Annotated in this window: 110 protein-coding genes, 2 tRNA genes and 1 pseudogene (1 of these 113 running past the window's edge); 70 read left to right on the forward strand and 43 right to left on the reverse strand. The window is 65.9% G+C overall.

Annotated elements, in window-relative coordinates; all coding sequences use genetic code 11:
• The 6 genes and pseudogenes from POM99_RS14555 to POM99_RS14580 form a co-directional block, all read left to right on the forward strand.
• Positions 1-181, forward strand: a pseudogene (locus tag POM99_RS14555) (hypothetical protein); the annotation flags it as partial.
• Positions 182-220: 39 nt separating this feature from the next.
• Positions 221-406, forward strand: a complete 186-nt coding sequence (gene pufA, locus POM99_RS14560; RefSeq protein ID WP_277279088.1) for a light-harvesting antenna LH1, alpha subunit — start codon at positions 221-223, stop codon at positions 404-406.
• A gap of 104 nt (positions 407-510) precedes the next feature.
• Complete coding sequence (gene pufL / locus POM99_RS14565) at positions 511-1,335, forward strand: photosynthetic reaction center subunit L (RefSeq protein ID WP_277279090.1); 825 nt, start codon at positions 511-513, stop codon at positions 1,333-1,335.
• A 14-nt stretch (positions 1,336-1,349) separates the two neighbouring features.
• Positions 1,350-2,324: a photosynthetic reaction center subunit M gene (gene pufM, locus POM99_RS14570; protein WP_277279092.1), complete on the forward strand. Its 975-nt coding sequence runs from the start codon at positions 1,350-1,352 to the stop codon at positions 2,322-2,324.
• A complete protein-coding gene (pufC, locus tag POM99_RS14575; RefSeq protein WP_277279094.1) occupies positions 2,321-3,436 on the forward strand; it encodes a photosynthetic reaction center cytochrome PufC in 1,116 nt (371 codons plus the stop codon). Before pufM ends, pufC begins: the two co-directional genes overlap by 4 nt.
• A gap of 259 nt (positions 3,437-3,695) precedes the next feature.
• On the forward strand, positions 3,696-4,220 hold the full coding sequence (locus POM99_RS14580) for a c-type cytochrome (protein WP_277279096.1): 525 nt from the start codon (positions 3,696-3,698) through the stop codon (positions 4,218-4,220).
• A 96-nt stretch (positions 4,221-4,316) separates the two neighbouring features.
• Here the strand turns inward: POM99_RS14580 and hemA are convergent, their stop codons facing one another.
• Genes hemA through bchF form a run of 14 tightly spaced genes read right to left on the reverse strand, consistent with a single transcriptional unit; the run spans position 4,317 to position 19,569 of the window.
• Positions 4,317-5,537 (reverse strand): 5-aminolevulinate synthase, encoded by a 1,221-nt coding sequence (gene hemA, locus POM99_RS14585; RefSeq protein WP_277279098.1) that lies wholly within the window; start codon positions 5,535-5,537, stop codon positions 4,317-4,319.
• Between the two features lie 32 nt (positions 5,538-5,569).
• Entirely contained in the window at positions 5,570-6,349 is a 780-nt protein-coding gene (gene puhE, locus POM99_RS14590; RefSeq protein ID WP_277279100.1) for a putative photosynthetic complex assembly protein PuhE, read from the reverse strand.
• Entirely contained in the window at positions 6,343-7,434 is a 1,092-nt protein-coding gene (gene acsF / locus POM99_RS14595) for a magnesium-protoporphyrin IX monomethyl ester (oxidative) cyclase (RefSeq protein ID WP_277279102.1), read from the reverse strand. Before acsF ends, puhE begins: the two co-directional genes overlap by 7 nt.
• Entirely contained in the window at positions 7,431-7,721 is a 291-nt protein-coding gene (locus POM99_RS14600; RefSeq protein WP_277279104.1) for an O2-dependent cyclase accessory protein, read from the reverse strand. The genes acsF and POM99_RS14600 overlap by 4 nt, the downstream gene beginning before the upstream one ends.
• The gene (puhC, locus tag POM99_RS14605) at positions 7,718-8,215 is read right to left on the reverse strand and encodes a photosynthetic complex assembly protein PuhC (RefSeq protein WP_277279106.1); all 498 of its coding nucleotides are present in this window, start codon (positions 8,213-8,215) and stop codon (positions 7,718-7,720) included. The genes POM99_RS14600 and puhC overlap by 4 nt, the downstream gene beginning before the upstream one ends.
• The gene (gene puhB / locus POM99_RS14610) at positions 8,212-8,835 is read right to left on the reverse strand and encodes a photosynthetic complex putative assembly protein PuhB (RefSeq protein WP_277279108.1); all 624 of its coding nucleotides are present in this window, start codon (positions 8,833-8,835) and stop codon (positions 8,212-8,214) included. The genes puhC and puhB overlap by 4 nt, the downstream gene beginning before the upstream one ends.
• Positions 8,832-9,605 (reverse strand): photosynthetic reaction center subunit H, encoded by a 774-nt coding sequence (gene puhA, locus POM99_RS14615; RefSeq protein WP_277279110.1) that lies wholly within the window; start codon positions 9,603-9,605, stop codon positions 8,832-8,834. The genes puhB and puhA overlap by 4 nt, the downstream gene beginning before the upstream one ends.
• Before the next feature lie 22 nt (positions 9,606-9,627).
• The gene (locus POM99_RS14620) at positions 9,628-11,019 is read right to left on the reverse strand and encodes a BCD family MFS transporter (RefSeq protein WP_277279112.1); all 1,392 of its coding nucleotides are present in this window, start codon (positions 11,017-11,019) and stop codon (positions 9,628-9,630) included.
• 44 nt (positions 11,020-11,063) lie between these two features.
• Positions 11,064-11,765, reverse strand: a complete 702-nt coding sequence (gene bchM / locus POM99_RS14625) for a magnesium protoporphyrin IX methyltransferase (RefSeq protein ID WP_277279114.1) — start codon at positions 11,763-11,765, stop codon at positions 11,064-11,066.
• The gene (bchL, locus tag POM99_RS14630) at positions 11,765-12,661 is read right to left on the reverse strand and encodes a ferredoxin:protochlorophyllide reductase (ATP-dependent) iron-sulfur ATP-binding protein (RefSeq protein ID WP_277279115.1); all 897 of its coding nucleotides are present in this window, start codon (positions 12,659-12,661) and stop codon (positions 11,765-11,767) included. The genes bchM and bchL overlap by 1 nt, the downstream gene beginning before the upstream one ends.
• A 10-nt stretch (positions 12,662-12,671) precedes the next feature.
• On the reverse strand, positions 12,672-16,211 hold the full coding sequence (gene bchH, locus POM99_RS14635; protein ID WP_277279117.1) for a magnesium chelatase subunit H: 3,540 nt from the start codon (positions 16,209-16,211) through the stop codon (positions 12,672-12,674).
• Positions 16,201-17,733 (reverse strand): ferredoxin:protochlorophyllide reductase (ATP-dependent) subunit B, encoded by a 1,533-nt coding sequence (gene bchB, locus POM99_RS14640; RefSeq protein WP_277279119.1) that lies wholly within the window; start codon positions 17,731-17,733, stop codon positions 16,201-16,203. Before bchB ends, bchH begins: the two co-directional genes overlap by 11 nt.
• A 4-nt stretch (positions 17,734-17,737) precedes the next feature.
• The gene (locus POM99_RS14645; protein WP_277279339.1) at positions 17,738-19,027 is read right to left on the reverse strand and encodes a ferredoxin:protochlorophyllide reductase (ATP-dependent) subunit N; all 1,290 of its coding nucleotides are present in this window, start codon (positions 19,025-19,027) and stop codon (positions 17,738-17,740) included.
• 2 nt (positions 19,028-19,029) lie between these two features.
• The gene (gene bchF, locus POM99_RS14650; RefSeq protein WP_279644740.1) at positions 19,030-19,569 is read right to left on the reverse strand and encodes a 2-vinyl bacteriochlorophyllide hydratase; all 540 of its coding nucleotides are present in this window, start codon (positions 19,567-19,569) and stop codon (positions 19,030-19,032) included.
• 394 nt (positions 19,570-19,963) lie between these two features.
• Between bchF and POM99_RS14655 the strand changes: the two genes are divergently transcribed.
• The 7 genes from POM99_RS14655 to POM99_RS14685 are packed head-to-tail and all read left to right on the forward strand — an operon-like array spanning position 19,964 to position 26,333.
• A complete protein-coding gene (locus POM99_RS14655; protein ID WP_277279121.1) occupies positions 19,964-20,692 on the forward strand; it encodes a cobalamin B12-binding domain-containing protein in 729 nt (242 codons plus the stop codon).
• Positions 20,693-20,704: 12 nt separating this feature from the next.
• Entirely contained in the window at positions 20,705-22,123 is a 1,419-nt protein-coding gene (ppsR, locus tag POM99_RS14660; protein WP_277279123.1) for a transcriptional regulator PpsR, read from the forward strand.
• Positions 22,124-22,180: 57 nt separating this feature from the next.
• Complete coding sequence (gene chlG, locus POM99_RS14665) at positions 22,181-23,083, forward strand: chlorophyll synthase ChlG (RefSeq protein ID WP_277279125.1); 903 nt, start codon at positions 22,181-22,183, stop codon at positions 23,081-23,083.
• Positions 23,083-24,396 carry a BCD family MFS transporter gene (locus POM99_RS14670; RefSeq protein WP_277279127.1) on the forward strand — a complete coding sequence of 438 codons (1,314 nt, stop codon included), beginning with the start codon at positions 23,083-23,085 and terminating at the stop codon, positions 24,394-24,396. Before chlG ends, POM99_RS14670 begins: the two co-directional genes overlap by 1 nt.
• On the forward strand, positions 24,393-25,607 hold the full coding sequence (locus tag POM99_RS14675) for a geranylgeranyl diphosphate reductase (RefSeq protein WP_277279129.1): 1,215 nt from the start codon (positions 24,393-24,395) through the stop codon (positions 25,605-25,607). Before POM99_RS14670 ends, POM99_RS14675 begins: the two co-directional genes overlap by 4 nt.
• Positions 25,604-26,083: a TspO/MBR family protein gene (locus POM99_RS14680; RefSeq protein ID WP_277279131.1), complete on the forward strand. Its 480-nt coding sequence runs from the start codon at positions 25,604-25,606 to the stop codon at positions 26,081-26,083. Before POM99_RS14675 ends, POM99_RS14680 begins: the two co-directional genes overlap by 4 nt.
• Before the next feature lies 1 nt (position 26,084).
• Complete coding sequence (locus tag POM99_RS14685) at positions 26,085-26,333, forward strand: hypothetical protein (RefSeq protein WP_277279133.1); 249 nt, start codon at positions 26,085-26,087, stop codon at positions 26,331-26,333.
• Positions 26,334-26,339: 6 nt separating this feature from the next.
• On the opposite strand, the gene POM99_RS14690 is transcribed toward POM99_RS14685, so the two are convergent.
• Positions 26,340-26,945: a hypothetical protein gene (locus POM99_RS14690; RefSeq protein WP_277279134.1), complete on the reverse strand. Its 606-nt coding sequence runs from the start codon at positions 26,943-26,945 to the stop codon at positions 26,340-26,342.
• A gap of 62 nt (positions 26,946-27,007) precedes the next feature.
• Positions 27,008-28,006 carry a sterol desaturase family protein gene (locus tag POM99_RS14695; protein ID WP_277279137.1) on the reverse strand — a complete coding sequence of 333 codons (999 nt, stop codon included), beginning with the start codon at positions 28,004-28,006 and terminating at the stop codon, positions 27,008-27,010.
• A gap of 445 nt (positions 28,007-28,451) precedes the next feature.
• Between POM99_RS14695 and POM99_RS14700 the strand changes: the two genes are divergently transcribed.
• From POM99_RS14700 to POM99_RS14710, 3 genes are read left to right on the forward strand one after another with little or no spacing between them, the layout of a single operon-like run.
• Positions 28,452-30,659: a TonB-dependent receptor gene (locus POM99_RS14700; RefSeq protein ID WP_277279139.1), complete on the forward strand. Its 2,208-nt coding sequence runs from the start codon at positions 28,452-28,454 to the stop codon at positions 30,657-30,659.
• A 2-nt stretch (positions 30,660-30,661) separates the two neighbouring features.
• Entirely contained in the window at positions 30,662-31,879 is a 1,218-nt protein-coding gene (locus POM99_RS14705; protein ID WP_277279141.1) for a cytochrome P450, read from the forward strand.
• Positions 31,880-31,892: 13 nt separating this feature from the next.
• Positions 31,893-32,810, forward strand: coding sequence for a helix-turn-helix domain-containing protein (locus tag POM99_RS14710; protein WP_277279143.1), 918 nt, complete (start codon positions 31,893-31,895; stop codon positions 32,808-32,810).
• 846 nt (positions 32,811-33,656) lie between these two features.
• Here POM99_RS14710 and POM99_RS14715 read toward each other — a convergent pair.
• Positions 33,657-33,749: transfer RNA gene (locus POM99_RS14715), tRNA-Ser, on the reverse strand.
• Between the two features lie 240 nt (positions 33,750-33,989).
• On the opposite strand from POM99_RS14715, the gene POM99_RS14720 reads away from it, so the two are divergent.
• Both POM99_RS14720 and POM99_RS14725 read left to right on the forward strand, forming a co-directional pair.
• Positions 33,990-34,829, forward strand: coding sequence for a DUF1134 domain-containing protein (locus tag POM99_RS14720; RefSeq protein WP_277279145.1), 840 nt, complete (start codon positions 33,990-33,992; stop codon positions 34,827-34,829).
• Between the two features lie 102 nt (positions 34,830-34,931).
• Positions 34,932-36,104 carry an amino acid aminotransferase gene (locus tag POM99_RS14725; RefSeq protein WP_277279147.1) on the forward strand — a complete coding sequence of 391 codons (1,173 nt, stop codon included), beginning with the start codon at positions 34,932-34,934 and terminating at the stop codon, positions 36,102-36,104.
• A 40-nt stretch (positions 36,105-36,144) separates the two neighbouring features.
• Here POM99_RS14725 and POM99_RS14730 read toward each other — a convergent pair whose 3' ends face one another.
• Together POM99_RS14730 and folE are read right to left on the reverse strand one after the other, a co-directional pair.
• Positions 36,145-37,110 (reverse strand): NAD(P)/FAD-dependent oxidoreductase, encoded by a 966-nt coding sequence (locus tag POM99_RS14730; RefSeq protein WP_277279149.1) that lies wholly within the window; start codon positions 37,108-37,110, stop codon positions 36,145-36,147.
• A gap of 53 nt (positions 37,111-37,163) precedes the next feature.
• Positions 37,164-37,787, reverse strand: a complete 624-nt coding sequence (folE, locus tag POM99_RS14735; RefSeq protein ID WP_277279151.1) for a GTP cyclohydrolase I FolE — start codon at positions 37,785-37,787, stop codon at positions 37,164-37,166.
• A gap of 152 nt (positions 37,788-37,939) precedes the next feature.
• On the opposite strand from folE, the gene POM99_RS14740 reads away from it, so the two are divergent.
• Together POM99_RS14740 and POM99_RS14745 are read left to right on the forward strand one after the other, a co-directional pair.
• Positions 37,940-38,521 carry a LuxR C-terminal-related transcriptional regulator gene (locus POM99_RS14740; protein WP_277279152.1) on the forward strand — a complete coding sequence of 194 codons (582 nt, stop codon included), beginning with the start codon at positions 37,940-37,942 and terminating at the stop codon, positions 38,519-38,521.
• Positions 38,522-38,712: 191 nt separating this feature from the next.
• On the forward strand, positions 38,713-39,021 hold the full coding sequence (locus POM99_RS14745) for an ArsR/SmtB family transcription factor (protein ID WP_277279154.1): 309 nt from the start codon (positions 38,713-38,715) through the stop codon (positions 39,019-39,021).
• 41 nt (positions 39,022-39,062) lie between these two features.
• On the opposite strand, the gene POM99_RS14750 is transcribed toward POM99_RS14745, so the two are convergent.
• Both POM99_RS14750 and POM99_RS14755 read right to left on the reverse strand, forming a co-directional pair.
• A complete protein-coding gene (locus tag POM99_RS14750; protein WP_277279156.1) occupies positions 39,063-40,685 on the reverse strand; it encodes an FAD-binding oxidoreductase in 1,623 nt (540 codons plus the stop codon).
• The gene (locus POM99_RS14755; protein ID WP_277279158.1) at positions 40,682-41,011 is read right to left on the reverse strand and encodes a c-type cytochrome; all 330 of its coding nucleotides are present in this window, start codon (positions 41,009-41,011) and stop codon (positions 40,682-40,684) included. The genes POM99_RS14750 and POM99_RS14755 overlap by 4 nt, the downstream gene beginning before the upstream one ends.
• A 192-nt stretch (positions 41,012-41,203) precedes the next feature.
• Here POM99_RS14755 and POM99_RS14760 point away from each other — a divergent pair, with 192 nt between their 5' ends.
• From POM99_RS14760 to POM99_RS14770, 3 genes are all read left to right on the forward strand, one after another.
• The gene (locus POM99_RS14760; RefSeq protein ID WP_277279160.1) at positions 41,204-41,599 is read left to right on the forward strand and encodes a hypothetical protein; all 396 of its coding nucleotides are present in this window, start codon (positions 41,204-41,206) and stop codon (positions 41,597-41,599) included.
• Positions 41,600-41,665: 66 nt separating this feature from the next.
• Positions 41,666-43,684, forward strand: coding sequence for a TonB-dependent receptor (locus POM99_RS14765; RefSeq protein ID WP_277279162.1), 2,019 nt, complete (start codon positions 41,666-41,668; stop codon positions 43,682-43,684).
• A 1-nt stretch (position 43,685) separates the two neighbouring features.
• Positions 43,686-44,807: a PepSY-associated TM helix domain-containing protein gene (locus tag POM99_RS14770; RefSeq protein ID WP_277279164.1), complete on the forward strand. Its 1,122-nt coding sequence runs from the start codon at positions 43,686-43,688 to the stop codon at positions 44,805-44,807.
• A 62-nt stretch (positions 44,808-44,869) separates the two neighbouring features.
• Here POM99_RS14770 and POM99_RS14775 read toward each other — a convergent pair whose 3' ends face one another.
• Positions 44,870-45,508 (reverse strand): group I truncated hemoglobin, encoded by a 639-nt coding sequence (locus POM99_RS14775; RefSeq protein WP_313792138.1) that lies wholly within the window; start codon positions 45,506-45,508, stop codon positions 44,870-44,872.
• Between the two features lie 14 nt (positions 45,509-45,522).
• The gene (locus POM99_RS14780) at positions 45,523-46,431 is read right to left on the reverse strand and encodes a DUF3034 family protein (RefSeq protein WP_277279166.1); all 909 of its coding nucleotides are present in this window, start codon (positions 46,429-46,431) and stop codon (positions 45,523-45,525) included.
• A gap of 127 nt (positions 46,432-46,558) precedes the next feature.
• On the opposite strand from POM99_RS14780, the gene POM99_RS14785 reads away from it, so the two are divergent.
• The 3 genes from POM99_RS14785 (at position 46,559) to POM99_RS14795 (ending at position 51,166) form a co-directional block, all read left to right on the forward strand.
• The gene (locus tag POM99_RS14785; RefSeq protein ID WP_277279168.1) at positions 46,559-47,170 is read left to right on the forward strand and encodes a cupredoxin domain-containing protein; all 612 of its coding nucleotides are present in this window, start codon (positions 46,559-46,561) and stop codon (positions 47,168-47,170) included.
• A gap of 4 nt (positions 47,171-47,174) precedes the next feature.
• Positions 47,175-49,514 carry a putative bifunctional diguanylate cyclase/phosphodiesterase gene (locus tag POM99_RS14790; RefSeq protein WP_277279170.1) on the forward strand — a complete coding sequence of 780 codons (2,340 nt, stop codon included), beginning with the start codon at positions 47,175-47,177 and terminating at the stop codon, positions 49,512-49,514.
• Between the two features lie 155 nt (positions 49,515-49,669).
• Complete coding sequence (locus POM99_RS14795) at positions 49,670-51,166, forward strand: methyl-accepting chemotaxis protein (RefSeq protein ID WP_277279172.1); 1,497 nt, start codon at positions 49,670-49,672, stop codon at positions 51,164-51,166.
• A gap of 33 nt (positions 51,167-51,199) precedes the next feature.
• On the opposite strand, the gene POM99_RS14800 is transcribed toward POM99_RS14795, so the two are convergent.
• Both POM99_RS14800 and POM99_RS14805 read right to left on the reverse strand, forming a co-directional pair.
• Positions 51,200-51,721: a hypothetical protein gene (locus POM99_RS14800; RefSeq protein WP_277279174.1), complete on the reverse strand. Its 522-nt coding sequence runs from the start codon at positions 51,719-51,721 to the stop codon at positions 51,200-51,202.
• A gap of 98 nt (positions 51,722-51,819) precedes the next feature.
• Positions 51,820-53,238, reverse strand: coding sequence for a sulfatase family protein (locus tag POM99_RS14805; RefSeq protein WP_277279176.1), 1,419 nt, complete (start codon positions 53,236-53,238; stop codon positions 51,820-51,822).
• A gap of 240 nt (positions 53,239-53,478) precedes the next feature.
• Between POM99_RS14805 and POM99_RS14810 the strand changes: the two genes are divergently transcribed.
• The 13 genes from POM99_RS14810 to POM99_RS14870 all read left to right on the forward strand — a co-directional run bounded on the left by POM99_RS14810 (position 53,479) and on the right by POM99_RS14870 (position 67,863).
• Positions 53,479-53,772 carry a hypothetical protein gene (locus POM99_RS14810; protein ID WP_277279178.1) on the forward strand — a complete coding sequence of 98 codons (294 nt, stop codon included), beginning with the start codon at positions 53,479-53,481 and terminating at the stop codon, positions 53,770-53,772.
• Between the two features lie 491 nt (positions 53,773-54,263).
• The gene (locus POM99_RS14815; RefSeq protein WP_277279180.1) at positions 54,264-54,452 is read left to right on the forward strand and encodes a hypothetical protein; all 189 of its coding nucleotides are present in this window, start codon (positions 54,264-54,266) and stop codon (positions 54,450-54,452) included.
• Positions 54,449-56,869, forward strand: coding sequence for a TonB-dependent receptor (locus POM99_RS14820; RefSeq protein WP_277279182.1), 2,421 nt, complete (start codon positions 54,449-54,451; stop codon positions 56,867-56,869). The genes POM99_RS14815 and POM99_RS14820 overlap by 4 nt, the downstream gene beginning before the upstream one ends.
• Positions 56,870-56,907: 38 nt before the next feature.
• Positions 56,908-58,314, forward strand: a complete 1,407-nt coding sequence (locus tag POM99_RS14825; RefSeq protein WP_277279184.1) for an MFS transporter — start codon at positions 56,908-56,910, stop codon at positions 58,312-58,314.
• A 32-nt stretch (positions 58,315-58,346) separates the two neighbouring features.
• Positions 58,347-59,297, forward strand: coding sequence for a TauD/TfdA dioxygenase family protein (locus tag POM99_RS14830; RefSeq protein ID WP_277279185.1), 951 nt, complete (start codon positions 58,347-58,349; stop codon positions 59,295-59,297).
• Between the two features lie 223 nt (positions 59,298-59,520).
• Positions 59,521-59,817, forward strand: a complete 297-nt coding sequence (locus POM99_RS14835; RefSeq protein ID WP_277279188.1) for a hypothetical protein — start codon at positions 59,521-59,523, stop codon at positions 59,815-59,817.
• Positions 59,818-59,908: 91 nt separating this feature from the next.
• Entirely contained in the window at positions 59,909-59,998 is a 90-nt protein-coding gene (locus POM99_RS14840; RefSeq protein WP_277279190.1) for a potassium-transporting ATPase subunit F, read from the forward strand.
• A 13-nt stretch (positions 59,999-60,011) separates the two neighbouring features.
• Positions 60,012-61,715 carry a potassium-transporting ATPase subunit KdpA gene (gene kdpA / locus POM99_RS14845; protein WP_277279191.1) on the forward strand — a complete coding sequence of 568 codons (1,704 nt, stop codon included), beginning with the start codon at positions 60,012-60,014 and terminating at the stop codon, positions 61,713-61,715.
• 30 nt (positions 61,716-61,745) lie between these two features.
• The gene (kdpB, locus tag POM99_RS14850; RefSeq protein WP_277279342.1) at positions 61,746-63,743 is read left to right on the forward strand and encodes a potassium-transporting ATPase subunit KdpB; all 1,998 of its coding nucleotides are present in this window, start codon (positions 61,746-61,748) and stop codon (positions 63,741-63,743) included.
• 11 nt (positions 63,744-63,754) lie between these two features.
• Positions 63,755-64,351: a potassium-transporting ATPase subunit KdpC gene (kdpC, locus tag POM99_RS14855; protein ID WP_277279193.1), complete on the forward strand. Its 597-nt coding sequence runs from the start codon at positions 63,755-63,757 to the stop codon at positions 64,349-64,351.
• Complete coding sequence (locus POM99_RS14860; protein WP_438823019.1) at positions 64,345-67,005, forward strand: DUF4118 domain-containing protein; 2,661 nt, start codon at positions 64,345-64,347, stop codon at positions 67,003-67,005. Before kdpC ends, POM99_RS14860 begins: the two co-directional genes overlap by 7 nt.
• Positions 67,002-67,685, forward strand: coding sequence for a response regulator (locus POM99_RS14865; RefSeq protein WP_277279197.1), 684 nt, complete (start codon positions 67,002-67,004; stop codon positions 67,683-67,685). The genes POM99_RS14860 and POM99_RS14865 overlap by 4 nt, the downstream gene beginning before the upstream one ends.
• Positions 67,686-67,787: 102 nt before the next feature.
• A tRNA-Val gene (locus POM99_RS14870) sits at positions 67,788-67,863 on the forward strand.
• A gap of 144 nt (positions 67,864-68,007) precedes the next feature.
• Here POM99_RS14870 and POM99_RS14875 read toward each other — a convergent pair.
• Positions 68,008-69,228, reverse strand: coding sequence for an MFS transporter (locus tag POM99_RS14875; RefSeq protein WP_277279199.1), 1,221 nt, complete (start codon positions 69,226-69,228; stop codon positions 68,008-68,010).
• Positions 69,229-69,395: 167 nt separating this feature from the next.
• Here POM99_RS14875 and POM99_RS14880 point away from each other — a divergent pair, with 167 nt between their 5' ends.
• Entirely contained in the window at positions 69,396-70,175 is a 780-nt protein-coding gene (locus tag POM99_RS14880) for a cyclase family protein (RefSeq protein ID WP_277279202.1), read from the forward strand.
• An 11-nt stretch (positions 70,176-70,186) separates the two neighbouring features.
• On the opposite strand, the gene POM99_RS14885 is transcribed toward POM99_RS14880, so the two are convergent.
• Positions 70,187-70,756, reverse strand: coding sequence for a TlpA family protein disulfide reductase (locus tag POM99_RS14885; protein ID WP_277279204.1), 570 nt, complete (start codon positions 70,754-70,756; stop codon positions 70,187-70,189).
• 55 nt (positions 70,757-70,811) lie between these two features.
• Here POM99_RS14885 and argH point away from each other — a divergent pair, with 55 nt between their 5' ends.
• The 15 genes from argH to POM99_RS14960 all read left to right on the forward strand — a co-directional run bounded on the left by argH (position 70,812) and on the right by POM99_RS14960 (position 86,171).
• Entirely contained in the window at positions 70,812-72,188 is a 1,377-nt protein-coding gene (gene argH, locus POM99_RS14890; protein WP_277279343.1) for an argininosuccinate lyase, read from the forward strand.
• A 7-nt stretch (positions 72,189-72,195) separates the two neighbouring features.
• Positions 72,196-72,450, forward strand: coding sequence for a hypothetical protein (locus POM99_RS14895; RefSeq protein WP_277279206.1), 255 nt, complete (start codon positions 72,196-72,198; stop codon positions 72,448-72,450).
• 20 nt (positions 72,451-72,470) lie between these two features.
• Positions 72,471-73,730 carry a diaminopimelate decarboxylase gene (lysA, locus tag POM99_RS14900; protein WP_277279208.1) on the forward strand — a complete coding sequence of 420 codons (1,260 nt, stop codon included), beginning with the start codon at positions 72,471-72,473 and terminating at the stop codon, positions 73,728-73,730.
• Between the two features lies 1 nt (position 73,731).
• Positions 73,732-74,511 (forward strand): precorrin-2 dehydrogenase/sirohydrochlorin ferrochelatase family protein, encoded by a 780-nt coding sequence (locus POM99_RS14905; protein WP_277279210.1) that lies wholly within the window; start codon positions 73,732-73,734, stop codon positions 74,509-74,511.
• A gap of 110 nt (positions 74,512-74,621) precedes the next feature.
• A complete protein-coding gene (locus POM99_RS14910) occupies positions 74,622-76,211 on the forward strand; it encodes an FAD-binding oxidoreductase (RefSeq protein WP_277279212.1) in 1,590 nt (529 codons plus the stop codon).
• The gene (locus tag POM99_RS14915) at positions 76,208-76,627 is read left to right on the forward strand and encodes a c-type cytochrome (RefSeq protein ID WP_277279214.1); all 420 of its coding nucleotides are present in this window, start codon (positions 76,208-76,210) and stop codon (positions 76,625-76,627) included. Before POM99_RS14910 ends, POM99_RS14915 begins: the two co-directional genes overlap by 4 nt.
• The gene (locus POM99_RS14920) at positions 76,627-76,977 is read left to right on the forward strand and encodes a hypothetical protein (protein ID WP_277279216.1); all 351 of its coding nucleotides are present in this window, start codon (positions 76,627-76,629) and stop codon (positions 76,975-76,977) included. The genes POM99_RS14915 and POM99_RS14920 overlap by 1 nt, the downstream gene beginning before the upstream one ends.
• A gap of 158 nt (positions 76,978-77,135) precedes the next feature.
• Positions 77,136-78,701, forward strand: a complete 1,566-nt coding sequence (locus POM99_RS14925; protein ID WP_277279218.1) for an AMP-binding protein — start codon at positions 77,136-77,138, stop codon at positions 78,699-78,701.
• A 43-nt stretch (positions 78,702-78,744) separates the two neighbouring features.
• A complete protein-coding gene (locus POM99_RS14930; protein ID WP_313792140.1) occupies positions 78,745-80,862 on the forward strand; it encodes a PQQ-dependent dehydrogenase, methanol/ethanol family in 2,118 nt (705 codons plus the stop codon).
• A 45-nt stretch (positions 80,863-80,907) separates the two neighbouring features.
• Positions 80,908-82,332: an aldehyde dehydrogenase family protein gene (locus tag POM99_RS14935; protein WP_277279222.1), complete on the forward strand. Its 1,425-nt coding sequence runs from the start codon at positions 80,908-80,910 to the stop codon at positions 82,330-82,332.
• Positions 82,333-82,411: 79 nt separating this feature from the next.
• Positions 82,412-83,284 carry an amidohydrolase family protein gene (locus tag POM99_RS14940; RefSeq protein WP_277279224.1) on the forward strand — a complete coding sequence of 291 codons (873 nt, stop codon included), beginning with the start codon at positions 82,412-82,414 and terminating at the stop codon, positions 83,282-83,284.
• 4 nt (positions 83,285-83,288) lie between these two features.
• Positions 83,289-83,753: a protein tyrosine phosphatase family protein gene (locus POM99_RS14945; RefSeq protein ID WP_277279226.1), complete on the forward strand. Its 465-nt coding sequence runs from the start codon at positions 83,289-83,291 to the stop codon at positions 83,751-83,753.
• A complete protein-coding gene (locus POM99_RS14950) occupies positions 83,750-84,499 on the forward strand; it encodes an SDR family NAD(P)-dependent oxidoreductase (protein WP_277279228.1) in 750 nt (249 codons plus the stop codon). Before POM99_RS14945 ends, POM99_RS14950 begins: the two co-directional genes overlap by 4 nt.
• A 4-nt stretch (positions 84,500-84,503) precedes the next feature.
• Positions 84,504-85,244 (forward strand): alpha/beta fold hydrolase, encoded by a 741-nt coding sequence (locus tag POM99_RS14955; protein ID WP_277279230.1) that lies wholly within the window; start codon positions 84,504-84,506, stop codon positions 85,242-85,244.
• A gap of 24 nt (positions 85,245-85,268) precedes the next feature.
• A complete protein-coding gene (locus POM99_RS14960) occupies positions 85,269-86,171 on the forward strand; it encodes a TauD/TfdA dioxygenase family protein (RefSeq protein WP_277279232.1) in 903 nt (300 codons plus the stop codon).
• 469 nt (positions 86,172-86,640) lie between these two features.
• Here POM99_RS14960 and POM99_RS14965 read toward each other — a convergent pair whose 3' ends face one another.
• Positions 86,641-87,054 carry a VOC family protein gene (locus tag POM99_RS14965; RefSeq protein ID WP_277279234.1) on the reverse strand — a complete coding sequence of 138 codons (414 nt, stop codon included), beginning with the start codon at positions 87,052-87,054 and terminating at the stop codon, positions 86,641-86,643.
• A 44-nt stretch (positions 87,055-87,098) separates the two neighbouring features.
• Positions 87,099-87,953, reverse strand: coding sequence for a formyltetrahydrofolate deformylase (purU, locus tag POM99_RS14970; protein ID WP_277279236.1), 855 nt, complete (start codon positions 87,951-87,953; stop codon positions 87,099-87,101).
• 157 nt (positions 87,954-88,110) lie between these two features.
• On the opposite strand from purU, the gene ligM reads away from it, so the two are divergent.
• The 4 genes from ligM (at position 88,111) to POM99_RS14990 (ending at position 92,489) form a co-directional block, all read left to right on the forward strand.
• Positions 88,111-89,511 (forward strand): vanillate/3-O-methylgallate O-demethylase, encoded by a 1,401-nt coding sequence (gene ligM, locus POM99_RS14975; protein ID WP_277279237.1) that lies wholly within the window; start codon positions 88,111-88,113, stop codon positions 89,509-89,511.
• 144 nt (positions 89,512-89,655) lie between these two features.
• Positions 89,656-90,540 carry a methylenetetrahydrofolate reductase gene (locus POM99_RS14980; protein ID WP_277279239.1) on the forward strand — a complete coding sequence of 295 codons (885 nt, stop codon included), beginning with the start codon at positions 89,656-89,658 and terminating at the stop codon, positions 90,538-90,540.
• The gene (locus POM99_RS14985) at positions 90,537-91,205 is read left to right on the forward strand and encodes an alpha/beta fold hydrolase (protein WP_277279241.1); all 669 of its coding nucleotides are present in this window, start codon (positions 90,537-90,539) and stop codon (positions 91,203-91,205) included. Before POM99_RS14980 ends, POM99_RS14985 begins: the two co-directional genes overlap by 4 nt.
• Positions 91,206-91,661: 456 nt before the next feature.
• A complete protein-coding gene (locus POM99_RS14990; protein WP_277279243.1) occupies positions 91,662-92,489 on the forward strand; it encodes a 23S rRNA (adenine(2030)-N(6))-methyltransferase RlmJ in 828 nt (275 codons plus the stop codon).
• Between the two features lie 130 nt (positions 92,490-92,619).
• On the opposite strand, the gene POM99_RS14995 is transcribed toward POM99_RS14990, so the two are convergent.
• From POM99_RS14995 to POM99_RS15020, 6 genes are all read right to left on the reverse strand, one after another.
• A complete protein-coding gene (locus POM99_RS14995) occupies positions 92,620-93,243 on the reverse strand; it encodes a riboflavin synthase (RefSeq protein ID WP_277279245.1) in 624 nt (207 codons plus the stop codon).
• Between the two features lie 12 nt (positions 93,244-93,255).
• On the reverse strand, positions 93,256-94,203 hold the full coding sequence (gene ribD / locus POM99_RS15000) for a bifunctional diaminohydroxyphosphoribosylaminopyrimidine deaminase/5-amino-6-(5-phosphoribosylamino)uracil reductase RibD (RefSeq protein WP_438823018.1): 948 nt from the start codon (positions 94,201-94,203) through the stop codon (positions 93,256-93,258).
• 28 nt (positions 94,204-94,231) lie between these two features.
• A complete protein-coding gene (locus tag POM99_RS15005) occupies positions 94,232-94,690 on the reverse strand; it encodes a hypothetical protein (RefSeq protein ID WP_277279249.1) in 459 nt (152 codons plus the stop codon).
• Positions 94,691-95,056: 366 nt separating this feature from the next.
• Complete coding sequence (locus tag POM99_RS15010; protein ID WP_277279251.1) at positions 95,057-95,812, reverse strand: M48 family metallopeptidase; 756 nt, start codon at positions 95,810-95,812, stop codon at positions 95,057-95,059.
• Positions 95,809-96,270 carry a YcgN family cysteine cluster protein gene (locus tag POM99_RS15015; RefSeq protein WP_277279253.1) on the reverse strand — a complete coding sequence of 154 codons (462 nt, stop codon included), beginning with the start codon at positions 96,268-96,270 and terminating at the stop codon, positions 95,809-95,811. The genes POM99_RS15010 and POM99_RS15015 overlap by 4 nt, the downstream gene beginning before the upstream one ends.
• Positions 96,258-96,884: an SCO family protein gene (locus tag POM99_RS15020; protein ID WP_277279255.1), complete on the reverse strand. Its 627-nt coding sequence runs from the start codon at positions 96,882-96,884 to the stop codon at positions 96,258-96,260. Before POM99_RS15020 ends, POM99_RS15015 begins: the two co-directional genes overlap by 13 nt.
• Before the next feature lie 98 nt (positions 96,885-96,982).
• On the opposite strand from POM99_RS15020, the gene POM99_RS15025 reads away from it, so the two are divergent.
• The 5 genes from POM99_RS15025 (at position 96,983) to ssb (ending at position 101,373) form a co-directional block, all read left to right on the forward strand.
• Entirely contained in the window at positions 96,983-97,582 is a 600-nt protein-coding gene (locus POM99_RS15025) for an ankyrin repeat domain-containing protein (protein ID WP_277279344.1), read from the forward strand.
• The gene (locus POM99_RS15030) at positions 97,579-98,232 is read left to right on the forward strand and encodes a COQ9 family protein (RefSeq protein ID WP_277279257.1); all 654 of its coding nucleotides are present in this window, start codon (positions 97,579-97,581) and stop codon (positions 98,230-98,232) included. Before POM99_RS15025 ends, POM99_RS15030 begins: the two co-directional genes overlap by 4 nt.
• A gap of 184 nt (positions 98,233-98,416) precedes the next feature.
• The gene (locus POM99_RS15035) at positions 98,417-98,668 is read left to right on the forward strand and encodes a FeoA family protein (RefSeq protein WP_277279345.1); all 252 of its coding nucleotides are present in this window, start codon (positions 98,417-98,419) and stop codon (positions 98,666-98,668) included.
• Positions 98,665-100,518 (forward strand): ferrous iron transporter B, encoded by a 1,854-nt coding sequence (gene feoB / locus POM99_RS15040; protein WP_277279259.1) that lies wholly within the window; start codon positions 98,665-98,667, stop codon positions 100,516-100,518. Before POM99_RS15035 ends, feoB begins: the two co-directional genes overlap by 4 nt.
• A 285-nt stretch (positions 100,519-100,803) precedes the next feature.
• Positions 100,804-101,373: a single-stranded DNA-binding protein gene (ssb, locus tag POM99_RS15045; RefSeq protein WP_277279261.1), complete on the forward strand. Its 570-nt coding sequence runs from the start codon at positions 100,804-100,806 to the stop codon at positions 101,371-101,373.
• A gap of 192 nt (positions 101,374-101,565) precedes the next feature.
• Here the strand turns inward: ssb and POM99_RS15050 are convergent, their stop codons facing one another.
• Together POM99_RS15050 and POM99_RS15055 are read right to left on the reverse strand one after the other, a co-directional pair.
• The gene (locus POM99_RS15050; protein ID WP_277279263.1) at positions 101,566-102,309 is read right to left on the reverse strand and encodes a 7-carboxy-7-deazaguanine synthase QueE; all 744 of its coding nucleotides are present in this window, start codon (positions 102,307-102,309) and stop codon (positions 101,566-101,568) included.
• 133 nt (positions 102,310-102,442) lie between these two features.
• Positions 102,443-105,172: a valine--tRNA ligase gene (locus POM99_RS15055; protein ID WP_277279265.1), complete on the reverse strand. Its 2,730-nt coding sequence runs from the start codon at positions 105,170-105,172 to the stop codon at positions 102,443-102,445.
• 158 nt (positions 105,173-105,330) lie between these two features.
• On the opposite strand from POM99_RS15055, the gene POM99_RS15060 reads away from it, so the two are divergent.
• From POM99_RS15060 to POM99_RS15085, 6 genes are all read left to right on the forward strand, one after another.
• Positions 105,331-106,431 carry an ABC transporter permease gene (locus tag POM99_RS15060; RefSeq protein ID WP_277279346.1) on the forward strand — a complete coding sequence of 367 codons (1,101 nt, stop codon included), beginning with the start codon at positions 105,331-105,333 and terminating at the stop codon, positions 106,429-106,431.
• Entirely contained in the window at positions 106,431-107,330 is a 900-nt protein-coding gene (locus POM99_RS15065; protein ID WP_277279267.1) for an ABC transporter ATP-binding protein, read from the forward strand. Before POM99_RS15060 ends, POM99_RS15065 begins: the two co-directional genes overlap by 1 nt.
• A 9-nt stretch (positions 107,331-107,339) precedes the next feature.
• On the forward strand, positions 107,340-108,278 hold the full coding sequence (locus POM99_RS15070) for an MlaD family protein (protein WP_277279269.1): 939 nt from the start codon (positions 107,340-107,342) through the stop codon (positions 108,276-108,278).
• A gap of 12 nt (positions 108,279-108,290) precedes the next feature.
• Positions 108,291-108,878, forward strand: coding sequence for an ABC-type transport auxiliary lipoprotein family protein (locus tag POM99_RS15075; protein ID WP_277279271.1), 588 nt, complete (start codon positions 108,291-108,293; stop codon positions 108,876-108,878).
• Positions 108,879-108,943: 65 nt separating this feature from the next.
• Positions 108,944-109,114 (forward strand): hypothetical protein, encoded by a 171-nt coding sequence (locus POM99_RS15080; RefSeq protein WP_277279273.1) that lies wholly within the window; start codon positions 108,944-108,946, stop codon positions 109,112-109,114.
• Positions 109,107-109,733, forward strand: a complete 627-nt coding sequence (locus POM99_RS15085) for a hypothetical protein (RefSeq protein ID WP_277279275.1) — start codon at positions 109,107-109,109, stop codon at positions 109,731-109,733. Before POM99_RS15080 ends, POM99_RS15085 begins: the two co-directional genes overlap by 8 nt.
• Positions 109,734-109,737: 4 nt before the next feature.
• Here POM99_RS15085 and POM99_RS15090 read toward each other — a convergent pair whose 3' ends face one another.
• The 6 genes in view from POM99_RS15090 to POM99_RS15115 are tightly spaced (at most 49 nt apart) and all read right to left on the reverse strand, a layout consistent with a single transcriptional unit that may run on beyond the window.
• On the reverse strand, positions 109,738-109,992 hold the full coding sequence (locus POM99_RS15090) for a plasmid stabilization protein (protein ID WP_277279277.1): 255 nt from the start codon (positions 109,990-109,992) through the stop codon (positions 109,738-109,740).
• 49 nt (positions 109,993-110,041) lie between these two features.
• Complete coding sequence (locus POM99_RS15095) at positions 110,042-110,737, reverse strand: ATP12 family chaperone protein (RefSeq protein WP_277279279.1); 696 nt, start codon at positions 110,735-110,737, stop codon at positions 110,042-110,044.
• Positions 110,734-110,943 (reverse strand): hypothetical protein, encoded by a 210-nt coding sequence (locus POM99_RS15100; protein ID WP_277279281.1) that lies wholly within the window; start codon positions 110,941-110,943, stop codon positions 110,734-110,736. The genes POM99_RS15095 and POM99_RS15100 overlap by 4 nt, the downstream gene beginning before the upstream one ends.
• The gene (locus POM99_RS15105) at positions 110,940-111,602 is read right to left on the reverse strand and encodes an HAD-IA family hydrolase (RefSeq protein ID WP_277279283.1); all 663 of its coding nucleotides are present in this window, start codon (positions 111,600-111,602) and stop codon (positions 110,940-110,942) included. Before POM99_RS15105 ends, POM99_RS15100 begins: the two co-directional genes overlap by 4 nt.
• On the reverse strand, positions 111,599-112,198 hold the full coding sequence (locus POM99_RS15110; protein WP_277279285.1) for an FMN-binding negative transcriptional regulator: 600 nt from the start codon (positions 112,196-112,198) through the stop codon (positions 111,599-111,601). The genes POM99_RS15105 and POM99_RS15110 overlap by 4 nt, the downstream gene beginning before the upstream one ends.
• On the reverse strand, positions 112,198-112,505 hold the 3' portion of the coding sequence (locus POM99_RS15115; RefSeq protein ID WP_277279287.1) for an RluA family pseudouridine synthase. Its footprint extends 985 nt past the window's final position; 308 of the gene's 1,293 nt are visible here — the last part of the coding sequence; the start codon falls outside the window, past its right edge; its stop codon occupies positions 112,198-112,200. Before POM99_RS15115 ends, POM99_RS15110 begins: the two co-directional genes overlap by 1 nt.

Below are 112,505 nucleotides of genomic sequence, written 5' to 3' on the forward strand. Positions count from 1 at the left end.
CATGGTCGCGGACATGGAACTGACGTTCATCAAGGACCGGCAGCGCGCCGGGATCGAGGCGGCGCGCGCCGAAGGCGTCTACAAAGGCCGGAAGAAAAACATCGATGACGATGAAATCCGACGTGGAAGCCCTGGCTCTGAACCACCGCAACCCTCGTGGCGCCAGGCCGTGAAGGTCTGACGGGGCGGGGGCCATCAATCTTGCACAAGGATAATGCCCATGTGGAGGCTTTGGCTTATTTTCGATCCGCGCAGGACACTCGTTGCCCTGTTCGCTTTCCTGTTCGTGCTCGCACTGGTGATTCACTTCATCCTGCTCAGCACTGACACCTACAACTGGCTCGATGGTCCGAACTCGGCGCAAGGCATGGCGCATGCCGCTGCTGCCGCAAAGCCGGCAACCTGACGGCAGCCTGTGCGAGAGGCGGCGGCCTCACAACCGCCGCCTCCGGGGTTTTTTGAGCAACAGATCACAGATCCCGCCGTCTGGAGGCGGGGAGGGGCAGAGCCATGGCACTCCTTAGTTTCGAACGAAAATATCGCGTTCGCGGCGGCACCTTGATCGGCGGCGACCTGTTCGATTTCTGGGTGGGCCCGTTCTACGTCGGCTTCTTCGGCGTGGTGACGGCGATCTTCGCATCGCTCGGCACCGCCCTCATCTTCTACGCCGCCTCGCAGGGGCCGACGTGGAACCCGTGGCTGATATCGATCGCACCGCCCGACCTGAAATACGGGCTGGCGTTGGCGCCGCTGAAGGAAGGCGGATTCTGGCAGGTCATCACGATCTGCGCGCTGATCTCCTTCGTTTCTTGGGCGCTGCGCGAAGTGGAGATCTGCCGCAAGCTGGGCATGGGCTATCACGTGCCCTTCGCCTTCGGCATGGCGATCTTCGCCTATTTCACGCTGGTGGTCATCCGGCCGGTCCTGCTCGGTGCGTGGCATTTCGGCTTCCCCTACGGGATCTTCAGCCATCTCGATTGGGTGTCGAACACCGGGTACCAGTATCTGCATTTCCACTACAACCCGGCGCACATGCTGGCGGTGTCGTTCTTCTTCACCACCACCCTGGCGCTCGCGCTGCACGGCGCGCTGGTACTTTCGGCGGTCAACCCGCCCGAAGGGGGCGAGGTCAAGACGCCCGAGTACGAGGACACTTTCTTCCGCGACCTGATCGGATACTCGGTCGGCACCCTCGGCATCCACCGCGTCGGTCTGCTGCTGGCGCTGAACGCCGGGTTCTGGAGCGCGGTGTGCATCGTGATCAGCGGGCCGCTGTGGACCAAGGGCTGGCCCGAATGGTGGACCTGGTGGCTCAACCTGCCGATCTGGTCGTGAAGGAGCACTGAGCGATGGCGACCTATCAGAACATTTTCACACAGGTGCAGTTGCGTGGTGAGCCGGAGGCCGGGATCGACCTGCCCGAAGGCAGCGAACCGCGCATCGGCGCCGGCACCTTCAACCACTGGCTCGGCCTGATCGGCCACGCGCAGATCGGCCCCGTCTATCTCGGCTGGACCGGCGTTCTCTCGCTGATCCTCGGCTTCGTGGCGATCGAGATCATCGGGCTGAACATGCTCGCCTCGGTCAACTGGAACCCGATCCAGTTCGTCCGCCTGCTGCCCTGGCTCTCGCTCGAACCGCCGGGGCCGGAATACGGGTTCACCCCCTTCGTGCCACTCGCCAAAGGTGGATGGTGGATCCTTGCCGGCTTCAGCCTGACCTCTTCGGTCCTGCTGTGGTGGGTGCGTACCTATACCCGGGCCCGCGCGCTGGGCATGGGCACGCACGTGGCCTGGGCCTTCCTCAGTGCGATCTGGCTGTTTCTGGTGCTCGGCTTCATCCGTCCGTTCTTCATGGGCAGCTGGGCGGAAAGCGTGCCCTTCGGCATATTCCCGCACCTCGATTGGACCGCAGCCTTCTCGATCCGCTATGGCAACCTGTTCTACAACCCGTTCCACTGCTTCTCGATCGCTTTCCTTTATGGATCGACGCTCCTGTTCGCGATGCACGGGGCGACCATCCTCGCGGTCGGCCGCTATGGCGGTGAGCGCGAGATCGAGCAGATCACCGACCGTGGCACCGCATCGGAACGTGCGGCTCTTTTCTGGCGCTGGACCATGGGTTTCAACGCCACGATGGAATCGATCCACCGCTGGGCGTGGTGGTTCGCCGTGCTGACCACGCTGACCGGCGGCATCGGTATCCTTCTGACCGGTACCGTGGTCGACAACTGGTACCTGTGGGCACAGCAGCATGGCTATGCCCCGTCCTATCCCTCCACCGGGGTCGTCGATCCCGCCACCTTGGGGAGCGCAGGGAAATGAACAGGATAACCGCCATCGCCCTTGGGGCGATCGCCACCCTGGCGCTGGGCGCCTGCGAACTGGCTCCGAAGGTCACCAGCCAGAACGGCTATCGCGGCACGGGGGGAGACACCGTACAGCTGAAGAAGGTGGCCATGGCCAAGGACGAGGTTCCCGCGCCTCCCTATGATGCGCCATCCACCGAAGGTCCGCGCGCCAAGGAAACGTATCAGAACGTGCAGGTACTGGGCGACGAATCCGCCGAGCAGCTAAGCTATACGATGGCCGCGATCACGCAGTGGGTCTCGCCCGAACAGGGCTGCAACTACTGCCACAACCCGGCCAACATGGCATCCGACGAGCTCTATACAAAGGTCGTCGCGCGGCGGATGTTGCAGATGACGCGCAACATCAACCACAACTGGCAGAGCCACGTGGCGCAGACCGGCGTCACCTGCTGGACCTGCCATCGTGGCCAGCCGGTGCCGACCAACCACTGGACGATGCCAACGGACGCGCCCAAGGGCATCATCGGCAACCGCCACGGGCAGGACAACCCGGTTGCGGCGTCGGCCTATTCCTCCCTGCCCGAAGCCTCGCTCGCGCTCTATCTCACCGGCGATCCCAAGAAGGACCAGAACATCCGTGTGCAGTCCACCGACATGCATCCTTCGTCGGTGAACAAGACCAGCATCATGAGCACCGAAAACTCCTATGCGGTCATGGCGCACACCTCGCAGGCGCTGGGAGTGAACTGCACCTTCTGCCACAACACCCAGTCGTTCCAGAGCTGGTCCATCAGCACGCCACAGCGCGCCAAGGCCTGGTACGGCATCCGCATGGTGCGCGATACCAACGGGCAGTACATCAGCTCTCTGGCCGGGGTGTTCCCAGCCAACCGCAAGGGGCCGCTGGGCGATCCGTTCAAGGTCAGCTGCGCCACCTGCCATCAGGGGAAGAACAAGCCGATGGGCGGGTACAAGATGGCCAAGGACTATCACGCGCTGTGGGGCGATCCCGGCATGGCGCCGGTGCCCGCCGCAATGCCGACAGCCGGGCCAGCCCCGATGCCTGCAGCAACCACGCAACCGGTCGCCGTGGCCGCGCCGGCGAAGACGGCGAAGGCTGGCTGAAACGGCACAGAACAATTCCTATCCCCCGCACACGTGTGGGCATCTGGAGGGTTCGACGGTCCGCCGGCGAACCCTTCCTTTTTTGTCCGCCACGCAACCAGAAAGGAGGCTCCGGGTTCTGTTCTCCGATCCGCATGCTGCGGCCCCGCACGCCCGCAGAAATGGCCCCAAATGCCATGTTGCGCAGCATCAGGGACCGTGTTTTACTCGCGTGCCGTCATCCGTGACGCGCACCTTCCAGAGATAAAGGTGGATGCAAATGAGGCATAAGATTCAATATCTTGCACTTGGCGCCGCGACTCTTCTGCTTGCGTCCTGCGGCGGTGGCGGCAGTGCCGAGAAAACCGCTTCGGAGCAGGCGCCCGCCGCTGCCGAAACGACCACCGCTGCGGCGGCAACCCCGGCTGCGGCCACCAGCGCGGCTGCTCCCGCTGCCGACGCCACCGACACGCTCGACGGCACCACGCTCGCCTCGCTCACCGGCGATGCAGCGCACGGCAAGACGATCTTCACGCAGTGCCAGGCATGTCACTCGATCGAGGCCGGCAAGAACATGATCGGTCCGTCGCTGGCCGGCGTGGTCGGGCGCAAGGCCGGCAGCGAAGCCGGTTACAGCTACTCTGCCGCCAACAAGAACAGCGGCATCACCTGGACCGCGGAAAAGCTGTTCCAGTATCTGGAAAAGCCGATGCGCGTGGTCCCCGGCACCAAGATGACCTTCCCCGGCCTGCCCAAGGCGCAGGATCGTGCGGACGTGATCGCCTATCTCAAGGCGCCAGCCTGATTCCATCCACCTGCAGCCCGGTCGGGACCGGACCGGGCATGCAAAAGGGCTGCGAACCGATCGGCTCGCAGCCCTTTGCTTTTGCCGGTTACCGGATCAGGCGGCGGCCGAGCGCCGCGCCAGTTCGCATTGCGACCAGATGTCGCTCAGCGCCTCGATCAGCCGGTCGATATCGCCATCGCTGTGGACCGGTGACGGCGTGATGCGCAGCCGCTCGGTGCCCCTCGGGACCGTGGGATAGTTGATCGGCTGCACATAGATGCCGTGGTTGTCCATCAGCCAGTCGCTGATCCGCTTGCACTTCTTGGGGTCGCCCACCATCACCGGGATGATGTGGCTGGGGTTGTGCAGGTGGGGGATGCCCATTGCGTCCAGCCGGCGGCGCACCGTGGCCACGCGTTCCTTGTGCCGCGCCCGCTCGATCTCGCTGGCCTTCAGGTGGCGGATGCTCGCCGCAGCGCCCGCCGCCAGCGCCGGTGGCAGCGCGGTGGTGAAGATGAAGCCGCTGGCGAAAGTGCGCACGAAGTCGCACAGCGCTTCAGACGCAGCGATATAGCCGCCCATCACGCCAAAGGCCTTGCCCAGCGTACCCTCGATCACCGTGATCCGGTCCATCAGGCCTTCACGTTCGGCCACGCCGCCGCCGCGCGGGCCATAGAGGCCGACCGCGTGGACCTCGTCGATGTAGCTCATCGCGCCATGCGCTTCGCAAACATCAAGGATCTCGGCGATCGGTGCGATGTCGCCATCCATCGAATAGACGCTCTCAAACGCGACCAGCTTGGGCACATCGGGACCGTATTCCGCAAGCAACTCGTTCAGATGCGCGGGATCGTTGTGGCGCCATACGCGGCATGTGGCGCGCGAATGGCGGATGCCCTCGATCATCGATGCGTGGTTCAGCGCGTCGGAAAACACCACGCATCCGGGAATCTTCGCGGCCAGCGTACCAAGGCCTGCCCAGTTGGACACATAGCCGCTGGTGAACAGCAGGGCGCTTTCCTTGCCATGCAGATCGGCCAGTTCCTGTTCCAGCAGCACGTGGTGGTGGTTGGTGCCAGAAATGTTGCGGGTGCCGCCGGCTCCCGCGCCGCATTCGTCCAGCACCTCGTGCATCGCCTCCAGCACTTCAGGGTGCTGGCCCATGCCGAGGTAGTCGTTGGAGCACCACACTGTGATCGGGTGCGTGCGATCCTCGATATAGCGCGTGGCGTGGGGGAAGTTGCCACAGCGGCGCTCGATCTCGGTGAAGATGCGATAGCGGCCTTCCTCGCGGACCGAGTCCAGTTCCCCCTTGAAGTAGGTTTCGAAATCCATCGTCGTCGGTCCTCTCGTCCGTGTTCGTTTGTTTAGTTCGCAGGATGGCGCACGGGCAGCGCCCAGCCCCACAGGGCCCCGTCCCGAAAAGGTAGGGCCAGGAAAATGTGTTCGAGCGCACCCAGCGCGGCGAGCGCGAAGAGCAGGCTTGCGCCTGCGGCCTCGGCACTGCTCGCCGGGGCGGAGAGTGCGGCAGACCCCAGCCACCCGGCTAGCGCCAGACAGCCCGCAATCGCCGCAAACAGCTCAACGCCCAGCCGGGGCTTGCCGAAATAGCTCTTAAGGTAGCCAAGGTGCGGTGGCAGTATGTCGGTGCTCATGTTGGGTACGCCCAGGAAGATCGCGATCTTGGTGCTCAGCCGCATTGCAAAGAGCAGCGCGAACGCCATCGCACCCACTTGGTTGGGTGCATCATGGCTCATCCAGATCAGCCCCAGCGCACTCAGCGCCAGCGCCACTTCGTGCCAGGCCACCGCCGCCACCGCGTGGCAGAACCGCTGCCATCCGCTGGCGAGCGGCGGACAGGGTTCGCGCCGCGGGCCCGTCACAACGCCGGTCAGGAAGCTGATCTCGTGCCACGCCCACACCAGGATCGCCCCCGCCAGCGAGGCATAGACCCCCACCAGCGTGGCCGAGTGCATCGATACTGCCACCATGCCGATGCCGCAGATCGCCGCCACCGCTGCCAGCAGCAGGCTGCGCGGGAAGGTGCGGCGCTCGCGGTTGTCCAGCCACGCCACCAACCCGGTCGCGAAGAACCAGATCAGGATCGTCGCCACTACGGGCAGGACGTGGCCGGTCCAGCTCACCACGCAGGCTGCATCCGGACCGTGGCGGGTAGCTCGTTGCGGCGCGGCCGCATCAAATACATGCGTGCAAAGTTCGCACCCGCGCCCGCCATGCCGCTCATGCGCAAGAATGCGCCGCCGATGCCGCCCCGGCGCTTGCCTTCGTCGATCCGGCGGCTGGCGGCTAGCAGGCGGTCCATTGCCCGGCGAAAGCGTGGATCGTCGGTATCCAGTTCCACCGGAAACACCTGCCGGCTGATCTGGGTGCAGATCGTGAACACGCGAAAATCGTACTCGGTGGGGTTCAGCCCCAGCGCCTTATGGAACACCGGTCGCGCGTGGTCACGCACATACATGGTGGAGTACACCGCCAGCAGGAAGAACCGCACCCACAGCTTGTTCAGGCCGGTCAGCAACTTGGGGTCCGCGCGCAGCAGCAGGGCAAAGGCCTCGCCATGGCGGAACTCGTCGTTGCACCAGGATTCGAACCACTGGAAGATCGGGTGGAAGCGCAGCTCCGGGTGCGCCGCCAGCTGGCGGTAGATCGCGATATAGCGGGCATAGCCGATTTTCTCCGACAGGTAGACCGAGTAGAAGATGAATTTCGGCTTGAAGTAATGGTATTTCTTGGCCTTGGTCAGGAAACCCAGATCGATGCCAATGCCTTCGTCCTTCAGCGCCTCGTTGATGAATCCGGCGTGGCGACTCTCGTCGCGGGCCAACAGCTTGAACAGCAGCTTCATGTCCGGGTTCGTCGTCCGCCGCGCCATCTCGGCATAGAGGATGCAGCCTGAAAACTCCGAGGTCAGCGAACTGACCAGGAAGTCGATGAACTCGGCGCGCAGTTCCGGCTCCAGCCCAGCGATGATCCCGGCAAAGCTGCCCTCGCGCTTGAAGTGCTTCTTGTTCGGGTCGCTGACCATCTCGGCCATCAGCTCGTCCCACTCCTTGCGGACCAGTGAGACGTCGATCGAATCAAGCGCCTTGAAATCGGTGGTGTAGAAGCGCGGGCTCAGCACGGTTTCGTGTTGCACCATGGCGTGCACGTCGGGCTTTTCAGTAGTGGCCGGCGCGGCGTCGGACCGCTCGATCACGGTATGGGCGTTCATCTCAGGCTCCCAGGATTGAAGCTGACCTCATAGAGTTCGGTCAGGCCAAGGTAGGCGATCGCCCGTGTCCAAACGCGCAGCAGAAGCCCCGCGCGGACGACCGTGGCCGTCCGTTCGAACACGGCGTTTTCGCCAAAGGCCACGCGGATCGGGTCGCCATGCACGCGGACCCGGTCGCCGGGCCGGACGGCCAGGTTGCCCTCCAGCTCGACATGCGCGTGGAAATGCGCCTCGCTCTGCTCCACTGCCAAGCGGCAGGGCACCTCGAAGGCGCGCGGGCGGATCATGCCTGATTTTCCTTGGCCGCGGTTCCATCAAGGAAGCGGGCAAAGGCGGCCCGGTTGGTTGCGCCGAAGGAGCCGAGCTCGATCGACCGGCCGGTCGCCGGGTCGCGCAGCGTGAGCGATCCATTCTCCCACTGCGTCAGTTCGAACGGCGCCGCTGGGCCGATGCCGTTCATTCGTCTTTCGCGGGCCATCCCGCGCATCACTCCGCGCACGAAGCCGCCGCCGTCGTTCTCGCCGATCAGCACGGCCAGCGTCGCGTCGTCGTCGGCATCGCGCACCACCACCGCGCCATCGGCACGGTCGATGAACACCAAGTTGCGCACTTCGGCGGCCACCACGCCGGTCTTCGCCCGCTCCACCGCCGGCACCGCCTCGCGGCTCAGCACGCCTGCGCGCACCAGCCCGGTCAGCGCCAGCGTCGTCGCCACCAGCGCGCCTGCCAGGATCAGCGCCGGGCGGGGAACGGTGTTCTCGTGCGAATGCGCGTGGCTCATGCCGCCACTCCCTGCAGCGCGCCTTCGATCGCCGGTCCGCTCGTGGTGGCGGCAACGGGCGCTTCATTAGGCACCACCGCAGCGCAGGCCCTCGCCAGCGCCTCGGCCAGCTTCGGCGCATCGGTCAGAGCGCGCAGCATCGGCTGCGGACGGGACACACGGAACGGGCGCGCGTGCGGCCACAGCATGGCATAGCCCAGCCGGTGCCGACCGATCAGGCTCAGCGCGATGTCTCCATGTCCGTTCGCGCCCTTGCGCAGGTCGGCCGATCCGATCAGCCCCAGCGGCAGGTTGATGCACTTGTTCAGCGCCACGCCGACGCGCAGAACCACTCGGCGGTTGGTCAGGGTATAGACCGTGGTCCGCGCCACCAGCACCGCGAACAGCGTCAGCAGCCCCTGCAGGATCATGCCTGCAACCACGATCGCCGCTGCGCCGAACAGGTTGCCGCCGGCGAGCGATAGCAGCGCCAGCCCGCCGAAATAGACCGCGAGCCAGCGCGTGAACAGCGCATCCCGGCGAAAGGCGCGCCAGTCGGGCGATGCCTGCCAGATGATGCGCTCGCCGGCGGGAAGGTCGCCCGGCAGGCCGCGCACCGGCTCGTGGTCGTATTCGGTCATACCAGCGGCTCCAACCGGTCGGCGTTGGCATAGAGATAGCCGGTGCCGAAATAGGCGACGATGCGCTCTTCCTCGTACCGGGTGATCTCGCCCGGGTTGGCGGGGAAAGGCGCGTTGAGGAAGTCGGCGGCGTTGATCGCGCTGATGATCACGCCGTCGCGCCGCACCACCGCCATCGGCATGGGGGCGAGCACGGTGCGCTCGCCAGTGTCCACGGCCAGGTAACGCACCATGTGCTCGGCGCGGTCGACCCACAGGTCCACCACCTTGCCCGCGCGCGCGCCGTCCGCACCATAGACAGGCAGGCCGCGCGGATCGGTGCTGCCGCCCGCAACGCTGATCTCGGGCACCAGTCCCATCGGCACGATGCGCGGGTTTCCGTGGGCATCAAGGTCGGCAAACTTGGCGCGGTTGGCATAGGAGCCCGGCCCGACGCCTGCGGCAAAGACATCGCCGACCGGGGAATAGGGGGCCCCGCCAAAGTTCTCGCGGCGTTCTGCCATGATGTCCACCGCCTCGCGGTTGTCGGTGCCTGCCATCGGAACGCTGACCGTGCCCTTGCCGAACGGCAGGATGAAGGTCTTGGGGCTGGCGGCGGACAGCGGCCCACCTTCGCTCAGCAGGCGGCCGGTCAGCGCGTCTTCCAGCGGATAGCCCTCGCGCCGGTCCTCGCGTCGCAACCAGAAGACCAGGCAGACGAAGAACAGGATGAACGATATCATCGCCAGTTGCGCGGCATCCACGGTGCCGACGATATTGCCGTGGTTCATGGCAGTTTTCCTTCCCGTCTGTTCATGTCGGAAACTCGGTCAGGCCGAAGCGATGCGCCCCGGCAGCAGCAAGCGTGGGTGTCGATCCCGAAAGGCGGCCCACCAGCGGGCCGATCAGCACCAGCGTGGCCAGAAGCAGGCAGATCTCGATGGTGTAGATTGCGCCATACCCGGTCGACCGGTGCGCCAGCGTCAGGCCCAGCCCGTCGGAAACGGCAAAGCCCGAAACCACATCGCGCAGTACGCCGCCGAAACCGATTGCCAGGCCTGCCGCGGTGGTCTGGATCGCGCCCCATGCGCCCAGCGCCAGCCCGGCGGTGTCGCTGTCAGCCAAGTTCATCGATGCGGTCAGCGTGCCCACGGAAAACAGCCCAGCGCCGGCGCCGATGGCCAAGGCGCCCAGCGCCAACGCTACCGGGCTCTGCAGTGGCGCGGCAAAGATCACCAGCAGGAATGCCGCGATCCCCACCACCACGCCATATCCGGCAATGCGCAGGCTGTCCGTGCCGCGGCCCAGCCACCGGCCTGAAAGCGCAAAGCCGCCCAGCGCGCCCAGCGCCCATGCACCGGAAAGGCCGGTCGTCGCCCCCACGGACAGGCGCAGAATCTCCCCGCCATAGGGTTCCAGCAATGCATCCTGCATGGCAAAGGCCGCAGCGCCCAGGCCTACCGTCGCCAGCAGCCGCATCGTCAGCGGCTGGTCCGCAAACTGTCGCCATACCACCGCAAACGCCGGGCGCGGCGTCTCGGCGGAGGCAATGGCCGCGCTGCGCGCTTCCTGCTTCCACAGCGCCACGATGTTAAGCAAGAAAGTCAGCACCGCACAGGCCTGGACCACCTGCACCAGCCGTGTCGGGGTAAAGTTGGCCAGCAGCCCGCCGATGATCGTGGAGCAGGCCATCATTCCGGCCAGTAGCGACAGATAGAGCAGCGCCACTGCGCGCGGGCGGCGATCTTCAGGCACCAGGTCTCCGGCCAGCGCCAGCCCCGCCGTCTGCGTCGTGTGCATGCCCGTGCCGGCCAGCAGAAAAGCCAGCGCGCTCGCGCCCATGCCCACCGCGAACAGGTGCGGATCGCGCATTAGTAGCAGCGCGAATGGCATGATCGCCAGCCCGCCGAACTGCATCAGTGTACCGAACCAGATGAACGGCACCCGCCGCCAGCCCAGCACCGAACGGTGCACGTCGGACCGGTGGCCGATCACCGCCCGGAACGGCGCTACCAGCAGCGGGATCGCAATCATCAGCGACACCAGCCATGCTGGAATAGCCAGTTCCACGATCATCACGCGGTTCAACGTGCCGTTCAGCAGCACCGTCACCATGCCCACGCTCACCTGGAACAGCGACAGGCGTAGCAGACGCGACAGCGGAATCTCGGCGCTCGCGGCATCGGCAAAGGGCAGCCAGGTCATGGCGACCCGGCTCCATTTGCTGGACAAAGGCGCGCGCGCGGCCTTCACCGGCGCACCAGTTCCATGCCGTGCGAAATGTAGAACCCGCTGGAGATCCGCCCGCTGCGGCTTACGCGCCACCCGCTTAGCCGCGCCAGCCGCTCGCGCAGCGCATTCTCGGCAATTGGCACGATCGCAGGCGAACGGTTTGAACGCGGAAATGCCTTGCCCACTGCGTGCATTGCGCCAAGCAGACGGGTATGCGGGGCAAAGGTGAACACCAGTGATCCGGTGCAGCGCTGGGTCAGCGTTTCCAGCGCCCAGACCATGTGGTCCAGATCGTAGTGGATCAGCGAATCCATTGCCACGACATGGTCGAACGTTCCACCCGGAGGGGCCAGCATGTCGCCCACGTGCCAGTCGATCCGCCCGTGACCCAAGAACGATGGCGCGCGTTGCTGCGCAATATCCACCAGCCCGCCTGCAACATCGATGGCGGTCACCATTGCGCCGCGGCAGGCCGCCTCAACGCTGAGGCTGCCGGTGCCGCACCCGGCGTCGAGCACGTCGCACCGGCGCAGGTCCTCGGGTAGCCAGCCCAGCAGTTGCGCGCGCATCGCGTCGCGTCCGGCGCGCACCGTTGCACGGATGCCGCTGACCTTGGCGTTTGACGTCAGATCGATCCACGCCTTGCGCGCAGTGCCGTCGAAATACTGGGCCAGCCGCTCGCGCTGCAGATCATAGGGGGAGGGTGCCTGTGTCGCCATCATTCGTACCCCAGAAAATCGAAGATATCGCGATCCTTCATCGGCGATGCCTCGATCGGGTCCACCCCATCCCACAGCATCTGTGCCAGTCGCAGGTACTCCTGCTGTGCCGTGATCACCTCGGGTGTCGGGTCCATCTCGAAAAGCGTGCACTTCTTCAGACGGCTGCGGCGGATCGCATCAAGGTCGCGGAAATGGGCTAGTCGCTTCATGCCGATCGCCGCGCTGAACCGGTCGATCTCGTCCGTCGCGGCTGATCGGTTGGCGATCACGCCGGCCAGCCGCACGTTGTAGTTCTTCGCCTTGGCGCCGATCGCCGCCACGATGCGATTCATTGCAAAAATCGAATCGAAATCGTTGGCTGCCACCACCAGCGCGCGCTCGGCGTGCTGCAGCGGTGCGGCAAAGCCCCCGCACACGACATCGCCCAGCACGTCGAAGATCACCACGTCGGTGTCGTCCAGCAGGTGGTGTTGCTTCAACAGCTTCACCGTCTGCCCCACCACGTATCCGCCACAGCCGGTTCCCGCGGGCGGGCCGCCTGCTTCAACGCACATAACTCCGTTGTAGCCTTCGAACATATAGTCCTCGGGCCGCAGTTCCTCCGAATGGAACTCAACGCTTTCCAGCACGTCGATCACCGTGGGCATCAGCTTCTTGGTCAGCGTGAAGGTGGAATCGTGCTTGGGATCGCACCCGATCTGCAGCACCCGGTGCCCAAGTTTCGAAAACGCGGCGGAAAGGTTTGACGACGTGGTCGATTTGCCGATCCCGCCCTTGCCGTAGACGGCAAAGACCTTGGCCGTGCCGATCCGGTCGCGCGGGTCCAGGCTCACTTGCACCGAACCTTCGCCATCGGGCTGGCTGAAACGCGCGCGGGGGTCGATCAGGTTCATGCGATTATCCTCATTCCGCCGCGAACACGCCTTCCAGGCGGTCCTCCAGCTCGTCACTGGCCACGCGCAGCGCCTCCAGCGTTTGCTCGTCCGGTTCCCATAGCCGCCGTTCGCAGGCTTCCAGCAGGCGATTGACCACCCGTGCAGAGCTGTTGGGATTCAGCTTCGAAAGCCGCTCGCGCATCTGCGGATCGAGCACGAAGGTCTCGCTGATCCGCTGGTACACCCAAGGCGCCACCTGCCCGGTCGTGGCTGACCAGCCGACGGTGTTGGTCACGTGCTGCTCGATGTTGCGCACACCTTCGAAGCCGTGCTTCAGCATGCCTTCGAACCACTTGGGGTTCAGGGTGCGGGTGCGCGTTTCCAGGTCGATCTGCTCGGCCAGCGTGCGCACCTTTGATGCGCCCTGCGTCGCGTCGACGATGTAGACCGGCGCCTCGGACCCCTTGGCCCGCGCGATCGAACGGCTCACCCCGCCCAACCCATCGACATACTGGTCAAGGTCGGTGATGCCGACTTCCACGCTCTCCAGGTTCTGGTAGACGAAATCGACACCTTTCAGCGCGCTGCGCAGCAGTTCGCGCTGCGCCACCGGCGCGCCCTTCACGCCATAGGCATAGCCCTTGCGCGTCTCGAAGGCGTTGGCCAGCTCGTCGGGATCGGCCCACACGCCGCCTTCGATCAGCTGGTTCACGTTCGCGCCGTATGCGCCCTCGGCATTGGAGAACACGCGCAGCGCGGCGGTTTCCATGTCGCATTCGTGCGTCTGGCGGTGCTCCAGCGCGTGCTTGCGCACGAAGTTCATCTCCAGCGGCTCGTCCGCGGTAGCGGCAAGGTACGCCGCTTCGGCCAGCATGCGGGTCTGCAGTGGCAGCAGGTCGCGGAAAATGCCCGAAAGCGTCACCACCACGTCCACACGCGGCCGGCCAAGCTCGGCGAGGGGAACCAGTTCGGCCCCGGCCAACCGGCCATAGCCGTCGATGCGCGGGCGCGCGCCGATCAGTGTCATCACTTGGGCGATCTGTGCGCCCTCGCTCTTCATGTTGTCGGTGCCCCACAGCACCATGGCGAGGCTCTCGGGAAAGGTGTTGCCTGTCGCCACGTGCCGGGCCAGCAGTTGCTCGGCCTGTTGCCGGCCCAGTTCGCAGGCAAAGCGGCTGGGCAGGCGGAACGGGTCGAACCCATGGATGTTGCGCCCGGTCGGCAGCACCGCCGGGTTCGCCAGCACGTCGCCGCCCGGAGCTGGTTTCACATATCCGCCGTCCAGCGCATGGACCAGCGCGCCCAGTTCGTCGCAGGCATCCAGCGTAGCCTCGATCTCGCGGCGCGACCGTGTCGGGTCCGCCTTGGCCAGCGCGCCGACCATGTCCGCGCGCTCCTCGCCCACCAGCGGCTGCCCCAGCACGTGCAGGCCGTGCGGGATCAGCGCCTGCTCCATCTCGTACAGCTTGGGCGCCAGCGCGGCGATGTCGTCTACCGCAATGTCCAGCGCCTCGCACTGTTCGCGGATCAGCGCCTCCAGCCCCTCCCGCTCGGCCTCGTCGCCGCCGGTGCGCCAGCGATCCACGCTCGCTTTCAGGTCGGCCAGCCCGCGATAAAGCCCCGCCTGCGCCAGCGGCGGTGTCAGGTAGCTCACCAGCGTCGCGCCCGAACGCCGCTTGGCGAGAATGCCTTCGGACGGGTTGTTGGAGGCATAGAGATAGAAGTTCGGCAGGTCGCCGATCAGCCGCTCCGGCCAGCAATCGCCGGTGGGGCCCACCTGCTTGCCCGGCATGAATTCCAGCGCCCCGTGCGTGCCGAAATGCAGCACCGCGTCTGCGCCGAAATCCTTGCGGATATAGCTGTAGAACGCGGCAAAGGCATGCGTCGGGGCAAAGTCACCATCGAACAGCAGCCGCATCGGATCGCCCTCGTATCCGAAGCCCGGCTGCACGCCCACGAACACGTTGCCGAAATGCGCGCCCAGCACCTGGATGTGCGACCCGTCGGACTGTACCTTGCCCGGCGCGGGGCCCCACTGTGCCTCGATCTGCGCCAGATGCGGTTCGCGCCGGACATGATCGTCCGCGCTGATCCGCGCGGCCACGTTGGCGTCGGCGCCATAGCGCTTGGCATTGCCTTCGAGAATTGCGTCGCGCAGCGCTTCCACGCTTTCTGGCACGTCCACCGCGTATCCCTCGCCTGCCAGCCGCTGCAACGTGGCGTGCAGCGATTCAAACACCGCCAGGAATGCTGCCGATCCGGTCGCGCCTGAATTGGGCGGGAAGTTGAAGATGGTGATAGCCAGCCTGCGCTCCGCTCGCCGCTCACGGCGCAGCGCCACTAGCCGCTTTACTTTCGCTGACAGCGCCGCCGCGCGTTCCGGATCGCTGCACATCGCCCGCACTGGCCCGGTGGCGCTTTCGCGCCGCCCGCCGAACACGCTCGGCAGGATCGCGCCGTCCAGTTCGGGCAGCGAGACCATCATCGTCGATTCCAGCGGCAGCAGTCCGGTGCGGCGCTCGCGCCATTCGTCCAGCGTCTGGAACTCCACCGCATGCGCCGCTATGTATGGCACGTCCAGCCGCGCCAGGATTTCCACCGCTGCTTCCGAATCGTTGTAGGCCGGTCCGCCCACCAGCGAAAAGCCAGTGCAGTTGACCACCGCATCCACCACCGGCGCGCCGTCCTTGATAAAGAACTTCTCCATCGCGGGTCGCGCGTCGAGCCCGCTTGCAAAGGCGGGGATCACCCGCAGTCCGTCCGCCTCCATTGCGGCGATCAGCCCGTCGTAATGCGCGGCATCGTTGCCCAGCAGGTACGATCGCAGCATCAGGATGCCCACCGTCCCATTGGCACCGCCACCGGCTGGCAGCAGGCGCAGGCTTTCCGACATCTTCTGGTCGGTGCGGGGGTGGTAGACGCCCACTTCGGGATATTCGCGCGGCATCGCCGCCCCGGTCATGCCCCGCCGGGTCAGCCGTTCGCCAGCGGCATAGCGGTCGATAAGCGCGCGGACCATCGCCACCACGTTCTCGTCCGAACCCGCGAGCCAGTATTGCAGCGTCAGGAAATAGGCGCGCACATCCTGCGCCGCACCTGGGATGAAGCGCAGAATCTTGGGCAGGCGGCGTAGCATGCGCATCTGCCCCGCGCCCGAACTTGCGCCAGGCTTGCCCGATCCGCGCAGTTTCTTCAGCAGCGCCAGCGGCCCCTTCGCGGGTGCATCCATGCGATATGCGCCCATTCGCGTCAGCCGCATGACCTCGCCGGCGGACATCAGGCAGACCATCGCGTCGCACGCCTCGCGCCTGGCTTCAAGCGCGGGCATGATCGTGCGGATGTGGTCGTCCAGGAACAGCATCGTCACGATCACGATGTCAGCCCCGGCAATGGCCGCGCGGGTTTCGTCCAGTGCGTTGCCAGGCCGGTCCCAGTCGGTCGCGGCATGCAGGCTCACCGTGATGTTGGTTTCGCGCAGCCGTGCGTCGGCGCGTTCCACCCCTGCCTTCAGGTGGTTGTCCAGCGTCACGATGGCGACGCGCACGGGAGGGGTGGCACTACCGGGCATAGTGAGCCTTCGCGTCATAAAGCGTCGTGATGTCGATCTGCGTGCGACCCTGCATCGCAGCAAAGCCCTCGGTGTTGCGCCGGGCCTTGCCGCGCACGAAGAACGGCACCTTGCGCAGCTCGCGCTCGGCTTCCTCGGTCCACGGCACGGCGCCTTCGGGCGTCGACGCCTCGGCCACGGGTTCGGCCACCGCTTGGGCATGAAGGTGCGATGCGCCCGCTGAATCGGAAAACTCGAAGTCGTCGCGGAACATCGTCAACAGGTGTTCTTCCAGACCCATCACCAGCGGATGGACCCAGGTGTCGAAGATCACGTTGGCACCTTCGAAGCCCATCTGCGGGCTGTGTCGGGCGGGGAAGTCCTGCACATGCACCGGCGAGGAGATCACAGCGCAGGGAATGCCAAACCGCTTGGCGATGTGGCGCTCCATCTGCGTGCCCAGCACCAGCTCGGGTGATGCCGCACGGATCGCATCCTCGACCGCAAGGTGATCGTCGGTGATTAGCGGCTCCACGCCATACTGCGCCGCCGCGGCGCGCATCTCGCGCGCGAACTCACGATTGTAGCAACCCAGGCCGCAGATCGCGAAGCCGAGCTCTTCGGCCGCGATCCGGGCTGCGGCGATCGCATGCGTGGCATCGCCGAAGATGAACACGCGCTTGCCCGTCAGATATGTCGAATCGACCGACCGGCTCCACCAAGGCATGCGCGATTCCAGCGCATCCAGAGCGCTCCATGGGTCCACCGCGGCCAGTCCCGCAACTTCCTCGATGAACGCGCGTGTGGCGCCTACACCGATCGGCACGGTGCGAATTGCCGGCTGGCCCAGCGCTTGCTCAAGCCAGCGCGCCGCCTCGCCGCCGATCTCGGGATAGAGCACCACGTTGATGTCCGCCCGGCCCAGCGTGCGCAGGTCCGCAGGGCTCGCCTGCAGCGGGGCCACGCAGTTCACGTCGATGCCCATGGTCGCCAGCAATCTGGTCACTTCCACCACGTCGTCGCGGTGGCGGAAGCCCAGCGCGCAGGGTCCCAGCAGGTTCACCAGCGGCCGCCGCCCCTCGCGCGGGGCGGGCTTCAGGCTCTTGTCCGCCAGCTGGCGCACCATGCGATAGAACGTCTCCGCCGCGCCCCAGTTCTCCTTGCGCTGATAGCTCGGCAGCTCCAGCGCGATGACGGGGCAGGGCAGGTCCAGCGCCTCGGCCAGGCCCGCCGGATCGTCCTGGATCAGCTCGGCGGTGCACGATGCGCCCACCAGCAGCGCCTGCGGCTCGAACCGCACTGCCGCCTCGCGGATCGCGTCCTGCAGCAGCTCAGCAGTGTCCTTGCCCAGATCGCGCGCCTGGAACGTGGTGTATGTCACGGGCGGGCGGCGGTCGCGCCGCTCGATCATCGTGAACAGCAGGTCGGCATAGGTGTCACCCTGCGGCGCGTGCAGCACATAGTGCACGCCCTTCATCGCCGTCGCCACCCGCATGGCCCCCACGTGGGGCGGGCCTTCGTATGTCCAGACGGCAAGCTGCATGGCCCTATACCCTCAGCACGTCGCGCCGGCGCAGCGGCCGCGCGAACAGTTCGGCAAGGTCCCCGGCCTGCTCAAACCCGTGGATCGGGGAGAACACCAGCTCGATCGCCCACTTGGTCGAAAGGCCCTCGGCCTCCAGCGGGTTGGCCAGGCCCAGCCCGCATACGGTCAGGTCGGGCCGATCCGCCCGCACGCGGTCAAGCTGGCGGTCGAGGTGCTGGCCCTCGCTGATCCGCGTGCCCTGCGGCAGCAGCGGCAGCTCGCGCGCCATCAGCTCGCGGTGGAGATAGGGCGTGCCCACTTCCACCGGCACCATGTCCAGTTCGTTGGACAGGAACCGCGCCAGCGGTACTTCCAGCTGCGAATCCGGCAGGAAGGTGATGCGCTTGCCTCGCAGCCGCTCATGGCTGTGGGCGATGGCGCGCTTGGCCCGCTCGCGCCCCGGCGCCACCACGCGGTTGAAGTGCATGCGGTCCACGCCGAATGCTTCCGCCGCCGCGCGCAGCCAGTCGGTCGTGCCTTCTGCGCCAAACGGAAATAGCGCCTCAAGCCGCCGCGCGCCTCGGTCTTCCAGCGCCCGCGCTGTCTCGCCCAAGAACGGCTGCGCCAGCAGGAAGCGTGTGTTCGCCCCAACTGCGGGCAGGTCTGCCAGCCGCCGCGCGGGCAGGCAACGCACCGCATCGATTCCCAGTTCGCCGAACAGGCGCAGGAACTGGTCCTCCACGACATCCGGCAGCGCCCCTACGACCAGCAGCTGGAGCGCAGAACCCAACTCGGCAGGCGGCATTTCCGGTACCAGCGCGGCCAGACACGCATCCTCGCCCTCGGTAAAGGTTGTCTCGATCCCGCTGCCTGAATAGTTCAGCACCCGCGTGCGCCCGCCGAACCGGCTGTCCAGCCGCTGGGCTGCCTTGCTCAGGTCCAGCTTGATCACTTCGGATGGGCACGATCCCACCAGGAACAGCGTGCGGATCTCTGGCCTACGCTCCAGCAGCTGGTGCACGATCCGGTCCAGCTCGTCGTGGCAATCGGCCATTCCGGCCAGATCACGCTCCTCGATGATCGCGGTGGCGAAGCGCGGCTCGGCAAAGATCATCACTCCCGCCGCCGATTGCAGCAGGTGCGCGCACGTGCGTGATCCCACTACCAGAAAGAACGCATCCTGCATCTTGCGGTGCAGCCACACGATCCCGGTCAGCCCGCAGAACACCTCGCGCTGCCCACGCTCGCGCAGCACCACGGGGGGCGCAGGGTTGGCGCAGCCTGCATCCAGCGGGGCAAGGCGAGTTTCCACTGTCACGAGGCCACCGCCATCGCGCCATGGCCGCCCGCGCCCTCCAGCCGCGCCGTCCGCAGCTTCAGTAGAAACTGCCCGGCGTTGATCAGATAGGCGGCATAGCCCGCCAGCGCGACCAGCATGCGCTGTTCAAAACTGCCGATCTCACAGAACAGCATGGCGAGATATGCCGTGTGCAGCGCCAGCACCAGCATCGAGAACACGTCTTCCCAGAAGAATGAAGGGGCGAACAGCCATCGGCCGAACACCACCTTTTCCCAGATCGAACCGGTGACCATGATCGCATAGAGCGTCAGCGTCTTGGCCACGACCGAGAGATCCGCCGCCATTGTGCCAGTGTGGGTGAGCAGGCTGTGCAGCACCAAGGCCAGGCTGGTGAGGAAGACCACGAACTGAAACGGCGCAAGCAGGCCCTGCACCAAGGTCCAACGAGTCGCATCGCGCCGCTGGCGTTCCTCCGGGGTGTAAAGGGCACGCCCGGGACTGCGCCCGCGGCCATTGGCACTCCTGGTGCCAGCCCTGATCGCATCCCCTTGCATAGCCAGAAGCCCACTCCGTTTATCTTGGTGAGACTACGCCTCGGCACGAAAGTGTCAATCTGTCTGGACGACAAATAAAGATTACACTTCTGGGTTTGTCAGTTAGCCAAAAAGAGCGTACGCTGCCCTTCCCGAACAGAGTCGAAAGATCGATGCGGCGGTCCGGGCAAGGCGCGACCTGCGCCGAACCAGACCGGAGGGGTCTGCCATGGCTACTGTATTTGGTGCGGGCACGGCAAAGCGTACCGGTCGGGGAGGGGGAACTCCACGATCGAAAGGCGGGCGGGGTACTGCGCCGCCCCGGACAGGGACTGCGGCTTGGGATCCTGCCAGGGCGGGTTCGCCCGGTTCCCTCAATTCCCTAATCAACGAACAGATCATTCCCCGGCTGCTCATGGCGCACACCCACGGCGTCGCACGCGTCCCACTTGAAGGTTCTCTGCCGGTCGATCCAGCCGAAGCGGCGCAGTTCGCCTCGCTGCCCTTGCAGCTTGAGGCGGACGAGTTGTTGATCGTGGTCGAAGGCATCCTTTCCCGTGGCGTTTCGGTAGATTCCGTGTTTGTCGATCTGCTCGCGCCCGCTGCCCGCCGTCTGGGCCAGCATTGGGAAGATGACGACTGCGATTTCCTCGATGTCACCATGGGCCTTTGGCGCCTGCAGGAGGTCATGCGCGAGATCACCTTGCGCTTCCCGCCGCCGCGCAATGGGCCTGTTCTTTCCCGTTCGGCGCTGTTCGCACCGGCTCCGGGTGACAGCCACAGCCTCGGCGCGCTTATGGTGGAAGAGGTTTTCGCCCGGGCAGGCTGGCAAACGGAAGTCCTGCCAGAATGTAAGCGTAAGGAATTATTGCAAACTTTGGCTGATCGAACCTTTGATGTGGTCGGCTTGACCCTTAGTTGCGATTGTCCTAACGCAAGCCTCGCGGACCTGATTGCTGCCATGCGCAGCGTGTCGAAATCACCGGATCTCAAGATCCTCATTGGTGGAAGAATGGTGAACGCCAGACCCGAAGTCGTTGACGAAGTCGGTGCCGATGGCAGCGCCACCGATGCATGCGGCGCGCTGGTTCTGGCGGAACGTCTGGTGGCTGCGCCACTGCTGTCCAACAGGCCTGGCGCGTAGTCAGGCCAAACGATGTCCAACCGCCGGACCAGCATCGAAGGCAAATTGCCTTTCACCACGGCCACCCAGCATCTGGAAGGGCTGGGGGTGGACGTAGCGGCAAAGCTGGCCATGGTTGCGGGCGACATCGCCTTCGTGCTCAACGATACCGGCCGGATCGTCGATGTGGCGGCAGACCCGCGGGAATTTCCCGAAGTGTCCGGCTGGATCGGTCGCGAATGGCTTGATACCGTCTCGGTCGAAAGCAAGCCCAAGGTCATGGAAATGCTGGCCAGCGTCCGCAAGGGCGTGACCCAACATTGGCGGCAGGTCAATCTCGTCACCCTTGAAGGCGATGTGCCAGTTCGCTTCGTCGCCGTCAGCCTCGGCGCCGGTGGAGGTAGCATCGCTTTCGGACGCGACATGCGCGATGATGCCGCCCTTCAGCAGCGCCTGCTCCAGGCGCAGCAGTCGCTGGAACGCGATTACCTCCGCCTGCGCCAGCTTGAGGCGCGCTATCGCCTGCTGTTCGAGCAGTCGATCGAACCTGTGCTGATCATCGATGCCGATACCTACCGTATCCGTGAAGCGAATCAGGCTGCGCACCAGATTTTCCGCAGCCGCCCCGGCACGTTGCAGGGAGGCAAGTTCACTGCACTCTTCGCCAAGCCGGCGCGTGAGCAGGTGATCGCTTTCCTGGGCTCGGCCATGGTTTCGAACGGGCTCCAGCCGATGGAGGCCGAACCCGTTGACGGGGGTGACAAGATTCATCTTGCCGCCAGCGGTTTTCGCGAACGCGGGGGGCAGTTCCTGCTCGTGCGGCTGTCCAGCGCGCAGCGCGTTGCGCAGCAGAGCGCCAGCGTCACGGCGCGTGTGATCGAATCGATGCCTGACGCCTTCGTGTTGACCGACGCGCGCATGATCATCCGCGAAGCCAACGCTGCTTTCGTGGAACTGGTCGCCGCCGCCAGTGCCGACCAGCTGCGCGGGCAGCCACTGGGTGATTTTATCGGCCGCCCCGGCATCGATCTTGATCTTATTGACAGTCAGTTGGCCAAGCACGACAGCGCCCGCAACGTCACCACCGTTGTCGGCGCGCGCGATGGCTTCGAAGGCGAACCGGTGGAACTTTCCGCCGTCCGCACGGGCGACGAACAGGTCTGCTACGGTTTCGTCATCCGCCCGATCGGCCGCCGCCTGCGCGATCTGCCGCCCACCAGCGATTCGCCGCGCTCGGTCGAACAGCTGACCGAGCTTGTCGGGCGCATGTCGCTGCGCGATATCGTGCGCGAAAGCACCGACCTGATCGAGCGCCTGTGCATCGAAGCGGCGCTGGAATACACCTCCAACAATCGCGCCTCGGCCGCCGAAATCCTTGGGCTGAGCCGCCAGAGCCTCTATTCGAAGCTCCATCGCTATGGCTTGGGCAACATGGCTGACGCAGAAGATTGACACTTTATCTGTCAATTTGAATTGACGCGTTGCCCGGCTTGGACTTAGTCTCCGGCCATGGCGCGCTCGGCAGCCTTTCCTGCGATTTCGCCGCTTCCGGCGATCCGCGATGTCGTCACCCTGCTCAAGCCGATCACGTGGTTTCCCCCGATGTGGGCGCTGCTCTGCGGCGTCGTGTCCTCGGACGTCTCGCCGCTCTCGCGCTGGTCGTTTCTTATCGCGGGGGTTGCTCTCACTGGGCCGTTGGTCTGCGGCACCAGCCAGGCGGTGAACGACTGGTTTGATCGCCACGTCGATGCGATCAACGAACCGCACCGGCCGATCCCCTCGGGCCGCATCGCCGGCCGCTGGGGCCTTGCCATTGCCATCGGCTGGACCGCGCTGTCCCTGCTTGTCGCGACACTCACCGGACCGTGGGTGCTCGCCGCCACCGTGCTCGGCCTTGCCTGCGCCTGGGCCTACAGCGCGCCGCCCTTCCGCTTCAAGACCAGCGGCTGGATCGGCCCGGCCGTCGTCGCCTTCACCTATGAAGGGCTCAGCTGGTTCACCGGCGCCGCGGTCATGGCCGGCGCGCTCCCCGCGCTGTCCGTCATCGCAATCCTGTGCCTCTACAGCATCGGCGCGCATGGCATCATGACGCTCAACGATTTCAAGGCGGTAACGGGCGATCGCCTCACCGGCCTGCGCTCGCTGCCGGTGGTGCTGGGCGAACGCCGCGCCGCCCTGCTCGCCAGCGCGATCATGGCCACGCCGCAAGCCGTGGTGATCATGCTGATGGTCCATTGGGGCCACCTCATTTCCGCCGTCGCGGTCGCGGTGCTGCTCGCCGCGCAGCTCGCGCTGATGCCCCGGCTGGTGTCCGATCCGGCGCGCCATGCGCCTTGGTACAACGCTACCGGCGTCTCGCTCTATGTCCTTGGCATGATGGCCGCCTCGCTCGGTCTTGGAGGATACCTGTGATGCAGCGCGGTTTCGGCTGGTGGTCCATCCTTCGGCTCGGCGCGGTTCAGGCCGCCATTGGCGCGATCACCATGCTCGCCACTTCACTGCTCAACCGGCTGATGGTGCTGGAATATGGCCTTGCTGCGGGCATTCCCGCCGGTCTCGTCGCCTGGCACTATGGCGTGCAGCTTTCGCGTCCGCTGTGGGGCCATGGGTCCGACATCGGCCGCCGCCGCACCCCATGGATACTGGCCGGCATGGTCACGCTGGGGCTGGGGGCATTACTGGCCGTGCGCGGTGTCACCCTGCTTGACGAAATGCATGTGCAGGGCATCGCGCTCTCCGTGCTCGCCTTCACCCTTATCGGCGCAGGCGTCGGAGCGGCGGGAACCTCTGTGCTGGCCCTGCTCGCCACTGGCGTCGCACCTGAACGGCGTGCGGCGGCGGCTGCAGTCACCTGGATCATGATGGTTTTCGGCATCGTCGTGGCAGCCGGAACCGCCGGTGCCTTGCTCGATCCCTATTCGGAACAGCGCCTTGCCGCCGTCGCCTCGGGCGTGGTGGGCGTGGCGGTGCTCGTCACGCTGCTTGCCACCTTCCGTCTGGAAGGCAGGGCCGCGCCCGGCCGGTTCAGAGCCGGCTCCTCCCCTCCACCCTCGCTGCGTGAGGCGCTGACCGAAATCTTCGCCGACGACGAGGCGCGCCGCTTCACCCTATTCATCTTCGTCTCGATGCTGGCCTACAGCATGCAGGACCTGATCCTCGAACCCTTTACGGGCCTCGTTTTCGCGATGACGCCGGGCCAGTCGACCAGCCTTTCCAGCCTGCAGAACAGCGGCGTCCTGATCGGCATGATCGTCACCGGCATCGGGGGCAGCGCCTTTCGAGGCCGCCTGCCCATCGAACTTCGCACCTGGACCATGCTCGGTTGCCTCGGCTCTGCCGCCGCGCTGGCCGGTCTCGTGCTGGCGGCGCGGGTCGGCCCCGGCTGGCCGCTCGCCGCGAACATCGCGCTGCTCGGCCTGTTCAACGGTGCCTTTGCCGTTTCCGCCATTGGTTCGATGATGGGGCTCGCTGGCGTGGGCCGCCGCAATGGGGAAGGGGTGCGCATGGGCGTCTGGGGCACGGCACAGGCCATCGCCTTCGGCCTCGGCGGCCTGCTCGGCGCGCTCGGCGTCGATTTCACCCGCGCTGCCTTGGGCCGCCCCGGCACAGCCTTCGCACTGATCTTCGCGATCGAGGCCGGCCTGTTCCTGTTTTCCGCCATGCTGGCCATGCGTACCCGCGCCACGCCCACACCTTCCATCGCCCTGAGGTCTGCCGGCATATGACCCAACACGCTGAATTCGATGTTGTCGTCATCGGCGGCGGCCCCTCGGGCGCCACTGCCGCGTGGGACCTTGCCCGCGCAGGACGCTCGGTCCTGCTGCTCGATCGCGCCGGGCGGATCAAGCCCTGCGGCGGTGCAGTCCCGCCGCGCCTGCTCGAAGAGTTCGAAGTGCCGCAATCGCTGCTCGTCGCCCGCGCCCGCGCCGCGCGCATGGTCGCACCCTCGAACCGGGCGGTGGACATGCCGGTGGGCGATGTCGGCTACGTCGGCATGGTCGATCGCGACGTGTTCGATGAATGGCTTCGCGCCCGCGCCGCCGCTGCCGGGGCCGAGCGCCGCACCGGCACCTATGAACGGATCGAACGTGACTCCGCTGCCGGCGCCGTGGTCTGCTACAGCACCGAGCGCGGCGGCGCGCTGCACCGCGTGCGCGCCCGTCTGGTCATCGGCGCGGATGGCGCCCGCTCCGGCGTCGCGCGTGAAAACGTGCCCGGCGCGGAACGCAACCCCTGCGTCTTCGCCTACCACGAAGTTGTCCGCGCCCCCGCCACCACGCCGCAGGGCTTCGATGGCGCGCGCTGCGATGTGCTCTACCAGGGCCGGCTGTCGCCCGATTTCTACGGCTGGGTCTTCCCCCACGGAGAAACCGCCAGCATCGGCGTCGGCTCCGCGCACAAGGGCTTCTCGCTGCGCGGCGCAGTGCAGACGATGCGCCGCGACCTTGGCCTCGGCACCTGCGAAACCATCCGCCGCGAAGGCGCGCCGATCCCGCTCAAGCCCCTGCGCCGCTGGGAAAACGGCCGCGACGTGCTCCTGGTCGGAGACGCCGCCGGTGTCGTCGCCCCCGCCTCGGGTGAAGGCATCTACTATGCCATGGCCTGTGGCCGCATCGCCGCGCAAAGCGCGCAGGCCTTCCTCGCCAGCGGCAATCCCGCCGCCCTACGCCAGGCCCGCCGCGCATTTCTGCGCGCACATGGCCGTGTCTTCTGGATCCTCGGGATCATGCAGTATTTCTGGTATTCGAGCGACAAGCGTCGTGAACGTTTCGTCGCCATGTGTGCTGATCGTGACGTGCAGCAGCTCACCTGGCAGGCCTACATGAACAAGCGTCTGGTGCGGAAGCGTCCGATGGCGCACCTGCGCATCTTCCTCAAGGACTGCGCCCACCTTCTCGGCGTGCCCCGCCCCACGGTGGAAGGCCCTGCGGCATGAGCCGCCCGTGGACCATGCCCGTCGGCATCGCCATCATGGCGGCGCTGATCGTTGCGCTGCTGGGTGGCACGATCACTGATCTCGGCCCCTGGTACGAAAGCCTGCACAAGCCCGCCTTCACCCCGCCGCGCCCGGTCTTCCCCATCGCATGGACCACCATCTTCGCGCTCGCCGCGTGCGCCGGGGTCACTGCCTGGCGCGCCGCGCGCGATTGCCGCACGTCCGACACGCTGATCGGCCTCTTCGCGCTCAACGGCTTCCTTAACGTGCTGTGGAGCCTGCTGTTCTTCCGGCTGCAGCGGCCGGACTGGGCCTTTGCCGAACTGCTGATGCTGTGGGTCTCCATCGCCACGCTGATCGTCTATTGCCTGCGCCTCTCACGCACCGCTTCGGCCCTGCTGCTGCCCTATCTCGCCTGGGTCAGCGTCGCCGGCATGCTCAACTGGCAGGTCGTCCAGCTCAACGGCCCCTTCTGAAATGGAATCCTATTTCGCCAGCGGCCATGCGGCAGACGTCATCCTCGCCGCGCTCGCGCTCGAAGCGGCCTGGCTGATCGCGCGCGGCTGGCGCGCCGGGGTGGTCCTGCCCATGCTGGCCCCAGCTGCCTTGATCGCTCTGGGCCTGCGCGGCGCGCTCACCGGGGCGCCCTGGCCATGGATCGCCCTGCCGCTGGCGCTGTCCTTCCCGCTCCATCTGGCGGACCTGCGCCTGCGAGCCCGGGTGTGATAGCGGTTATTCCGCTGCCAGCGCCTTCCTGAATAGCCGCCGCACCAGCCTATCCTCCAGAATGCGCCCCACCACATAGAGCACCGCGAAAATCCCTGCGAAGACATAGCTTGGCGTGGGGGAGGGCTTGCGCCCGCGCCGACCGCCGCCTTCGCCGTCCTTGGGCTTTTCCGGCGCCGGCGCACCCAGGAACTTGTCCACCGGGTTCATCGGCGGCAACGCGTCCGGCTTTTCCGCCTTCTTCGCCTGCGCTGCCGCATCCTTGGGCTTCTCGCCCGCGCCGCTCCAGATAGTCAGCTGCGCAAACGCTAGGAACAGCAGCGGCGCCAGCAGGCAGAACAGCAGCGTCTTGCTCTTCAGGCGATAGCGCAGCAGCAACCCCTGCTGCCCCTGCTCGATTCGCAGCGTACCCGCATCGAACACCGCCATCGGGTCCTGCGATGCGGGGTCGGTCTTGCTGAACTCCAGCACGTCGTCGCCGCGCATGTGGCTGGTGCCCATCTGGTGGAACAGCGGCTCCAGCCGCGCCAGCGCCTCCCCCCCGCTCTGGCCCTCGGGCACGGGCAGCGCACCGCGCACATGCCAGATCCAGTCGATAAAGCGCAGGTTCACACGGGGTCCTCGGGAAAGGCGCGGGCTAGGGCTGAAAGCGGCAGAGCGCAGGGTCGATCCGCTCACTCCGCCGGTACTGCGCTCACGGGCTCGGCCGCCACGGGCCGCCCCAGCTTCTCCCGCATCGCCTTCCACGCCTCGGTGAAGGGGAAGGTCATCTGCTCGCGGATCGACATGCGCCGCCCGCCTTCCATCCCCAGCAACTCCGCCTCCCCATCCACGCAGGTGCCGAACATGCGGTCGATGAAGATGAACGTGCCCGAATAGTTGCTGCGCGTCGCCTCATAGTCCTGCGAATGGTGCAGGCTGTGATGCTCGGTGGTGTTGAACAGGAAGCGCCACAGGCGCGGCGTGTTGAAGCGCACGTTGATGTGCTGGTAGATGCCGATGGTCAGGCCGAACACCCCGGCCAGCAGGAACGCGCGCGGCAGGAAGTCGAAGAACCCGCCCACGCCCAGCCCGATCAGGAACAGCTCCACCGGGTTGCCCACCGCGCCCTTGTTGATGTTCAGCTGCGTGATGTAGTGGTGCGGCGCGTGCGTCAGCCACAGCGGGTACCAGTTGTGCATCCCGCGGTGCATCCAGTACTGCACGAAATCGAACATGAACGCGATCAGGAACGCCTGCACCAGCAGCGGCAGCGTGGTGAACCAGGCCAGCTTTTCCCAGTGGAAATGGTCGAGGATCAGCTTCGCCACCGCATCGCTGCCGATGTAGCTGTCCACCAGTCGCAGGATCGTATAGCCAAGCCCCACGAAGAACAGGTCGGTGGTGAATTCCTTCCACGTCAGCCGCCAGCTGGCGAAGCGCGGGTTCACCCATTCCAGCCCCAGCAGCAACGCCTTGAAGCCGATGCCGATGCCGATCGCGGTGGAAGGCTTGGCGATGGAATTGGGCGCGTAATACCAGAACGCCAGCAGCGCGAAGAGCGCAAACGGCTGGAACCAGGTGAATACGAAGCGGCGGATCGGCCCGCCTTCCACGCGGGAGACATTCTCCCATCCGATCGTCACCGGCGCATCCGCACCGATCACCCGCTTTCCGACCCGAACTCCTTGCATGCTGACCCCGCAAAACTTCGCAAAGAGTAGCCTGCCCTGTTTCGTCCCGCAGTCAGATACGCCAACCGGCGTATGCCGCTCGCGAAAGGTACGAAACTCAAAGGAAGAAGCGCCAGTCAACGGGATGGCCACGGAGGTGGAAACGGCGCGAATCGAAGCATTTGTGTTCAGGTTCTGGAAGACTGGATCTTGTTGAAGAGCCGGTCGTGTCGCTCCTTACCAATCGGTCCAAGAATTGCTCATTGCAGTTTTCCGCGAGAATCCGCCTCCCATTTCCCATCCGACTGACCTCACATGCCCACAGGAAATTCGCAGGCCATACCCGTATGCAGCGCAAGAAATGTCAAATTGCGGTACAATCCGCTCTAAAGCCCTTAGGCATTTAGACGCCTAATTCTTCCCGGACGTGAGCCAGAAGAGCTCGAGTCGTTTTAGGGAGAGAGGCATGGCTGGATTGGGTTTCGTGCGCGCGGCGCTGGGACTGATTGCCGCATCCACATCATCGGCGGCCTTGGCACAGGCCGAGGCGCCAATGGCCGATGAAGGGATCGTGGTGACGGCTCAGCGGCGTGAGCAGTCGTTGCTTGACGTGCCATTGGCCGTGACTGCGCTGGGTGGCGATGCGCTGAGCGAGCGCGGGATCACCAATTCGGCGCAGCTGGGCGAGGCGGTGCCGAACCTCCAGATCAACAGTCCTTATGGCAACACCCAGCCCAACTTCACCTTGCGCGGCATTGGTGTAGCCAACGAGTACAATTCCAACCAGGCCTCGCCAGTCGGCGTTTATCTCGATGACGTCTATCTCGCACCGCGCACCAGCCACGGGATGGGCCTGTTCGATCTCGACCGCGTAGAGGTGCTGCGCGGGCCGCAGGGTACACTGTTCGGTCGCAACACCACTGGTGGCGCGATCAACTTCATCACTAAGCGCCCCGCTCTTTCGGGCAGCGAGGGCTACGTCCATCTCGGCTATGGCAACTTCAACACGTTGACCGCGCAAGGGGCAGTCGAAACCACGCTGGAGGAAGGGGGGGCCGGCATCCGCGCGGCGGTGAATTACGCCAAGGGCGACGGCCAGATCCGCAACACTTTCGCGGGAGGCCGTGATCCCAATTCAACCGATACGCTGCAAGGCCGCCTCTCGCTTCGGCTGAAGCCCAGCGAAACCGTCAATGTCGTGCTGCGGGCCTATGGTGGGCGCGACCGGGGCACGCAGGCTGCAGTGCATGGCCTTGGTGCCTTCCGCACCGGGCTCGGCTTCTTCGAGACCGACGAGAACCGCGTCGGTGACAACAACACCGATGCCTGGGGCTTCAGCGCCAATATCGGGATGGACCTGACGGACCAGCTGACGTTGACCTCGATTACTTCGTACGACGGTGGTTCGCAGAACCTGCAGCAGGCGGCGGACGGCTCGCCTCTCGATATCCTCGACATCACCTGGCAATCGAAGTATCGTCAGTTCAGCCAGGAACTGCGGGCCAACTACGCCGGCAAGGGCGTGACCTTCGTCGGTGGCCTGTTCTATGGCTACGACCGCAACGTGACCGACAACCGCTTCAACCTGCCGCTTCCGCCGGCGGGTGGCTTCTTTCAGCACTACCGGCAGCAACGGCGCTCCTACGCCGTCTTCGGCCAGGCCGACATCGCACTGACAAGCGCGCTGAGCCTGACGCTTGGTGCGCGCTATACCCGCGACACATCAAAGTATGATGATGCCTTCGCCTATCTCTTCGTAGGTGCAGTGGGTGCAGCAGATTTTCCGATCGCCTCCACCGTGCCATGCGCTGGTGTGCCCGGAACCTGCGCTTATGATCCCGCAGCCCGCTATGCGCTGAAGGACAGCAACAACGCGCTGACCGGCCGGGTGGCGCTAAGCTACACCTTCGGCAGCGGGGCGCTGCTTTATGCGAGCTACAACCGCGGTTACCGTGCGGGCGCGGTCAACGGCGGCGGCTACACCTCCTCGAGCGGGATCAGCTACATCAAGCCCGAGCACGTCAATGCATTCGAGCTTGGCCTCAAAGGGCGCACCGCCAACCGCGTGCTGACCTATGCCATCTCGACGTTTTATTACGATTACACCAATCAGCAGTTGCAGGACACGCGACCGGGGCCGGTGTCGTTCCTGGTCAATGCGCCCAAGTCCGAAGTCTACGGGCTGGAAGCAGAAATGACATTGCGTCCTTTCAAGAGGCTCAGGATCAATGCCTCACTCGGCCTCCTGTATTCAAAGTTCAAGGAGCTGACCCTGCAGGGAACCGATCTTACCGGGAACCGCCTGCCATTCGCGCCAGAGTTCACCGGGCAGTTCGGCGCTGAGTGGGATGTAGTCGGAGTGGCCAGCGGTCGAGTAACATTTTCGCCGAACGTGGTCTATGCCAGCAACCAGTTCTTCTCGCCGTTCAATGCGGTTAATGTGGCCGGTTCGGCGCAGGTCAACGCGGAACTCGCCCAAGGGGCCAACGCTAAGGTCAATGGCGCACTAAGCTGGAGCAACGACGCAATCACCATCCGCGCGTTCGCCAACAATCTGTTCAACCGCAAGACCTATGGCTACGGGCTCGACCTGCGCGGGGCCGGCTTCCCCTACAATTTCCTCGTACCGAGTGCACCGCGCACATTCGGGCTTTCCATCCGCGCGGGCTTCTGAGCATGGGCACCGACCTTGGCGATCCCTCGCTCTATGCGCAGGGCATGCCTTATGACCTGTTCGCGGAACTCAGGCGCAAAGGGCCCGTTCATTGGAACCCGCCTGCGCAAGACCGCGGCGGGTTCTGGGCAGTGCTCGGTTTCGAAGAGATCCTTGCGGTTTCCAAACAGTCCGACGTGTTTTCCTCGGCGCGCGAGAACGGGGGCCATCGCATCTTTGACGAGAACGAAGCGGGGCTAGCCGGTTCAGGCGACAGCGGCATCGGCGTACCGTTCATCTCGCGCGATCCGCCGATCCATACGCAGTATCGCAAGTTCGTCGTGCCCGCACTCTCACCGGGGCGGCTGGCAGGGATCGAGACGCGAATCGCGGCGCGGGTGGAAGCCCTTCTCGCCGAAGTCCCGTTGAATGAGGCCGTCGATATCTTGCCCCGTTTCAGCGTTCCGCTGCCGCTCCTAACACTTGCCGAACTACTCGGCGTTCCGGGTGACATGTGGTGCGATCTGCACCGCTGGACGGATGCTTTCATTGGCGAAGACGATCCCGATTTCCGCCAGTCGCCCGAAGAGATGCAGCAAGTGGTGGGCGAATTCTTTGGCTTCTGCCAAGCGCTGTTCGAAAGCCGCCGGGCTGAACCCACCCGTGACTTGGCATCGCTTCTCGCCAACAGCGAGATCGGCGGTCAACCAGTGCCGTTCCCCGATTTCGTCGGCAATCTCGTGCTCGCGCTGGTCGGCGGCAATGAGACGACGCGCAACACGCTGAACCATTCGATGATCGCCTTCGCGCGTGATCCGGCACAGTGGCAGATGATCCGAGACAACCCGGACCTGCTGCCCAACGCCGTCAAGGAAATGGTCCGCCACGCCAGCGCTGTGATCCACATGCGTCGCACCGCGATGCTCGATATCGAACTGGGCGGGCAGGCTATCCGCAAGGGTGACCGGGTGGTGATGTTCTACCCCGCCGGGAACCGAGACGCCGCCGTCTTCGCCGATCCCGGCCGGTTCGATGTGACGCGGCAGGTTCGCCAGCATGTCGCGTTCGGGGCGGGTGTGCATGTCTGCGTCGGCTCTCGGCTGGCGGAAATGCAGCTTAGGGTGGCATTTGGTGAACTGGTGCGGCATGTTTCACGCTTCGAGATTGTTGGCTGTCCACAACGCGTGCGATCTGCCTTCATCAACGGGTTCAAGAAGCTCGAGGTGCGCCTTGTTGCCTGACGAGGAAAGAGCGATGCTGAAACAGCCCGCACGCGACAAGGACGCGTCCGCACCTGTCCAGAGGGTGTGGGACAACAAGGCGATCATCTGCGACGTGCTCGGTCGGCCGCCTGAAATGGAGCTGGGCTCGTTCGGCGATGGCTGGTCGCTGTGCCGCTGGCGGCAGTTCGTGGGGAGCTATGCCCTGCCGCCGGTGCCCGATCCGATCTTCATCGTGCACATTGCTGGCAAACCCCGGGTAAAGACCTGGGAACGCGGCAGTTGGACCGAGACGCATTCGATCCCTGGCTGCGCCACGATCGTGCCTGCCGGAATGCCCACCGGCTGGCTTGTCGATGGCGAGCTCGATGTCGTCACGCTGAGCGTTTCGTCGGAGGTGCTCAAGGCCGCCTCGCAAAGCGACCAGTTCAGCAAAATGCGCTTTGCCTTCACCGATCCGCTGGGCGTGGCGCTGACGCGGCAGATCCTGGCGGAACTTTATGCTCCCCATGCCGATGAGCGCGAGGCCTATGTCTCAGCCATGGTCGGTGCGCTCAAGGCGCATATCCTGTCGGGCGTCCCGGCGCAGGGGAAGCCGCTGGACATTCCGACCTCGGACTTCTCGGCTTATAGGCTGCACAAGGTGATGAACGCTATCCTAGATCATCCCGAGCTTGAACACAGCCTCGAGCAAATGGCAGCGACCGCCGGCGTAACTCCGTCGCACTTCTGTCGTGTGTTCAAGAAGGCGACCGGAATTTCGCCGCACCAGTATTTGATAAAGGCCCGGCTCGACCGCGCTCAGCATTTGCTTGTGCAGACCGACATGAGCCTGGCGGCGCTTTCGGAATCGCTCGGCTTCACCAGCCAGAGCCATTTCAGCCGTGCCTTCCGCGCCTATGCCGGACGCACACCCAGCGACTTCCGTCAGCACGAACAGACCATTCAGTAGCAACCCCGCCTGACCCGATGCATCGCCGTCGTTGCCTGCACCTTTCACCACGAATTCAGTACCGCGATGCAAGAGGTGAATGCGTGGAGGGGCGGTCTGTGGGCGACAGAGTAGTGTCTTGGCCTTTAAATCTCCGGCACGACCTTCGATGCGATAAGGGAATACCAGGCAATTGTCGTCGGAGCGTGCCGCTGAGCCGGCGTTGTCGAATACATGATCGGAAGGGCGGCGGAGCACCAATGGGTCTTCGCAATGCGTGAATACCTTGAACGCGTTCTGCGAAAAAATCGGTGGCGGCGCTACACGTGAAAGCCATAGCGCGGCCCGTCCGCTAGCAAAGTCCGGTCAAACCCATGCGTAGTTTATGGCCCACCAAATCTGTTGTCAGATTTGGCCAAGGCCTGATTTTCAGCTTCTTCATAGCGAAGCTGTCAGTCCGGATCCCGGAACGAAGTTTTGTGGATATGAAATGGATCGCGCAGCAGAAAATCAGACAAAACTATTGTCCAAATCATTCTCGATCACGATAGGGCGGCATAATTGCACGTCTTTAGCGCAAGCTAATGAAGGCGCGACTCGCTCGCCGACTGACAAATGAATCTGGGTGGGAAGATGTCACCTTTGGAGAGCCACGGAATTGCGGGCTCTTCGCTTGCCGTTGTTCGTTTACGATGTGTATCGGACTGCAGCCACACCAGTCGGGAATGTCGCCTGATCTGGCCTGCCCGATCCGCAATCTCACTCCGACGGCATGTGAGGTTATGCGCCTGGCGGCTGCACTGTCTTGGGGCGGTTATGGGACCCGGTGGCCAGCCTGTGCCTGCATCAAAGATGGCCAAGGCACGCTGGCGGAGACGGAGGGATTCGAACCCTCGGTACCGGATTTACCAGTACGACGGTTTAGCAAACCGTTGGTTTCAGCCACTCACCCACGTCTCCGGATCGCAGCGGCGAGGCGGCGCTATAGCGGGGGAGGCGGGGGGCGGCAAGCGGGTTTGCGGATTTTCCTGCATGGCACGTCCTGGGTGCGTCCGGGCGGCGGAAATGCGCGGTTTGGCGCAATTTCGATTCGGCTCATCGCGGGTTCATTGTCGCGGGCCATGGTCGGGTGGTCTGGTGCAATGTCGGCTGGTGTGCGCTTCGTGGGCGTCTGGCCATGGGATGGGAATCGAAGCTATCATGAAGTCTCTCCGCCGCATCGCGTTGGTTCTCGCGGGCCATGCCCTTGTGCTTGGGGGCGCTTTCGGGCCGTTTGGCGCGCAGGCTGCCCTGGCGCAGGTGCAGACCATCGATCCCAACTCGGCGATCGATGCCGATCTCAACCGGGGTGGCGTGCCCGCAACCACAGGGTCGGCGCAGCCCCGCTCGGTCATGGACGGTCCGGTACAAGGGGCGGCGCAGGCGACGCCGGTCGGTCCCGAGGCGGAGCAGTTGCCGCCCGTGTCCTCATCTCCTGCCGCTCCTGCTTCCGGGCCTGGCGCGGGCGCGGCCATGGTTCCGCCGCCGGCAAGCTCTGCCACCGGCGCCACCGCGGGGCAGACCTACAAGGAAGACGACCTGATCGGGGCAGCCGAGGGCGTATTCGGCAAAGGTTCGCGAGGGCTTGCGCTGATGATCCGCGATATCCTTAAAAAGCAGGGCGAGCCCAATGCCTATATCACCGGGCGCGAAGGCGGCGGCGCGGTGGTGGTCGGCCTGCGCTATGGTTCGGGCACGCTGCACCACAAGGTGGAGGGCGACCTGCCGGTCTACTGGACCGGGCCCTCGCTTGGCTTCGATTTCGGCGCGAACGCCTCGAACACCTTCGTGCTCGTCTACAACCTCTATGATACGCAGGACCTCTACCAGCGCTTCGGCGCGGGCGAGGGGCAGGCCTATCTCGTTGGCGGCTTCAACGTATCGTACCTGCGGCGCGGCGATGTGGTGCTGATCCCGGTGCGCATGGGCGCGGGACTGCGGCTGGGACTGAACGCGGGCTACATGAAATTCAGTCACACACAGAAGTGGATGCCGTTCTGATCACGGGGGCGGGCTGCGGCCTCATGGCCTAAAACCTCTTGCCCCGACGGGCGTCGGGGGGCATGGGGGCGCCGCCCGTTTTCACCGTTCCAGAGGCTTCCGATGTTCGAAAACCTTGCCGCCCAGCCTGCCGATGCCCTGCTTGGCCTGATCAAGCTGTACAACGCGGATCCGCGCGGCGACAAGATCGACCTCGGTGTCGGCGTCTATCGCACCGCCACTGGTGCCACCCCTGTGTTCGGCGCGATCAAGGCCGCCGAGGCCAAGCTGCTCGAAACGCAGGATTCCAAGGCCTATCTCGGCCCTGATGGCGACATGGGCTTCGTCAACGCACTGATTCCCTATGTCTTCGGCAAGGACTTCGACCGGTCACGTGTGGATGGCATGCAGGCCCCAGGTGGCACCGGCGCCGTGCGCCTGGCGATCGAAGTGGCCAAGCGCGCGGGCGCAAAGCGCATCTGGATGGGCACTCCTTCATGGCCCAACCATGCGCAGATCGTGTCGGCTGTGGGGCTCGAACTCAAGACCTTCAGCCATATGACCGCCGATGGCTTTGCCGATCTCGATGCGCTGAAGGCGGCGCTGGCCAAGGCCGAGCCGGGCGATGCCGTGCTGCTCCACGGTTGCTGCCACAACCCCACCGGGGTGGACTTCACCGAAGCGCAGTGGGACGAAATCGCCCCGCTGCTCGTCGAAAAGCAGGTCCTGCCGCTGATCGACCTCGCCTATCAGGGCCTTGGCGCCGGCATGGAGGCCGATGCCTATGGCCTGCGCAAGGTGCTCTCGCTCGCGCCCGAAGTGCTGGTGGCCTATTCCTGTGACAAGAACTTCGGTCTCTACCGCGACCGCGTCGGAGCGTTCTACGCGGTGACATCCGATGCGGCGGCACTGGCCAACGCCATGGGCAACGGCGCGACGATTGCGCGCGCCAGCTGGTCGATGCCGCCCGATCACGGCGCGGCGGCGGTGCGGCTGGTGCTGGAGGACGAAGGCCTCACCGCGCAATGGCTGGCCGAGCTCGACGACATGCGCGGCCGCATGCGCCAGGTGCGCGATCGTCTGGCTGCGGCGCAGCAGGTTGGCCCCATCGCCATGGCCCCTTTGGGCGTGCAGAATGGCCTCTTCTCGATGCTGCCTCTGACGGGCGAGCAGATCCTCGCGCTGCGCAACGATCACGGCATCTACATGGCCGGCTCGGGCCGCATCAACATTGCCGGGCTGACCAGCAGCAATATCGAGAAGTTCATCGACGCCCTGCAGGCCGTCACGGGCTGATCCAACAGGCGGGGTGGCAATGCCCCGCCGTTCGCTCCTGTTATTCCGCCGCTGCCGCCGTGGCAGGTTGTTGCGGATTCAGCATCTGTGCCGCCAGCGCCCGGCCTGACAGCCACGCGCATTCCACGCGCGGGCCCAGCAGCCAGTCCCCGCAAGCGCCGATCCCGGAAGTGGCGTTCCACAGCGCGCCGATGCCGGTCCCGGCGGAAAGGGCATACCGCCAGCGGTGCACGGATTGCGCCACCGGCTCTGGCTCCGTGCCCGTCCGGGTCGCGCGCGCCAGCGCTTCCAGCAGCAGCACGCCCACTTCTTCCATCCCGCGCTCAAGGTGTGCGGCCGACCAGTTCGGCGTCGCCTGCACCACCCAGCTCTCCGGCCCGCAGCGCCCCGGCTTGGCACTGTTGCGCGCGGCCCAGGCGATTGCGCCGGTATCGCGCAACACGTCGGGGGCATTCAGCGGCTCGGCAAAGGCGAACATCGCGGTCCAGCACGGCTGTGACCGGGCATAGAGCGCCGCCTGCGACAGCGTGAAATCGTGCAGCGTCAGCAGCGGCGCAGTCTGTTCTGCGGGCAACGCCAGTACCACGGCATCGAACGCAGCGGCGCGGAAATCCTGCCCCACCACGTGCCAGCCATCGCCATCGCGCAACAGCCCTTTCACCAGTCGGGCAAAGCGCACGTCGTGCCGCCCGGCAAGATCGCGCAGCAGCGTGTTCATTGCCGGCACGCCCACCCATGCGTCGGGCCGCGCTTGTGGCCAGGGCGCGGCCATGCCTGCCGCTTCCCAACGCTCCACTTGTGCAATGAAGCCGGGATCGCGCGCGGTGAAGTACTGCGCGCCGAAATCAAACGAAGCCTCACCCAGCGGCGTCTCCAGCCGCCGCGTCGCCATGCGCCCACCGGGCCCACGCCCTTTGTCGAACACCGTCACCGAAGCGCCAGCTTCGGTCAGGGCTCCTGCACAGGCCAGACCGGCCATGCCCGCCCCCACGATCGCAACTTTCATCGAATCTGTCCGACCAATCCGATCCCGCGTTCCGCCCAGCGCACCATCGGCGCTCAGCCCCGGCCCATCAGCGCCAGCACTTCCTTGCGGCTGCTCGCGTCATCAAGGAAACAGCCAAGCATGCGGCTGGTGACCATGCCCACGCCGGGGGTACGTACGCCGCGCCCGGTCATGCAGCCGTGCTGCGCCTCGATCACCACGGCCACGCCCTGCGGCTGCAGGTTGTCCCAGATGCACTGCGCCACCTCGCTGGTCAGGCGCTCTTGGATCTGCAGGCGGCGGGCATAGCCCTGCAGCACGCGGGCCAGCTTTGAAATGCCCACCACCCGGTTGCGCGGCAGGTAGGCGATCGACGCCGTTCCAGTGATCGGCGCGAGATGGTGTTCGCAGTGCGACTGGAACGGAATGTCCTTCAGCAATACCACTTCGTCATAGCCGGCCACTTCGCTGAAGGTACGTGCCAGGTGCAGGCCCGGGTCTTCGGCATATCCCGCGCAATACTCCTTCCAGGCCCGGGCAAAACGCTTGGGCGTATCGCTCAGCCCCTCACGCTCCGGATCGTCGCCGGCCCAGGTCAACAGCGTGCGAATCGCATCTTCCACGTGGCCCGGCACCACCACCTTGCCATTCTCGTCCAAGGTTTCGTCGTGGTGGAAATCGTGGCTGACAACGTTCATCCGAGCATTCCTTTCGCATCTTGCACTCGCCCGGATGCAAAGGGGGCTAGGCAGGAAATCATGGTGCGCTAAGGATCGGCGCATGGACCCGCCAAGGCCACATGGCCTCAAGGGCAATTGCGCTTTGGTCCGTGAAGGGGTTGGGGAGAAGCATGGCGATAGGCGCAATGATCGAGAACAGCCTGGTGGCGGCGGTAATCAGCAACCCGCGTCTGCCCGACAACCCGATCGTGGCATGCAACGCCGCGTTCGAGGCGCTGACCGGCTATGGCAAGGACGAGATTATCGGCCGCAACTGCCGATTCCTGCGCGGGGAAGGCACCGAACCCGAATTGACCCAGCAACTGCGCGCCGGCATCGCCGCGCGCCTGCCGGTGATGGTGGAGATCCTCAATTATCGCAAGGATGGCACGCCCTTCCGCAACGCGGTAATGATCGCGCCGATCTTCGATGGCGAAGGGGAACTGGAGTATTTCCTCGGCTCTCAGGTCGAAATCGCCGACGCCACCGTCAACATGCGCAATGCCGATGCGAAGGAAAAGGTGGAGGCCTTGCCCAAGCGCCAGCGCGAAATCCTTGAATGCATCGCGGCGGGCAAGCTCAACAAGCAGATCGCCTGGGAACTCGGCCTGTCGGAACGCACGGTGAAGCTGCACCGCGCCGCCGTACTCAAGGCGCTGGGCGTGCGCACCAGCGCCGACGCCATCCGCATGGCGATCGAAGCCGGCCTCTGACCCGCCAGGTTGCCTGCCCTCATGGACAGGTTGAGTACACCGGGCGGAGCAGGCAGGGCAGTATCACATCGCCGGCTGCCCTCCAGCCACGCGAGAAACTTCCGCGCGGGCCTTCCAACCCTTCGATCCATTCCATGGAAGGCCCGCGTTTTCTTGCAGGGTCAAATGGCAATCGCTAAATCGCCCCCACGATGAAGCCTACCGATCTCACCCTGCTCAAATCCAAATCCGCCGGCATGGCCGCCCGCCTCAAGCTGATGAGCCACCCCGAACGGCTGCTGATGCTCTGCCGCATGGACGAAGGCGAAGTGCCGGTTAACGCGCTGGTGGACCTCACCGGCCTGTCGCAGTCCGCCGTATCCCAGCACCTCGCCCTGCTGCGTGAAGAAGGCATCGTCGCCACCCGTGCCGAAGCCCAGACCCGCTGGTATTCGCTGCAGGACGACACCGTCCGCGCCATCATCCATGCCCTGTGCGAAATCTGCGCCGCTCAGGACTGAAGGCCAAGGATTGTCCCTGTTTTTCGCCTCGCACCCAAATCTCAGACTATTCCTGATTTTCCAGGAGCAAGAATGCCGTTCGGGTCGATCGCGTGCTTCAGCGTGCGGTTGAAGTCCCGGTTCACCTCGCCATACTGCTGCGCCACCAGGTCCATTGAATTGACACCGGTGCGGTAGCTGGCCCAGCCCTGCGCGCCGAAGCGGGTGACCAGTTCGCGATAGCAGGCATCGGCCGCCGCGTGCTGAGCCGGGTCAGACTTGTCGAACAGCAGGGCAATGATGTGATGCAGGTCGCGCCAGCCGATGGCATAAGCGGCGGTGTAGTCAAATCCATGCTTTTCCAGGATTTCCCTGGCCAGCGCAGTCTGCCGTTCCGCCTCTGCCCCGCGTGCAGCGGCCACCGGCGCAAACCACGCAAGGCCGCCGCCAGAGCCGCGCCAGCGCAGCAGGCCGATTTCGTCGAGGTTCAGCCCGCCCTGCATCAGCGTCTGGTGATGGTGGAACCACGGGTTGCCCTCCATCTCGGCGGCAGTCATCACCTCGCCGCCGCTGGCGGTGAGCTGCGCGCGGATGATCGGCTCGATCGCGGCGACGGTCTGCTCGGTGCCGTAGAGCGCGAAATAGGTGTTCCACATGCCGAGGCCGTTGGCCTTGGCCGCCTTCTTCAGCGAGGCTTCATCGAGCGGCGCGCCATCGGGCACGATCTCGTTGCGCCGCTTGAACATGGCGAGCTGGTAGGACGCGCTCATCATCAGGTTGCAGTTGGCGACCAGGCTGGACACGCGCAGCGGGCGCATCGCCTCGATGATTTTCGGCGTGTCGCCCATTTCCGGGTGGCGCACCATGAAGGGCTTGTAGACCGGGGGCCTGGGCATCAGCCACAGGCCCATCTTGGTGACGATGCCATAGTTCGACTGCGTGAACAGGCCATCGACATAGGGGCCATAGCCCCACTTGAACGCCTGCCACGCGGTGCTGCCCTTGATGCTGCCCATGCCGGTGCGCATCAGGCGGCCATCGGGCAGGCACACTTCCATGCCGCACTGGAACATGAAGTGTTCGCCATAGGGGGTGTAGCCCACCCCGCGATCCAGCGTGTTGCCGACGGGGCTGGCGATGGGGCCGACGGTGGGCACGTCGATCCACAGCGGGATGTTGTTGTCCTCGAGGTAGTCCTTGAGCTGCTGGTAGGTAACGCCGGGTTCGAGCAGGCAGGTGCCGAGATCGGCGTCGACCTCGAGGATGCGGTTCATGCGCTTGAGATCGAGCACCACCTGGCCGGGGGTGGCGGGCGCGGTCATGCCGTAGCCCATGTTCTTGCCGGTGGAGACGGTCCACAGCGGCTGCTTGAAGGTGTTGGCGATGCGGACGATCTCCTGCACCTGCTCCACGTTTTCAGGGCAGACGGCGCCGACCGGCTTGTAGTGGCCCGATGGATCGGGGATGTAGGTCTTGGTCCAGGGGGCGACAGCCTCCTCGTCGCCGAACACCCATTCCGCGCCGACGACGGAGCGGAACGCCTTCATCGCGCCGGCAAAGTCGGCCTTGCTGCGGCCGGGGGCAAGGGGGGCAGGGTTCTTCGCGCTGGCCCCGGTGCCTAGACCCATCGCAGCAGTGGCGGCAAGCCCGGTGCCGAGCAGGCCGCGGCGATCGATCGTGGTCATTGTCCGTGCTCCCCGGTGCGGGCATCCGCCCTCGAAATCCAGTCCGCCAGCGCGGCCAGCTCCGCGTCGCTGATCTCGCTGGGGCGGAAGGCGGGCATGCCGTTCTGGCCGTGGCGGGCGACATAGCGGATCGCTTCGGCGGGCAGGTGGCGGCCCAGGATCACCGGGCCCACGTTGCGGCCGTGGCAGTATCCGCAGACCTTGGCATAGACCTGTTCGGGCGCGCGGGGTGGCTGCACCTCGCCCAGCTTTTGCGCAGCGAGCGCCGGCATCGCCAGCACCGCGGCGGCGGCAAGCCCGCCGGCAAGGACCGCTCTCGTTCCCATCATTCCTCTCCCGGCCCGTTCGGCTCTTGACACGCAACCTATCGCGGGTGGTGGCGGGGGGCGATGGGGTGCGGGGGCAGAATGTTTCACCCGATGGAACCGGATCATACAAACTGTCAGGTTTGGGGTTCGTAGCGCATTCATGCGGGAGTGGGGTGACAGTGCCGGTCGGCGCGGGTAAGCGGCGCGGCGATGGGGACCCTGCGCCATATCCTGATGCGCCACTGCGCGCTGGCGTCGCTGCTGATCGCGGCGGCGCTGGTGATGAAGGCGCTGGTGCCAGCAGGCTTCATGCCCGATGTGTCCGCGCGCAGCTTCACCGTGCTGGTCTGCGCCGACGCCACCGGAGACAGCCATGCGCGAGAGGTGACCGTGCCGGGCAAGCCTGCCAAGCCGGGCGTGCAGGCGCACGAATCCTGCACCTTTGGCGCGCTGGGCCATGCCGCCATGGGCGGAGCCGATCCGCTGCTGCTGGCGCTCGCCATCGGCTTCATCCTGGCGATGGGCGTGCGCGCCGCGCCGGTTCTGCATCTGAAGCGCCGCCGCCACGCCCAGCCCCCAGCCTGCGGGCCACCCCTGCTTTCCTGAACCCACACTCCACCGCTTGCGGCCATGTCGCGGGCGCGATTGCGTTCGTTTCAGGAATTTTAGACGATGAAGACCATCCGCTTTGCGCCGGTTGCGGCGCTGCTTGCCATGTCCACACCCGCCCTGGCCAACGAGCCCGCCCCGGCTGACACCAGCTTCCGCGTTGGCGAGATCGTCGTCACCGCGCGCAGCATGGCGGGTTCCGCCAGAGACGTGCTCACTTCGGTGGACATCATGGGCGCCGACGTCGCCCAGCGCGCAAGCGTGAACTATGCGTGGGAGCTGATCGGGCGCATGCCCGGCGTGCTGGTGACAAACTTCAACCAGGGCACCACCAGCGGCAAGGTGTCGCTGCGCGGCTTCAACGGAGAGAGTGAGGTCAACGCAGTGAAGCTGCTGATCGACGGTGTGCCCGCCAACAGCAACGACGGCAACATGCCGTTCCTCGACATGGTCTTCCCGCTGGAGATCGCCGGGATTGAAGTGGTGCGCGGCACCTCCGATCCGCGATACGGCCTCAACGCCATCGGCGGCAGCGTGAACATCGCCACCCGCACCGGCGGCACCTACGTGGATGCGCGCGCCTCGGCCGGCAGCTTCGGCACCTACGAAGGCCAGTTAACCGCCGGGCTGGAACGCGGCGCGCTGAGCCAGAACTATTCCATCGCCTATCGCCAGGCCGATGGCTACCGCCGCCATGGCGCGGTGGACCGCACCAGCCTTGCCGGCAAATGGACGCTGACCGTCTCCCCCGCGCTCCGCGTGGGCGCCAGCGCGCGATACTACAAGGGCAACGCGCAGGAGCCCGGCTACCTCACCTTTGCCGATTCCCGTGCCGATCCGCGCATGACCAATGCCTATAACGCCAGCGACGGCGACGTGCGCGAGATGCAGCAGTACGCGCTTCACGTGGATGGCGAGATCGGCGCCCATCTCGGCCTGACCGCCCGCGTCTATGCCAACCGGCTGGAGGACGACCGCTTCGTCAAGTTCTCCGCCGGCGCCTCGCAGCAGCGCCGCGTCACGCATGAAACGCAGTATGGCGTCATGGCTGCGCTGCACGCCCACGGCACGCTGGCTGGCATGGCGGTGATGGGCGAGCTGGGCGGCGACATGCAGTGGCAGGACAACCGCTCGCTGCGCTATCTCACTGCCAACCGCACCGTTACCAGCCAGACCCGCGACCAGGCCTTCACGCTGAATGTCGGCGGCGTCTATGCCCAGGCGGTGTTGCAGCCGGCAGCGTGGCTGAAGATCACCCCCGCCTGGCGCATCGACCGCGTCGGCGGCCACTTCCGCAACCGGCTGTCGGGCACCGCCGCTCCGATCAACGACTATGGCACGATCAGCCAGCCCAAGCTGAGCGTGGCGGTGACGCCGATCGGCCGCGTGACGCTTTACGGCAACTGGGGCCGCACCTTCCAGATCGGCCTTGGCTCGGGCGCCTACTTGATCCCGCCGCGCACCACCGACCTTGCGCCTTCGATCAACACCGGCTGGGAGGTGGGAATCAAGTTCGTTCCGATGGCGGGCAGCGAACTGCGCGTGGCGCTTTGGCGGCAGACCGCAACTTGCGAGATCAAGCGCAAGCTGAACGATCCACTGGGGGACAGCGAGAATGTCGGCTCCACCCGCCGCCGCGGCGTGGACGTGCAGGCAAGCGCGCGCCCGATCACCGGCCTGTCGGTGTGGGGTGCGCTGTCCTGGCAGGATGCGGTGGTGATCCGGCCCGATCCGGCGACACCGCAATTCGCCGGCAACCAGATTGACCACGTGCCGCATTGGCTGTGGTCTGCCGGGATCGACGCCACCATGCTGCCGCGCCTGCGCCTGTCGGCATGGGCCAACGGCCAATCGTCCTATTGGCTAACCGCCGCCAACAGCGCCGCGCAGGGCAAGTTCGGGCGCAGCGCGGTGTTCAATGCCGAGGCCGCATTTGTCATTACGCCCCGTGTCGAACTGGCGCTGACAGGGCGCAACCTGACCGATCAGTACTACGAATACGCCTGGTGGGACGGCGCGCAGACACTGCATAGCCCGGCGGAAGGGCGTGGCGTGACCGGCTCGGTCCGCCTGCGGTTCTGACATGGCCGTGCCGATCAGGCGCGCGGCCATGCGGCTGCACCTGTGGCTGGGCCTGTGGCTCGGCGCGCTGTTCGTCCTGCAGGGGCTGACCGGGTCGGTGCTGGTCTGGTATGTCGAGATCGACGCGCTGCTGCACCCGCAGCAGGCGTCGGCCGGCATGGCCACGCCTGCGGGCTGGGACCGCGCGATCGCTACGCTGCGGCGCGATCATCCAGCATGGACCGGCCCGTGGCGGCTGGAGGTAACCGGCCGCCCCGGCCCCATCCCGGCACGCTATTATGGCAAGACGAGCATGGACGCCGGGCGCTTTGCCCCGCCGATGGCCTGGCTTTCGCCCGATGGTGCCCGCGTGCTGCGGCGTGATCGCTGGGGCGATCATGCGATGACGTGGATCTATGACCTGCACTATCGCCTGCTGCTGGGACCCACGGCCGGCACGGTGCTGGGTTATGTCTCCCTCGCACTTGCTGTCCTGCTGTTCACCGGCCTGGCCGCATGGTGGCCGAAGGGATCGTGGAAAAAGGCGCTGCTGTTCAAGCGTGGCGCCCCCCCGCTGCGCGCGCTGCGCGATTGGCACAAACTGGCCGGCCTTGGCGGACTGCCGCTTCTGGCGATGCTGGCGGTGACCGGTGCGGCGCTGGAGCTGCCGAAGGAAACCGGTGCGCTGCTAACCACGCTGCTTGGTCGTGCGCCGGGCGTGCCGGTGCCGGAATCGGATGTTCAGGCAGACTGGAGTGCACCCACCATCCCGCCCAGCAAGGCCGCCGCAGCAGCGCTGGCCGCGCTGCCAAGCGCGCGGCTGGCGTGGATCGAAGCTCCCGGCCCCGGCCACACGCCTTATCGTCTGCGACTGCAGTTGCCGGGCGACCCCAGCCGCCGCTTTCCGCACAGCTGGGTGCTGGTCGATCAGCACAGCGGCCGGGTCCTATCCGTGGCCGACGCCACCAGGTCAGGCGCGCAGGTCACCGTGCTGAACTGGTTGCACCCACTGCACGATGGTTCGGCAGGCGGCATGCCTCTGCGCGCGGCGCTGGTGCTTGCAGGGCTCATGCCGCTGGCGCTCTTCACCACCGGCTGGTTACGCTGGCGCCGTCGCAAGGCACGCGTCCAAAATGACCATTAATCAGGGACAGTCCCTGTTTATCCAAAGGTGGGGACTGTCCCGATCAAGCATGTATGCATCCGTCAGCGCCGCTTGCCCAGCAGCCGCTTCTCCCCGCGCTCGCTCACGTCGGCGTCCATCGGTGCCAGCTTTGACAGGAAGCGGTTCTGCGCGGCAAAGCCCACGCCATTCTCGCGCATCGCCTGCTGCAGGTTTTCCACCAGCGCGTTCAGGTCGGCGCGGGTGGAGCCCAATCCCTTGTGCGATGATTTCATGTCGCGCCCGGTGTAATGGCACCCCGCATTCAGGATCAAGCAGAACTGTTCAAACAGTGTGCGCCGCAACCGCACCATGTCGTGCTCGCCAAAGATCGCCTTGATCCGCGGATCGGTGGTGTTCAGCTCCACGAAACGGTCCACCACGCGACGGATGCCGGGCTGCCCGCCAAACGCGCGCGCCATGCCCTCGCCGGTAAAAGGACTGGCCCCGGCGTTGGCGTCGCTCTGCACATAGGGATCGACCGGGATCTCCCCGGTCACCGGGTCGCGCGTCTTGCGCACCACGCCGAATTCCCTGTCCCAATCAACTGGTGCGTCCCGGTCGACTTGCGCGTCGCCGGGCGCCTCGCCGCTTTCGGCTGCGGGCGGCACTTCCTGCGCCATCACCGCCGAGGGGGCCATGATGGCAATGCCCAGCGCCACTGACAGAACCGTCTTACGCATCATTCGCAAACCCTTCAAAACGCCAGCTGCAGCTGCACCAGCCCGCCGCGCTGCCCGCCGAACGTGGCGATTGATCCCACGTCCACATACGCCCCGGTAACTGTCAGGTTGCGGACCGGCGCCCACGCCACGAACATGTCCAGCGCATCATCCTCGCGCGCGATGCCCAGGTTGTCCGGCTTGGTGCGGTATTCGCCACCCACCGCCAGCCTGCGTGAAAGCTGATAGGCCAGCGTCCCTTCCACCTGCAGGCTGTGCTTGCCGTGCTTGTCCCCGCCAAAACCCAGCAGGCCGAACTGGTTGGCCTTGGTCAGCCGCGCGGTGGCGTTCACCAGCACGCTGCGTGAAAGGAACAGCTTGCTCGCGCTCAGGGTAAAGTCGGTGCCCTGTGCCGATCGGGCGCCCACCGCGCGCACGATTGCGCCGTCCAGATTGCGCTTGTGCTGCACTCCCACCGCAATTGCCGGCAGCCATTGCGGGCCATAGACAAGATCGCCCGCCAGCCGCAGCTTGGCTGAAAAAATGTCCTGGTTGAACTTGAATCCATGGCCCAGTCCCAGCGCCGCGCCCACCTTGCGCGTGTCGAAGTTCTGCCGGGCATAGCTCAGTTCGAGCCGGTCATGGATGCCCACGCTCACGCCGTGGCTTTGCCAGCCATAGTCGGGCAGGGCGATTGCGGTCACGTGTGCTGAAACGCCGATGGCGCGCTCGGTCCCGCGCCCGGCGATCGTGCTCCACGATGCCAGCCCGCCGCCGCTCGCGCCTTCCACGCTGGTCACGCCATTGGTCAGCAGCAGCTTGGCATCGTCAAATGTTTCGTCGGCCTGGGCCGGCGATGCCAGCGGGGTGCCCAGCGCCAGTAACCCTGCCAGGCTCCACCGGGTGGCGGCGCGGCGTCTGCCGGTCGTCAAGATCGTGGCCATCGAAGCGAAAAGTCCCATGAATCAGTCTAATACTTTCACAACGTTAACCATCGCGGCTAAAGGAATGGTAAAACCAGCCATCCCGATGATTAGACAGTTTTTAACGCGCAGCAGCGATAGGGAGCACATGGCCAACGGCTTCCTCCCCTTCCTTCGCCGGGCTGCACTTGCCCTTCCCTGCCTGCTCGCGGTTTCCGCCACTGGGCCTCTCGAAGCCGTCTTTCAGGTGGTCGATGCCCGCGGCATGCCTTTGCAGGGCGCGGTGGTAGAGGTGGAACGGCCCGCAACCGGCCCGATCACCTTTCCCTGGCGCAATGCCATGGCGCAAAGGGACCAGACCTTCGTCCCCGGCACGCTGATCGTGCCGGTTGGCGCCACTGTGGCCTTCCCCAATCTTGATGCCGTGCGCCACAGCATCTACAGCTTCTCACGGCCTGCAAAGTTCAAGATCGATCTTTATGGTCGGGACCAGACGCGCACGCAGCGCTTTGCGCTGACTGGCACCGTTGCGCTCGGCTGCAACATCCACGATCAGATGCGCGGCTATATCCGCGTGGTCAATACGCCTTTCGCCCGCCAGACCGACGTGAACGGTTTTGGCCGCATCCCCGGCCTGCCGGCAGGCGCCTACAAGGTGCGCGTGTGGCACCCGCGGCTGCGCGCGCCCGAGAACGAATTGCTGCTGCCTGCCACGGTCAGCGGGGGCGGGGTCGTTCGGCTGGTGGTCCAGACTCGCTGATCGCATGCGCCGTCCCGCCTTTCTCGCAGCAATCCGGGCCGGGGTGCTAACCGTATCGCGCTTGGTGCGGCGGCGTCAGGCACTGCAGCTGCGCACCCACATCGCCCTGCTTTTCGCGCTCCTGCTCGCCGTGGTCATGTCGGTGTCGATCGGCGTGGCCGGTTCGGGGCTCAGTCTCTTCGCACGCCAGGCGGCAGAGCGCGACATGGTCGCCAACGCCCGCGTGTTCGATCGCATTATTGCCAACCGGGCGGATCAACTGCGCGAATCCGCGTCCGTGGTCGCGCGCGATTTCGGCTTTCGGGAAGCCTTCGCCACGGGAGACCGCGCCACGCTCGGCTCTGCGCTGGCCAGCCTGGGGGATCGCACCGGGGCACCGCTTGCAGCGATCGTGGGCCTTGATGGTTCGATCACCGCCGGGCCGGGCGCGCCACCGCTCGATGGCGCGGCGCTGCTGCCCGCGCTCGATGGCGGGCGTGCCAGCGGCGTGATCGCGCTCAATGGCCATCTCGCGCTCGGCGTCGCCGCACCCATTGAAATGCCCGATCTGGTCGGCTGGCTGGTGCTGGCCCAACCATTGGACAAGCAGGATCTGCAATCGCTCAGCCGCCTTTCCGCCATCCCAATGGCGGTTGACGTGCAGGATGCCCGCCGGCTGGCACCGGCCCTGCGGGCGCAGGCACCGGGCCAGGTCGCCATTGCGCCGGGCCGGGATGGAGACGATCTCGTCCGCCTGTCCGATCTGCCCAGCCTGCAGCAGGGCGTCCTTCCGCGGCTGGTGCTGCGCTCCTCGCTGGACAAGGCGATGGAATCCTACACCGGCGTCCGCTCGATCCTCATTGCCATCGCCGTGGTCGGCACGCTCCTCGGCATATGGCTGGCCCTGCATCTCGCCGCCGGGATCACCCGCCCGCTCACCACGCTGGCCGATGCGGCCCGTCGCATCGCACGCGGGGAACGGGCAAAGGTCGCGGCCGAGGGGGATCGCGAAGTTGTCGCCCTGGCACGCAGCTTCAACGCCATGGTCGATGCCATCGATGAACGCGAACGCCGGATCATCCACACAGCGCTGCATGATGGGCTCACCGGCATGCCCAATCGCAGCTTCTTCCTTGAAAAGCTGGAACGCGCGCTGCTCCGGCAAACCGACGATAGCCGCACCTTGGTCGCCTTCGTCGATCTCGATGATTTCAAGACGATCAACGATACCATGGGTCATCCCATGGGTGATGCGCTCTTGCAGTTCGTCGCGCAGGAACTGACCGATCTCTATCCCGATGCCATGGTTGCCCGCTTTGGCGGTGATGAATTCGGCGTGCTCGTCTCGGGCCTTGGCCGCGAAGCTGATTGTACCGCCATTGCCGCCACCCTTCATGCCGCGCTCAATCGCGATTGCCGGATTGACGGGCGCAGCGTGCCGCTTTCGGCCAGCTTCGGCATCGCCATTGGTCCGGCCGATGGTGCGGACAGCGATACCCTGCTCAAGAATGCCGATCTCGCGCTCTATCGCGCCAAGGCGGATGGCAAGGGCGCCTACCACTTTTTCGAAGCCGCCCTTGATGAAGCGGCCAGCCGCCGCCGCCAGCTTGAACTCGACATGCGCGAGACGCTGCGCACCGGTGGGTTCGAACTGCATTTCCAGCCTCTGTTCAGCCTTGCGCAACAGCGGATCAAGGGGTTCGAGGCGCTGATGCGCTGGAACCATCCGGTGCGCGGCCCCGTCAGCCCGGCCGAATTCATTCCCTTGGCCGAAGAGACCGGCATGATCGTCCCGCTCGGCGAATGGGCCTTGATGGAGGCGTGCCACCAGGCTGCCTCCTGGCCTCAGGCCGTCTCGGTTGCGGTCAACATCTCGCCGCGCCAGTTCGCCAGCCCCGCGCTTGGCCAGGCCGTGGTTCGCGCGCTCGCCGCCTCGGGACTGCCGCCGGCGCGGCTGGAGCTCGAGATTACCGAGAGCATCTTCATCGGCAATGTCGAACGCACCGTGGCCATGCTTCATTCGCTACGCGCGCTGGGAGTGCGGGTGGCGCTTGATGATTTCGGCACCGGCTATTCCTCCCTCAGCTACCTGCGCTCGTTCCCCTTCGACAAGCTGAAGATCGACCAGAGCTTCGTGCGCGATCTCGGCCGCGATGCCAGCGCGCAGGCCATCGTGCGCGCCATCGCGACTCTGGCGGGCGCGCTCGGCATGGAGACCCTGGCCGAAGGCGTCGAGATCCAGACCCATGCGGACGTGCTTCGTGCTGAAGGGTGCGACATGATCCAGGGTTACCTGATCAGCCGCCCTGTTCCGGCCGATGCGGTTCCCGGCCTGTTGGGTGAAGTTACTGCTTTGCGGGCATAAACTTCAGTCAACCTGCCCCTTGGGGCAAAATGGTCCAAAATGTGGCGGAAATCCAAGGTATTAACGGGTTCGAACCAGCCTCGCCCGAAATGAACACGACTGCGCAGACGGGCCAACTTCCTTTAGAGCCAAACCATCCGATGCAGGAGAATCCCATGCTCGCATGGTTTGAACAGACCGCCCCCATCCGTCAGAAGTTTCGCGCGCTCACCACCTTACACGCCACCCTCGCCCTCCTCGCGGTCGGGTTTGCTGCCGGGGGTGAGGTGCAGGTGATTCCGGTGGCCGCCTCGCTGATCCTGGCCACGCTTTGCGCGGGGGCCATCGTGGTGGTCAACTGGCGAGCGGGGGAGCTGATCTGCACGCCATACGTCGACACCGTGCTGCGCATGGAAGCGCTGGCCAACGGGGATACCAGCAGTCCGATCCACTATACCCACCATCAGGACTGCGTGGGCCGCATGACCAAGGCGATGGCGCGATTCCGCGACAACATCCTGGCCATGACCGACGCCGAGGAACAGCAGAGCGTGGTCGACACGTTGAACGGTGCGCTGAAGCGGCTGGCGGCCAATGACCTGGGCGCCACGATCGACAGCGCGTTCCCTTCTTCGTACGAGGAGATGCGCCATAACTACAACGCTGCCGTCTCCGCGCTCGCCGCAGCCATCGCGCAGGTGCGCAGCGGAGCGGAAGCGGTGCTGACGGGCGCATCGGAGATCCGCAGCGCAACTGACGACCTGTCCATGCGCAACGAACAGCAGGCCGCCGCCCTGCAGGATGCGGCGCGCGCGATGAACGAAACCACGCGCAGCGTGATGGAGACATCGGGGCAGGCAGCGCAAGCCGGGCAATCGGTGGCTTCAAGCCTGCGCACCGCACGTACCGGCAGCGAAGTGGTGACCGATGCGGTGGCGGCGATGCATGCCATCCGTGCCTCAGCCGATCAGATCGCCAGCATTACCGGCCTGATCGACGGCATCGCCTTCCAGACCAACCTGCTGGCGCTGAACGCCGGGGTGGAAGCGGCCCGCGCGGGCGAGGCGGGCAAGGGCTTTGCCGTGGTGGCCAGCGAAGTGCGCGTGCTGGCGCAGCGCAGCGCCGATGCCGCACGCGAGATCCGCGAACTGATCCAGTCCAGCAGCACCGAAGTTGCCCGCGGCGCCGAACTGGTGGAGAGGACCGGCGTGGTGCTGAAGGACCTGCTGCGCGAGATCGACGAGATCACTGTTTTCGTGGGCAACGTGGCGGCGGATTCGGCCGACCAGGCATCGAGCCTGCGCGGGATCAACCAGACGGTTGCGGACATGGATCGGTTGACGCAGCAGAATGCGGCGATGACCGAGCAAAGCACCGCCGCCGCCCGCAGTCTGGCCAACGAGGCGCAGCAGCTGAGCCAGCTGGTCGACCAGTTCCGGTCAGGCAGCGCTTCCCACGCCAATTCCGGGGCAAGGCGCTGGACCGACCAGGTTGCGAAACCTGTCGTCCCGGCGGCTTCGACCCATACTGCGCCACTGGCCCCCAAGGCCAGCGTCACGCCGGTATCGGCGGACCTGCCGGTTACCACGCCGCGTCAGCCGCCGGCGGTGCTGAAGCAGCGGCAGGCGCTGCAAAGCGCGATGGCGGGCGACGACGACTGGTCGGAGTTCTGATCCCGCGCCAGCCATGACCGCCCGCCCGAAGCGTCAGGCGATGATGCTGCGCGCGTGCGTGGAATTGTGCCCGCCGTGGCGATAGAGCACGTCTTCGACGGTCTGCGCATCGGCGCGTCCGTCTTCCACGGTCACGAGCACCGCGCCATCTTTCAGCCGTCCACCATAGTAGGTCGCGTCTTCATCGCTGATCCCGTGCTTGGTCAGCACTTCGTTGAGCGATCCGCCGATCGCCCCGAGCACGGCGCCGATGCCGATCGCCTCTGGCACAGCCGATGCGGCGATCGCGCCAGCTGCGGCGAGCGGGCCGACACCCGGGATCGCGAGTGCCGCCACGCCGAGCCCTGCGCCCAGCGCACCGCCACCGAGTATGCCGCGCAGCACGTTGCGGTGTTCTTCATCGGTGATCTCGCCATCGCCGGAACGGGTGGTTGTGGTGCCGCCGTGGTGGGCGATTACCGACATGTGCGCATCCTCCACGCCCAGCGCGCGCAGATCCGCCACGGCCCGTTCGGCCTCGGCATGGGTATCGAAAATGGCCGATGCTTGCGTCATGGAGTGCTCCTTTGTTTTTCAGGTCAGGAGTGCAAGCGGACAGGGCGCAGTTCGTTCCGTGCCCAACGATTGTTAGTCCTTCGAAATACCGGGAAGCGTCAGTCGGTTACGCCGAAGTGATCGGCCAGTTCGTTGGCGTGGAAGCCGTGGGTGTAGGATTGCGGATCGAGCGGCAGCATTGTGCGGTTCCATGCGTCCCATTCCGCCTGCAGCGCCCTGAATGCATCAGGCCGACGATCCTTGAGGTTCGCGCGCTCCTGCGGATCGGCGGTCACGTCGAACAGGAAGCTGTTCTCGCCGATCTTCAGGTACTTGGTCGATCCGCGCCGCGCAGCCTGCTGGCCATGATTTCTGTAGCGCCAGAACAGCGTGCGTTCCGGCAGCGCGCCGCCAGCCAAGGCCGGGCGGATATCAACGCCGTCGGATGCAAAGGCGGGATCGGGCGCAGACCCGGCAGCGGCGAGGAAGGTGGGCAGCCAGTCCATGGTGATGACCTGCGCGTCACTGGTGGAGCCGGGGCGGGTCACGCCCGGCCAGCGGACGATGGCGGGGATGCGCAGGCCGCCTTCAAGCAGCTCGGTCTTGCGCCCGGTGAAGGGGTAGGTGTCGGAGAAGCGTTCGCCGCCATTGTCGCTGGTGAACACGACGATGGTGTGGCCCGCCTGGCCCGACGCTTCGAGCGCGGTGAGGATGCGGCCAACCTGCAGGTCCAGCCGGCGGACCATGGCGGCATAGGTGGATGCGCTGCCACCATCCCAATCGAACAGTGCCTGCCGGTCATTCTTCGCGGCCAGACGGCGCGATTCGGCCTCGTCCTCCGGCGCTTCCCACGGCCAGTGCGGCGCGGTGAAATGCAGGCTCATGAACCAGGGCTGCGACGAGGCGGCCCCCGCGCCGATCTCGGCAATGGCCCGTTCAGCCAGCAGATCGGTGAGGTAGCCGGCCTTTTCCACCGGGGTGCCACCATCCCACAGGTCCGGCTCGCCATTGGTGGAAGCATGGGTGAAATAGTCCACCCCGCCACTGCGCAGGCCCCAGAAGTGCTGATACCCGCTTTTCAGCGGATCGAAATCCGGCAGGCTGCCAAGATGCCATTTACCGATCAGCGAGGTACGATATCCGGCTTTGGCCAGCAGCGATGGCAGCGTGGGGTGCGAGGGCGGCAGGCCGATGTTGGCACGGTTGGCCAACGGTTCCTCCAGCCCCACTGGCAGCCGGTACTGATATCGCCCGGTAATCAGCGCGACGCGCGTGGCAGTGCAGACTGCGCTGTTGGCATAGGCTTGGGTGAAGCGCAGACCCTGCGTGGCCAGCGCATCGATGGCAGGCGTGGCGTAATCGCGCCGACCATAGCACGACAGGTCGGCAAAGCCCATGTCGTCGGCCATGATGTAAAGGATGTTGGGCCGCAACGGTCCCTGGGCCGTGGCAAAGGCCGAAGCAGCGGGCAGGGCGAGTGTGGCGGCAGTGCCGGCAAGCGCGGCGCGGCGGGAAAGGGTGAAGACAGGCTTGGACATGCTGGCTCCGATCGGCAGGGAGGGTGAGATACCAAGGTGTGCAGACTGCGGCCCATGAGGATGCCCGGCCCGGTCTGCTGGCGAGGAGGAGCCGGAGCGGGGATGTGGTTCATCGTTGCATGGCTCCGACAAAGTCTGGCGGGGTAGACCCGTCCTCATGGGGCGCAGCCTGCGCACCTTGGTATGCGGTCCCATGCGTTGTCGCGTAAGGCCACAGCGTTGTCTATCTGCCGCGCCGTAATGTCTACCGATAAAGTGGAGTATTGCGTGGCGTTGGTAGACGGTGCGTTGAGCCGTGCGCCAGCCATCGAGACGGTCCACGGTCTTTATGGCATCAGCAGAAAATTAGGGGGCGGACAAAGGGACTGCGATGCCCGCCCCCCGGTGTGCAATGCAGGCCGCGATGCGACCGACACTTTGCATGTTGGCGTGGGCGGACGCCAACTTTGGCCTATAGAAATCGCACAAGCCGCGCCGATGGGCAAGCACGACTTGCAGATGCACAATGCGGTCATCGGCGGCCGCGCATCCTAGCATGGAATCGTTGCGTGTGTCGTGGCCGGGAACTGGGGCATGCCGCCAACCACCGCCACACCGTGGTGCGCTGACGAATTGGCAACCCCATTGGAAAAGCCTTCCCATCACGGGGGATAGGAAAGCTTTTGATTGACCGAAAAGACTCAACTGATTAGGTAGAGATTATCCCGGCGGTATGGAGTCCAGCCCATCCGCGCGATCCAAAGGGTGCTGGACCGCGGCATTTGATCGGGAAGCAGCTTGCTCCGCGTTACCAACCGCTAAAGCGCGCGATGCTGGGGCGACAGCGCCAGGCATCGTGTTCCCCTCATGCAAGAGGTGACATGATGCGAATGCCCACGAAGCGCGCCTGACGCGCACCCGGTAACCGACCGAAATCCGCCAAGCATCTCCCCAGGGCGGGAAAGATGCATCGGGGTCGCCTGGCCGCCGGAACTCCATCACAGACACGTCTGCTCATGCCGCTCCGCGCGGCAAGGAGGACCACCATGCACAGACTGACTCAGGCCGACCTGCGCGATCTGGGCCGGTATCCCGTGTCGCTGCAGCAAGCCATCGTCGCCCTTTTCGGTGTCGAGCCGGAGGCATGCGCCTCTGGCCCCGCTCCAGCCACGCCAGCCGCCCGCACCGCGCACTTCCGGCCTGAACATCAACAGGGTTCAGGGATCGAACAATGAAGACAGCTTTTCAAGGCGCCGCCAGCGCCATCGCGCTTTTCGCCGCCACTTCCGCCTTCGCGCAGGAGGCACCTGGCCCGGATGCTTCTGCTGATCAATCCATCGCTCCAGGTGCGGGCGATGGCGGGGACGGCATCATCGTCACCGGATCGCGCCGGCGTGATGAGAATGTGCAGGACATCCCCGTAGCCGTTGCGGTGGTCAGCGCCGCGGCGCTGGAACGGCGTGGCGATTTCACCTTGGGGCAAATTCAGCAGCAGGTGCCCAGCCTGCAGGTGTTCAGCTTCAACCCGCGCAACACCAACATCAACATCCGCGGCCTCGGCTCCAACGTGGCGCTCACCAACGATGGGCTGGAAAACGGCGTCGGCTTCTACATCGACAACGTCTATTATGGTCGCGTCGGCCTCTCGCAGTTCGACCTTGTCGATCTGGAAAGCATCGAAATCCTGCGCGGGCCGCAGGGCACGCTGTTCGGCAAGAACACCACCTCGGGCGTGATCAACATCACCAGCAGGAAGCCCGTGTTCGATCCTGAATTCTCGGGCGAGGTCAATGTCGGAAGCTACGGCTTCTATCAGTTGCGTGCCTCGGCCAGTGCCGGGATCGTACCCGACAGGCTAGCCGTGCGCATTTCCGGCGCGATCAGCGGCAACAACGGCTTCACTTACAACAAGACGCAGGGAATCCGTTCGCAGGATTACTACAATGCCTCCATCCGCGGGCAGCTGCTGTTCACCCCCAACAGCGATCTTTCGATCCGCGTGATCGGTGATTACTCGCGCCAGACCCAGCATAGCGTGATGAACCTGCTGGTCGCGAATTATGCGAACTATGCAGATGGCACCGTGTTGCACAATGCCCGGGGTGTCGCGGACAACTATGACATCCGCGTCGCGCGCTTCCCCGGCTATGTGAAGCCCGATTTCAACGCCTTCAATCGCGTGGGTGAGGCGGACAGCCACTATCAGGCCAACATGGCTGGCTATGGCATCTCGGGCCAGGTCGATTGGGACTTCGGCGGCGCGGCGCTCACTTCAATCACCGCCTATCGCTGGTGGGACTGGGACCCGGCCAACGATGGTGATGCCACGTCGCTGCCCGCCGTCGTGAAGGCGCAGCAAGCCAACCGCCAGCGCCAGTTCAGCCAGGAAGTGCGCCTTGCCAGCAAGGGTTCGCGCACCATCGATTACGTCGTCGGCGCCTATTACTTCTGGCAGACGGTGCGCGGCTATGGTGCCACCGGTTATGGCGCGGCGGCTCCGCTGTGGTTCCTCGGCGCGTCAAACCCGGTCACCAATGCGGCGCTCAACGGGTTCGAGGTCAATTCCTATTCCGAACCCACGACGAAGACGATCGCGGCCTTTGGCCAGACCGACTGGCAAATCAGCCCCACGCTCACCCTCACCACCGGCCTGCGCTTCACGCACGAGGACAAGACCGGCACCTTCCAGCAATGGGTGGCGAACGCGCCCGATATCTCGGCCTTCCCGGCGGCGACGCAGGCCACCATCCTCGGCATCCGATCCAACTTCAACAAGGTCGTGCCGCTCTATGAGACCAGGCTGAAGAACGACAATCTCTCGGGCCTGGTGTCACTCGGGTGGAAGGTCACCCCCGATGTGCTGGTCTATGGCACCTATTCGCGCGGCAACAAGTCGGGCGGGCTCAACCTGACCCAGCTGCCAGCGGGCATCACCGCCGATGTGCGGCCGGAAAAGATCGACGCTTTCGAAGTGGGCCTCAAGAGCCAGTTCCTCGACCGGCACGTGACCTTCAACGCCGCCGGCTTCTGGACCGAGATCCGCGACTATCAGACCGCCATCACCGATACCGACCGCGACAGCGGCGTTTCGCGGCAATACATCGCCAATATCCCCAAGGTCCGCTCGCGTGGCGTGGAAGGGGACCTGAACATCGCGGCCAGTGACCGGCTCTCATTCAACGCCTCGGCCAGCTACACCGACGCGAAATACATCACCTACTCCAATGCTCCGCTTGCACCCGAAGTGAACCCGGTTACGCCCACTGGGCGGCTCGTCGCGGCTGATCTTTCGGGCCAGCGCCTGCCTGGCGTGCCGAAGTTCGCCTATACGCTCGGTGTCGATGCGAACGCCCCGCTTGCCACGCTCGGTGGGCGCGAGGTGAGCGGATACCTGCACGCCGACTGGGCGTACCGTTCGCATTTCAACACCTCGTCCAGCAACTCGGTCTGGGCGGAAATCCCTGGCTATGGGCTGCTCAACGCCCGTGTTGGCCTGCGCACCGGCGATGGTCTTTGGGATGTCTCGGTGTGGTCCCGCAACCTGCTGAACAAGGATTACTACCTCTCGCTTTCGGCCGGCACGATCGGCCTCGTTACCGGGCAGGTGGGTGAACCGCGCACAATCGGCGCCACCCTGCGCACCCGGTTCTGATCTCCGCCACCATATTCGCCAACGCAGGAGCGGACGCCATGCTTCACGATCCTCAATTTGCCCGGACGAACCCGACGCAAAGGCTTGATAGACTGAGCCTCCTGCGTTTCGCGGCGGTTTCGGTGCCAATCTATGCGGCGGCCCAGCCGGTCATGGCCTATGTTCCGGCGATCCTTTCACGCGATTACCACATCCCGCTGGCCACGCTCGGGCTGGTGTTTCTGATCGGGCAGGCGGTCAATTCGCTGCTCGATCCGGTGATCGGTGCGCTCAGCGATCGCACACGCAGCGTGCATGGCCGTCGCAGGCCGTGGATCGCCGCAGGGGGGATCGCCTTCATCGTCGGCGCGGCGATGCTGTTCTTCCCGCCGCCGGGGGTCAGCGTCGCCTGGGTCACGGTGGGTGCGCTGCTCTACTACGTCGGTGTTTCGGCCACGACTACGCCGCTGCTGGCGTGGTCGGGCGAGATCAGCGGCGATTATCACGAACGCACGCGGATCGCCTCGGTGTTCACACTGCTGTCGTCGTCTGCGCTGGTGCTGGCCCTGCTGCTGCCGGCGGTGGCAGACCAGGTCCGCCCGAACGATGGACCGCTGCGCCTGACCCTGTTCGGAGGCCTTGTCATCATCACCGCCGTGCCGGGCCTCCTGCTCACCTTGACCTCGCAGCCGGATCGCCCCGCACCACCTTCCGCCGCCTCCCTTGCACTGGGTGCCTCGCTTCGCGCGGTGTTCGGCAATCGCCTGCTGCTGCGGGTTCTCGCTTCCGACACCGCAGTCACTGCGGGGCAGGGCGTGCGCGGCGTGCTGCTGCTGTTCGTAGTCACCATCTATTTCGGGCGACCTGAGTGGGCGGCGGGCTTCTTCCTCTTCCAGTTTTCGTTCGGCATCCTTGCTGGCCCGATCTGGCAACGCATTGGCACCCGGCTGGGCAAGGGCCGAACTGCCGTTCTGGCGGAACTGGTCCAGGCCGCGATAAACTTCGGCTTGGTCTTCCTCACTCCGGATCGCTTCGGCCTACTGCTGTTCCTCGCGTTCCTGCAAGGCCTCTCCCAAGGCTCGGGCAACCTGATCCTGCGCTCCATGGTCGCCGATGTGGCCGATGCCCATCGCGCCGCCACGGGTGAGGATCGCGTCGGACTCTACTATTCGGTCTTCAGCGTGTCGCAGAAGCTGGGTGGTGCGATCGCGGTCGGCATCGCGCTGCCTCTCGTCGCGGCCCTCGGTTTCGATCCGGGGGCGTCCACCAACACATCGGCTGCGTTGCAGGCGCTCGTGCTGGTCTTCGCGCTTGGCCCGGCCGTTGCCCACACGCTCGCCGCCATCTTTGTCGCCGGTTTTCCTCTCGATGACCGCCGCCACGCGGAAATCCGACGCCAGATCGACGCCCGCGACGCCGTCTTCGCCTCCGCCAGTACGGCCCCCCATGGCGTGCCGGCTGAATGATCTCGCCCTCCAGCCCCCTCAGGAGAATGACCATGACTGCCATCACCACTTATGCCAATGCAAAGGACCCCAACTCGCTGCTGGATATCGTGCCCATCACCGGCACCATCGGTGCGGAAATCAGGGGCGTTGCGCTCTCCGGCGATCTTGATGCCGCCACCGTGCAGGCGATCCACGATGCCCTGGTGCGCCACAAGGTCATATTCTTTCGTGACCAGCACGATCTCGACGATGCCCGGCACGAAGCTTTTGCCAGCCTGTTCGGCGATCCGGTGGCGCACCCCACCGTGCCCGTCGCCGAAGGTTCGCGCTACCTTCTCGAACTGGATAGCAGGGAAGGCTACGCCGCTTCGAGTTGGCACACCGATGTCACCTTCGTCGACGCCTACCCCAAAGGTTCGATCCTGCGCGCGATCACAATTCCCGAAGCGGGTGGGGATACCCTCTGGGCCAACGGCGAAACGGCCTATGAAGGCTTGCCGGAAAGCCTGCGCCAACTGGTGAACAGCCTCTGGGCCGTCCACACCAATGTCTATGACTACGCAGCGGTGCTGCAGAGTGCGCCGAAGAACAACGATACGGAGAATGCGCGCGCAGCTTTCAACAAGACAGTCTTCGCTTCGACCATCTTTGAAACTGAACACCCGGTCGTGCGCGTCCACCCGGTTTCGGGCCAGCGCAGCCTGCTGCTCGGCCATTTCGTCAAGCATTTCGTCGGGCTGAACCAGGCGGATTCGTCGCGGCTGTTCCAGATCCTGCAGGATCACATCACCCGGCCGGAGAACATCGTGCGCTGGCGCTGGCGCAAGGGTGACGTGGCGTTCTGGGACAATCAGGCCACCCAGCACCGCGCTGTCGCCGATTTCGGCCTGCAGCGCCGCAATCTCCGCCGCGCCACTATCGCCGGGCAGGTTCCAGTCGGGATTGACGGTCGCCAAAGCCGAACGGTCCGCAAGGAAAAGGCGAATTACCAGCCGGCCTGATCCTCGGCAGCTGCACCGGGAGCGGCCGTCCCTCCAGTCGCTCCCACCCCGATTGCTCAGGCGCCGCCATGCCCAGCCCCAGCGGTGAACCATCGTGGTCGTCGCACACGCAGGAAGCCGTCGGCAAACTTTATGCCCTCTTTATTCCGCGCGCTGAATTCACCGTGGAACCTTAACGGGCATCGCGTCCACTTCCCATCCTGCGCCATTCAAGGAGCACAGGATGCAGATTACCGATTGGCCGGCCCGCGTTGCGGGCGGCAGGCACGCGCGCCGCTTGGAAAATGCCCTTCGGTTGGCCGGGCTGGTCATCATCGCCTTCGCCGGGGTCACCTGCCTGGGCGAGCGGCACGAAGAACTCCTGTACGGGCTTTCGCCCTGGCCGATGGCCATCGCAGTCCTTGCGGTGGTGTTGTTCTGGATCGGGCTGATCCTGCTGGTCGGCGGGGCGGAGCTGTTCCGCCAGCAGCCGGTTCCCCCTCGGTCATGGCTGCCCTCGCGCAAGAGGACCCCGCGATGACCGACCTGCTATGGCTCGGCATCCTTGCCGGCCTGACCCTCGCAACCCTGGCTTTCCTGCGCCTTTGCGAAAGCGCCTGAGGAGCACCGCCATGCACCTGCCCGAACTGCTCGCCGCCATCACCGCGGCAGGGCTCGTCGTCTATTTCGGGTTCGCGCTGCTGCGGCCCGAACGCTTCTGATCTGGAAATCGCCATGACTTCTGCCGGACTGGCCCTGATCGTGGGCTTCACCGCGCTTGTCGCCCTGCTGGCCAAGCCTTTCGGGCTTTGGCTCTTCGCGCTTTACGAAGGACGCCGCACCCCCCTGCATGGCGCGCTCGGCCCTCTCGAACGCGGGTTCTATCGGCTCTCGGGCATAGACCCGGATCGCGAACAGGGCTGGCGCGCCTATGCCCTGAACATGCTGATGTTCCAGTTGGTGACCACGCTGTTCACCTATGCCCTGCTGCGGCTGCAGGGCGTGCTGCCGATGAATCCACGCGGGTTCGGCGGCGTCGGGCCCGATGGCGCGATGAACACCGCGATCGCCTTTGTCACCAACACCAATTGGCAATGGTATTCGGGCGAGGCGACCCTGTCGAACCTCTCGCAGATGCTCGGCCTCGCCATTCACAACTTCCTTTCGGCTGCGACCGGCATAGCCGTCGCCTTCGCGCTTTTCCGGGGTTTCGCCCGGAGAGAGGCGAAGTCGCTAGGCAATTTCTGGGCTGATCTTACGCGCGTCACGCTCTACCTGCTGCTGCCGGCTTGCGTGCTCTACGCGCTGTTCCTGGTGGTCTGCGGCGTGCCCCAGACCTTTGCCGGAAGCATTGACGCAACCACGCTCGAAGGGGCGCGGCAAACCATCGCGCTGGGCCCCGTCGCCAGCCAGGAAGCGATCAAGATGCTCGGCACCAATGGTGGCGGCTTCTTCAATGCAAATTCCGCCCATCCCTTCGAGAACCCGACCGCGCTGACCAACCTGGTCGAGATGCTGTCGATCTTCGTGCTGGGGGCGGGGTTGACCCATGCGTTCGGCAAGGCCGTGGGCAACACGCGCCAGGGCTGGGCGATCCTGGCCGCCATGCTGGCGCTGTTCCTTGCCGGCGCCACCGTCACCTACTGGCAGGAGGCGGCAGGCAATCCGGCGTTCCACCAGCTTGGCGTGGCGGGTGCGAACATGGAGGGCAAGGAAGTGCGCTTCGGTGCCGCCGGCAGCGCGCTGTTCGCGGCGGTGACCACCGCGGCCTCATGCGGCGCGGTCAATGCGATGCATGACAGTTTCACCGCGCTCGGCGGGCTCGTGCCGCTGTTCAACATGCAGCTGGGCGAAATCGTGATCGGCGGCGTGGGGTCGGGCATCTACGGCTTCCTGCTCTATGCCCTGCTGGCGGTGTTCATCGCCGGGCTGATGGTCGGCCGCACGCCCGAGTACGTGGGCAAGAAGATTGAGGCGCGCGAGGTCAAGCTCGCGGTGCTCGCCATCGTCATTTTGCCGCTGTGCATCCTTGGCCTCACAGCACTCGCCGTGGTTGTCCCGGCGGGACTGGCCGGGCCGCTCAACCGGGGGCCGCACGGCTTTTCCGAAGTGCTCTATGCCTTCACATCGGCGGCGGCGAACAACGGTTCCGCCTTTGCCGGGCTGACGGCGGGCACCCCGTTCTACAATGGATTGTTGGGTGTGGCGATGTGGCTGGGCCGCTTCCTGGTCATCGTGCCCGTGCTCGCCATCGCCGGCAGCCTTGCCGCCAAGAAGCACACACCCGCCACGGCCGGATCGTTTCCGACCACCGGCGGCCTGTGGATTGGCCTGCTGGTGGCGACGATCCTGATCGTCGGCGGCCTCACCTTCCTGCCTTCGCTCGCGCTCGGCCCGGTGGCGGACCACCTGACCCTGCTGTCCGGCAAGCTTTACTGAGGACCATCTCCCGTGTCCCACGCAACATCCATGTTCTCGCGCGAACTCGTCCTGCCTGCAATCGGCGATGCCGTGGGCAAGCTGCACCCGCGCGAACTGATCAGGAACCCGGTGCTGTTCACCACCGCCGTGGTCGCTGCGCTGCTCACCGTACTCCTGCCACTGGGTGGCAGCGGGCTGTCAGTCGGCTTCCAGCTCCAGCTGATCGTCTGGCTCTGGCTTACGGTTCTGTTCGGCACGTTTGCCGAAGCGCTGGCCGAAGGGCGCGGACGGGCGCAGGCAGCCTCGCTGCGCGCCACCAAGTCAGATCTCGTCGCCCGGCTGCCCTCCGGCGAAACGGTTGCCGCCGCCGCCCTGAAGCGCGGGGATACGGTCGTCGTCGAAACCGGTGATCTCATCCCGGCCGATGGTGAAGTGATTGAGGGCGTCGCCAGCGTCAACGAGGCCGCCATCACCGGTGAAAGCGCGCCCGTGATCCGCGAGGCGGGGGGCGACCGCAGCGCCGTGACCGCCGGCACGCGGGTGATTTCCGATCGCATTGTCGTGCGGGTCACGCAGGAGCCGGGACAGGGCTTCCTCGATCGCATGATCGCGCTGGTCGAAGGCGCACAGCGCCAGAAGACGCCGAACGAGATTGCGCTGACCATCCTGCTCGTGGGGCTGACGCTGATCTTCCTGATCGCGGTGGGCACCATCCCCGCCTTCGCCAGCTATGCCGGCGGGCGCATCCCGGTGGCGATCCTCGCGGCGCTGCTCATCACGCTGATCCCCACCACCATTGCCGCGCTGCTTTCGGCCATCGGCATCGCCGGCATGGATCGGCTTGTCCGCTTCAACGTCCTCGCCAAGTCTGGCCGCGCGGTGGAGGCGGCGGGCGATGTCGACGTGCTGCTGCTCGACAAGACGGGCACGATCACCATCGGTGATCGGCAGGCCAGCCAGTTCCTGCCGCTTGCCGCCGTCATGCCTGAAACCCTGGCCGAAGCGGCGCTGCTCGCCAGCCTGGCGGACGAAACGCCCGAGGGGCGCTCGATCGTGCGCCTTGCGGCAGAGCTGCACGGCATGACGCACCACGGCATTCCCGCCGATGCCGAAGTCATCCCGTTCACGGCGCAGACGCGCATATCGGGCATCGTGGTCGGTGGGCGGACTGTCCAGAAGGGCGCCGTCGATGCGATCCTGCGCGCCAATCCGCAGCCCGCAGGAAGCGCTGTCGCTGCCGAACTGCGCAATGCGGCAGAAGCCATCGCCCGTGCCGGGCAGACACCGCTGGCAGTCGCGGCAGACGGCGTGCTGCTCGGCGTCGTCGCGCTCAAGGACGTGATCAAGGCCGGGGTCCGCGATCGCTTTGCCGAGCTGCGCCGCATGGGCATCCGCACGGTGATGATCACTGGCGACAATCCCCTGACCGCCGCAGCCATCGCCGCCGAAGCCGGCGTGGACGATTTCCTTGCCGAAGCGACGCCAGAGGACAAGCTGGCGCTGATCCGTCGTGAACAGCAGGGTGGCAAGCTCGTCGCCATGTGCGGCGATGGCACCAACGATGCTCCGGCGCTGGCACAGGCCGATGTCGGCGTGGCCATGAACACCGGCACCCAGGCCGCGCGCGAAGCTGGCAACATGGTCGATCTCGATAGTGATCCGACCAAGCTGATCGAGATCGTCGGCCTCGGCAAGCAGCTGTTGATGACACGCGGCGCGCTGACCACGTTTTCCATCGCCAACGACGTCGCGAAGTATTTCGCGATCATCCCGGCCATGTTCATCGCGCTCTACCCGCAGCTTGGCGCCCTCAACGTGATGGGCCTCGCCAGTCCGCAAAGCGCCATCCTGTCGGCGATCATGTTCAACGCGCTGATCATCCCGGTGCTCGTGCCGCTGGCGCTCAAGGGCGTTCGATACCGGCCTATGGATGCGGGGTCGCTGCTTGCGCGCAACCTCGGGGTCTATGGGATTGGCGGCCTCTTCGCACCGTTCATCGGCATCAAGGCGATCGACGTCGCCGTTGCCGCGCTTCATCTCGCCTGAAGGACATTCCGATGCTCAAGGAATTCGCGTCCAGCCTGCGTCCGGCCCTGGTCATGACAGGCCTGTTCGCCCTGTTGCTCGGCCTTGCCTATCCTGCCGCGATCACCGCCGTGGCGCAGGTGGCCTTTCCGGCGCAGGCCAATGGCAGCCTGCTCGCCGTCAATGGCAAGGTCGTCGGCTCCCGCCTGATCGGCCAGGGTTTTGCCTCCCCGCGCTATTTCCACGGCCGCCCCTCCGCGGCCGGCAGCGGCTACGATGCTTCGGCTTCGTCCGGCTCCAACCTCGGCCCTGCTTCGCAGGCGCTGCAATCCCGCGTGCGCGATGCGTTGAAGGCCATGCCCACTTCACCGGGAGCCACCGTTCCACCTGACCTGGTGACAACCTCCGCCTCGGGGCTGGACCCCCATATCAGCCCCGAGGCGGCCTTTTACCAGATCCCGGTCGTTGCGGCCAATCGGCACCTGCACCAGGCCACCGTGCGAACACTTGTCGAAGCGCATGTCGAACAGCCCCTTTTCGGTGTCCTTGGTGAACCTCGGGTCAATGTCCTGCAGCTCAACCTTGCGCTGGACGCGATGACGGCTTCGGGCGCACACAGGCCATCGTGAACGCTGCCCGACCCGATCCCGATGCCCTGCTGCGCGCGGCGACCCGCGCCGGGCAGGGGCGGCTGAAGGTCTTCCTCGGCGCGGCGCCGGGTGTCGGCAAGACTTACGAGATGCTCGGTGATGCCGCGGCGCAGCGCCTCACCGGCGTCGACGTGGTTGTCGGCGTGGTCGAGACCCATGGCCGCGCGGATACCGAGGCACAACTTCAGGGGTTCGAGGTCATCCCCCGCGCGGTGGTTCCGCACCGTGGCCAGTCGCTGGCCGAGATGGACATAGACGCGATCCTCCACCGCCGCCCTGCGCTCGTGCTGGTCGATGAACTGGCCCACACCAATGCGCCCGGCAGCCGCCACGACAAGCGCTGGCAGGATGTCGAGGAACTGCTCACCGCCGGGATCGACGTCTGGACAACGCTCAACATCCAGCATGTCGAAAGCCTCAACGATCTTGTCGCATCCTTCACCAGGGTGCGCGTGCGCGAGACCGTCCCGGACCGGGTTCTCGACAATGCCGAGATCGAGGTCGTCGATCTTCCGCCAGACGAACTGATCGCCCGCCTGAAGGCCGGCAAGGTCTATGTCCCGCAGGAAGCGGCTCGCGCACTCGGCCATTTCTTCTCGAAGTCCAACCTCTCCGCCTTGCGCGAACTCGCGCTGCGGCGGGCGGCGCAGACGGTCGATGCCCAGATGCTGGAAGACCTGCGGGCTTCGGCAACAGTCGGAGCCTGGGCCGTCGGCGAAAGGTTGCTGGTGGCCGTGGGCGCGAACCCTGCCGCTCCCGAAGTGGTCCGTGCGGGCAAGCGGCTGGCCGATGCCCTGCGTGCGCCCTGGACGGCCGTCCATGTTGAAACCGCGCGAGAGCGCAATGCGGCGTCAGCGGCGCAGTTGGCGGACGCGATGCATCTTGCGGTCCAGCTCGGCGGGCAGGTGCTCTCTCTGTCCGGCTCCAGCGTTGTTGAAGGTCTGGCCGACGCAGTCGCCGATACCCGCGCCACCATGCTGGTTGTGGGCAAGCCGCAGCCCCGGCGCTGGCCGTGGCAGCAACGGCTCCATATCCAGCCATTGGCCCGCCGCCTGCCGGGCCTGTCCCTCCATGTGGTCCAGACGGTCGCCCCCGCCCCCGGCGGGAAATGCGCCCTGCCAAAGGTGCCGGCGATGCCCACAGGCCTCGTGCCGGGGCTCGCCGCGACTGCACTCGTCACCATCGTCGGGCGGGCGATTGCGGTCGCCGGCAACAACATCACCAATGTCGCCCTGCTTTACCTGCTGCCCGTGCTGCTCGTCGCAACGCGCTATGGGCTACTCACCGGCGTGGTCACCGGTCTCGTGGCCACGCTTGCCTACAACTTCTATTTCATCCCGCCGACCGGCACCTTCACCATTGCCGACCCTCAGAATTTCATCACCGTCGGCGTTCTCCTGCTGGTTGCAGTCGTCGCCAGCCAGCTCACCGCCCGCCTGCGCGCGCAGGCGCTGCTCGCTGCCCGCAATGCCCGACAAAGCGCGGCCCTCGCCGGATTCGCGCGCCGCCTGAACGGTATCAGCGAGCCGGACGAGCTGGCACGGGCGCTCTGTGGTGAAGCTGCAAGGCTGCTCGATGCGCGCACGGTGCTGCTGCTGCCCGGGGTTGAGGGGCTTGCCGTGCGCACCGGCGAACCTGCCGACTGCCATCTTGAACTGCTGGACCACGCTGCCGCGCGATGGAGCTTCGATAATGGCCAGCCGGCCGGCCGCGGCTCCAGCACCCTGACCGCGTCCGAATGGCTGTTCACCCCTCTTGCCGCCAGCAACCGCGCCTTGGGCGTGTTCGGGGTCGCTCGCCCAGACGCCACCTTGCCTGTCCGGCCCGATCAGCTTCCGCTGCTCGGCAGCCTGGTCGATCAGTCTGCGCTCGCCCTGCAGCGCATACAGCTGGAGAGCGAGGCCGCCGGCATCCGCACGCTGGAAGAGCGCGATCGCCTGCGCGCAGCACTCCTCTCGTCGGTCAGCCACGATCTGCGCACGCCGCTCACGGCGGTGCTGGGGTTCCTCCGCGCGTTGACCCCGCTGGACGAAGAACAGCGGGAAATCCTTGGTCTGGCGCGCGCTGAAGGCGAACGGTTGCAGCGCTTCGTTTCCAATCTGCTCGACATGGTGCGGGTGGAAGCCGGCGCCATCGCGCTCGCCATCGAGCCGGTGGACCTGGCAGAGGCCGTTGCCAGCGCAGTCCAGGATCTGCGCGGCGCGATCGCGGATCGGGCTGTGCAGATCGATATCGCCGCCGACCTTCCGCTCGTCATGGTCGATCCCCGCCTTTTCCATCACTGCCTGATCAACCTGATCGAAAACGCGGTGCGCCACGGCGGCATGAACGGACCGATCATCATTGCGGCCATCATTGCGGCTGGGCGCAGGAACAGGGAACTCGAACTCACGGTCCTCGATTCCGGGCCCGGTCTGCCGGCCGGGATGGAGTCGCTCGTGTTCGAAACCTTCACGCGGCTGGAAGGCTCGGACAGGAAGGGAGGCACCGGGCTGGGACTGGCCATAGTCCGGGGTTTCTGCACAGCCATGGGACTTGAAGTGGTGGCCTCTAACCGGCCCGACGCAACCGGCGCCTGCTTTACGATCCGCTTTCCGGAAAGCCACCTCAGGACTGTGAGCGAGGACGCATGACCATTCCCATCAAGGCACTCGTGGTCGATGATGAAGCGGCCATCCGCAGGCTGCTGCGCGGCAGCCTTGGCCATGCCGGATACCACGTTGTCGAGGCGGAAAACGCGCGTGCCGCTCTGGCGGCCCTCGCGATCGACAAGCCCGATGTCGTCCTGCTCGATCTCGGCCTGCCCGATCGCGATGGCCTGGAACTCGTACCCTTGATCAAGGCGACCGACGCCGCGCTGCTGGTCGTATCCGCGCGTGATTCTACCGAGGAAAAGGTCGCCGCGCTCGATCTTGGCGCTGATGACTATGTGACGAAGCCTTTCGACACGCATGAAGTTCATGCCCGCATCCGCGCCGCCCTGCGCGCCCGGCGCCGCAGCGAAGGAACCGAGACCATCGTGTCGTTCGCGCAGGTCCGGGTCGATCTCGGCGCTCGCCGCGTTACCCGCGATGGGGAGGAAGTTCACCTGACGCCCAAGGAATACGGCTTCCTGGCCGAACTGTGCCGCCACCCCGGCCGTGTCGTCTCGCACGCACAGCTGCTGCGCGCGGTGTGGGGGGCAGGGCACGAAAGCGATGTGGAATACCTGCGCGTCGCCGCCCGCGGTGTTCGCCGCAAGCTTGAGGATGTCGATGTCGAAAACAGCGCGATCCGCAACGAGCCGGGGGTGGGCTACCGCCTGATGGCTTAGGCAACAGGCGCATTTCAATGCTTCATGCCGCCGCACAACTCTGCGCGCTACCCCCTTGACCAACCGCAGGAAACCAAGCAATAGCCCGCCCTCCACGCAGGCGGGCGGTTAGCTCAGTTGGTAGAGCATCTCGTTTACACCGAGAGGGTCGGCGGTTCGAGCCCGTCACCGCCCACCATCGCCGCGTGGCGATCTTCCCCGATCCAGCAAAGCGAACGCTCGTGACGAGCCGCGCCATCGCGGTGGCCGGGCTGGAGCTCTCGGTCAGTCCGGACGGTTGACGCCCGGGCGGTAGAGGTCCGCCCGGGATGCAGTTCCGGCTTCAGGCCGCAGCCGGCTGCGGCTGGGTGCGGCTGGCGATCAGGAGACCGGCGACCGCCGCCGCCAGGGCGATCATGCCGGTGACCAGGAATGCGCCCTGCATGCTGCCCGCGCCGGTTGCGATTCGGCCAACGATCTGGGGCGAAATCGCCTGGCCAAGGAAGAACGCGCTGCTCCAGATGCCCATGCCGCGGCCGCGATGCGCGAAGCCGAACTTGGTCTGCGCCCAGGCGATCAGCGCGGGCACGGCCATGCCTGCGCCGGTCTGCTGGAAGGCGAGGCCCACCTGCATCGCAAAGACCGAGTGGGCGAGACCGATCCCGGCCAGCCCAATACCGAGGAAGCCCAGCATCGCAGCAAGCTGAGCCGCGTTTCCAAAGCGTGACATCAGGCGGAAGACAAAGGCGCCGAAACAGACGAACAGCGCCGGGATGGCGGTTGCCTTGGTCACGGCCATGGGATCGTTCACGCCGATTTCTGCCCAGGCGATCGAGCCGTTCACGATGAACACGTAATAGAGGATCGAGGCGAAAAGCGTGAGCGAGGCCACCATCAGCGCTTCCTTGAGCGGGAAGGCGCTCGAGGCCGCTGGACCGGCGCTCGCATTTCCGGCTTCGGGCTTCGCGGCTTCTGGCTTTTGCGGTTCGAACATGAAGAAGAACATGGCGATGAAGATCGGGAACGCGACAAGATAGACCAGGAAGCCACCGTTCCATCGCACCGCGGCAACCGCTGCGACAAGGAAGAACACCGCCGGCTGCAGGAAGGGGCCGACGATGCCCTGCAGCATCAGCCAGTTCCGGCGGCCCTTGTCATCCCAGTAGTCGCCGATCAGGGTGTTGATGATGGTGAGGATACCGGCCTCGCACACGCCCAGCAGGATGCGCGAGGCGATGATGTGGTCCAGGTCATCCATCAGGAACGGCGCTGCGCCGACGATGCCATAGAAGAACGTGCAGGCGAGCAGAAGGCGACGGCGGCCGAACTTGTCGGCGATCAGGCCCGCGAAGGGCGAGAGCAGGGCGATGGCATAGCCCGGCGCGGTAACCATCTGTGGCACCTTGATTGCCGCATCGGGATCGTCCTTGAAATGGCCGATGATCGCGGCGACCACCGGGAACATCGCGATGATGGCGAAGACCGGGAGGAAAGCGGCGACGACCATGGTGAAGCCCTGCGGCTTCAGCGTGAGGTCCCGGTAAAACTGACGGACGGCGTTCATGGCATCTCCCGCACGGGCGGCGCGTTGCCGCCTCTCTGCTGCATGTCCACCCGCCATACTAAAATGGAATGTGTATTACAAATACATCTTGAAGCCGATGTCCGGGGGGTGGAAATGGAGCGTTCATTCGGATATGCTTGCCGCCAACCACAACCCCGAGGATGCGCATGGCTCGCCGTTTCGTCGATATATCGATCACGCTCTGCAACGACGTGGTGAGTGATCCGCCGTTCCTGCGGCCCGAGATCACCTATCAGCAGCACGCCGAAACGCTGCCGGAGCTGGGCCACTTCTTTCCGGGCGTGACCGCCGAGCAGACGCCCGATGGCGCGGGCTTTGCAGCGGCGGAATGGGTGAAGCTGACCACGCACAACGGCACGCACCTGGATGCGCCCTGGCACTTCCATCCCACGCAGGATGGCGGCAAGCCTGCGCTGACGATCGACCAGATCCCGCTGGAATGGTGCTTCCAGCCCGGTGTGAAGCTGGATTTCCGGCATTTCCCCGATGGCTATGTGGTGACGGCGCAGGACGTTGAGGACGAGCTGAAGCGGATCGGCCACGATCTGCAGCCGCTCGATATCGTGCTGGTGAACACCGCGGCCGGCAAGGCGCTGGGCGATCCCGACTATGTCAGCCGCGGGTGCGGCATGGGCTATGAGGCGACGATGTACCTCACCAGCCGCGGCGTGCGGGTGACCGGCACTGACGCGTGGAGCTGGGACGCGCCCTTCGTCCACACCGCGAAGAAGGTGGCCGAGACGGGCGACACCTCGCTGATCTGGGAAGGGCACAAGGCCGGGCGTGACATCGGGTACTGCCACCTCGAAAAGCTGCACAACCTGGAAGTGCTGCCGGGCAATGGCTTCACCGTCAGCTGCTTCCCGGCGAAGATCGAGGGTGCTTCGGCCGGCTGGACGCGCGCGGTGGCGATCTTCGAGGACTGAGGTTGGGGGGATCACCCCCCCAGCGTATCGGCCAGCATCGCCTCGGTGCGGGAATTGGCCCAGTCATGCGCGCCGACCATGCGCCACACTTCCTTGCCGTCTTTGTCATAGAGCACAGTGGTGGGCAGCACGCCGGTCTTGTAGTGGTCGGACAGCTGCATGTCCGGGTCCAGCCACGGCTTGAGGTGGCGGAACTGCTGGTCGGCGAAGAACCTGGCGACCTTCTCCTGGTCCTGATCCTGCGCCACGGTCACCACCGCCAGCTTGTCGTTGTGCTTTTCGGCCAGCGAATCGAGCATCGGCATTTCCAGCACGCATGGCCCGCACCACGTGGCCCACAGGTTCACCAGCACCGGCTTGCCCTTCAGCTCCGCGCTGGAGATGCGGCGGCCGGCGGGATCGGTGAAGCCGAAATCGGGCATGGCGGCGCCACGGCTGGCGATATCGAGCGTCCCGTTGAACTGTTTGTCGGTCTCTGCAGAGGCCCCTTGCGCTGCGGATGAGGCGGAAGCGTCGCTCTGCGGTTGCGCAGGCCCGGGGCTTTGCCTATCGCACCCCGCGGCCAGAAGGGCCACGGGCATCAGCAGCAAGGCGGGCGAGCGCAGGGACATGAGCGGCAATTCGGGCTCCAACCAGATGTGGGGCGGGCGGTTCGCAGCCGGCCCCTCGGCAATCATGCGCGAGATAAACGCCTCGATTCCGTTCGACAAGGCGCTGTGGCGGCAGGACATCACCGCGTCAAAGGCCCATGTGGGCATGCTGGGCGCGCAGGGCATCGTTTCCGCCGATGACGCGCAGCTGATCGCCGAAGGGCTGGACAAGGTCGCTGCGGAGTATGAAGCGAACGGGGTTCCGGAGAACTGGGACCTTGAAGACATCCACATGACCACCGAAAGCCGGTTGGCCGAGCTGATCGGCGCGGCGGCGGGAAGGCTGCACACCGCGCGCAGCCGCAACGACCAGGTGGCGACCGATTTCCGCCTGTGGGTGCGCGATGCGATGGATCAGGCAGAGCTGGGGCTGAAGCAGCTGCAGGTGGCGCTGGTCAGCCGCGCGGGCGAACATGCCGAGAGCATCATGCCCGGCTTCACCCATCTGCAGACCGCGCAGCCGGTCACGCTGGGGCATCACCTGATGGCCTATTACGAGATGATCGGGCGCGACCGGTCGCGCTTTGCCGATGCGCGCGCGCGGATGAACCGCTGCCCGCTGGGCTCGGCGGCGCTGGCGGGCACGGGCTTTCCCATCGATCGCTTCCGCACCGCTGAGGCGCTGGGCTTCGACGCGCCGACCGACAACAGCCTCGATTCGGTCTCTGACCGGGACTTCGCGCTCGATTACCTGATGGCGGCGGCGCAGTGTTCGCTGCACCTGTCGCGTCTGGCGGAAGAGTTCATCATCTGGGCCAGCCAGCCCTTCGGCTTCGTCACCCTGCCCGACAGCCTTTCGACCGGCAGCTCGATCATGCCGCAGAAGAAGAACCCTGATGCGGCCGAGCTGGTGCGCGGCCATTCGGGGCGGATCGTGGGTTGCCTCACCGCGCTGATGATCACGATGAAGGGGCTGCCGCTGGCCTATTCCAAGGACATGCAGGACGACAAGCCGCCGGTGTTCGAGGCGGCAAGTCTGCTGGCCCTGTCGATCGCCGCGATGACCGGCATGGTGGCCGAGGCGGCGTTCCGCACCCAGCGCATGCGCGGCGCGGCGGAACTGGGCTATGCCACCGCAACCGACCTTGCCGACTGGCTGGTGCGGCAGGCGAACATCCCGTTCCGTGAGGCGCACCACATCACCGGCAGCGCGGTGAAGCTGGCGGAAAGCCGGGGCGTGGCGCTGGACCAGCTGCCGCTGGAGGACCTGAAGGCGATCGACGCGCGTATCGATGAGCGCGTGTTCGCCGCGCTTTCGGTGGAGGCGAGCGTGGCCGCACGCGCCAGCCATGGCGGAACCGCGCCGGTTGAGGTACGCAAGCGCGTTGCCCAGGCGCGCGTGGCGCTGGGGCTTGAGGAGTAACGCCGCGATGGCATCTGCCCGCACCACCGTCCTGCTGGTTACCGCGGCGACGCTGGCGCTGTCCGCGTGCGGCAACCGGCGCGAGCTGATGCCCGTGGCGGCGGCGGGCCTGCCGCCCGCGCCCTATGGCCGCGAGACCAAACCCACTGCGGATGACCTGCTGAAACCGCCCGTGCAGGCAAAACCGCAGCGCAGCGTGGAGCTGCGCAGCCGGTCGCAACCGAGAGAGGACGATCCGTTCGACCTCCCGCCCGAACAATAAGATTTCTTCGAGAGTTTCCGATGGACCATTTCGATTATGTGGACGGCGTGCTGCACGCCGAGGATGTGCCGCTGCCCGCGATCGCGGCCCAGGTGGGCACGCCCGTCTATGTCTATTCGCGCGCCACGCTGACCCGCCATGCGCGGGTGTTCCGCGATGCGCTGTCGATCCTGCCCAGCGTGCGCATCGCCTTTGCGGTGAAGTCGAACCCCAACCTGGCCGTGCTCAAGGTGCTGGCGGCCGAAGGCTATGGCGCGGACGTGGTTTCCGGCGGAGAGCTGGAGCGGGCGCTGGCGGCGGGGATGGACCCGGATGGCGTGGTGTTCTCCGGCGTGGGCAAGACGGCCGCGGAACTTGAGCGCGCGCTGCTGGCCGGGATCGGGCAGTTCAACCTTGAAAGCGAGGAAGAAGGGCTGGAACTGGCCGAGATCGCCGTGCGCCTTGGCAAGACCGCACGCTGCGCGCTGCGCGTGAACCCGGATGTGGACGCGGGCACGCACGGCAAGATCTCCACCGGAAAGGCAGAGAACAAGTTCGGCGTGCCGTTCGACCGTGCGGGCGCTATCTATGCGCGGCTGGCGCAGACGCCGGGCCTCTCCATGCGCGCGCTGGCGCTGCACATCGGCAGCCAGTTGAGCCGGCTGGAGCCGCTGGAAGCCGCATTCACCAAGGTCGGCGGCCTGATGCGCGATATCCGCGCGGCGGGCCATGCGGTAACGCACATGGACCTCGGCGGCGGGGTGGGCGTGCCCTACAAGGCGGGCGACGTGTTCCCGCAGCCCGACGAATACGCCGCGATGGTCCAGCGCGTGACGCGTGACTGGGACGTGACGCTGATGTTCGAACCTGGCCGCGTGATCACCGGCAACACCGGCGTGCTGGTGACCGAAGTGGTGCGCGTGAAGGAAGGCGTGGGCAGCCCGTGGGTGGTGGTTGACGCCGCGATGAACGACCTGGCCCGGCCCGCACTTTATGACGCGTGGCACGATTTTGCGGCGGTGGCACCGCGCGGGCCACGGATGACCGCCAATATCGTGGGCCCGATCTGCGAATCGAGCGATACCTTTGCCATGGCGCGCGATATCGACGCGGTTGAGCGCGGCGACCTCGCCGTGTTCCGTACGGCCGGCGCCTATGGCGCGACGATGGCCAATACCTACAACTCAAGGCCCCTGGTGCCTGAAGTGATGGTCGATGGCGCGAAGTGGGCAGTGGTGGCCGATCGCATCGACCCTGCCACGATCCTGGCCGCAGAGCGCGTGCCGGAATGGCTGGCTTGACATGACGCTGCCCAGCCTTCCGCTGTTCCATCGCCTTGCCGGGCAGCCGGTGGTGGTGCTGGGGCATGGCGAGGCGGCGGAGGCCAAGCGGCGGCTGGTGGAGCGCGCCGGGGCCCACGTGATCGACGACCTGGCCGAGGGCATCGACAAGGGCGCGCGCATCGCCTTCATCGCGCATGAGGATGAAGGCGCGGCCAATGCCGATGCGATCCGCGCCCGCTGTGCCGGGCTGCTGGTCAACGTGGTGGACCGGCCCGCGCTGTGCGATTTCACCACGCCATCGATCATCGATCGGGCACCCGTGCTGATCGCCGTGGGCACGGGCGGCGCCTCTGCCGGGATGGCCAAGGCGCTGCGCCTGCGGCTGGAACGGCTGCTGCCACAGGGGCTGGGCGCGCTGGCCGATGCGCTTTACGCCGCGCGCGCCGCGATGCGCAGCAAGTGGCCCACGGGCAGCGAGCGTCGCCGCGCGCTGGACGCCGCGCTGGAAGAGGGCGGGGCGCTTGATCCCTTTCGCGAACAGCCCGCCACTGCGGTGGAGGAATGGGTGGTCGGCGCGGGCAAGGGCGGGCAGGGCCGCCATGCCATCACCCTGCGCAGCGACGATCCCGATGACCTGACCCTGCGTGAGGCGCGGCTGCTGGGGCAGGCCGATGCGCTGGTGCTGCATGGCGCGGTGCCTGCAGCCGTCGTGGCGCGGGCGCGGGCGGATGCCGCACGGCTGCAGCCGCAGGACGCGGTGCCTGCGGGGATCGTGCTGGATATCTACCCCACCCACTGAAACCGGTTTGCCCGGCAGGATGCGGGCAGGCCAACGCCTGCCCTTGACGGCCTGCACCCGCGTGATAGAACAATAACAATTGTTAGAAAATTGAACGGGAGAGACAGCTGGTGAAACTGCACCTGCCACCCCGCGTCAGCCCTAAACAGTTCGACGCCATGCTTCAGGCCGCGGCCGGCGTGGTGGGCAAGGACTGGGTGATGGCCACCGACGCGGACCGCGACGCCTATTCGGACATCTATGCCCCCGGCAATCCCGAGGAGTGGCCGGCCAGCGCCGCCATCGCACCCGGCAGCGTTGAGGAAGTGCGCGCGATCGTGCGGCTGGCCAACCAGTACAAGACGCCGCTGTGGCCCGTGGCGCGCGGCAAGAACCTGGGCTACGGCACCGCCGCGCCGCGCCTGCCGGGTTCGATCGTGCTCGATCTCGGGCGGATGAACCGCATTCTCGAGCTTGATCCAAAACTGGCCTACTGCGTGGTGGAACCGGGGGTCGGCTTCTTTGATCTCTATGACGCGATCCAGCGCGAAAAGCTGCCCTTGTGGCTGAGCGTGCCTGGCAATGCCTGGGGCTCGGTGCTGGGCAACGCGCTTGAGCACGGTATCGGCTACACCCCCTATGGCCTGCACGCACGCAACCTGTGCGGGATCGAGGCGGTGCTGCCCGATGGAGACCTGATGCGCACCGGCATGGGCGCGATGAAGGACAACCCGGCCTGGCACCTCTTTCCGATGAGCTATGGCCCGACCTTCGACCTCGCCTTCAGCCAGTCGAACCTCGGCGTGGTGACCAAGGCGGGCGTGTGGCTGCAGCCCGCGCCGGAAAGCTCGCTGGAACTGGTGTGGGACATCCCCAACGAGGATGACATCGGCTGGGTGGTCGACACGATCGCCCCACTGAAGATCTCCGGGCTGGTGGACCAGAACGTGTTCATCCCCAGCTGGCTGGGCAAGATGGTGCTGAAGGGCCAGCGCAAGGATTTCTGGGACAAGCCATCGGCCATCCCCGAATGGCGCGTGCAGGAACTGCTGAAGGAGCACAAGCTGGGCTACTGGCAGGTCGCGCTGCGTCTTTATGGAGAGGAAGGCGTGGTCAAGGCCAAGGCCGAGGTGGTCAAGGCGGCGATGAAGCGCAACATCGATGTCGCACCGGCGGAGCACTGGTGGCACACCGGCGATTACATCCATGGCGTCGAGACGACGATGGGCATCCCTTCGGCGGTGCCGCTGCAGATGTCGGACTGGGTCGGCGGGCGCGGGGCGCACATGGGCTTTTCCCCGGTGGTGCCGGCCACGGGCAGGCACGTGCTCGACCAGAAGCAGCGCAGCCGCAGGATCATCGCCGAATTCGACGTGGATTTCTATGCCAGCTTCACCATCGGCGGGCGCTTTGCCAACAACGTCAACATGCTGATGTACGATCGCGACAATGCCGAGGAAGTGGCCAGGATGCGCCGCCTGTTCGATGCGCTGATCAAGGAGACGGCCAAGGCGGGCTATGCCGAATACCGCACGCACCTCGGCTGGATGGACCCGGTGATGGACACGTTCGATTTCAACGACAACGCACTGCGCCGCTTTGGCGAAAAGGTGAAGAACGCGCTGGACCCCAACGGGATCATCGCGCCGGGCAAGCAGGGAATCTGGCCGGCCGCCTATGCCGATGCGCGGGCCAAGGCGAACGCGGGAGGCAAGGCATGAAGCGTGTCTCGCTGATCCTTGCCGCCAGCGTGGCTGTGACTGCAACCGCCGTTCTCGCCGCGCCGCCCGGGCCGATGGGCCCGCCTCCCGGCCCGCCGCCGCCCTACCAGTTGCGCCCCGTGGAGCCCGCGGGCGATCGCACAAAGCCCGGTGGCGACGGCAGGACGCTGTTCGAGGTGCATTGCGGCTACTGCCACCTGAACGGCGGCATGGGCACCAACCTGCTGACCAAGCAGCGCCTGATGGTGGGCGAAACGCCCGACAAGGGCCTGCTCGCCAACCGTACCGACCTGACCGCGGATTACGTGAAGGCGGTGGTGCGCATGGGCAAGGGCGCGATGCCCGCGCAGACCCGCGTGGACCTGACCGATGCGGAGCTGGACGCAGTGTCTAAATACCTGGGGAAGGCGGGCTGATGCGCGTGAACCGCAGGAGCGTGCTGAAAGCGGGCGCGCTGGCCGGTGTGTCTGCCGCGACTCCGGCCCTTGCCGCGATGGGTGGCGAGGCGCTGGTGATCCATGACAGCCGCATCGCCGAATCCCGAGCCTTTGCAATGGGGCAGGGCATCGATCTGGCGCGCGGTTGGTCGCAGCTGCGCGCCCATCCCGGTGCGGCGCGGGTGGAAGGCCTGACCCGCTGGAGCGATTACGTTGCGCTGCGCGGCCTCCTCGCCGCCAGGGGACTGCGCGTGCTGCGCGAAGAAAAGGTGCCGGCGCCGCTTTCGGGCCGTGCGCACCTGTTCCGCTGGAGCATGGCCACGCGCTGAGGCAGTGCCACCAGGTGAAACCATTGGGCGCGGGAGTCCATTTCCGCGCCCTTGCACATGCGCCAAATGTTGCCCGCGTGGGCATGGCGGCTTGACCGGTGCTCTGTCACAATTAGTATGTAGTACAAACAATATTGCCAGTGGGAGCCCGGAAGACAATGCGCGCCATCGATTATTTCGACCGTGGCCACGACCGCGATCCGCAGCGCCTTGCCATCGTCGATACCGAAACCGGCCTGAAGCTGACTTTCGCGCAGACCAGGGCCCTGTCGGAACGGATCGCCGCCGCTCTGCAGAAGGGCGGGTTCCAGAACCAGGACCTGCTCGGCCTCTATGGCCCCAACGATGGCATGCTGCTGGTGGTGCTGCTGGCAATGTGGCGCGCGAACGGTAAATGGATCCCGGTCAACACCCGCAACGCGATCGACGCCAACGCCGCCTACATCAACTATGTGCGGCTGAAATGGATGGTCTACCACTCGTCCAAGGCGGACGAGGTGCAGCAGCTCAAGGACCTGTGCCCCACGCTCGAAAACTTCGTCTGCCTTGACCGGCGGATGGGCGACGATCCCAGCCTCGAGGAATTCATGGCCAACGTGAGCGGGGCCGACTTCGTCGAGCCCGAGATCGACGCCTTCGGCAACCTGATGGACATGGTCGGCATCTTCCCCACCGGCGGCACCACCGGCCCGTCGAAGGGCGCGAACGTGACCAATCTCGGCTGGGGCACGATGATCGAAACCGCGGCCGATGGCATGGGTGGGCGGACCGATGCACCCGTGGCGCTGGTTTCCGCGCCCATCACCCACGCGGCGGGCCCGATCGCGCTTTCCACGCTGAGCCTTGGCGCCACGCAGGTGATCCTGCCCGGCTTTGATGCCGAGCGCGTGCTGCGCACCATTGCGGAGCACAAGGTCACGCACATGTACCTGCCGCCCACGGCGATGTACCAGCTGCTCGCCAGCCCGGAGATTGGCAGCCACGATTATTCCAGCCTGCGCATCTTCATCCTCGTCGGCTCGCCCTGCAGCCCGGAAAAGCTGCGCCAGGCGGTGGAGATTTTCGGACCCGCCATGTGCCAGTCCTATGGCCAGGTCGAATGCCCGATGATCGTGGCGTGGTTCCCGCCCGAGGACGTGGCCAGGTTCGCCTACGAAGCGCCCGAAAAGCTCGCCGCGTGCGGCAAGCCGACTCGGTCGATCAAGGTCGCGCTGATGGACGACGACGGGAATCAGGTGCCGCTGGGCGAGGCTGGCGAGATTTGCGTGCGCGGCGCGCTCGTCACCCATTCCTACTTCGAAAAGCCCGAGGAGACCGCCGAGATCCGCAAGTTCGGCTGGCACCACACCGGTGACGTCGGCAAGTTCGACAAGGACGGTTACCTCTACATCGTCGACCGCAAGAAGGACATGGTCGTGTCCGGCGGGTTCAACGTGTTCACCGCCGAAGTCGAGGCTGCCGTAACGGAATTGGCCCAGGTGCGCGAAGCCTGCGTGTTTGGCATCCCGCATGAAAAGTGGGGCGAACAGGTCCACGCCGTGGTGGTGGCAGAAGGCATTTCGGGGCCAGAGATCATCGCTTATGCCAAGGAGCGTCTGGGCGGGGTCAAGGCGCCCAAGTCCGTTGAATTTGTGGACTCGATTCCGCGCACGGCAGCGGGCAAGATGGACAAGAAAGCGCTGCGCACCAAATACTGGGGCGACAGCCAGCGCATGGTCAACTGACCCGGGAGACACCGGGCGGCGGAGAGGGTCCAAAGGTATGCGGATGAAGCTTATTGGCATTCTGGGTGCGGCATCGGCGCTGGCGCTTGCCGTGACGGCCTGCGGTCTTGGCAACGGGGGTGCGGCCACGGGGGCGGCGCAGGCCGGGGTGACAGACGCCCTCATCCAGACCCCGCCGGACGAGGAATGGCTGAGCTATGGCCGCGATTATGGCGAGCAGCGCTTCTCTCCGCTGACGATCCTGACCGATCAGAACGTGGGCCAGCTCGGCCTCGCCTGGTTCAGCGATCTCGACACCGCCCGGGGGCAGGAAGCGACGCCGCTGGTCCACAATGGCGTGCTCTATGTCTCCACCGCCTGGTCCATGGTCAAGGCGTTCGATGCGGCCTCGGGCAAGCCACTGTGGGCCTATGATCCCAAGGTGCCGCGCGAAACCCTGGTGCGCGCCTGCTGCGATGCGGTGAACCGTGGCGTCGCGCTCTATGGTGACAAGGTCTATGTCGGCACGCTTGATGGCCGGCTCGTCGCGCTGGACCAGAAGACCGGCAAGGTCGTGTTTGAAAAGACCGTGGTCCCCAATCAGGAGGACTACACCATCACCGGCGCGCCGCGCATCGTGAAGGGCCGGGTGATCATCGGCGCCAGCGGCGCGGAGTACAAGGCGCGTGGCTATATCGCCGCCTATGACACGCAGACCGGCGCGGAAGTGTGGAAGTTCCACACCGTGCCTGGCAATCCGAAGGACGGCTTCGAAAACAAGGCGATGGAAGCCGCTGCCAAGACCTGGGGCGGGGAATGGTGGAAACTGGGCGGTGGCGGCACCGTGTGGGATTCGATCACCTATGACGTCGCCAACAACCTGATCCTTTTCGGAACGGGCAATGCCGAGCCGTGGAACCCGGCCGCTGCGGGCCGTTCGGGAGACAGCCTCTACACCTCGTCGATCGTGGCGGTGAATGCCGACACCGGCGCATACGCCTGGCACTTCCAGGAAACGCCCGAGGATCGCTGGGACTTCGACAGCGACGCCCAGATCACCCTGGCCGACATCAAGATCAACGGCCAGATGCAGCACGTGGCGATCCACGCGCCCAAGAACGGCCACGTCTATGTGCTCGACGCCAAGACCGGCAAGTTCCTGTCGGCCAAGCCGTTCGTGCCGGTGAACTGGGCCAAGTCGATCGATCCCGTCACCGGCAGGCCCGACATCAACCCCGATGCGCGCTATGAAAAGACCGGAAAGCCGTTTATCAGCCTGCCCGGCGCGGGCGGCGCGCATTCGTGGCAGCCGCAAAGCTTCAGCCCCAGAACCGGCCTGCTCTATATCCCCGCCAACATCGCCGCCTTCCCCTATATGGCGGCAAAGGACTGGCAGCCTTCGTCGATCGGTTTCCAGACCGCGCTGGATGGCTTTGCCACGGCCATGCCGGCGGACAAGGGTGCGCGTGATGGGGCGATGAAGGCCACCACCGGCGCGCTGATCGCGTGGGACGTGGCCGCCGGCAAGGAAGCATGGCGCGTTGACCAGGTTTCGCCGTGGAACGGCGGCATCCTCTCGACGGCGGGCAATCTCGTTTTCCAGGGCAATGCGCAGGGCCAGTTCCTGGCCTTCAGCGCGGACAGGGGCCAGAAGCTCTGGTCTTTCCCGGTGCAGACCGGGGTGATCGCCGCGCCCATGACCTATTCGATCAATGGCGAACAGTATGTCGCCGTGCTGGCCGGTTGGGGCGGGGTGTGGGATGTCGCCACCGGCATCCTCGCGCACAAGGGCGGGGCACAACGCAACATCAGCCGCCTGCTGGTGTTCAAACTGGGCGCCAAGGGCCAACTGCCCGCACCGCCGGCGCCGAACAAGATGGTGCTCGATCCGCCGCCGGTTTCGGGCACGCCCGAACAGATCGCCAGGGGGGGTGACCTCTATGGCCGGTACTGCAACGTCTGCCACGGCGATGCTGCGGTGGCGGGCGGGCTGAACCCTGATCTGCGTCATTCGGGCGCAATCAATTCGCCCGAAGGCATCAAGACGGTTGTGATCGATGGCGCCCTGCACGAGAACGGCATGGTCTCGTTCAAGTCGGCCCTGAAGCCGGATGATGTCGAGGCAATCCGGCTTTACCTGATCAAGCGGGCGAACGAGGACAAGGCGCTGGAAGGCCGCTGAGAAGATTGCTATATGATAGAGTAATCATAACCTGTGGAGAGTTTCATGACGCAGCTTTACCCCAATCTCATCAATGGCGAGCTGGTCACTACCGAGGCTACGCTCGATGTGATCAATCCCGCAAATGAACAGGTCATCGCGCAGGTTCCCGCCTGTGGTGCAGCCGAACTGGACCGCGCCGTGGCCGCTGCGCGCGCTGCGTTCAAGACCTGGTCCAAGACCCCGGTCGATGATCGCCGTGCCGTGATTCGCGCCATGGCCTCCGCCATCGAGGCGAACTTCGAGGAGTTCTATCGCCTGCTCACCAGCGAGCAGGGCAAGCCCCACCACCAGGCGCAGAACGAGATCGGCGCCTGCATCGGCGTGATGAACGCGCAGTCCACGCTGACCCTGGAAGAAACGATCAACGAAGACAGCGACACGCGTCTCAGCCGCACGCGCCGCGTGCCGGTGGGCGTGGTCGCGGGCATCGTGCCGTGGAACTTCCCGATCCTGATGGCGGTGCAGAAGATCGCGCCGGCGATCCTTTCGGGCTGCACCATCGTGCTCAAGCCTTCGCCGTTCACGCCGCTTACCGCGCTCAAGTTTGCCGAGCTGATCAAGGACATCGTGCCCGCGGGCGTGGTGAACATCATCACCGGCGAAGACGCGCTGGGCCCGATGATGACCTCGCACCCGGATATCGACAAGATCACCTTCACCGGCTCCACCGCCACCGGCAAGCGCATCATGGAAGGCGCGTCGAAGGACCTCAAGCGCATCACGCTGGAACTGGGCGGCAACGACGCTTCGATCGTGCTGCCCGATGCCGACGTGGAAAAGGTGGCCGAGCAGCTGTTCTGGTCGAGCTTCACCAATGCCGGCCAGATCTGCGTGGCGGCCAAGCGCGTCTACATCCATGAGGACATCTACGACGATCTGTCGAAGGCGATTGCCGAATACGCCAAGACCGTGAAGGTGGGCGATGGGTCCGAACAGGGCACCGGCGTGGGGCCGATCCAGAACAAGAAGCAGTTCGAACGCGTGTGCGAACTGATCCAGGACGCCAAGGATAACGGCTACAAGTTCCTCGTCGGCGGCGATGTCGATCCTTCGGGTTCGGGCTACTACGTGCCGATCACCATTCTTGACAATCCGCCCGAGGACGCGCGCATCGTGGCCGAGGAACAGTTCGGCCCGGTCATGCCGCTGATGAAGTTCTCGAGCGATGACGAGGTCATCGCCCGCGCCAACAACTCGGACTATGGCCTGGCCGGTGCGGTGTGGACCAAGGACACCGAGCGCGGCGTGAAGATCGCCGAGCAGCTCGAAACCGGCACGGTGTGGATCAACGAGTTCCTGCACCTTTCGCCCTTTGCGCCTTTCGGCGGGCACAAGCAGTCCGGCTTCGGCGCAGAATACGGCATCGAGGGCCTGAAGGAGTTCACCTACAGCCAGGTGATCACCGTCAAGAAGGACGCTCTGGTCTGATCCCCGCCTGATTATCGCGGCAGCCTCGCTGAATGATGGCGGGGCTGCTGCGATCCTGCACAACCGAAGGAATGAACCGGTGCCCATCGACCTGTCCAAGATCAAGGCGATCGACGTCCACGTCCATGCGGAGGTCTCGTGCCATGATCCCGAAGACCCGGTGATGGGCCAGTTCTTCGATGCGGCCAGCGCCTATTTCAAGGCCCCGCGTGAACGGCCCAAGATGCCGGAGATCGTTGAGATCTACCGCGAACAGCAGATCGCCTTCTGCATGTTCACCGTGGACTGCGAAAGCGGCATCGGCGCCAAGCGCGTGTCGAACTACGAAGTCGCCGAAATGGCGCTGAAGAATGATGACATCTGCATGGCCTTCGCCTCGATTGACCCGCACAAGGGCAAGTTCGGCGCGCGCGAGGCGCGAGACCTGATCGAGAACTATGGGGTCAAGGGCTTCAAGTTCCACCACATCATGCAGAACATCCACCCCGCGGAAAAGGTGGGGTATGCGATCTATGAGGTGATCAACGAATACAAGCTGCCCGCCATCTTCCACACCGGCCATTCGGGCATGGGCACGGGGATGAAGGGCGGCGGCGGCGTGCGGCTGAAGTATGGCCAGCCCATGCTGGTGGACGACGTGGCCGCCGATTTCCCCGACATGAAGGTGATCCTTGCCCACCCGTCATGGCCGTGGGTGGATGAAAGCCTGTCCATGGCCCTGCACAAGGACAACGTCTTCATCGATCTGTCTGGCTGGAGCCCGAAGTATTTCGCGCCGCAGATCATCCAGTATGCCAACACGCAGCTGCGCAAGAAGATGCTGTTCGGGTCGGATTTCCCGCTGATCCACCCGCAGAAGTGGATCGATGCCGCGCTGCAGGTGGGCTTCAAGGAAGAAGTCCTGCCCGGCATCATGAAGGACAACGCCGCGCGCGTGCTCGGGCTGGCCTGATTCCATGGCCAGTGATCCGGCCGATATCCGGGCGTGGCAGCGGCTCGACAGCCAGACCACCACGTCCGGCCGGATCGAGGAAAAGGACGTGGCGCGCCTTGCCGCCATCGGTGTGCGCCATGTCGTCAACCTTGCGCTGGAAACCCATCCCGAGGCGCTGGCGGAAGAGGGGGCGAAGCTAGCCGCGCATGGCATTGCCTACACCCACATCCCCGTGCCGTTTGACGCGCCGGGCGAGGACCACTTCGCAGCCTTTGCCGCAGCGGTGGAGCAGGGGCCGCATCCGGTCCACGTCCACTGCATCATGAACTGGCGCGTCTCCGCCTTCTTCTATCGCCTCAACCGTGACAGGCGCGGCATGCCCGAAGCGCAGGCTCGCGCGCTGATGGAGCGGCAGTGGTCCCCCGATGGCAAGGACCGGCCCGAGGCGGCGGTGTGGGCTGACTTCATCGCAAGGAAACCGGCGTGACCGATCTTTCCGGCAAGCACATTGTCATCACCGGCGCCTCCTCCGGCATCGGCCGCGCCACTGCCGCGATATGCCGCCAGGCCGGCGCGCGGCTCACCCTGATCGCCCGGCGTGCCGCGCTGCTTGAACAGGCTGCGCAGGATCTGGGCGGCGGCACCGCCTTTGCCGCAGCCGATGTGGCCGACAAGGCGGCGCTGCAGGCCGCGCTGGATCATGCGGTTGCCACCCATGGTGCGATCGATGGCCTGTTCCTCAACGCCGGCATCGGCGGCACGTTCGCCCCGGTTGAGCACTACCCTGACGAGGCGTTCGACGCCGTGATTACGGTCAATCTCAAGGGCGTTTTCTGGGCAATCCAGCACGTGCTGCCCGCGATGAAGGCGCGCGGCAGCGGCGCCATCCTCGTCACCGGCAGCCTCGCCAGCGAACGCGGCCTGCCGATGAACGCCGGCTATGTCGCCAGCAAGCACGCGGTGCTCGGCCTGTCGCGCGCCGTGGCGAACGAAGCGGCCGAACACGGCGTGCGCTGCAACTGCATCGTCCCCGGCCTGATCGAAACGCCGTTGCTGGAAAGCCTCCCGCCCGAAGCCGCCTCGCAGATGGCAAAGGTTGTGCCACAGGGCCGCACCGGCCAGCCCGAGGAACTGGGCAAGGTCGCCGCCTTCCTCCTGTCCGACGCGGCCAGTCACGTCACCGGGCAGAGCTGGGCCGTCGATGGCGGCATGCTCGGCACCATGCGGGTCTGATCCGATGGCCGGTTTCGTCCTCGTTCACGGGTCCTGGCATGGTGGCTGGTGCTTTGATCCGGTTGCGGAAATCCTGCGCGCGCGGGGCCACCTCGTCGATGCGCCGACGCTGCCCGGCATGGGCGGCACGGCACAGGAAATGGCGGCCGTCACGCTCGCCGGATGGGGTGATTTTGCTGCGCAGCATTGCCGCAGCATGAAGGATCGTCTGGGTGGCGGCCCGGTGGTGCTCGCCGGGCACAGCCGCGGCGGGCTGGTGGTCAGCACGGCGGCCGAACGCGATCCGGCCGCGATGGACGCGCTGGTCTATATCTGTGCGATGATGCTGCCCGATGGCCTTTCCCGCGCCGAATTCAAGCAGATGGAAGGCCCCAATCCCGCCTTCGATGCGATCATCCGCAAGGTTCACGATGGCGTGGCGACAGAGATCGATACCGCGCACGCGGGAGAGGTCTTCGCGCAGATTTCCCCGCCCGAAGCCGTCACCTCCGTGCTGCCGCGCCTGCTTGCCGAACCGCACGGGCCGCGCAGCGAAAAGATTCACGTCACGCCCGAACGCTGGGGCCGCTTGCCGCGCACCTATGTGGAATGCACGCAGGACCGCACCATTCCCATAGCCAGCCAGCGCAAGATGCAGCAGTTCTCGCCCGGCGCGCGCGTGGTCACGCTCGATGCCGATCACAGCCCCTACCTGTCGCGCCCGGTGGAACTGGCCGATGCGCTGGAGGCGGCGATCCCGGCATAGGTAAAAGGCAAGGAAGGGGGCAGGATGCGCGAAGTCAGGCTCAGCCCGCAGGGCGATTTCGACAATGCGGCGTGCAGCTATGCCCATATCGTCGCGCACCCGCTCACCGCTGCGATGGGGGCCGAGATCACCGGCGTGCGCCTCGGGCATGATCTGTCCGACGCCGCCTTTGATGAAATCCGCGATGCGCTCTGGCGGCACAAGATGGTGTTCCTGCGCGGCCAGCACCTTACGCACTCCGAACATGAAGCCTTCAGCGCCCGCTTCGGCCCCTTCGCGGTCGATGCCTATACGCAAGGCGTGGAGGGGCACCGCAATGTCCACCCGCTGATCAAGGAGGCGGACACCAAGACCAAGGCGCTGTTCGGCAGCGGCTGGCACACCGATTCCCCGTTCCTTGATGAACCGCCCTCGGTCACCATCCTGCGCGCGGTGCAGGTGCCGCCCTATGGTGGAGACACCACCTGGGCCGATACCCAGCTCGCCTGGCGGATGCTCAGCCCCACCATGCAGGCCATGCTGCGCCCGCTGAAGGTGCACATGTCGGCACAGGCGAACGTCTATACGCAGGAAAAGATCAGCGGCAAACCGATGGCCTTCGCCACCGATGACCGCCGCACATCCGCGCTCAATGGCAACTTCCACCCGCTGGTGCGCACGCACCCCTTCACCGGCTTGCCCTCGCTCTATGTCGACGAAGTCTATGCCGTCGGCATCGAAGGGATGACCGAGGCGGAAAGCCGCCCCCTGCTCGATTTTCTCACCCGCCACATCACCCAGGCCGGCTTCACCTGCCGCCTGCGCTGGGAACCGGGCATGATCGCGATGTGGGACAACCGCGCCGCGCTGCACCTCGCGCCGAACGATTACGATGGCTTCCGGCGCGAAATGTACCGCACGACCATGGCGGGCGAGCGGCCGGAATAACTACCCTCCTTCCCCATGCGCCCCGAATATCCTCCCCTGTAAGGGGAGGGGAACCACGCGAAGCGTGGTGGAGGGGTAATGGCCAGCCACGTCGGCAACCGGTAAAGCAGTTTCGCATCCCAGCGCGGTGGGATCGGTCAGCGCCGGCGAGACCTGTGCCGGATCACAGCCATCCACACCGCACTGATTGATATCGCAACGGGGGAAAGCAGTTCCAGCCACCCCGTCCGCACCGCATGGCCCGGGCTTACGCAGCAGACCCCGCTCCCATCGGGCACAGGCGGTGCCCAATCCGCTGCAAGTGGCGTGTGAAATTCCCCCTGCATGATCAGCGGAATGGCCACGGCTGCACCCACCGTCAGCAAAGTGGGCAAAGCTGCGATCCAGTAAGTCCGCCGCATTGATGACGTCCTTGCATCTTCATCATTCCCGCGAAGGCGGGAATCCCGAGTGGGCAACTGCTACGCCCTCAATCCCCGAAGAAATTCAGTTCCAGCAGCACGTTGTTGGGATCGCTCACGAAGATCTGGCGCAGGCCGATGGCCTCCACGGTGTTGACCTGGAAGGGCGTGCCGAGTGCGCCGACGCGTTCCATCAGTTCGTCATAGCCCGAGCAGTTGAGCGCGACGTGGTGGACGGCGCCGGTCAGGGCGCCGGGTTCGACATGGCGATCGAACGTTCGGGGACAGTCGACCGAGTTGATGTGGATGATCGCCTTGCCGCCGGCGTCGTACATCCACTGCGCATTCTGCGGCGTCAGGGGGGGCGGTGCGTCGCGGCGCTCAAGGTTCAGCAGCGCCTTGTAGAACTCGGCGGTTTCGTCGAGCCTGTCGGTGATCACGTTCACGTGATCGAGCCAGTTCACCTGCATCGCACTCTCCATTGCTGATTGCTCTCTCCCCGTCCGGGGAGAGAGCAAGCTGCCAATCAGCTCTTGAACACCACCGTCTTGCCCGCGCTCACCAGCGCGCGGTCTTCCAGGTGCAGGCGCACCGCTTCGGCCAGCACGCGGCGTTCGATGTCGCGGCCCTTGCGCACGAAGTCCTCAGGGCTGTCGGCGTGGGTCACCGGCTCCACGTCCTGGTGGATGATCGGCCCTTCGTCGAGGTCTGCGGTCACGTAGTGGCCGGTCGCGCCGATCATCTTCACGCCGCGCGCGTGCGCCTGGTGATAGGGCTTGGCCCCCTTGAAGCTGGGCAGAAAGGAGTGGTGGATGTTGATGCAGCGGCCCGCCAGGAAGCTGGCGAGATCGTCAGACAGGATCTGCATGTAGCGCGCCAGCACCACCAGTTCCGCGCCGGTTTCGGTCACGATGCGCTTCACCTCGGCTTCCTGCTGCGGCTTGGTGTCCTTGGTGATCGGCAGGTGGTAATAGGGAACATCGCCCATCAGCGTGATGTTCAGCGCCTCCTTAGGGTGGTTGCCCAGGATCGCCACCACGTCCATCGGCAGTTCGCCAATGCGCGTGCGATAGAGCAGGTCGCCCAGGCAGTGGTCGAACTTGCTGACCATCAGCACCACCTTGCGCTTTTGCGCGGTGTCGCGCAGCGTCCAGTCCATGGCATAGCTTTCCGCCACGGGGCTGAAGGTTTCGCGCAGCGAAACGACGTCCTTTTCACCCGGGTCCATCACCACGCGCATGAAGAAGCGGCCGCTTGCCGCATCGTCAAACTGCTGCGCTTCCAGGATGTTGGCCCCGTTTTCAAACAGGTTGCCGGTCACCCGGGCAACGATCCCCGGCTTGTCGTCACAAGAAAGCGTCAGAATCAGCGGTGCACTCATGGAACTCTCCCGTCAGCGACGCACCTCATAGGGTGCGAAGGTTTTCCGAGCCAACCGTCAGTTTGCGGCATGACAATTTGGCATTGCGAATCTGTGGCGATATTGTATGTGTTGCATACAAATTTCAACCAGCCATTTTTTTGTCGGGAGAGAAGGCATGGCAGCCAAGAACCTTGAAGAGGTCCTGAACGGACAATCCAACATCGTCGAAATGCTGCGCAACTCGCAGCTCGGCGCCTATGTCTATCCGGTGGTCGCGCCGGAATTCTCGAACTGGCGCAGCGAACAGTGGGCGTGGCAGCACAGCGCCGTGCTGTTTGACCAGTCGCACCACATGGTGAACCTCTACATTCGCGGCAAGGACGCGGGCAAGCTGCTGTCCGACACCATGATCAACAGCTCCAAGGGCTGGACGGTCAACAAGGCCAAGCAGTACGTGCCGACCACGCCCTATGGCCATGTCATCGGCGATGGCATCATCTTCTGGGAAGAAGAGGAAAGCTTCACCTATGTCGGCCGTGCGCCGGCTTCGAACTGGCTGCGCTATCACGCCGCCACGGGTGGCTATGACTGCGAGATCGAGCTGGACGACCGTTCGCCGATGCGCCCGATGGGCAAGCCGGTGACGCGCAAGGAATGGCGCTTCCAGATCCAGGGTCCGCAGGCGTGGAACGTGATCGAAAAGCTCCACGGCGGGCCGCTGGAACAGCTCAAGTTCTTCAACATGAGCACGATGAACATCGCCGGCAAGACCGTGCGCACCCTGCGCCACGGCATGTCGGGCGCGCCGGGTCTCGAAATCTGGGGCCCCTATGCCGAGCAGGAAGAGGTCCGCGCCGCCATTCTGGAGGCGGGCAAGGAGTTCGGCCTGATCGCCTGCGGCAGCCGCGCCTATCCTTCCAACACGCTGGAATCCGGCTGGATCCCTTCGCCACTGCCCGCCATCTACACCGGTGAGAAGCTCAAGGGCTTCCGCGAATGGCTTGGCGCCGACAGCTACGAAGCGACCGGCTCGATCGGTGGTTCGTTCGTCTCGGACAATATCGAGGACTACTACCTCAACCCGTGGGAACTGGGGTATGGCAACTTCGTGAAGTTCGACCATGACTTCCACGGCCGCGAGGCGCTGGAAGCCCTGAACCCCGCCGACCAGCGCAAGAAGGTGACGCTGGCGTGGAACCCCGAGGACATGGCCAAGATCATGGCCTCGCTGTTCAACCCGGATGGCGACCAGTACAAGTTCTTCGACGTGCCGCTCGCCAACTATGCCTCCTCCAACTATGACCGCGTGGTCGATGCGGGCGGCAAGACGGTCGGCTTCTCGATGTTCACCGGCTATTCGTACAACGAAAAGCAGGCGCTGAGCCTGGCCACGATCGATCCGGAAATCCCGGTCGGCACCGAGCTGCGCGTGGTGTGGGGCGAAGAGAACGGCGGCACCCGCAAGACCACCGTGGAGCCGCACAAGCAGATCGAGGTCCGCGCGATCGTCTCGCCCGTGCCCTACAGCCGCGTGGCCCGCGAAAACTACGCCGAAGGCTGGCGCACGGCCCGCTGATGGCTGGGCGCTGAGGCCCTTCTCCCCTCCTCTTCGGGGGAGGGGCCGGGGGTGGGGGCTCCCCGGCAAAGCAGCACTTCAAGGAAAGCCCCCACCCCAACCCCTCCCCTGAAGAGGAGGGGCTCTCTGGAGAGAGGACCTGCCATGGCCAAGGCATCGCTGATCCACCCCAACTGGGACAAGGACCCCGCCGGGATCACCGACGGGTTCAGCCTTGAGATGACGGCGAAGGACGAAGCGTCGCTGCGCGATGCCGCCCCGCTGATCCCGGCCGAAACGCCGGTTGCCGTAACCTTCCTGCCCGGCGAGGACGTGGGCGCCCGCGTTGCGGCCACGGTGGCGGTGCGCCAGCTGGGCTTCGAGCCGATGCCCCACTTTTCCGCCCGCCGGATCACTTCGGAAGACGACTTCGAAGGATACCTGAAGGCGGTGGTGGAACAGGCCGGCGTGACCCGGTGCTTCATCGTGGCGGGCGATCCGCCCGAGCCGGTCGGCCCCTATTTCGACACCAGCGCGCTGATTGCCACTGGCGCGTTCGAGCGCAGCGGGATCAAGGCCATCGGCATTGGCGGCCACCCGGAAGGGCACCCCAACATGACCGAGGCGGAATGCTGGGCCGTGCTGGAAAAGAAGGTGGCGGAGATCGAGCGGCGCGGCATGGCGGCGCTGATCGTCACGCAGTTCGGCTTCGATCCCGATGCCTTCCTTGCCTGGCTGAAGGAGCTGCGCGCGCGCGGTATCGACGCGCCGGTGCGGATCGGCGTGCCGGGCCCGGCCGGGATCAAGCGCCTGCTGGCCTTTGCCGCGCGCTGCGGGGTGGGGGCTTCCACCTCGGTGCTCAAGAAATACGGCATCTCGGTCACCAACCTGCTCGGCACTGCGGGGCCGGACAAGCTGGTCGACGCCTTTGCCCGGGAGCTGGGGCCCGAGCATGGCCGGGTGCGGCTGCACTTCTATCCCTTCGGCGGGCTGACCAAGACGATGGAGTGGATCCACGGCTACAACAAGAAGCACGGGATCGAAGCGTGACCGACTACGTCCTGGTCCACGGGGCCTGGGGCGGCGGCTGGGCGTATGACCGGCTGGCGGCTGACCTGAAGGCCGCCGGGCACCGCGTGGCGGTGGCGCACCTGACGGGCCTTGGCCGGCGGTACGAGGAGTTCCACCCCGGCGTGACCCTGACCACCCATGTCAACGACGTGGCGGCGGCGGTGGAGGCTGCCGGGTTCGACCGCTTCGTTCTGGTCGGCCATTCCTATGGCGGCATGGTGGTGACCGGCGTGGCGACCCGGCTGGGCGCGCGGATCGACGCGCTGGTCTATCTCGACGCCTTCCTGCCGCAGGACGGGCAGTCGCTGTGGGACCTGACCGGGCCGTGGGAACATGCCCACTATATCGACAGCCAGAAGTTCAACCCCGGCGCGGTGGCGCCGCTGCCCGGCCTGGACCACCCCGGCCTTTCCCCCCATCCCCTGCTGACGCTGCTGGAAGCGGTGCGCTTCACCGGCGAGGAAGCAAAGGTGGGCAGGCGGGTCTATGTCTTCGCCAATGCGTGGAGCCCCTCTCCGTTCGGCCAGTTCCGCGACCGGGTGGAGGACGACCCGGCGTGGGAATTCCACGAGGCCGAAGCGAGCCATGACGTGATGGGCGACCAGCCCGGACAGGTGCTGCAAATCCTGCTCCAGTTGGCCTGAGCCGGGCGGGCAGCCGTGGCGCGAGGTTGACACGGTTGACACTGTCCAATGGGGTGAATTCGCGGATTCCGTCGCAAGGACGTTCGCGGGCCGGCGCGGTCACTGATTCTCGCGCCGGGAATGGCGGAGTTCTGCGGGTTTCTTGACAGGTTCAAGGAGCGTGGCGGGTGAATGGTCCCAGAATCCGGGCGTGTAGGAAAGTGTTTTGAAGATAACAGACGTGTCTGTTATTTATCATGTTGGATTTGAGTGGCGGGACCGGGCCCTTGCAGCGGGCCGGACGGGCGTTTGTTGCCCCCTGAATCAGCTGCAGCCCGGCCACCGGTGCCAAGCCTTCATATCCTTGCCCCATCGTGAGGTAGCCGGGGCGTGGAGGCGGCGGGCCCTTGCGAAATGCCTTTGAAGGTTGCGGCCTTCCTCTGTACGAGCGCCGGATCGTCAAGGCTTCGGGTTGCAGTGAACTATCGCCATTCCTTTCATGCCGGCAACAGCGCCGATGTGGTGAAGCACGGCCTGCTGATCGCGCTGGTGCGCGCCCTGCAGATCAAGCAGGCTGCGCTGACGCTGATCGATACCCATGCCGGATGCGGGCTGTACGACCTTGGCAGCGATGAGGCGCAGCGCACCGGCGAGGCGACTCAGGGCGTGCTGCGCGCCTTTGCCGACGCCAGCCCCCTGCTGGATGACTATCGCGCCATGGTACGGGCGGTGAACGCGGACGGCGAGACGCGCCTGTATCCGGGATCGCCGCGCATCCTGGCGCAGCTGTTGCGCCCACAGGATGCGCTGATCCTGAACGAGAAGCATCCCGAGGACATCCACGCCCTGCGCGGCGCGATGCGCGGCACGGCAGCGGCGGTGCACCAGCGTGACGCCTATGAGTTCTGGCTGGCGATGGTGCCGCCCAGGACGCCGCGTGGGGTTGTGGTGGTTGATCCGCCATACGAGCAGACGGACGAACGCGCGCGGATCACAGCGACGCTGGCCGCCGCGCAGCGCAAGTGGGCGCATGGCGTGACGGTGATCTGGTATCCGTTGAAGGACCGCCAGACGCACGTGGTGTGGAAGGACAAGCTGCGCAAGCTTGGCATCCCGAAGCTGCTGTGCGTGGAGCACTGGCTGTATGACAGCGACCAGCCCGGTATCTACAACGGCGCGGGGCTGTTCATCGTCAACCCGCCCTATGCCTTCACCGAGGCGCTGCTGCCGCTGCTGGAAGCGCTGCGCGCCGCGCTGGCGCCGGAGGGTCACCGGGGCGCGATCGGAGCCGAGTGGGTGGCCTGACCGGCGCGGCAGGCCGCCGCTGCGCAGGACTGCCATCAGCGGCCCCCGGGACGGCACCCGGGGGGACGGAGACCGGGCGCAGGGACACCTGGCGCAATGCGGGAAGTGACGTCGTGCGGATTGTGCGCCTTCAACCGTGCGCGGCGAGGGTCTGCATGCGCTTGAGATAGCGGGCGAGGACGTCGATCTCAAGGTTGACCTGTCGGCCCTGCGCCAGCGTGCCAAGCGTGGTGACGTCAGCCGTGTGGGGAATCAGGTTCAGCGCGAAGTGGCAGGTGCCGTCGGGCTGGTCGGCGATTTCGTTGACCGTCAGCGAGACGCCATCGACGGTGATCGAGCCCTTGGCCGCGATATAGGGCGCGAGGTCTGCCGGGGCGGAAATGCCGACCTTGAGCGAGGCGCCTTCGGGGCAGGTGCCGACGACGGTGCCGATGCCATCGACATGGCCGGTTACGATGTGGCCGCCGAGTTCGTCACCCAGCTTCAGAGCGGGTTCGAGGTTGATCGGTGCGCCGGCCTGCCACTGCGCGGGGGCGGTGCGGGCGACGGTTTCATCCGACACGTCGACCGCGAACCAGGCTTCGCCGGGGGCGCCGCCCTTGTCCACCACGGTGAGGCACACCCCGGAACAGGCGATGGAAGCGCCCATTGCGATCTTTTCAGGGTCCATGATCGTGGAAATGACGACGCGGCGACCGCTGCGTTCGTCGATGGACAGGATATTGCCGACTTCGGTGACGATGCCCGTGAACATGGGGAAACTCCTTCAGCGGGTGCGCTCGTAGACGTCGAGCAGGTCGCTGCCAAGCGTCTGGCGGTGCATCGCGCGCCAGCGGCCATGGGCCTGGGCAAGCGAGCCGAGGCCGATATCGCCCACGCCGGGCAGGCCGGAGCCGATGACGATGGGCGCGCGGTAGAGCAGCAGGCGATCGACGAGGTCTGCGGCGAGGAAGGTGGCTGCGGCCTGCGCGCCGCCTTCGACGAAGAGATATTGCGCGTTACCGAAGGCCTGCGGAGCGGTGATGTCTGCCACGGGGCGCCAGCCATCGGGCGCGGTGCCGCGCGTGAGCACCCAGCGTTCGGGGCTGCGGCCTTCAAGGCCGGGCAGGCGCACATCGAGCCGGGGGGCATCGGCGCGCAGGGTGCCGCCGCCGACGAGGATCGCATCTGCCCGCGCCCGCATGGCATGGGTGTGGGCGCGCGCCTGTGCCCCGGTGATCCATTGGCTTTCGCCAGAGGGCAGGGCGATGCGGCCATCGAGCGACATGGCGAGCTTGAGCGTGACGTGCGGGCGGCCCTGCGCGGCGCGCATCAGGTAGCCTTCGAGCGAGGCACGGGCGGCGGGGCTGTCCAGCACATCGACCGCGATGCCGGCGGCGCGCAATGCCGCCACGCCTTGGCCGGCGGTGCGCGGATCGGGATCGGTCACGCCGATGACGACGCGGGCCGGCCTGGCCGCGACGACCAGCGAGGTGCACGAGGGGCCGCGAGTGCTGGCATGGGCGCAGGGTTCCAGCGTGACGTAGAGCGTGGCGCCTGCGGGAGAGGTGCCATCGAGCGCGGCCAGCGCCATAGCCTCAGCATGGGGGCGGCCGGTGGGCTGGGTCCAGCCGCGCGCCAGCACGCGGCCATCGCGCACCAGCAGCGCGCCGACGGCGGGATTGGGCCGCGAGAGCGGACGACCGCGCGCGGCGAGCGCGGCGGCGGCGTCCATCCAGGCGGCGTCTCCCCGTGCGGTCATTTCAGGGATTCGGAGCTTTCTGGGCGCCGGATTCACGCAGGATGGCGCGGGCCTGTTCTTCCTCGGCCCTTTTCGCGGCTTCGCGTTCGGCCTTGCCCTCTTCGTACATCTTCTGCGTATCGAGACCGGTGGCGGCGCCCACGGCCTTGTACATCTGGCGGATGTTTTCGGCGTGACGCTCCTCTTCGGCTTCCTGTGCGCGGGCCTTCTTCGTCGCCTCGATATTGCCGGCGATGATCTCGGCATCGCTGCGGTTGGGCGCGAAGGATTCGATGTAGATCACGGTGGGAGGCTTGGGCAGGCCGCGCCCTTCCTGCTGGACCATCAGGATGAAGATCCCGCCGGTGACACTGGCGGCGAGCAGCAGCGAGCGCCAGCGGAACTCGCCCGGTGCGCCAAGCACCTGCCACAGGTCCATCAGCGCGCGGCGGGGGGAAACGTTGCTGAAAAAGCCCTTCATGCCGGGACAGATAGGAGCGGGGCCGCTGTTTCGCGAGTCTTTGTTTTTGGTTGGGCTCGGTGCTCGCCGGCAACCCGAGGGTGGTTGGGACAAGGAGGTTCGCGCCAACTCTGGACTGCTTCGTCGGCTTCGCCTCCTCGCAGTGACGAATGGAGGGGAAGGTGTGACGATGTGTTGCGGCAAGTGCTTCGATGTTTCTCGCAGAGGCGCAGAGGAGAAGGAGAGCGCAGAGAAATTGCACTTGCTGCGGCAGCAGCTTCCGCCAGTTCCGCGGCACTTGCCGAGGAGAGTCTGCCACGACTTCGGCGATTATGCGCCGAGTCCCCAGCGCTCTCTGCTTCCTCTGCGTCTCTGCGAGAAACGTCTTCAACCAAACAGGCGGTAGAGGCCTCGGCCTTCGCGTTTCAGCCAGCGGTCGGCTTCGGCGATGCGGCCTTCGTATATTTCCGCGAGGTGGGCGTGGAAGGCGGGGCTGTGGTCGAAGTGCGTCATGTGCGCGACTTCGTGCGCGACGACCGACCGGCGCACGTGGTCCGGGGCCATGACCAGCCGCCAGTTGATGCGGATCGAGCCGTCCGCGGCGCAGGAGCCCCAGCGGCGCTGGGCGCGCGAGAGGGAGAGGCGGGGGACGGTCTGGCCGGCGCGGGCGCAATAGTGGGCAAGGTCTTCGGCAGAGAGGCGCAGCGCTTCGGCTTCGAGCCAGCGGCGGATGCGCGGTTCGAGGCCTTCGGCCGGACCGCCGATAAGCAGGGCGCCATCATCGAGCACCGGGCGACGGGGCGCCCTGGCATGCCATTCGAGGCGCAGCTCCTCGCCCCGATAGGGCAGAAGTGCGCCCGGTTCGATGGCCTGCGGCGGGGGGATGCGCGCCAGCTGCGCGGCGAGCCATTCGCTGCGCGAGCGGGCGAAATCGAGCGCATCGCTGACCCGGCCCCAGCGCGGGATGGAGATGCGCGCCTCGCTGCCATCGGGGGCGAGGCGCAGGGTCATGTTGCGGGCATGGGCGACACGGCGGATGGCGAGCGCGATCTCCCGATCACCCAACACGATGGTCTTCGGCGCGATCGGCCGGGGCGGCGCGGGGGTGACCTGGCGCGGATTGCGACGCAGCCAGTCGATCATGATTGTTCGAAATCGCGCGTCGGCACGATGTGTTCCTCGAGCGGGCCGGCGAGGATTTCGCTGATCGCGCGGCCGACGACGGAGACGCCGCGACGATGGACTTCCTCGCGATCGCCGCATTCGAGATAGTGCCAATCGGGCAGCGGTTTGCCATCGGCGCGCAGGCGATAGGCGCAGGTGGAGGGCAGCCACGGCACTTCGCGCACCAGCCGGGGGGTGAGGCGCAGACAATCGGGCACGAAGGTCTTGCGATAGCGATAATCGGCGCAGCGGGCGGTCTTCAGATCGAGCAGGCGGCAGGCGACGTTGGTGTGGTGAACCTCGCCGGTGTCTTCATCCTCAAGCTTGTGCAGGCAGCACTTGCCACAGCCATCGCACAGCGCCTCCCACTCCTCGCGCGAGAGCTGTTCGACGGGCTTGTCCCAGAAACGGGCGGCGGGGGCGCTTAGCGGATCCATTTTTCGAGTTCGGCGGCGACGGACTTGCCGTCCTTTTCCACGGGCAGGAGGGCGATGGGCCTGCCTTCACGGTCCATCAGGTAGGCGGCGCGCGAATGGTCCATCAGGTAGGCATCGGGCGAGGATCCTTCGCGCTTCTGGTAGAACACAGCGAAGGCCTTGGCGGCGGCGGCGGCCTGCTGTTCGGTGCCGGTGAGGCCGATCAGTTCCTTGCCGAAATTGCCGGCGAATTCGCCGACGCGGGCCGGGGTATCGCGCGCCGGATCGATCGAGACGAACAGCGGCTGGACCTGCGGCGCGAGATCGGGATGCGCCTTGGCGAAGAGGTGATAGCCGCGCATCAGGTTCTGCACATCCAGCGGGCAGACATCGGGGCAGAAGGTGTAGCCGAAGTAGATCACGCGGTACTTGCCGGCGAAATCGGCATAGCGGACGGGCTTGTTCGCCTTGTCCACCAAAGTGAAGTCTCCGCCGATGGCGCCGCCGGCGAGCGGGGCGTCCTGCGGGCTGGGGCCGGACTGGCCACACGCGGCGAGGGCGAGCAGCGCGGGCAGGGCAGCCGCACGGGCGAAGGCTTTGAATGTCCTGTAAGGGTGCATGGCGCGGCGGTTCATGCTCTGCTAACCACCGCCTTGCAAGGGGCGAGTCCGGTGGGCGCGCAACAGGAGGTACGGGTAACGTGATCAAGCGGTGGCGGGCGGCGGCGATCGCCATGTCTACGATAGGCGCGCTGGGGCTGGCCCTGGGGCTGGCCGTGCCGGCGCAGGCGCAGTTCTCGGCCAGCTACAAGTTCCTCGAATCGGTGCGGAAAAAGGAAGGCGACAAGGTTACCGACGCGCTCAACGAGCCGGGCAGCCAGATCGTCAACACCCGCGACGTGAGCACCGGGCAGAGCGCGCTGCACATCGTGACCGCGCGGCGCGACGTGACGTGGATGCAGTTCCTGGTGGCCAAGGGCGCCAACGTGAACATCCGCGACAACAAGGGCATGACGCCGCTGGTGCTGGCGTGCCAGCTGGGCTTCATCGAGGGCGTGGACTTCCTGATCAGCGTGGGCGCGCGGGTGGACGAGCCCGACAACACCGGCGAGACGCCGCTGATCGGCGCGGTGCACAAGCGCGACCTGGCGCTGGTGCGGGCGCTGCTGAAGGCCGGGGCCAACCCCGACCGGCCGGACAATTCGGGGCGTTCGGCCCGCGATTACGCCAGGCTGGACAGCAGCGAGACGATGCTGAACGAGATCGAGACCACGGCCAAGGCGCGCGCGGCCGGCGGCGGGGCCAAGAAGAGCTATGGACCGGCGATTCCATGATGGATGACCTGACGATGGACGAGCTGCGGCTCGACCTGGCGCCGCTGGTGGCGGAATCGGCGGTGTTCGACGGGTGGAGCGATGCGGCGGTGACGGCGGCGGCCGAGATTGCCGGCGTGGACCCGGCGGCGGCGCGCTTTGCCTTCCAGAACCGGCCGATGACGATGATCGCGGCGTGGATCGGCAGCATCGACCGCGCCATGGCGCAGGACCTGCCCGCCGAACGCATCGGCAACCTGCCGATCCGCGAGCGCATCCGCACGCTGGTGCAGTTCCGGCTGGACGCGCTGGCGGGCAAGGAAGAGGCGCTGCGCCGCGCGCTGATCGAGATGGCGCGCCCGCGCAACCTGGCCGAGACGGCGCGGCTGAGCTGGCGCAGCGCGGACCGGATGTGGCGGCTGGCGGGCGATGTGGCCACCGACTACAACCACTATACCAAGCGCGCGACGCTGGCGGCGATCTATGCCGCGACGCTGGCCGCCTATGCCGAGGACCAGAGCGAGGACCATGCCGAGACGCGGGCGTTCCTTGACCGGCGGATCGAGAACGTGATGCAGTTCGAGAAGGCCAAGGCGCGGGTGATGAAGCCGCGCGACGAAACCTTCAGCGTGATGCGGCTGCTGGGGCGGTTGCGGTATCCGGCTTCTTGATGGTGCGCCTTCCGCATCCGCGGAAGGCTTCGGCACCGGCCCGCTCCCCCGCCCGGCCACCCAGAGACTACACCCCTTGGGGTGGCCAGGCGGGGGAGTGGGCCGGTGCCGCCACCAGTCTTGATCTGGATCAACTATTGCGAATGACTTGCAAATGCCTGCGGCCTATGGCAGCGCGGAGGGCGTGACGCTTGACCAGATCCCCCTTGGCGTGCCGGCGCGGATTTCCGCGGTGGATTGGAGCGCACTGGTGCCAGAGGAAGCGCAGCGGCTGCGCGCGCTGGGGCTGGACGAAGGGGCGCGGGTGAAGCTTGCCTATCGCGGGGTGTTCATGGGGCGCGATCCGCTGGCGGTGGAGATCGGACGCATGACCGTGGCGCTGCGCCGGGTCCACGCGCGGGCGATGACCGTGGCGCTGGAAGAGGTGGCGGCGTGAGCCGTGGCCCCTGCGTTGCCGCGCTGGTCGGCAATCCGAACGCAGGCAAGAGCGCCCTGTTCAACGCGCTGACCGGCGCCCGGCAGAAGATCGCCAACTATCCGGGCGTGACCGTGGAGCGCAAGGCGGGGCGCATGCTGCTGCCCAATGGCGAGCCGGTGGAACTGGTCGACCTGCCGGGCTCCTATGGCCTCGACGCGACGAGCCCGGACGAGGAAGTGACCCGCAAGGTCATCATGGGCGAGCAGCACGGGCAGGCGCAGCCCGACGTGCTGGTGATCGTGCTCGATTCGTCGAACCTGGAACAGCATCTGGTGTTCGCGCAGGAAGTGCTGGAGCTGGGCCGCCCGACAGTGGTGGCGCTGAACATGGTGGACCTGGCCGAGCGCGACGGACTGGTGATCGACGCCAGGGCGCTGCAGAACGCGCTGGGCGTGCCGGTGATCCCCACGGTGGCGGTGCGCCGGCGCGGGCTGGACGAACTGGCGCAGGCAGTGGCCGAGGCGCGCGACCGCGTGAGCGAGACGGCACCGGTCCATCGCCCGCACGTGACCCTGCCCGAGCGGCGCCTGCTGGCGCACGAGATGGCGCACGGGGCGATCCTTTCCGAGACGGCCAGGCACCGCATCCACGCGCGGATGGACAAGGTGCTGCTGCACCCGTGGGCCGGGCCGCCGATCCTGTTTGCGCTGCTGTTCGTGGTGTTCCAGGCGGTGTTCAGCTGGGCTGCGCCATTCCAGGATGCGCTGGATGGCCTTGCCGGATCGCTGGGCGACCTGGTGAAGACGGAGATGGCGCCTTCACTGCTGCGCGACCTGCTGACCGACGGGGTGATTGCGGGCGTGGGGGCGGTGGTGGTGTTCCTGCCGCAGATCCTGATCCTGTTCTTCTTCATCCTGACGATGGAGGCGACCGGATACATGGCGCGCGCCGCGTTCCTGATGGACCGGCTGATGGCGGGCGTGGGCCTTTCGGGGCGCAGCTTCATCCCGCTGCTGTCCAGCTTTGCCTGTGCGGTTCCGGGAATCATGTCCACCCGCAGCATCACCGACCCCAAGGACCGGCTGACCACGATCCTGATCGCGCCGTTGATGACCTGTTCGGCGCGGCTGCCGGTCTATGCCGTGATCATCGCGGCGTTCATTCCCAACCGGCAGGTGGGCCTTGTGGGCTTGCAGGGACTGGTGCTGTTCGCGCTGTATGTGGTGGGCATCGTGGGCGCGATGGCGGTGGCGCTGGTGCTGCGCCGGAGCGTGACCAGGGGCGCGGCTTCGGGTTTCATCATGGAGCTGCCCAAGTACCAGCTGCCCACGGTGAAGGACCTGGCGCTCGGCCTGTTCCAGCGGGCGTGGGTGTTCCTGCGGCGCGCGGGCACGATGATCTTTACGGTGACGGTGGCGCTGTGGATCCTGCTGAACTTCCCCCGTGCGGAAGCCGGGCAGGACCAGGTCAACGCCTCGATCGCAGGGCACATTGCCAACGGGCTGGCCGTGGTGGTGGAGCCGATCGGCTTCAACCGCGACATCGCGCTGGCGCTGATCCCGGCGATGGCCGCGCGCGAGGTGGCGGTAAGTTCACTGGCGACGACCTATGCCGTGGGCGCGGGCGACGATGCGACGCAGGCAAAGGGGCTGGCCGACCAGCTGAAGAGCCAGTGGAGCCTGGCCACGGCGCTGGCGTTTCTGGCATGGTTCGTGTTTGCGCCGCAGTGCATGTCCACCATCGCGGTGACGCGGCGCGAGACCAACGGCTGGAAATGGCCGGGCTTCATGCTGGGGTATCTGTTCGCACTGGCGTACCTGTTCGCCGGCGCGACCTATTGGACCGCCGTGGCCTTGGGGCTGGGGTAGCGCCTAGGATTTTCGCGCAAAGACGCGAAGACGCGAAGAATTGGGTTCGCGCAGAGATCGCAAGGAGCGCAGAGAAGCATGAAGGCGGCTGCGCCGCAGGCTCTTGGTCTCTCTGCGTCCTCTGCGCACTCTGCGCGAACTATTTCCTTTCCTTTGCGTCTTCGCGTCTTTGCGCGAAACCACAAAAACCGCGCAGCAAACGTGGGAAAACTCGGCCGAGCGGACTCGCGCGGCGCGTTGGGCTTGGGCTACCCAGCGGGCACGCAATCCAAGGGATATGATTCGATGGCAGGCAGCGTCAACAAGGTCATTCTGGTCGGCAATCTCGGTGCCGATCCGGAAGTGAAAAGCTTCCAGAACGGCGGGCGCATCTGCAACCTGCGCATCGCCACCAGCGAGAACTGGAAGGACCGCGCCACCGGCGAGCGCAAGGAGCGCACCGAGTGGCACACCGTGGTGATCCAGTCAGAAGGGCTGGTGGGCGTGGCCGAGCGCTTTCTGAAGAAGGGCAGCAAGGTCTACATCGAAGGGTCGTTGCGCACCCGCAAGTGGCAGGACCAGAGCGGCAATGACCGCTACACCACCGAGATCAGCATCGGCATGAACGGCGTGCTGACCATGCTCGACGGCGCACCCGGCGGCGGCCAGGGCGGTGGCATGGGTGGCGGGGGCCGTTCGGGCGGCTTCGAGGGCGGCTCGGCCGGCGGTTATGGCGGCGGTTCGCGCGGTGGCGCGCAGGGTGGCGGCTGGAACCAGGGCGGCGGCGGATCGTCGGGCGGCGGCTTTGGCGGCGGTTCGGCCGGTGGCTCTGGCGGTGGCTTTGGCGACGATCTGGACGACGATATTCCGTTCTGATCGGGCTCTTGGCATCTGATCTGGAAGAATTTGCGCGCAGAGAGCGCAGAGGGCGCAGAGAGAATGAGAAAGTGGAGAGAGGGCCTGCGGCGCGGGCTTCCTTCGACCTTCTTTCTTCTCCGTGATCTCTGCGGGCTCTGCGCGACATGATTCTGGAGCGGCTTGCGGCCTAGCCGCAGTTGGACGGGGGGATCAGGTGCCGCGCGTGTCGCCGTAGAGGTGGATGTGCAGGCGGTCGGTGAAGCGCCATTGGCGGGTCAGCGCGGCGTCTGACAGCCAGCGGGAGCGGGTGCGCAGGGTCTGGCTGTCGATGCCTTCGGGCATGACGAAGAGGCGTTCGCCGGGGATGGCGTAGAGCGCCTCCAGCGCTTCGATTTCGGCGAGGTCTTCAGGGTTCGCGACCACGAACTTGAAGAAGGCGCGCGGGTCCTGCGCCCAAGCGGACAGGCGCTCGGGGATCAGGGCGAGGTCGGCCGGGTTGCCCGAATGCGCCAGCTTGGGGCTGACGTTGTATTGATCGACCAGCGGATCGAGCGACGCGTGGGGCGCGACGCTGCCGTTGGTCTCGATCTCCACGTGCAGGCCGGGGCGCCCGGCCTTGAGCAGCGTGACGAGGCGGGCCAGCGCCGCGCCCTGCAGCAGCGGTTCGCCACCGGTGATGACGAGGCGATCCTGCGGGAAGGCGAGCAGGCGGGCGGCGACGTCTTGTTCGCTGAGCGTCAGCTGGTTGGCGCTGCGTTCGAAGGCCGTGTCATCGCGGTGCGGGCGGTTGTCGCCGGTGAAGCGCCAGGTGTAGGCGGTATCGCACCAGCGGCAGGCGAGATTGCAGCGCGACAGGCGCACGAACAGGCTGGGCCGGCCGAGCGAGGGCCCTTCGCCCTGGAGCGAGGCGAAGATTTCGGGTTCGCCCGGGGTGGTGGTGGCGAGAGTCAGCACGCCTGATCCCCACCCGTTGGGGGAGGGAGACCGCCGCAGGCGAGGGAGGGGGGCTTGCGCAGCGCGCTGCCCCCTCCGTCAGCCCTGCGGGCTGCCACCTCCCCCAGAGGGGTAGGAGCTGACGGCTGCGTTTTCACCCCAACCGCGCCAGCGCGGCGGCGAGGCGGGTGGCTTCGGCGCTATGGTGGGAGTGGTCGGCGCGGGCCTTTTCGACCGCTTCGGGCTTGGCCTTTTCGACGAAGGCGGGGTTGTTCAGCCGGCCTTCGAGGCTCTTGGCTTCCTTCTGCGACGCGGCGAGCGCCTTTTCCAGGCGGGCCTTTTCGGCGGCGATGTCGATCACGCCTTCGAGCGGCACGACGATGTTGGCGTCGCCTGCGCCCACCTGCATCGCGGCGCCGGCGGGGGCCGCTTCGAAGCGGATGCCGTTGAGGCGGGCGAGGCGTTCGATCGCGGCGGGGTTCGCTTCGATGATCGCGCGCGTGGCGGGGCTGGGATCGGGCAGGAAGGCATCAAGCTTCGCGCCCGGCGCGATGCCGAGTTCGTTCTTGGCGGTGCGCATGTTGGAGACGAGCGCGATCAGCCATTCCACCTCACGCTTGGCGGCGGGATCGACCGCAGCGGCCGGGGCGGGCCATTGCGCAACGATCAATTCCTGATCGCGGGTGCCGAGCGCGTGCCACAGCTCTTCGGTGACGAAGGGCATGAAGGGGTGGAGCATGACGAGGATCTGGTCGAGCACCCAGCCGGCGACCGCCTTGGTTTCGGCGTCGAAGTTGCCCTTGATCAGCTCGATGTACCAGTCGCAGAACTGGTCCCAGACGAAGTGGTAGATGGCGTTGGCCGCGGCGTCGAAGCGCAGGTCGGCCATGGCCTGGTCGAGCGCGGCGACGGTTTCCACCACCTCGCCGATGATCCACTTGTTGACCGCGCTGGTGGCGGCGGGTGCGGCCACCGAGGTGCTGCCGGCGATGCCGTTGGACTGGCAGAAGCGCGCGGCGTTCCACAGCTTGGTGGCGAAGTTGCGGTATCCTTCGACGCGGCGTTCATCCATCTTCACGTCGCGGCCCTGGCTTTCCATGGCGCACATGAAGAAGCGCAGCGCATCGGCGCCGTACTGGTCGATCAGGCCCAGCGGATCGACCACGTTGCCCTTGGACTTGGACATCTTCTGCCCATCCGCCGCGCGGACGAGGCCATGGAGGTAGAGCCGCTTCCACGGCACATACTCTGACATGGGACGGCCTTCGGCGGCTGGCTTCATGAAATGCATGCCCTGCATGGCCATGCGCGCATCCCAGAAGAACAGGATGTCAAAGCCCGAGACGAGCAGGTCATTGGGGTAGTGCTTCTTGAGCAGCGGCGCGTCCTCATCCGGCCAGCCGAGCGTAGCGAAAGGCCAGAGGGCAGAGGAGAACCAGGTGTCGAGGACGTCCTCGTCGCGGGTGAGGGCCTTGTTGCCGGCCAGCGCCTGCGCCTCTTCCTCGGTCTCGGCCACGTAGACGCTGCCGTCCTCGGCATACCACGCCGGAATTCGATGCCCCCACCACAGCTGGCGGCTGACGCACCAGGGCTGGATGTTTTCCATCCAGTTGAAGAAGGTCTTTTCCCAGGTCTTGGGCACGATTTCGATCGCGCCGGAGCGCACCGCTTCCATCGGGGGCTTGGCCAGGGTTTCGGCGTCAACGTACCACTGGTCGGTCAGCCAGGGTTCGATCACCACGCCGCCGCGGTCGCCATAGGGCGTCTGGATGGTGCGCGGTTCGAAATCGGCGGAGACTTCGTTGCCTTCCTTGTCCTTGGCCAGGTGCGGGATGAGGAAGCCGGCTTTCTTCATGCGCTCCACGACGAGCTTGCGCGCATCGAAGCGGTCGAGCCCCAGAAATTCGGCCGGGACGAGGCCGTCGGCGGTCTGCACGACCTTTGCTTCGGCGTCGAACATGTTGAGCATGTCGGCGGCCTTGATCCCGGCGCGCTTGCCCACTTCGAAGTCGTTGAAATCATGCCCCGGCGTGATCTTCACCGCGCCGCTGCCAAGTTCCGGATCGGCGTGTTCATCGGCCACCACCTTGAACCGGCGGCCGGTGAGCGGCTGGAGGATCTCCTTGCCGATGACCGACTTGTAACGCTCGTCCTCCGGGTGGACGGCCACGGCCATGTCGGCCAGCATCGTTTCGGGGCGCGTGGTGGCGACCTCGATGTAATCAAGGCCGTCCGCACGCGTCACGCCATCGGCCAGCGGGTACTTGAAGTGCCAGAAGCCGCCCTGCGTCTCGCGCGTTTCCACCTCAAGGTCGGAGATCGCGGTCTTGAGCTTGGGGTCCCAGTTCACCAGCCGCTTGTCGCGGTAGATCAGGCCCTGGTTGTAGAGGTCGACGAAGACCTTCACCACCGCCCTGGTGAAGTGCGGGTCCATGGTGAACTGTTCTCTGGACCAGTCCATCGAGCAGCCGAGGCGGCGGAGCTGGCGGGTGATCTGGCCGCCGGATTCGGCCTTCCATTCCCACACCTTGTCGATGAAGGCCTCACGCGAATAGTTGGTGCGCTTGTCCTGCTTCGCCTCCATCTGGCGTTCGACCACCATCTGCGTGGCGATGCCGGCGTGGTCGGTGCCGACCACCCACAGCGCGTCCTTGCCGCGCAGGCGTTCGTAGCGGATGACCACGTCCTGCAGCGTGTTGTCGAGCGCGTGGCCGATGTGGAGACTGCCGGTGACGTTAGGCGGCGGGTTCACGATGGTGAAGGGCTGCGCGTCCGGGCGTTCGGGGCGGAACAGGCCGTTGCTTTCCCAATGCGCGTACCAGCGCGCCTCGATCGCGGCGGGTTCGAAGGTCTTGGCAAGTTCTGCAGGATTCTGGTCGGTCATGGCGGCGGGCCATGCCATTTGCACGAAGAGGCCGCAACCATTAGAGGGATTCGGCATTTGCGGGCTTCGGGTTCCGGGATACTTACGGCGGGGTCGTGCGTTACGCCGCACGCCATGCACTTGTCGCCCCGCCCTTTATACCGCATGAAGCGGGCCTGATGCGGGCACAGGCGGATTTCACCCTCGATGGCGGCACGCTGGCGTTCAGCGGGCCGATGACCGTAGCCTCGCTGGGTCCGGTCGATTCCCGGCTGCGCGCGATTGCCGAACCGGTCGACCGGATCGACCTGGGCAATGTGACGCGGATCGACACGGTGGGCGCGTGGACCGCATGGCACCTGTCGCAGCGGCTGGACGCGAAAGTGGTTTCCTGCAGCCCCGAGGCGGAGCGCCTGATCGCCGCGATCAGCAAGGCTGACGACAACCGCGTGCCGGTGGAAGCGCCGCGCCTGCCGGTGCTGGAACGCGTGCCCGCGCAGATCGGCGACACGATGATCGGGCTGGGCCATGGCGCCCTGCAGGTGCTGGGCTTCCTGGGCCAGACGGTGCAGTCGCTGGGCCAGCTGATCGCCCATCCCGGCCGTTTCCGGGCCAAGGCGCTGGTCCACCAGATGGAACTGGTGGGGGTGAACGCGCTGGGCATCATCGGGCTGATGAGCTTCCTGGTGGGCATCGTGATCGCGCAGCAGGGCGCGGTGCAGCTGCGCCAGTTCGGCGCGGAGATCTATACCGTCAACCTCGTCGGGCGGCTGACGCTGCGCGAGCTGGGCATCCTGATGACCGCGATCATGGTGGCTGGACGATCGGGCAGCGCCTTTTCGGCGCAGCTGGGCACGATGAAGCTGACCGAGGAAGTGGACGCGATGCGCACCATCGGCGTCAGCCCGATGGAAGCGCTGGTTCTGCCGCGCATCCTGGCGACGATGCTGATGATGCCGCTGCTGGGGATCTATTCGGCGGCGCTGGGCATCGTTGGCGGCGCGTTCCTCGCCTCGCTCACGCTTGGCATCCCGTTCCTCACCTTCCTTTCGCGCATACAGGAGGTGGTGCCGCTGCACGATGTGTGGGTGGGGCTGCTGAAAGGGCCGGTGTTCGGCCTGATCGTGTCGGTGGCGGGCTGTTACCAGGGCATGCAGGTGAAGGCCAATGCCGAGGAAGTGGGCACCCGCACCACATCGGCAGTTGTCATGGCGATCTTCATGGTGATCGTGCTCGACGCGTTCTTCGCGATCTTCTTTACCGAGATCGGCTGGGGCTGATGGCGGAGCATCTGGACAGCACCGGCGATTTCCCCATCCGCGTGCGCGGAGTGAAGAACGTGTTCGGCGAGCACGTGGTGCACGACGGGCTGGACCTTGACGTGCGGCGGGGCGAGATCATCGGCGTGGTGGGCGGATCGGGCACGGGCAAGAGCGTGCTGATGCGATCGATCATCGGCCTGCAGATCCCCGCCGAGGGCGAGATCGAGGTGCTGGGCAGCACGATTACCGATGCGCGCGACGACGAGGACATCGACATCCGCAGCCGCTGGGGCGTGCTGTTCCAGGGCGGGGCGCTGTTTTCCACGCTGACCGTGGCGGAAAACGTGGAAGTGCCGCTGCGCGAATTCTATCCCGAGATCGGCGACGAGCTGCGGCACGAGATAGCGCGGTACAAGGTGCTGCTGTCGGGCCTGCCGGCCGAGGCGACGAGCAAGTTTCCCAGCGAGCTTTCCGGCGGCATGAAGAAGCGCGCCGGCCTGGCCCGGGCGCTGGCGCTTGATCCCGAACTGCTGTTCCTGGACGAGCCGACGGCGGGGCTGGACCCGATCGGCGCGGCGGCGTTCGACAGCCTGATCAAGGGCTTGCAGCAGACCTTGGGGCTGACCGTGTTCCTGATCACGCACGATCTGGATACTCTTTACGAGATCTGTGATCGCGTGGCGGTGATCGCTGACAAGAAGGTGATCGCGGTTGGCACGATTCCCGAGCTGCTGGCCACGGACCATCCGTGGATACAGGAATATTTCAACGGCCCACGCGGCCGCGCGGCCAAGGACGCGCAAAACCGGAACGACGCGGCCAAGGACGCGCAAAACCGGAACGACGCGGCCAGGGACGCGCAGGACCGCAATGCGCCGACGGGCGTTGTGGACAATCGTCCTGCAGGGCAGGCATAGGGGCACGGCATGGAAACGCGCGCAAACCACATCTGGGTCGGGGTCGTCACGCTGGCATTGCTGGCGGGCCTTGCCGCGCTGACCATCTGGATCGCCCGGCTGAACCAGGGCGAGCAGAACGAATACGACATCTTCTTCAAGCAGTCGGTCGACGGGCTGGCCAAGGGGTCGGAAGTTTCGTTCAGCGGCGTGCCTTCGGGGCAGGTGAAGGACATCGAGCTGTGGGAGAAGGATCCCGAGTTCGTGCGCGTGCGGATCAAGGTGGACAAGAAGGTGCCGATCCTGCTGGGCACCACCGCCAGCCTGCAGGGCAGCTTTACCGGGGTGACCACGATCCAGCTGCAGGGCGCGGTAAAGGGCGCGCCGCCGATCGACCAGCCGGGGCCGGAGGGCGCGCCGGTGATCCCGACCAAGCGCAGCGGGCTGGGCGAGATCCTGTCCAACGCGCCGCTGCTGCTGGAACGGCTGGCCACGCTGACCGAGCGGTTGACCATGGTCCTGTCTGACAAGAACCAGAAGTCGATCGAGAACATCCTGGCCAATACCGACACGATGACGCGCAACCTGGCAGCGGCATCGCCCGACGTGAAGCGGACGCTGGCGGAACTGCAGGCCACGCTGCGGCAGGCCAACTATTCGCTGGCGAGCTTTGAAAAGCTGACGGATTCGGCCAACACGATGCTGAACGACGAGGGCAATGGCCTGGCCAAGCAGCTGCGCGCCACACTGAAATCGGCGCAGGCGGCGGCGGATTCGCTGCAGGCGACGCTGGACGATACCCGCCCCGGCATGAAGCAGCTGAACGAACGGACGCTGCCCGCGGCAGAGGCGATGATCCGCGACCTGCAGGCCACCAGCAAATCGCTGCGCGAGGTGACCGACAAGGTGAACGACCGCGGCGTGAGCGGGCTGGTCGGCGGGCCCAAGCTGCCCGACTACAAGAACTGAGGAGCGACCCGAATGCGCAAGACCCTGCTCATGTCCGCCGCCGCCCTCTCGCTGGCCGGGCTGTCGCTCGGCGGCTGCGTGAGCATCGGTGGCAAGGCGCCGGCATCGCTGCTGAGCCTGACGCCCGAGGCTGCGCCTGCCACCGGCGCGACCGCCAGTGGCCAGCTGGCCGATGCGCTTTCCGTGCTGGAGCCCGGCGCCGACGCCAGCGTGGCAGTGCTGCGCGTGCCGGTGCGGATGGCCGGCGGCAACGTGGCCTACCTGAAGAAGATCGCCTGGGTGGAACGCCCGGCGCGCCAGTTCCAGCACCTGTTGGCCGAAACGCTGCGCAGCCGCGGCAGCCGGCTGGTGGTGGAAGGTGACACCGCGACCAAGGGCATGAAGGTGGGCGGCCGCCTGCTGGCAATGGGCTATGACGAGGCGAGCGCCTCGGCCGTGGTGCGCTTTGACGCGATGAAGGCCTGGCCCGACGGCCGCGTGGAAACCCGCCGCTTTGAACACAGCGTGCCGGGCGTGAAGGCCGAGGGCGAGGACGTGGGCCCGGCACTGAACCAGGCGGCGAACGCGGTGGCGAAGGACGTGGCGGACTGGTTGGGGTGACCGCCACGGTCATTGCAGATTGACAGTGGATTGTTACCGTCCGGTGGCCAGATCGGGGTAGGGTTATGGATGATCGCAAATTCCATGCTGCAGGAGCGCCGAAGCCTGAGCCCCATTTTCCGGAAACGTCGCTCGACAGCGTGTTTGGGTGCTTGAAATCCGAGCGGCCTGCGCTTCCGATTGAAGAGATGGACATTGCGGTGGCGGCTGAGGCCGTGCGCCGGTCGCGTGGCTGAAGCCCGCTCGTCTTGGGGCGGTTTGATGAACATGCGGCTCGGCACTATGGCTATTCTTTTCGCGGTTGGCGGTCTCGCTGCGGGCTGTTCCAACCGCGATGATGAAGCAAAAGCGCCTGTTGTAGCTACCGCTCAACCGCAATCGAAGGATCGCCTTGCCACAAGTGCAACGCCCAGACCGGCACTGGAGGCTAAATCCGATCCCGTTTTGACAGCGGATGGGGTGACCGGAGCACGGATCGGCACGTCTTGGCGAACGGTATCCAAGTCTTTCGAGACGCAAGGCGCCTATGGCGATGATGCAAGTGGTTGTGAAACCTACCTTCATCGTGACGGTAAATTCGGCGCCATGGTCATCGAGGACAAGATCGTCAGGGTCGAAGTCTACGAGCCGGGCATACGCACCGCCGATGGCGTCGGCATCGGTTCGACCTTGGCCGAACTTAAAAAGGCTTACGGGAATCGCTTGATCGCAGAGAAGAATATCTATGACGGCGAAGACATTCAATTTGTCTGGACATCGAAGGACCGTGGGCTGGTTTTTTACACGGACAAAGGCAAAGTAAGGTTCATGGCGGGTGGTGGCCCAGCAATCCGTTACGTTGAAGGTTGCCTCTAGGCGATCACCCTTCTGCCTTCTTCCGTCGCGTTTCCCAGCCCTTCTTGGCCGCCTCGCTGCGGTTGCGTTCGCTTGTGCGTGAGGTGTCCTTGCGGCCCGAACCGCTGCGCTTGCCGCCGCCGTCCTGTTTGTTGACGGTGGCCCAGGCGCGGTGTTCGGCTTCGTCTTTCGATAGGCCGCGTTCTTCGTAGCCTTCCTCGATGTGCTCAGCCTTGCGCTTCTGCTTGGCGGTATAAGCGTCTTTGTCGCCCTGGGGCATGGCGTGCTCTCCTTCGCCGGTGACGAAGGAAAAGCGCTTCCGGTGCCGGTCAGTTCCGGGCGAGGGCGGCGAAGCGGGCGGCGGCGTGGAAGGCGGCGCCGCGCCGGTGGCGCCTCTCCATCGCCTCGGCATCCTTGCCCCACAGTTCGGCCTGCCAGTCTTCCTCGAGATTGGCGGCGTTCCACAGCGCCGCCACGTCCGCGCCGGGTTCGATCGCAGCGAGGCCCAGCGTCAGCGATGCCGCAAGGCTGGTGGTATTGCGCAGCGCGGCGAGCGCGAAGGCGTCGAGCCTTTCCAGTTCGGCGCGCAGGGCTTCGAGCGTTTCGGCGGGCTGGGGGCGGTGCATGATCCCGGCCACGCGCACGAAGCGCACGGCGTGGCGGGCTTCGGCGGCCACAAGCAGCGGCTCCCACACTTCGCGCTGGCGGCCGGCGAGCGGCTCGTCGGGCTCGGCACGGTAGCACAGCGTGTCGGTCTCGCCATAGGGCAGCAGTTCCATGATCGCGCGGGCGCGTTCGGGCGCGACGACATCGATGGCGTAATCGGCCATGTCACGGAACAGGAAGGCGGACGGGTCGATTGCCTCGCCCTGTCCGGCCCATTCGGCGGCCATGGCCTCTGCCAGCGCGGCAGTGGGCACGGCCTGCGGGCGGCCGCCCACGGTCTTTACCGCGCGGCCATCGAGCAGCACGCGGTATCCGGCGGCTTCGTGACCAACACTGACCAGCTTGTAGAAACGCTTCATTCGGGACTTTTCCAACGCTTTGCCAGAAGCGGGGGCAGCGCGAAGAAATCGACGAGGCCCGCGCCGATGAGGATATAGCCGAGGGTGGGCGGGAACGCGCCGTATCGGCCGGACAGCAGCACGACCCCGGCGAGCGCCAGCAGCGCGCCCGAAAGCCGCACCGCCTGCAGCACCATGAACCGTGCGAACGCGGGATCGCCGTTCATTCCATGCCCCGCAGCAGCAGGCGCAGCTCTGCCATCGAGCCGGCCACCGCCTCGGCCCCGGCCTCTACCAGTTCCTGCGGGTGGTGGTATCCCCAATCGACCCCGAAGGCGCGCACGCCGGCGTTGACGGCCATCTCCATGTCATAGGCGGTGTCGCCGATCATGGCGGTGTGGGCGCGCTCCGCCCCGGTCGCTTCAAGGCACGCGTCGATCATCGAAGGGTGCGGCTTGCTGGGATGGCGGTCTGCGGTCTGCAGGGTGACGAAGTGGCCGGCAAGGCCGTGGGTGGCGAGGCAGTGGGCCAGGCCACGGTCGCTCTTGCCGGTGGCGACGCCGAGCAGCCAGCCGGCTGCGGCCAGTTCCTCGATCAGCGCGGCGATGCCTTCATAGAGCGGTTCGCCGACAAGCCCAGCCTCGCGCCGGGTGCGGAACGCGTTCTTGTAGAGCTCGGAAAGCTGGGCATGATGCTCGTGCTCGCCTTCCGGATGCAGGCGGCGCATCGCTTCATGCAGCGAGAGGCCGACGACGCGGCGGGTCTCGTTGCGATCGGGCGCGGGCAGGCCGAAGGCGGCGAATGCGCGGTCCATCGCGGCGCAGATATCGGCCTGGCTGTCCACCAGCGTGCCGTCGCAATCGAAGATGGCGAGGCGCACGCTCATGCCGGAATCCCCCGCATCAGCGCGGCCAGCGCAGGGCTGCCGGCGGCGGCCAGACCATCGGCCACGCGGGCGCGGTCATCGGCGGGCTTGTTCTGCGAAAGCTTGAAGGTGGGGCGCCAGGCCACCACTTCCAGCTCGAAGCCGGCGATGGAATCCATCATCCGGGAAAGCGTGGCGGCGGGCATCTTGTCCATCGTCCAGGCCTGCCCTTCAAGCCGCGCCTCGTTCCGCGCGGAGAGCGTTTCGAGCAGGCCGTGCAGGCCATCGCGATCCATGCGGCGGACGCGGCCCTCCATCTCGAGCGCGACGTAGTTCCATGTCGGCACCTGCGCCTGATCGGCATACCAGCGCGGGCTGACATAGCCATCGGGCCCGTTGACCACGGCCAGCGCCGTCACCCCGTCAAGATGGCGGGTGAGGGCGTTGCCGCGCGAGAGGTGGAACTGCACCGCGCCGTCTCCGGTGGAAAGCAGCGCGGTGTGGGCCACGCGCGGGCCTTCCGGCGTAGTGGCGAAGATCATGCCGAAGCCGATCTCGTCCACCAGCGCCTGATGCAGGGCGTGGTCGTCGCTGCGGAAGGCCGGATTGGGATGCATCAGCGCTTGGGGCCGGCCGGCTTGCCAGGCGAAGGCTTGCGCGGGGCCGGCTTGCGCGCGGGGGCGGGTCTGGCGGCGGGTTTGGCGCCGGGCTTGGCCCCCGGCTTTGCCGCGGCGCGCTTGGGGCCGGGCTTGGCGCCGGCCTTCTGTCCGGTGGGCTTGCGGCTCGATCCGCCGTCGGCGCGCTTGCGGCGTTCGCCACGGCGTTCCTTGCGGTATTCCTTGGCGTGCTGCTTGGCGGCGCGCTTCTGGATGTCGCGCTCGGGCACCAGCTTCGGCGCTTCCAGCTCGATGTCGCCCTCTTCCT

The sequence above is a fragment of the Novosphingobium cyanobacteriorum genome (assembly GCF_029436685.1).
GTDB classification, from domain to species: Bacteria; Pseudomonadota; Alphaproteobacteria; order Sphingomonadales; family Sphingomonadaceae; genus Novosphingobium; species Novosphingobium cyanobacteriorum.

Bases quoted from the DNA above. Each gene is read 5' to 3' on its own strand.
- pufA (WP_277279088.1), top strand. From the start codon at position 221: ATGTGGAGGCTTTGGCTTATTTTCGATCCGCGCAGGACACTCGTTGCC.
- pufL (WP_277279090.1), top strand. From the start codon at position 511: ATGGCACTCCTTAGTTTCGAACGAAAATATCGCGTTCGCGGCGGCACC.
- pufM (WP_277279092.1), top strand. From the start codon at position 1,350: ATGGCGACCTATCAGAACATTTTCACACAGGTGCAGTTGCGTGGTGAG.
- pufC (WP_277279094.1), top strand. From the start codon at position 2,321: ATGAACAGGATAACCGCCATCGCCCTTGGGGCGATCGCCACCCTGGCG.
- POM99_RS14580 (WP_277279096.1), top strand. From the start codon at position 3,696: ATGAGGCATAAGATTCAATATCTTGCACTTGGCGCCGCGACTCTTCTG.
- hemA (WP_277279098.1), bottom strand. From the start codon at position 5,537: ATGGATTTCGAAACCTACTTCAAGGGGGAACTGGACTCGGTCCGCGAG.
- acsF (WP_277279102.1), bottom strand. From the start codon at position 7,434: ATGAACGCCCATACCGTGATCGAGCGGTCCGACGCCGCGCCGGCCACT.
- POM99_RS14600 (WP_277279104.1), bottom strand. From the start codon at position 7,721: ATGATCCGCCCGCGCGCCTTCGAGGTGCCCTGCCGCTTGGCAGTGGAG.
- puhC (WP_277279106.1), bottom strand. From the start codon at position 8,215: ATGAGCCACGCGCATTCGCACGAGAACACCGTTCCCCGCCCGGCGCTG.
- puhB (WP_277279108.1), bottom strand. From the start codon at position 8,835: ATGACCGAATACGACCACGAGCCGGTGCGCGGCCTGCCGGGCGACCTT.
- puhA (WP_277279110.1), bottom strand. From the start codon at position 9,605: ATGAACCACGGCAATATCGTCGGCACCGTGGATGCCGCGCAACTGGCG.
- POM99_RS14620 (WP_277279112.1), bottom strand. From the start codon at position 11,019: ATGACCTGGCTGCCCTTTGCCGATGCCGCGAGCGCCGAGATTCCGCTG.
- bchM (WP_277279114.1), bottom strand. From the start codon at position 11,765: ATGGCGACACAGGCACCCTCCCCCTATGATCTGCAGCGCGAGCGGCTG.
- bchL (WP_277279115.1), bottom strand. From the start codon at position 12,661: ATGAACCTGATCGACCCCCGCGCGCGTTTCAGCCAGCCCGATGGCGAA.
- bchH (WP_277279117.1), bottom strand. From the start codon at position 16,211: ATGCCCGGTAGTGCCACCCCTCCCGTGCGCGTCGCCATCGTGACGCTG.
- bchB (WP_277279119.1), bottom strand. From the start codon at position 17,733: ATGCAGCTTGCCGTCTGGACATACGAAGGCCCGCCCCACGTGGGGGCC.
- bchF (WP_279644740.1), bottom strand. From the start codon at position 19,569: ATGCAAGGGGATGCGATCAGGGCTGGCACCAGGAGTGCCAATGGCCGC.
- POM99_RS14655 (WP_277279121.1), top strand. From the start codon at position 19,964: ATGGCGCACACCCACGGCGTCGCACGCGTCCCACTTGAAGGTTCTCTG.
- ppsR (WP_277279123.1), top strand. From the start codon at position 20,705: ATGTCCAACCGCCGGACCAGCATCGAAGGCAAATTGCCTTTCACCACG.
- chlG (WP_277279125.1), top strand. From the start codon at position 22,181: ATGGCGCGCTCGGCAGCCTTTCCTGCGATTTCGCCGCTTCCGGCGATC.
- POM99_RS14670 (WP_277279127.1), top strand. From the start codon at position 23,083: ATGCAGCGCGGTTTCGGCTGGTGGTCCATCCTTCGGCTCGGCGCGGTT.
- POM99_RS14675 (WP_277279129.1), top strand. From the start codon at position 24,393: ATGACCCAACACGCTGAATTCGATGTTGTCGTCATCGGCGGCGGCCCC.
- POM99_RS14680 (WP_277279131.1), top strand. From the start codon at position 25,604: ATGAGCCGCCCGTGGACCATGCCCGTCGGCATCGCCATCATGGCGGCG.
- POM99_RS14685 (WP_277279133.1), top strand. From the start codon at position 26,085: ATGGAATCCTATTTCGCCAGCGGCCATGCGGCAGACGTCATCCTCGCC.
- POM99_RS14695 (WP_277279137.1), bottom strand. From the start codon at position 28,006: ATGCAAGGAGTTCGGGTCGGAAAGCGGGTGATCGGTGCGGATGCGCCG.
- POM99_RS14700 (WP_277279139.1), top strand. From the start codon at position 28,452: ATGGCTGGATTGGGTTTCGTGCGCGCGGCGCTGGGACTGATTGCCGCA.
- POM99_RS14705 (WP_277279141.1), top strand. From the start codon at position 30,662: ATGGGCACCGACCTTGGCGATCCCTCGCTCTATGCGCAGGGCATGCCT.
- POM99_RS14710 (WP_277279143.1), top strand. From the start codon at position 31,893: ATGCTGAAACAGCCCGCACGCGACAAGGACGCGTCCGCACCTGTCCAG.
- POM99_RS14720 (WP_277279145.1), top strand. From the start codon at position 33,990: ATGAAGTCTCTCCGCCGCATCGCGTTGGTTCTCGCGGGCCATGCCCTT.
- POM99_RS14725 (WP_277279147.1), top strand. From the start codon at position 34,932: ATGTTCGAAAACCTTGCCGCCCAGCCTGCCGATGCCCTGCTTGGCCTG.
- POM99_RS14730 (WP_277279149.1), bottom strand. From the start codon at position 37,110: ATGAAAGTTGCGATCGTGGGGGCGGGCATGGCCGGTCTGGCCTGTGCA.
- folE (WP_277279151.1), bottom strand. From the start codon at position 37,787: ATGAACGTTGTCAGCCACGATTTCCACCACGACGAAACCTTGGACGAG.
- POM99_RS14740 (WP_277279152.1), top strand. From the start codon at position 37,940: ATGGCGATAGGCGCAATGATCGAGAACAGCCTGGTGGCGGCGGTAATC.
- POM99_RS14745 (WP_277279154.1), top strand. From the start codon at position 38,713: ATGAAGCCTACCGATCTCACCCTGCTCAAATCCAAATCCGCCGGCATG.
- POM99_RS14750 (WP_277279156.1), bottom strand. From the start codon at position 40,685: ATGACCACGATCGATCGCCGCGGCCTGCTCGGCACCGGGCTTGCCGCC.
- POM99_RS14755 (WP_277279158.1), bottom strand. From the start codon at position 41,011: ATGGGAACGAGAGCGGTCCTTGCCGGCGGGCTTGCCGCCGCCGCGGTG.
- POM99_RS14760 (WP_277279160.1), top strand. From the start codon at position 41,204: ATGGGGACCCTGCGCCATATCCTGATGCGCCACTGCGCGCTGGCGTCG.
- POM99_RS14765 (WP_277279162.1), top strand. From the start codon at position 41,666: ATGAAGACCATCCGCTTTGCGCCGGTTGCGGCGCTGCTTGCCATGTCC.
- POM99_RS14770 (WP_277279164.1), top strand. From the start codon at position 43,686: ATGGCCGTGCCGATCAGGCGCGCGGCCATGCGGCTGCACCTGTGGCTG.
- POM99_RS14775 (WP_313792138.1), bottom strand. From the start codon at position 45,508: ATGCGTAAGACGGTTCTGTCAGTGGCGCTGGGCATTGCCATCATGGCC.
- POM99_RS14780 (WP_277279166.1), bottom strand. From the start codon at position 46,431: ATGGCCACGATCTTGACGACCGGCAGACGCCGCGCCGCCACCCGGTGG.
- POM99_RS14785 (WP_277279168.1), top strand. From the start codon at position 46,559: ATGGCCAACGGCTTCCTCCCCTTCCTTCGCCGGGCTGCACTTGCCCTT.
- POM99_RS14790 (WP_277279170.1), top strand. From the start codon at position 47,175: ATGCGCCGTCCCGCCTTTCTCGCAGCAATCCGGGCCGGGGTGCTAACC.
- POM99_RS14795 (WP_277279172.1), top strand. From the start codon at position 49,670: ATGCTCGCATGGTTTGAACAGACCGCCCCCATCCGTCAGAAGTTTCGC.
- POM99_RS14800 (WP_277279174.1), bottom strand. From the start codon at position 51,721: ATGACGCAAGCATCGGCCATTTTCGATACCCATGCCGAGGCCGAACGG.
- POM99_RS14805 (WP_277279176.1), bottom strand. From the start codon at position 53,238: ATGTCCAAGCCTGTCTTCACCCTTTCCCGCCGCGCCGCGCTTGCCGGC.
- POM99_RS14810 (WP_277279178.1), top strand. From the start codon at position 53,479: ATGTCTACCGATAAAGTGGAGTATTGCGTGGCGTTGGTAGACGGTGCG.
- POM99_RS14815 (WP_277279180.1), top strand. From the start codon at position 54,264: ATGCACAGACTGACTCAGGCCGACCTGCGCGATCTGGGCCGGTATCCC.
- POM99_RS14820 (WP_277279182.1), top strand. From the start codon at position 54,449: ATGAAGACAGCTTTTCAAGGCGCCGCCAGCGCCATCGCGCTTTTCGCC.
- POM99_RS14825 (WP_277279184.1), top strand. From the start codon at position 56,908: ATGCTTCACGATCCTCAATTTGCCCGGACGAACCCGACGCAAAGGCTT.
- POM99_RS14830 (WP_277279185.1), top strand. From the start codon at position 58,347: ATGACTGCCATCACCACTTATGCCAATGCAAAGGACCCCAACTCGCTG.
- POM99_RS14835 (WP_277279188.1), top strand. From the start codon at position 59,521: ATGCAGATTACCGATTGGCCGGCCCGCGTTGCGGGCGGCAGGCACGCG.
- POM99_RS14840 (WP_277279190.1), top strand. From the start codon at position 59,909: ATGCACCTGCCCGAACTGCTCGCCGCCATCACCGCGGCAGGGCTCGTC.
- kdpA (WP_277279191.1), top strand. From the start codon at position 60,012: ATGACTTCTGCCGGACTGGCCCTGATCGTGGGCTTCACCGCGCTTGTC.
- kdpB (WP_277279342.1), top strand. From the start codon at position 61,746: ATGTTCTCGCGCGAACTCGTCCTGCCTGCAATCGGCGATGCCGTGGGC.
- kdpC (WP_277279193.1), top strand. From the start codon at position 63,755: ATGCTCAAGGAATTCGCGTCCAGCCTGCGTCCGGCCCTGGTCATGACA.
- POM99_RS14865 (WP_277279197.1), top strand. From the start codon at position 67,002: ATGACCATTCCCATCAAGGCACTCGTGGTCGATGATGAAGCGGCCATC.
- POM99_RS14875 (WP_277279199.1), bottom strand. From the start codon at position 69,228: ATGAACGCCGTCCGTCAGTTTTACCGGGACCTCACGCTGAAGCCGCAG.
- POM99_RS14880 (WP_277279202.1), top strand. From the start codon at position 69,396: ATGGCTCGCCGTTTCGTCGATATATCGATCACGCTCTGCAACGACGTG.
- POM99_RS14885 (WP_277279204.1), bottom strand. From the start codon at position 70,756: ATGCCCGTGGCCCTTCTGGCCGCGGGGTGCGATAGGCAAAGCCCCGGG.
- argH (WP_277279343.1), top strand. From the start codon at position 70,812: ATGTGGGGCGGGCGGTTCGCAGCCGGCCCCTCGGCAATCATGCGCGAG.
- POM99_RS14895 (WP_277279206.1), top strand. From the start codon at position 72,196: ATGGCATCTGCCCGCACCACCGTCCTGCTGGTTACCGCGGCGACGCTG.
- lysA (WP_277279208.1), top strand. From the start codon at position 72,471: ATGGACCATTTCGATTATGTGGACGGCGTGCTGCACGCCGAGGATGTG.
- POM99_RS14905 (WP_277279210.1), top strand. From the start codon at position 73,732: ATGACGCTGCCCAGCCTTCCGCTGTTCCATCGCCTTGCCGGGCAGCCG.
- POM99_RS14915 (WP_277279214.1), top strand. From the start codon at position 76,208: ATGAAGCGTGTCTCGCTGATCCTTGCCGCCAGCGTGGCTGTGACTGCA.
- POM99_RS14920 (WP_277279216.1), top strand. From the start codon at position 76,627: ATGCGCGTGAACCGCAGGAGCGTGCTGAAAGCGGGCGCGCTGGCCGGT.
- POM99_RS14925 (WP_277279218.1), top strand. From the start codon at position 77,136: ATGCGCGCCATCGATTATTTCGACCGTGGCCACGACCGCGATCCGCAG.
- POM99_RS14930 (WP_313792140.1), top strand. From the start codon at position 78,745: ATGAAGCTTATTGGCATTCTGGGTGCGGCATCGGCGCTGGCGCTTGCC.
- POM99_RS14935 (WP_277279222.1), top strand. From the start codon at position 80,908: ATGACGCAGCTTTACCCCAATCTCATCAATGGCGAGCTGGTCACTACC.
- POM99_RS14945 (WP_277279226.1), top strand. From the start codon at position 83,289: ATGGCCAGTGATCCGGCCGATATCCGGGCGTGGCAGCGGCTCGACAGC.
- POM99_RS14955 (WP_277279230.1), top strand. From the start codon at position 84,504: ATGGCCGGTTTCGTCCTCGTTCACGGGTCCTGGCATGGTGGCTGGTGC.
- POM99_RS14960 (WP_277279232.1), top strand. From the start codon at position 85,269: ATGCGCGAAGTCAGGCTCAGCCCGCAGGGCGATTTCGACAATGCGGCG.
- POM99_RS14965 (WP_277279234.1), bottom strand. From the start codon at position 87,054: ATGGAGAGTGCGATGCAGGTGAACTGGCTCGATCACGTGAACGTGATC.
- purU (WP_277279236.1), bottom strand. From the start codon at position 87,953: ATGAGTGCACCGCTGATTCTGACGCTTTCTTGTGACGACAAGCCGGGG.
- ligM (WP_277279237.1), top strand. From the start codon at position 88,111: ATGGCAGCCAAGAACCTTGAAGAGGTCCTGAACGGACAATCCAACATC.
- POM99_RS14980 (WP_277279239.1), top strand. From the start codon at position 89,656: ATGGCCAAGGCATCGCTGATCCACCCCAACTGGGACAAGGACCCCGCC.
- POM99_RS14995 (WP_277279245.1), bottom strand. From the start codon at position 93,243: ATGTTCACGGGCATCGTCACCGAAGTCGGCAATATCCTGTCCATCGAC.
- ribD (WP_438823018.1), bottom strand. From the start codon at position 94,203: ATGGACGCCGCCGCCGCGCTCGCCGCGCGCGGTCGTCCGCTCTCGCGG.
- POM99_RS15005 (WP_277279249.1), bottom strand. From the start codon at position 94,690: ATGAAGGGCTTTTTCAGCAACGTTTCCCCCCGCCGCGCGCTGATGGAC.
- POM99_RS15010 (WP_277279251.1), bottom strand. From the start codon at position 95,812: ATGATCGACTGGCTGCGTCGCAATCCGCGCCAGGTCACCCCCGCGCCG.
- POM99_RS15015 (WP_277279253.1), bottom strand. From the start codon at position 96,270: ATGGATCCGCTAAGCGCCCCCGCCGCCCGTTTCTGGGACAAGCCCGTC.
- POM99_RS15020 (WP_277279255.1), bottom strand. From the start codon at position 96,884: ATGAACCGCCGCGCCATGCACCCTTACAGGACATTCAAAGCCTTCGCC.
- POM99_RS15025 (WP_277279344.1), top strand. From the start codon at position 96,983: ATGTCTACGATAGGCGCGCTGGGGCTGGCCCTGGGGCTGGCCGTGCCG.
- POM99_RS15030 (WP_277279257.1), top strand. From the start codon at position 97,579: ATGATGGATGACCTGACGATGGACGAGCTGCGGCTCGACCTGGCGCCG.
- ssb (WP_277279261.1), top strand. From the start codon at position 100,804: ATGGCAGGCAGCGTCAACAAGGTCATTCTGGTCGGCAATCTCGGTGCC.
- POM99_RS15055 (WP_277279265.1), bottom strand. From the start codon at position 105,172: ATGACCGACCAGAATCCTGCAGAACTTGCCAAGACCTTCGAACCCGCC.
- POM99_RS15060 (WP_277279346.1), top strand. From the start codon at position 105,331: ATGCGGGCACAGGCGGATTTCACCCTCGATGGCGGCACGCTGGCGTTC.
- POM99_RS15065 (WP_277279267.1), top strand. From the start codon at position 106,431: ATGGCGGAGCATCTGGACAGCACCGGCGATTTCCCCATCCGCGTGCGC.
- POM99_RS15070 (WP_277279269.1), top strand. From the start codon at position 107,340: ATGGAAACGCGCGCAAACCACATCTGGGTCGGGGTCGTCACGCTGGCA.
- POM99_RS15075 (WP_277279271.1), top strand. From the start codon at position 108,291: ATGCGCAAGACCCTGCTCATGTCCGCCGCCGCCCTCTCGCTGGCCGGG.
- POM99_RS15080 (WP_277279273.1), top strand. From the start codon at position 108,944: ATGGATGATCGCAAATTCCATGCTGCAGGAGCGCCGAAGCCTGAGCCC.
- POM99_RS15090 (WP_277279277.1), bottom strand. From the start codon at position 109,992: ATGCCCCAGGGCGACAAAGACGCTTATACCGCCAAGCAGAAGCGCAAG.
- POM99_RS15095 (WP_277279279.1), bottom strand. From the start codon at position 110,737: ATGAAGCGTTTCTACAAGCTGGTCAGTGTTGGTCACGAAGCCGCCGGA.
- POM99_RS15100 (WP_277279281.1), bottom strand. From the start codon at position 110,943: ATGAACGGCGATCCCGCGTTCGCACGGTTCATGGTGCTGCAGGCGGTG.
- POM99_RS15105 (WP_277279283.1), bottom strand. From the start codon at position 111,602: ATGAGCGTGCGCCTCGCCATCTTCGATTGCGACGGCACGCTGGTGGAC.
- POM99_RS15110 (WP_277279285.1), bottom strand. From the start codon at position 112,198: ATGCATCCCAATCCGGCCTTCCGCAGCGACGACCACGCCCTGCATCAG.